This window comes from Zwartia vadi (assembly GCF_030410375.1).
GTDB classification, from domain to species: domain Bacteria; phylum Pseudomonadota; class Gammaproteobacteria; order Burkholderiales; family Burkholderiaceae_B; genus Zwartia; species Zwartia vadi.
This window is the reverse complement of sequence record NZ_JAUHHE010000003.1, coordinates 115,344-230,686: the sequence shown is the minus strand read 5'-3', so window position 1 is coordinate 230,686 and position 115,343 is coordinate 115,344. Positions and strand designations below refer to the sequence as shown.

The following is a 115,343-nucleotide window of genomic DNA, read 5'->3' as shown; positions in this document are numbered from 1 at the left end:
CCCACTTGGCCCTGTTGGCGTGATATCAGCATTTAATTTTCCCATGGCTGTGTTCGCTTGGAATGCCGCGCTTGCCTTGGTTTGTGGAAATACGGTAGTTTGGAAGCCATCTGAAAAAACGCCTTATTGTGCCCTGGCCTTGAATGGGCTTTTGTTAAAGGCTATGGAGCAATCCGAGGTTGATACCCAAGGTATGGCTGAATTGTTGATTGGCGATGGGAGCATCGGAGAAGCGCTCACTTTGAGTCCGGATATTAAGCTACTGAGCGCAACAGGTTCGACGCGAATGGGACGGGCTGTTGCCTCCGCTTGTGCCCGTTCGTTTAAACGTACATTGCTCGAGTTGGGCGGAAACAATGCGGCGATCGTTTGCCCCTCTGCCAATCTTGAGTTGGTCACGCGCGCTGCTGTTTTCTCAGCGGTAGGAACGGCTGGTCAGCGTTGCACAACATTAAGAAGGTTAATCGTTCATCGATCAATCTATCAAGACGTTCTCAGTAGACTGGTGGCTGTTTATGAAAAACTACCCATTGGAGATCCACGTCAAGAAGGAACGCTTGTCGGCCCACTCATTGATCAACGATCTTTTATTGCAATGCAAAATGCCCTCCAAGAGGCTGTGAAAGTGGGTGGTCATGTGAATTTTGGTGAGCGAGTTGTGATTGTTTCCTGTCAAGACGGTTATTACGTGCGTCCTGCAATTGTGAGTATGTTGTCACAGCAAGGCCCCATGCTTGATGAAACGTTCGCGCCGATTCTTTATGTGACACCTTACGATGACTTGGCTGAAGCAATCTCAATTAATAACTTCGTGAGCCATGGATTATCTTCTTCGATCTTCACACAAAATCTGCTTGAGGCCGAAACCTTTACTTCGGCTAGTGGTTCAGACTGCGGAATCGCGAATGTAAATATCGGCACGAGTGGGGCTGAGATAGGCGGTGCCTTTGGTGGTGAGAAAGAGACCGGCGGTGGACGCGAGTCTGGTTCAGATGCTTGGAAAAACTATATGCGTAGGGCTACAAATACGATCAATTACGGGACTGAACTGCCTTTAGCTCAAGGTATAAAGTTTGATATCTGATTTTTAATCTGCTGAAAATGTTGAAAACCTCGCAAGAGTGAACTTGCGAGGTATTTATTTTTTTGAATATTGCTTAAGACGCAGTCGCACCAGTCAAGCGCACGACATCTCCCCACATTTTGATTTCAGCTTCAACAAATTTCTTGAATTGCTCGGGAGTACTTGATGTGACAGTCGCAGCTTGCGCGGCAAAAGCCTCTTGGACATCTTTCATTTTTGCAGCCGTCGCGCATGCTGCCGAGAGTCGGTCGATGATGTCTCGGGGAGTACCTGCTGGAGCAAACAAGCCGTTCCAAGAAGTGATTTCAAAATCCACAATGCCGACTTCCGCCATGGTAGGAACATTTGGCAACAGGGCAAGACGTTGAGACGAGGCGACAGCCAAGGGTGTGAGTTGGCCCGCTTGGATACTAGGGATCGCTGACAACGCTGTTTTAAAGCCAAAGTCAGTTACGCCACTGATTGTGTCGGTCAGGGCGGGTGCAGCACCTTTGTAGGCGATGTGTGCAACATCCAGTCCGAAACGGTTTTTAAACATTTCGCCTGCAAGGTGCGGCGTTGTTCCAACACCTGAGGAGGCATAGTTCATCTTGCCTGGACGCTCCTTGGCAAGTTTGATGAGTTCCTGGACAGTCTTGACGGGTAATTTTGACGAGCAGACCAATACCGCAGGGGCTGATGAAATACTTGAAATCGCGGCAAAGTCTGTTAGGAGGTTGTAGCCAGGATTTTTGTACAAAGACATATTGATAGCATTTGCCACTGTACCTAACAGGAGTGTGTAACCGTCGGCAGGTGATCGTGCGGCAAGTTCGGTCCCGATATTTGAACCGCCACCTGGTTTATTTTCAATGACGATGCGCTGACCGATGATGTCGATGAGCTTCGCGGAAATAATTCGAGCTGTCACATCGGTGGAGCCACCGGGACCAAACGCGACGATCAACTTAATAGGTTGTGAAGGCCACTTCCCGGTAGCGCGTTGTGCCAACGCAAGGGTGGGTGTGCCGACTGTTGCACCTAATGCGATACCTGCTTGTATAAATTTTCTGCGATCCATTTTTATGTCTCCTAACGGTTTATTAAGGCTTGATGTCCAGGATGGGCGTATTGAGCGAGCCCGTTTCTTTTTAATATTGTTCAAACATACGCTGTATCTCAGCAGAGTCTTTCGTCTTGGTCAAGGCTAGTGCAAGCAAAATCCTTGCTTTTTGCGGATTTAAATTGTCTGCTCTGATATAACCAGCATCAACGATCTTACTGGGACCAAACGTACGACCTGAGCCTGCCCGCGAGGAAATCACCACCTTAACTCCCGCTGCGACAGCTTCTTTCATGGCGATATTTTCTTCCGGGGAAAGTAATCCTGGAGCAAAGGCGGCCCCAACGATGCCTTGCGCGCCCGCCTGAATAAATGCGCGCGTAGCGAGACCATCACTGCCTGCATAGTGATATGAAATTTCAACTCTTGGTAAAGCGTCCAGATCGCGGATTTCAAATTCAACATCAGGATTGTGGCGACGCAGGCTTTTGCGATAAAAAACCACCCGATCACCATCGGCGTGACCCAGTGCGCCGAAGTCTGGAGATCTGAATGTCTGCAGCCTGGAGTTCGATGACTTGGTGACTTCTCTTGCAGCCTGAATTTCGTCATTCAAGCAGACTAATACGCCCATTCCCCGCGCCTGCGGGGATGCCGCCACACGGACCGCGTTGTAAATATTAAGACCTGCATCGGACGATAGGGCGCTTGCCGGGCGTTGTGCCCCGGTGATGACAACAGGCACATCAGTTCGAAGCGTCAAGCTCAGCGCATAGGCAGTTTCTTCGATCGTTGCCGTTCCATGGAGAATCACTACGCCACATGGCCCTTTCGTTTCACGCAGGAACTTCTCTATTGTGAGTACAAGTTTTTTCCAGTGCGGGAAAGAGACCGCTGTCGATGGAAGCGTGTCGAACTGAATGGGGACGATATTGGCGACGGTCTTTGCTTGAGGAAATTTTTGCAGCATTTCATCTGCATTCAAGCGTTTGCCTGTCGCTGTATATTCGTAAAGATCAAGCTCGCCGTTGGCACTGATCGTGGTGAGGGTTCCGCCTGTGCTGATGACGGCGATTGTCGGTAAAGAGCTGTTCAACATTGCACTCCTTTGTGTGGTTTATTGTCGTATTAAAAATTCAATTACTAAAAACCAAGTGTCTTGATTTGCTAGTCTTGTGCATATAAGATGACCTAATAGTTTGATCACCAATTAAACAGGAGAGGGAATGGACAAGCTTGATAAATGGCGCGGATATGTGCCCGACGAGGAGTTGGAAACCTATAGAAAGGGAGGGTTTGCTCAACGGGTCGGCATGGGTGAGCGCGTAGCCTTGCTCAATATCGACACGACACATATGTTTGTCGATCCGTCCTATTCGATGTGTGGTCGCGATATGACCTCGGTCAAGCGTTCTCTGATCACACTGACTGAAACTTTCAGACGTTTGGATTTGCCGATCTATTACAGCCGCAGGGACGACCGGAGTCATCCGACGTATCGTGGCGCCTGGAATTACAAACTTGCTGAGCCCGAGGCTTTTCAATACACCAGCGATCCGAGAGCCGACCAGTGGCCCGATGAATACGCCCCGCGCCCTGTGGATCGAATCATCCTTAAAAACAAGCCTTCCTGCTTTTTTTGTACGCCACTTGAGGCTTTTTTGCGCTATGACAAGATCGATACACTTGTCATCTGCGGGATCTCGACCTCTGGTTGCGTCAGAGCCGGTGCAACAGATGCCTTTTCGCATAACTTCCGTGTCATCTTGGTGGACGAGGCTTGTGGGGATCGTAGCCCCCAAGCGCATTTGGCAAACATGTTTGATCTGGACATGAAATTTGCTGATGTTGAATCGATGGACTATGTGCTGAACGAACTGAATCAGAAATTCGGGAAATAAACAGGGTGCGACCATGCTCAATGATGGGAGGCGTTGAGCGTTTGCTTCATTGTGCATGGTCATCATGTACTGCTCCGATTTTTTCTACGGGACAGGCTTGACTTTTTAGTAGGCAATGACTCTTTGGGCTGCGCTGTCGCCCAAACGTTTCCCTCCGAGGATTGAGTGCGTTCCAGATCCACCCTGTACTGATAGATGTCCGGGCGATATTGAACCTCTATCCACTCGACAGGTCGTTCAGACTGGTCATACACAATGCGCTCAGACACTAAGAGTGCCGAATTGACCTCAACATGTAATGCGCGCGCAACTTCTGTAGTCGCCTGCTGAGCGCTAATGATTTGTTCAGCTCGTCCGATAACAACCCCGGCATTTTCAAGCAGCTCCAAAAGAGGTTTGCTCGACATCTGTTCGGTTTTAATTTGTCGTGTAATGGCAGGAGGCAAATAAGTGACCGCATATGAAAAGGGTGTGCCATCTAAACTTCTGACGCGTACCGACCAGAGCACTTTCTCACCCACTTTAATTTTCAACTTGCGTGCGATTCGCTCTCCAGCTGAAACAGTTTCATGTGTCAGCAGTTCGACGGTGGTTGAATCGCCCATACGGCGATTGTTTTCAATCATGCCTTCTACGCCCGCCAACAAGCGTGTACTGGGCCTGTAGGCAGCTACTCTCGAAGGCTTTCCCTGATGGCGCTCAATCAGTCCCCGCGCACTGAGCTCATCCATAGCTCTTCTTGCTGTGATACGAGAGACTTTCAAAGCTTGCTCGATTTGATTTTCACTGGGAAAAACGCTCCCGGGCGCAAAAATACCTGTCTGAATACAATCTCTCAAATGCGAGAAGATTTGATGATAAAGAGGGGTCGGCAGCGACTTGCTGACGGAGAAATTTGACCAACTCATTCGTAAGATCTCAAGATAATCCCGGTAGCCAGAGTACGGTTTGAGGAAAAAGGTAAATCAAGAGTATTAATAATATATACAGCAAGTAAAACGGGGCGGTTCCCCGGATCACACTGGAGAGGGACTCACCTGAAATATTTTTAATCACGAATAGATTCATTCCCATCGGCGGCGTGACTTGACCGAGCTCAACTAGCAACACGATGAGTACACCGAACCAGACAGGATCAATGTTGTAGGCGATGAGGGAAGGCAAGAGGATAGGAACAGTAATAACCATCATGCCCATGCTGTCTACAAAACAACCCAGTACGATTAAAGCCAATACAACAAATAACAGAAACATTTCCTTTGAAACACCGGCTTCTGTCACGCTACTGGAAATTTCCTTGGCGATTCCAGCCATTCCGATCGCATATGAAAAGAGAAACGCTGCATAAACAACAAACAAAATTGACCCTGTCGCAATAATACTTTTACGCATGGCACGACGTAAAACGCCTAAATCCATTTCTCCCCAGATTTTTGAAACAAGCCATGCGATACAGCAACCTAATGCTGCTGCTTCAGTGGGTGTGACCACGCCGCTGTAGAGGCTTCCCATTAATAAGGTAATCATGACGACAAAAGGTAATACGTCATTGATCACGCTCAGCCAAGGTATCGCCTCTTGATTTCGTTCTGAGGGAGCAAGGCTAGGGTTGATCGTTGCGCGTATGCCAACGTAAATCATGAAGAGTAAGGTGAGGATTAATCCCGGAATGACTCCAGCCATAAACAATTTTGCAATGGATGTTTCGGCAAACGTTCCATAAACAATCATGGCGATGGACGGCGGGATCAGTATGCCCAGTGTGCCACCGGCAGCCAAGGTCCCTGACGCAAGCGACATGTTGTAGCCGCGCTTTCTCAGTTGTGGGGTTGAGACTGTGCCAATCGAAGCTGCGCAGGCAACGCTTGAACCACTGACTGCAGAGAACACTGCGCATGCGGCGATGTTCGTATGAAGCAAGCCACCCGGCAGGAATTTAACAAGCTGAGATAGTCCCCGAAAAATCCTCTGACTCAGTCCACTCTCAAGCAAAATCTCAGCCATGAATATAAACAAAGGGATTGCAGTCAGGGTGAAGCTGTTCATGCTTCCCCAGCTGACAAGTCCTAGTGACGTCAAGCTAGGTATCCCGCCAGCATGAACGAGATAAGCGACTGCTGAAATCCCCACTGCGAAAGGGATCCACATGCCAGAAACTAATAGACCCAGAAAAAGAAATAACAAAGGGATTGTTGCGTTATCCATTTAAGTTATTTCCATTTTTATGTCTCATCAGTTGGTTCCAGTCTTTTTTAATGTGGAGCAAGAGAACCAGAGATGTTGTGAAGGCTCCGATCAGCATTAAGGTTTGCGGTATCCAAATCGGGGTTCGCAAAATAGTCAAGGCAGAGATCTCTCTGTTATGAGAGCGTATGACAAGCCCCCAAAACTGCCAAAGCAAAAGCAGCATGAATGCCAAGGCAATCAAGTCAAAAATGAGCTGAAATCGATCTCTATTATTTTCTGATAGCCAAAAATAAAAGGCATCTACTCGAAATAATGCTTTTTCATACAGTGCAATCGAAATGCCAAAAAACGCAAGGCAAACAAGTGCGTAGCCTCCAAGTTCATCTATTACTAAAAAAGACCAATTGATCGACCAGCGTAGTAGAGCGTCGAGTGAAATGGATACTGCAAGTCCAGCAAGCACGCATTCACACAGCGCTAATTGCAGGTTTGACATTCGTTTGACTAATTTTTCAAACCGATCCTGCTCGATCTCTTGGGTCATGACATTCCCCGCCGTTGTGAAGACGCTATTTGTTTAGAGCAGCACGCACTTTTCTAAGTGCTTCGGTCGCTTCAGGTCCTCTTTGTTTGGCCCACTCTTCCCAGTACGAAGACATTTTCTTGGTTGCGTTCTGGATTTGCTCAGGAGTGGCTTCGTTGATGACCATGCCTTTTGATTTGAGCATTTGAGTGACTTCAGTTTCCTCTTTGCCGAGTTGATCGGTGGTGGTTGGCGCTAATCTCTGTACAACCTGACGAATTTTTTGTTGATTCGCGGGAGAAAGTTTTTCAAATGCTTTTTTATTAACGATGTAAACGCCATCAAAATAATTCACACCCAGGCGATAGTTGTATTTCAGCAGATCACCCCAAATTTTTCCTCCCCCTGCGCTCGCGGTAAATACACCGTCAATTGTTCCGCGTTGTAACGAAGGTGGGACCTCAGGTGCTCCAAGCGTGATGGGGACAGCACCGAAGCGTTTCACAAATTCGGCTTGTTCAGGCGAGGTGACTCTGAATTTCTGGCCTGCAAACTCTTCCAGATTCCCTAATTTTTTAGTTGTGAAAGCGACTTGAAAGGGAAAGACGAATCGACCGAGCACAAGAACATCTTGCTTGGCAAAGGCCCGATCAATGTATGGCCGCATAATCGCTTCGGCTTTGTCAAACTCTTCGCGATTACTAATGAGCATAGGTAGTCTTAATACGCCCGCGATGGGGACTGCGCCAAGAAAAAATCCATCGTCTCCAAACTGAACAGTTCCCTCGCCCGTGGCTTGCGTGATATCAGAGGACTGGATAGGAAGTGATCCAGCCAGATTAAGCTTGATTTTGACTTCGCCATTGGTCTCTTTCTCAATCTCGCTGATGATTCGTTTGAGACCTTGCACGTTCGCAAGCGCCTCTGAGGGGCCGAATGTATAAGCATTCCAATTTGTTGTTTGTCCGTAAACACTTGTATGCGTGCTTAAACACAAAATTCCTGCTGCGACAATACTTGCTAAGTTCGCTTTCATTTCATCATCCTTTAGAGGTGTAATTGCTTTCCAGCTGAATGAACTCGGGATACTCAAACAAATTCCACAAACCACGGTGGTCTAGCATTTGATTCGCCATCGACTGCGTCGAGCCTGTTTTCAAAAGCTCGCTGTACAAGGTATTTCCGATTGAGGCAAAAACACGTGTAATTGAATTTGGGTAGATTGCTAGTCCATATCCCAGTGCTTCGAGTTCGCTCGCTGGCAGCATGGGGGTTCTTCCGCCTTCTACTTGGTTGGCGAGTGTGGGCGTGGAAATGGACTGATTAAGCAGACGCATCTCATCGACACTTTCAGGAGATTCAACAAAAGCAACATCTGCACCTGCTTCCGCGTACTGGTTCGCGCGATCAATCGCGGCCTGAATGCCCTCCGTCGATCTGGCGTCTGTGCGCGCGACAATCACCGTTTGCTCATCACGGCGGGTATCCACAGCAGCGCGGATACGACCCACCATTTCCTGAATAGAGACGATTCTTCGTCCAGGCTCGTGTCCACAACGCTTGGGCCAGTCTTGGTCTTCTATTTGTATCGCACTGACACCGGCGCGCTCCATTTCACGAACGGTACGCATGATATTGAGTGGACCGCCGTAGCCCGTATCAGCGTCAGCGATCAGTGGCAGGCTTGTCACATCCGAAATGCGTTTGGATTGATCCAGTATTTCAGCAAAAGAAAGTAGTGCGACGTCTGGTGCACCGAGACGCGTGATGGATACGCCTGATCCAGTCATGTAGAGTGCCTGAGCACCTGCTTTTTCTGCGAGTCGTGCTGTTAAACAATCGAATACTCCCGGTGCAATCAACAGCTTTCTCGATTTGAGCAATGCTCGCAGCGTTTGACTCTTCCCTTCATGTATTCCAAGCGACAGTGGCATTGCTTTCATTGTTTTCCCTTTAGTACAACAATTAAATTTTGTTGAATGCGTTAAAGCTTTTGCTAGATCAGCTAGATCGTCTCGATCGAGACTGGAAAAAGCGTGTGGTGATCAGGGGCCGGCATGACGTGATAGGCAGAAAACCGATAAGCCGGACCCGCAGCGAGTTCAGGCGGCGTAAAAGGAAATGCCAAGTTGCCACCTGTGCATTTCCTGCCGCTAAAGCCTTGATGTAATAAAAATTGTTTAAATGTCTTAGCCGCAGCCATGGCAAGCTCGGGTGACTGAGCGATGACCTCAACGAGAATAAATACCTCCCGGGGTGAGGTCGAATGGCTAGTGAGTTGTGGATACACACCATCTATGCCATACAGTCTGGGATAGATCTCATAGGCACCAGAGACTAAACCACGCGTTGTCGCCTCGACAATTTTCATCAACTCCGGAAGCTGCGCAATGACATTTGGATCGGCTGTTCCGGCGAGTAAAACGGCACGATATCCAACAAGCTGGCTGGCCTCGACTTTGATGGTTGTTTGTTTGGCATCTTGCCACGTCGCACCTGACACATGTGTACGTCTGTCATCAATGGCACGATAAACAGCTTGATCGACACGCAAGGTTCCATCAGGCTCAGTAAAGCTTATTGGATCGGATTGTTCATAGAGACTGTGAGCTGCGACAGACAGAGGTGTCGCTCTGCGGTCCGGATTCATACTTTCCAGTTCGAAACCCTGTGCATCAATTGTCGCCAGTATGGCGTCACGTCCGCCGGGTTCACAACAGATTGAAGTGCATTCAATAATTTTTGCCATATGCATGACGTTGGCCATGCTGAATCCAAGTAGTTTTGGAATGGACGCGAATACAGCTGTGTCGCAGGCGCGACCTGCTATGATGACGTCAGGATCGAGCGCAAGCGCTTGTTCAAAAGGAGCGCATCCCATTTGACCGACGATATTGCTACTCGCCATGAGATCAGCGGCCGTCACCGGTAGATCGCCGCCGAGTGCTTTGAGTACGCCTGAGTCCAACGCCTCGATTACGCGATGTGGTTTCAAGTCCGCTCTAATCGACGCGAGTCGAAAATGTAATTTGTGTTCCGCAGCGATGGAACGAATTATTGCGAGCGTGGCATCCAGATGAGGTCCGGCACCCGCCGTGCCTGCTGTTCCGATGATCAAGGGAACGTCTAGTCGCCGCGCAGCCACCAAGACGGCTTCCAGATCGCTACGGGTGATAGCCGGACTCGTAGCCATTTCACCTGAGCCAAGGTACGCAGGCCCGGGATCGACTGAGCCCATGTCGCAACCAATAAAGTCAGGCTGACGGGCGAGCCCGGCAGCGAGTGCCTTGCTTGGAATGCCATAGCCTAGTTGTCCAGATGCAGAGAGCACCCTCAGGGTGCTTGGTTTGCGCTTCAGAAGGGCTTGTACAGCGCTCATAGCTCAATTCCTAATAAAGGCACATGTTGCTGCGCACCATAAACATCCCGATCGCCAGGCGATCCCGAAACAATCTTCCTGGGCATGGCGATTTTGATCGCACGCGCAGCAGGATAGGGTGTAATTTGAATCTTGTTGGCGGCAGTGTCATACAGTTGGCCAATGCGCTCTGGTGATAGAGAGGAGGAGGCCAGTGCCAAGGCATAACTCTGCTCTGTTGAAAACATCAAATCAAAAGAGAGCGTAAGCGGACCGGCGTTTTTACTCCGCACAACTGTTGCGAGGTCTTTTAGTTGGGGCATGTTTCTCACATTGAACGATTGATTTTCAAAAGACTGCAGCAACTTATCTTATTCTGCTTTTACAATATTATCTTGTTATAACAAGCTGTCAAGAAAAAAATGAGGCGCAAGGTCTTGCGCCTCATTGAGTCGAAATCTTTAGTTCAACTGTACGTTCGCCTCTTTAGCGACTTTGCCCCATTTCTGGACCTCATCCCGTACGTACTTTGAAAACTCTTCAGGTGAGCTGCCAACAGGCGTTGCCGAGATTGCGGCAAAGCGTTCTTTAATCTCTTGCGTCTGTAAAACTTTGATCGTCGCCTCGGCGAGTCGATTAATGATAGCTGGAGGTGTTCCCGCTGGCGCAAACAGACCATTCCAAGAGTCGGCTTCAATGCCAGGCATGCCGGCCTCTGCCATGGTGGGAATGTCTGGTAGTTGAGCCAATCGGCTATTGCCGGCTACTGCGATCGCGCGGACTTTGCCACTTTGAATGGCTGGCATCACACCACTCGCAGTTTTAAAGCCCATGTTCACGGTGCCGCCAATCACGTCGGTTAACGCGGGTGCCGCGCCTTTATACGGGATGTGCAGCATGTCAATGCCGGCGCGCAACTTGAGCATTTCTGCGGCATGGTGCTGCATACCGCCTGCCCCGGAGGAGGCATAGTTCAATTTGCCTGGTCTTTCTTTGATATAGGCAACAAGTTCATCTAATGTTTTAACGGGAATGTTGTTATTAACAACCAGGACACTCGGAGAGGACATGATCTGCGTGATCGGTGCAAAATCACGAACCGTGTCGTAGCCCAGATTTTTGTAAATGCCCATGTTTGTTGCGTTTGCAACCGTGCCGACAAGGAGTGTGTATCCATCGGGTTTAGCTTTGGCTACAAATTCCGATCCGATGTTGGACCCACCTCCAGGTTTGTTTTCAACAATGATCGGCTGTCCGAGTTCTTTTTCTAATTTTGAAGCGACCAGTCGAGCAAAGACATCAGTTGGTCCGCCAGCGGCAAAACTTACGATCAGTCGAATAGGTTGCGTAGGATAAGCAGCCTGACTGAATGCCTGAGCGCCTAGGAGGCTCGACAGCAAAATACACGCACGTAAAAGGAATTTTGTTTTTAACGACGACAGGATCATTGAGGGTCTCCAATTTTTTAAGTTATTCTGCTTAGGTTAACGGGCAATTTATAAAAATGGAAGACAAGAAAAAAGATGAACCAAGAGATTACTGTCGCTCAATTATTCGTTCGCAAGCTTAGTCAGGCAGGGGTTAAAAAAATTTTTGGTTTGCCGGGGGGAGGCTCCTCCCTAGACATCATTGCGGCAGCCTCGAATGAAAATATAGAGTTTGTTCTGACTAAAACTGAGAATGCAGCTGTCATGATGGCGGGTGCTTTAGCCGAGTCCACGGGTATACCAGGCGTAGCACTGATGACCAAAGGTCCGGGTCTGACGAATAGTGCGAATGGCGTGGCCTACGCCAGTCTTGATCGCGCACCCGTGATTGTCTTGACGGATGGATTCACGCCTAAGCAGCTCTCGTACATTACCCATCAGGTTTTTGATCAGAAAGCCGTGTTAGCGCCAATCGTCAAGGGTACCAGTCGGCTGGAGTCTTCCGACCCAGGGGCTGAAATCGATGCTTTGCTTCGTTTGGCATGTTCTTACCCTTTGGGGCCCGTGCACATTGAATTGACCTCGGAGACAGCCCGCCGCTTAGTCAGTGATCAGTATCTAAGCAATGTTGCTAGTAGCGTTGAAACGCCTTCAGTTTCGCTAAGCCAGCTTGAGACTTTACGTTTACGTATTAAACAGGCAGACCGACCGATTGTTGTATTGGGACTTGAAGCGCGTGCACATGCCGATGCAGTCAGAGGATTTGTGGATACTCTTGGATGCGCAGTATTAACGACATACAAAGCAAAAGGTGTGGTGCCCGATTCAGATAAGCGTGTTGTGGGTATTTTCACTGGCGGTTCTCTTGAGCAGGAGGCTATCGCTGCGGCGGATCTGATGGTCTTGATCGGGATGGATCCAGTTGAACTGATTTTGCAACCTTGGCGGTATACAACGCCTGTTGTCGATATCGCCGCATGCCTCCATCCGGTCCATTATGTTGAGCCTGAGCTACGCGTAGTCGGCTCAATCACGTCAATCCTGAATGGCTTGCGTGCAAAAGGCATATTTTCAACAGCCGGTTGGAGTGACGAAGTACTTGAGTCAATCCGCATCCAGGCACGGCGTCAGCTTGAATATCTAACTGTCAGCCAAGGTGTGGCGCCCGACCGTGTCGCACAGCTTGCAGCAGAGTGCTGTCAGCGTCACGCAGTGAGCCCAATGTTCTCCATCGATGCGGGGGCTCACATGTTTTCTGTCGCTGCATTTTTTCCCGCTGAGCGTGCAGGAGATGTATTGATATCGAATGGCTTGGCTACGATGGCTTTTGCTTTGCCAGCGGCGATCTCTGCCGCTGTTCAAAATAGAAATGCCCCTGTTTTGTGTTTTACAGGTGACGGTGGTTTGATGATGTGCTTAGGTGAACTGTGCACCGCGGTTGAACAACAAGCAAAAGTAATTGTCATTGTGTTCAACGATAGTGCTCTTTCCCTAATCGATATCAAGCAGCGAAGTCGCTCGCTAGAGCCCGTTGGGGTGAGGTGGCGCCATCATAATTTTGCGGCCATGATGGATGCGCTCGGCGGTTATGGAGTTGTTGCGACGAGTGAACAGGAGTTTAACGAGGGACTCAATCAGGCTTTGAGCCGAGATGGTCCCTCGTTGATTGATGTCTTGATTGATCCCTCTGGTTACCCGGAACAACTTAAAGCGATGCGTGGGTAGAGCGCTCAAAGACAGGTACCGAATGGCCGGAGTCAAGAGGTGTGAACGCGAGTGTGAGTGGTGTTCCGATTTTTAGATCAGCCAAGTCAGAGCCGATAATATTTGTCAACATCAATGGACCTTCTGCGAGTTCGACATAGGCGACAACGTAAGGATCTGAGCTTTTACTCAGTGCTGTTGCAGCGTAGAGCGTAGCCTTACCCGAGGATTTTTTCCACGCGAGCTTGCTACTAAAGCAAAAGGGACAGAATAAGCGGGGGTACCAGTGTGTTTTGCCGCAATCCTCACATTGAGGCAGGAGTAATACCTTTTGTTTTGTTGCTTCCCAGAAGAATGAAAATTCGGGATTAGCCGCAAGTGCTTGCGTATGCAGTGTGATGTGATCGTTATTCATTTAAAGCCTTTCTAGAACGACGGTGGCATGGGCATTGCCTGTGCCGATAAATCCCCCGGGACCACAAGCCATTGCCAGATCGCAGTTCTTGACTTGCACGGCAGGGTGCGCAGTGCCACGCAGCTGACGTGTGGCTTCAATCAGTTTTGTGATGCCACCACGATTGCTGGGATGGTTATTACATAGTCCTCCGCCATCCGTGTTGAAGGCAAGTGGACCGATGCCAGAGATCAGCTTGCCATCCTCGACAAATTTACCGCCTTCGCCTTTTTTGCAAAAGCCGAGGTCTTCGAGTTGCATCAAGACCATGATTGTGAAATTGTCGTAAATGGAAGCGTATTTAAAGTCCTTGGCGGTTACGCCGGCCTCTGCGAACGCAATGGGACCACTCACGGCGGCACCCGTAGTCGTCATTGAAGTATGTCCGCCATTTTGACCGTGTACGGTGTGACCTGAGCCGATAACACGCACTAATGGATTTTTCAGTGATCGAGCGATCTCTGGATTGACTAAAACAATTGCTCCACCGCCATCGCTAATGACACAGCAATCCATCCTGCGAAGAGGAGAGGAGACCAAGGGTGAGCGCATGACATCTTCGACAGTCACCGGCTTGTTGAACATGGCATTTGGATTGTGCTTGGCGTGCTCGGAGGCCGCAACGCGAATCCAGGCGAGTTGTTCCAAGGTAGTGCCGTATTCGTGCATGTGTCTGGCCATCATCATTGCATAGGCCGTTGAAATGGTCGGGCGATAAGCGGCCTCCCATAGAGCATCTGGCCGATCAGGTTCGCAAGGCCTGGGCGCGGTGCCGGTTTTCATCTGCTCGCTGCGAGGTCTGCCGGCCAGTGTGATCAGCGCGACATTGCAGCGACCAGCTGCAATGGCATCGACGGCGTGTGAGATATGAATCAGAGGCGAGCAACCGCCTGCATCGGTCGAGTCAATATGACGCAGCTTAAGATTCATATGGTCAATGAACCAATTGGCATTTGAGCCGGGGATGTCCCTGGCGCCAAAAAAGCCATCTACATCAGAGGCGCTGAGACCTGCATCTTTCAATGCGCCCAAAGCGCACTCCACATGCAATTGCACGAGCGATTTATCGGGCGCATGTCGAGTGGGATGCTCGAAAATACCTGCTATGTAAGCTTTATCTTGTCGTTTCACGCTTGTAACCAAATTTTTGATTGAATTTATTGAGCACTTGCACCAGCTAGTTTAACAATTGCACCCCAGCGGTCGACTTCATTGTTATGAAATTGTTTTAATTCAGCACGAGACATCTTTTGCCAGTGCAATACATCGTCAATCCCAAGCTGTTTGAGTCTTGCCACATACTCCGGATCTGAGGCGATTTCTTTGGATACCGTCCAAAGTTTTTGAGCGATTTCGTTGGGTGTTCCTGTCGGCACAGCCAAACCAAACCAGGCGCTGAGATCAAATTCCTTGTAGCCTAATTCAGATAGGCTCGGTACATCAGGTAAAGAGACTGTACGTTTCATGCTCGTCACGGCTAGCGCTCGTAAGCGACCATCGTCAATCATGGGTTTTCCATTCGCTGGCGGATAGAACAGATAATCAATCCGTCCACCAATCAGATCTGTGATCGCAGCAGGGCCAGACGTATATGGAATATGCGTTGTGCGCATTTTTGCAACGGAATTCAGATACTCCGCCGACAAGTGATTTAACTGCCCGCTACCTGTTGTTCCAAAGGAAAGCTTGTCTGGATTCTTTTGGGCAAAGGCGACGATATCGCCCACAGACTTCCAAGGTGAGTCTGCTTTAACAAGGAGAGCGACAGGCGTTAAGCAGATGAGTGCGATCGGTTCCAGGTCGGCGATCGGGTTATAACTCAGTCCTTTCGCTCTGAATAACTCTGGGTTGATTGCGGAGGGTCCAGTATTGGTCACCAGAATAGTGTAGCCATCCGGTGCGGATTTGGCGACCGCGGAGTATGCAATGGCGCCACTAGCGCCACCCCTATTGTCGATGACAACGGGTTGACCGAGTTTTTTAGACAGGCGGGTGCCGAACTCTCTCCCAATAATGTCAGCGAAGGAACCGGCGGGGGCTGGAACAACCATTTTTATGGGTCGATCAGGATAGGCTTGCGCCATGGTGATAGTTGGAGCGATGCATAGAGATAAAAAAGCCAAAATTTGCTTGAACTTGCGAATTGCCATCATGTTCTCCGCTAAAGGGTACTTGTTTAGTTGATGCTGCGTTCTTTGTTGTTCCAATAAACAGCTCTTAGAGCTTTCTTGTCCAGCTTTCCAAGTGATGTGAGAGGGAGTGCTTTGACAAAATCCACTGTTTTAGGGGCTTGTACAGCTCCTTTCGCCGCCTTCACTTTTTGTGTGAGTTCTTGAGCGGAGACGCTGGAGCCTTCCTTCAAAACGACCACTGCTTTGACAGCTTCACCCCAGTCCGCATCGGGGACGCCTATTACGGCAACGGATGCAACGGCCGGGTGTGTCGCAATGACGTCCTCTACTTCTTTTGGATAGACGTTGAAGCCTCCACTAATGATCATGTCTTTCGCGCGATCGACGATAAAAAAATAGCCGCGTTCATTTTGATAGGCGAGGTCGCCAGAATAAAGCCAGCCATGCTTGAGGGCGAGTTTCGTAAGCTCTGGTTCTTTGAAGTAGCCCTTCATGACCAGATCGCCTCGTATGCAAATTTCACCGACCGTTCCTGTTGGTACCTCTTGACCTTCATCATTCAAGATCTTTACGGTCACCCCGGGATAAGGTTTGCCAGCAGAGGCGAGTAGCGAGTCGTCCAAATGATCGATTTCGGACAAGCTTAAAACCGTACTGGGTGCTTCTGTCAGTCCATAGTGTTGAATCAGGATGGGGCCTAGCAATTCTCTGGCCTGTAACAATCGAGGGGGAGAGATTGGGGCGGCACCATACATCAACATCCTGAGGCCTGCCTTAGCGAGGCGATTGCTTTTTGGATGGTCAAGCAGACGATAGATCATGGTCGGCACTAGATAGAGCGCATTCGCTGTGCCCGATTCAATATCGCTGATAAGTCTGTCTGGATCAAAGCCATCGTGAAGGACAACCGTACCGCCATGCCAAAGAACAGGAACGATCATTGCACCGGCTGCGTGTGAAAGAGGTGTGGAGCACAACAAGCGCAGGTCAACCCAATTATGTCCTGCCATCCTGAAGAGTGCATTGGTTGCCAGAGAACAGCTTGTCCCCATGACACCTTTGGATTTACCGGTCGTACCGCCGGTGTAAATTAAACGAACGATATCGTCGGGTTCGCTGACATCTTTCAAGGCTGGACTGATCGCTGGGTCGAAGGCTTCCCAAAGGTACTTGGTACCAGGGCACGCATCATGACAAAAGACATCAAATTTTTGGATGGCACGCAGCTTTAATTCATTGGCCCTCTCTAGACGATCTTGATCAACAATCAGTATCTTGGCTTCACAATTATTCAAAATGTATAGTTGATCGTCTATGCCTCCAAGAGGCTGAAGCGCGACCGATCTGAAGCTGCCGATATAACAAGCTGCCATCACCACAAAAACATCCGCGCGGTTCCCGGACATTTGAACAATGGTGTCACCGCGCTGGAGTCCCAGTTGATGAAGTTTTTCAAGGAGAAACGCAATTCTTCTTGCGATCGTCTCGTAAGTGATTGGCGTCCCATCAGGGTTGATAAAGGCAGCACGTGTCGGGTAACGGCTAAGCAAATTCACAATCATCGAGCCCATCGTTGGGCCAGAGTAGGTCTTGTCGAGTATCGACTCACTAGATGGTTTCATGTTGAACTCATTATTTATCGTGCGTTTTATTCGAGCACTGTCTCCGTTGCGAAAAGTACCTGACGATGCGTGTGATTGCAAGTAATAATCTTTGTGATATCGACTGGAGGAATTCAGTTATATTCAGCGAAAATAAAACGAGGAGACTTTTTTCCATGATTCATATTGCAACTAAAAAAGAATCATTAGTCGGACGCAGACTGTCACGTATGGAGAGCGGGGAAGTGCATTGGAGGACTGATTTTTTGCGTCCTTCCGCTGATTCAACGCACGAGGCCAAGACGGTTTCTCCCCAGGCCTTTTTGATTGAAATGACTCCCACGGAAGTGATTCAGCCGCATTTCCACGAGGTGGAACAATTCCAAGTGTTTATCGAGGGTGAAGGTCAGATGGGCCGCACCGAAGGCAAACTTGGCCCTCTCATGGTGCATTACACCGATGCTTACACTGGCTATGGACCTATTACAGCGAGTCAGCAGGGTCTATCTTATTTTGCTTTGCGTCCACGCAAGGATCCAGGAGCGATTTATCTTCACAAGGACGGCTATCGTGAAAAGCTTCGTCCCTCCAAGAAAAGACATTTTTCCATCCCTTTTGTAAAGAGTACGCAAGCAGTTCTGAGCCATCTAAGCGAGCCTGTTGTGGAGCGCTTGTTTCAGGAGGGGCAGTATGCGCTTGATGATGGATTGTCAGCCAGTCTGGTGCGACTAGGGCCTCAACAATCATTCAGAATGGAGTCTGCGGCGCAAGGTGGTGGTCAGTACCTGGTGAGCTTACAAGGTATTTTGAAGTGCTCAGGTCAAGACTTTGCCGAGTCCTCTGTTTTTTTTAGAGAGCCAACGGAGGCAACATTTTCGGTTCAGGCGGGGGAAGCTGGGGCTGAATTTTTAATATTACAGTTTGGAAAAAGATAGGCTTTCCCTTTTGCAATGAAAGATTGCTTGCTTAATACGCTTGCCTTGGAGACAAAAAATGAAAAAATCAATCAATCAAAGTCCATCAGTCCCTTCAATTGATCGCCGGTCAGTTTTAAAAGGTGGGATGGGAATCATAGCGAGCGCGTTGTTGGGCTCAAAGGTCTATGCGCAAGGAGCATGGCCGAACAAGCCGCTGCGCGTGATTGTTCCGTTTTCCGCTGGAGGCGCCGCGGATACGTCTGCACGTGCTATTTGTGCAGCTGTTGGTGAAATACTCGGTCAGTCAGTCGTGGTTGAAAACCGTACGGGCGGTAACGCGGTGATCGCTGCACAAGCGAGTTTGCAGGCTCCCGCAGACGGCTACACATTTTTATGGGATGCGGCGAATCAACTGACGAATCCTATCCTTTTGAAAAATATCGCGTTTGATTACAAGTCTTCATTTATTCCTGTCACGCTTGCTGTGCGTGTTCCACAAGTATTGGCGGTCAAAGCGGATTTTCCAGCTAAAACACTTAAAGAATTTGTAGCGTACGCCAAAGCTCATCCGAAAAAAGTCACGTGCGGTACGCCTCCTGCTGGAGGGATGGGACATCTTGCGATCGCGATGTTTCAGCAAGTGGCAGGTATCGAGTTGATTCATACTCCCTATCGAGGAGGGGCCGATGCGGTGAGGGATCTGATGGGCGGACAGATTGACTCGACTTTATTGACACTATCGACCGCAATTGGGGCTGTGCAGGCTGGAAAAGCTCGTATTCTTGGTTTAACAAGTTTAGAGCGTACCAAGAGCTATCCTGATATTCCTACAATCGCGGAACAGGGGTATCCTGGCTTTGATATGGATGACTGGTTTGGATTTTTTGCCGCTAAAGATACTCCCGCGCAGGCGATTCAAGCTCTTCAGGCTGCAACTGAAAAGGCAGCCAAATCACCTAATGTCATCAAGACCATTGATTCGCGTGGAATGGTTCTGGTCGTGAACACGCCCGCACAATTTTCAGCTTGGCTTGAGACTCAGCGTTCTGCACTTGAAAAGCTCATTCGCACTGCCAACATTTCCCTTGGTTAAGATTCACATGACTTCTCTCCCCCCTACGAACCGTCAAGTCATCTATGCAAAGCGTCCAACTGGTATGCCGACGCTTGACTGTTTCATCATTCAACAAGCCGAGATTCCTACTATCAAAGCTGGTCAGGTTTTGATTCGCAACCATTATTTGTCTGTTGATCCCTATATTCGTATGCGCATGGAAGCCAAAGACTCGTATGCGCCTGTGATGAAGATCGGTGAAAAAATGGTGGGTCGCACGATTGGACAGGTCATTGAAAGCAAGGACGATTCAATCAATGTTGGTGATTGGGTGGTTGGACGACTGAGTTGGGAGGATGTCAGTGCCGCCGCCGCTGGAGAGCTCCAGAGAATTGATCCGAGTATGAAGCCTTTGAGCGCGTTTCTCGGTGCGCTTGGCTCGACAGGACTGACAGCCTGGTTGGGCTTGATGAAGTTTGGTCGACCTGTCGCGGGTCAAACGGTATTGATCTCTGCAGCTTCAGGCGCAGTTGGTAGCGTTGCCGGGCAGCTTGCCCAGTTGCATGGATGCCGTGCAGTAGGGATTGCAGGGGGCGCCCGTAAATGCGAAATTGTTGTCAACGAATTAGGCTTTGATGCTTGTGTTGATTACAAAAGCCCCAATTTTGCACGGGCACTTTCTGAGGCTTTGCCTGCGGGCGTTGACGTGTATTTCGATAATGTTGGAGGACCGATAACTGATTTGGTTCTTACCATGCTCAACCTTAATGCCCGCGTTGCTTTATGCGGCACTGTCTCTCAATACAATGCGACAGAGCCGTACGGAATTAAAAATTATCGTGAGTTTTTTAATAAACGCGTTTCCCTCCACGGCTTTGTTTTGTCCGATCATCGCGACTTGTGGCCAGTTGCAACGCAAGAAATTCAGGCGGCTTATCGTGCAGGCAAGTTAAAGCATCTTGAAACGATCAGTGAAGGGTTGGAATCGGCGCCGCAAGCCTTTATCGATATGCTGAATGGTGCGAATGTAGGTAAACAGATTGTGCGAATTGTATGAGTATCATTTTATTTGGCCCCCCGGTTCATTTTGATTTTGGTGTACGCAAACAATTGCCGGCAGTGATGGATTCTTCCGGGATCAGGCGTGCGCTGTTTGTGACGGATCGCGGAATTTTATCCGCAGGTGTTTTTGAACAGGCAACTGAAAGTTTGCCTATAGAGCACAAGCAAGCTGTGTTCAGCGATGTGCCTGCCAATCCGACAGAAGCATCAGCAAAAGCAGGTGCTCTATTTTATTTAGAGCAGCAGTGTGACGGTATCGTTGGTATTGGTGGCGGAGCCGCACTCGATTTGGCTAAAGCGATTGCGATCTTGGCTACGCATCCAGCACCCTTATGGAATTATTCCAATCGAAATCCTTCCGAATTGCCCCTTGGTCAAACGCCACCTTTGATTTTGATGCCTACTACTGCCGGTACAGGCAGCGAAGTTGGTCGTTCTGCAGTGATTATTTTCGACAATGGAATCAAAGCCGGTGTGCGTTGTCCGCACATTGTGACCGCGGCATTATGCGATCCTGAGTTGACGCTGGGACTACCTCCTTTGATTACTGCAACGACGGGTATGGATGCATTGGCGCATTGTGTTGAGACTTATTGTTCTCCAACGATCAACCCTCCGGCAGACGCTATTGCATTAGATGGCATGCATAGGTTATTTAGCAGTATCGAGCGTGCCGTCAAGCACGGTGATGATCGCCAATCACGTTGGAATATGATGATGGGGTCTCTGGAAGGAGCTTTGTGTTTTCAAAAGGGGATGGGTGCCGTACATGCTTGTGCCCATCCGTTGGGAGCGCTTGGTTATCACCACGGTACGCTTAACGCTATCTTGCTGCCGCATGTTTTAAGGATGAACTTGAATGAGCTGGGGACTAAAGCAGAAAAAATTGCAGAATATTGCTCGGCTGCTCAAGTGTCAGTCATCCCTGAAAAAATCACTCAGCTGATTGTTTCCCTGGGCATTCCAACGAGACTTAGAGATCTGGGACTGATGCGAGATGACTTGAATGGCATTGCTTGCGCCGCAATGTTGGACAATGCAAACAAGACCAATCCAAGAAAAATGAATATTGAGTTATACGAGGAATTACTAGAGGCTGCATTTTAGAGCGAAGCAAACTCCATGCAGTCTGTGATGATGGCATCAATACCCATTTCCATAAGCATTTGCGCGCGTGTTTGGTTGTTGACAGTGTAAGCTAGTGCGCATAAGTCGCGTGCTTTGATCTCATCAAGCAAGCGTGTGTTGTAAAGTTTCTCATTACAAATGAGTGCTGAACATTGCATGTCTTTTGTAGCCTCGTGCCAATCTGGCGCAAGTGCATCCATGAGAAGACCGCGCGGGATCTCGGGAGCGATGCTTTGGGCACCTCGCAGTGCTTCGCGCTTAAAGGACGAGAGAAGTGGAGGCTGCCCAGACCAAAGGCGTTGAACTTCGCGTGCAACCGATTCGCCGGTTTGCGTTTCAAATCCTAGCGAAGGTTTAATTTCAATATTGAGTTGACATTGCTTGTCGAGGCAGAAACGTATGATCTCTTCGAGAGTCGGTATGGCCTCGCCTTCGAAGGATTTGCTGTGCCAGCTGCCCGCGTCTAAAAGCTTGAGCTCATTCCATGCCAGTAGATGCGCAGGTCCCGCTGCATTGGTCGTTCGATTTAACGTGTCATCATGCAGCAGGTAAACCACGCCATCCGAGCTTAGTTTGGCATCGCATTCAAACATCCTGAACCCGGATTCAAAGCCTGCCCGAAATGCGGCCATGGTATTTTCAGGCGCCTGATGACCTGCCCCTCTGTGTGCGATCCAACGAGGGTAGGACACTTAATACGTTCCCATGTAATCTTTCTTACCAATTTCTACACCATTATTGCGAAGCAAGTTGTAGGCAGTCGTGACATGAAAGAAAAACTGAGGCATGCCGTATTTCAAGGCGTAGTCCTCGGCGGACAGTTTTTTCTCTTTGGGTGTTCCCGGGCGAAGAACAACTTCTTTTACTGAACTGCTGTCGACTTGACTTGCCGAGATAGTATCGATGAGCGCTAAGGTTTTAGCGATACGCTGCTGTAATTCAGCAAAACTTTGTTCATTGTCCTCGTAGGCGGCCACCTCAATCCCTGCAAGACGCGAAGGCACGCTTTTGGCAAAGTCGCAGGCGATTTGGACTTGACGGACGAGCGGCAGCATGTCTGGAAATAAGCGCGATTGCAACAAAACAGTCGGATCAAATTTTCGGTGTTGAGCGTACTCCTCACCCTTTTTGAGTACATCACTCAGTGCGAGCAACATTTGTTTAAAAACTGGAACAGTGGCGGTGTAAAGTGAGATTGGCATGATGTCGATGTCTTTATTGAATGAGGTATAGGGCTGTGATGATTAGATAAGATTCCTGATCAGTATAAGGGTCAGTCTCACACTAATAATCGTTCAGCAGGTGGTCTGTTGGTACGAGTCTAATTGCTTGTTGACTTGGCTGAACATACAAACATCAAAAACTAACATAAATAAAACTTAGTTATTTAAAAATATTCATTAACCTTAAGGCTTGTTTGTTGGACTAAGCAATCCAAAGCTACTCAATAGCTTGGAACTTCGGTCATTCAATATCTTTAATATTTTTGAATTTTTTAATTAAGTGATTGTCTCTAGGACTTGGTTGTATCCAAATGTTAATCGTATACTGTATATATGAACAGTATATTGGCGTCTCAAGTCTCTCCAAACAAGGGAAGGCAAAATCTCACTCAAACCCCTGTCAACGTGGCGTTGGAGCCGGCTGCGGGTGACTTGCCGCTCTTGGCGCATCGGATCAGTGCCGGCTTTCCTTCGCCCGCAGCCGACTATATCGAGGTTGGGCTGGATCTGAACGACTATCTCGTGCGCAACAAGCCAGCGACGTTTTTATTCACGGTGAAAGGGGACTCGATGTCGGGTGCCAGTATCGAAGAAGGGGACAAGGTGATCGTGGATCGCGCCATGACGCCCAAGCATCGCGACATCGTCGTGGCGGTAGTGGATGGCGACTACACACTCAAACGCTTGTACAAACATCGCGGTCGTGTCGAGTTGCGTGCCGAGAATCCCGCTTATCCGCCTATCGAATTCAAGGACGGTAATGAGTTGCTCGTTTGGGGCGTGGTCGTCGGGGTCGTGCGTCGTTACGTGACGGGTGGATGAAGGCAACGGTCATGTTCGGGTCATTCAAGTCATTCACCTCGACGGCCGGCTCCGCCCACTCCGCATGCGCGCCTCAGTTCGCTCTGGTCGATGTCAATAATTTCTATGTCTCTTGTGAACGCGTCTTCAAGCCCAGATTGGAAGGCAGACCGATTGTCGTGCTGTCTAACAATGACGGCTGTGCCGTGGCACGCAGCAATGAGGTCAAGGCCTTGGGTGTCAAAATGGGTACGCCCTGGTTCAAGATGAAAGAGCTTGCGCGTGAGCAAGGCATTCTGGCGTTTTCTTCGAACTATGCACTGTATGGCGATATGAGTAATCGGGTGGTGCAGATTTTGCGTGACTTTTCACCGGACACGGAGATCTACAGCATTGACGAGTCATTTTTGCGTATCGAGACGGTTGCGCATTTGTATGGGGGAGCGCAGGCCATGGGCCAGCAGATGCGCCAGCGTGTGAAGCAATGGACAGGCTTGCCTGTCTGTGTCGGTATCGGACCCTCTAAAACTCTGGCTAAATTCGCGAATCATCTGGCTAAAAAGAATCCCGAGTTCGAGGGGGTCTGCGATTTACATGTGATTCCGCGTACGGAGCGCCTGAGATGGATGAGCTGTGTTGAGGTTGGCGAGGTCTGGGGCGTGGGCGGACGGATTGCCCGACGTCTCAATGAGATGAACATTTACACGGTACTTGATTTGCGCAATGCTTCGCCCAAGGAAATGCGCCGGCACTTTGGTGTGGTTCTTGAGCGTACCTGCAACGAGTTGCGCGGCATTTCCTGTCTCGCGCTCGACGATATCGCCGCGCCCAAACAACAGATCATGTCCTCGCGTAGTTTTGGCCGACCTGTCGAAACGATCGAGGAGTTGCGCGAGTCGATTGCAAGTTACCTGGCGCGCGCCGCTCAAAAGCTCCGCCAACAACAATCTGTGTCAGCTGCTGTCTATGTGTTTATTCAGACTAATCGGTTCAATCAGGACAAGCAATATCATGCTGGCCTGACCGTGCCACTGCATGAGCCTACCGATGACACGCTGGCGCTGACTGCCGCGGCACTGGCTGGGCTGGAGGTGATGTATCGCCCGGGGTATCGATACAAAAAAGCGGGTGTGATGCTGACGCTGTTATCGGATAAACAGGCGCGTCAAATGAGCATTTTTGATGATGCAGCCGCAGTCAATCGGTCGACCAAACTGATGCGCGCACTCGATATGATTAATCGAGACTATGGGCATGGCACGGTACGCTCGGGGGTGAGCGGTGTTGCGCAACGCTGGGCGATGCGTAATGAAAATCGTTCGCCCCGATACACTACGCGGTGGGACGAGTTGCCGATCGTGCGCTAGCGCTGACTACCGGCGTCCGCCTGCCATTTTGATGGCTTCTGGCTGTCGACGCAGAACCATCATGCTGAAGGCGCCAAATAATGGGCCGATCGCCAAGACGATGAAAGCATAGCGCCAGCCAAGCGCATCGGAGAGTTGTGCGACCAGCCAGATCGAGCCTGCTGTCAGCAGAAAACCGAGACTCGTCTGCAAAGTCAATACGGTACCGATTAAGCGAGGTTCGGCAAGCTCAGCGATGGCCGCTGAAAATTGCGCGGAGTCTGCCACAACAGTCATGCCCCAGATTGCAGCGATCACGATGACCGCGAGCGGACCGGCTTCTACTGAAAATCCGATCAGCAGCGCACAGCCGCCGCTTAAGAGTAACGCACCAACTGTCGTGAGGGTGCGTCCAATGCGATCGGCAAGGAGACCCGCTAGCAGGCAGCCAATGGCTCCGATCCCCATCACGAGAAAAGTAATCAGCGAGATGGAGGCATGGCCCAACTCGATCTGCATGCCGGATGCGGGGAGCGCCCAGACGAGAAAACTGCCAAGCCAGGCCCACATCGCATAGAGTTCCCACATATGACCGAGATACCCGCCTTGTGCCAATAGAATCGGTTTGTTGCGCAAGAGTGCTTGAAGGTCTGACCAGCGGAATGTCATGGATTTTGCGTGTTTGGGACCCAGTCGAACGATGTGGATAGCAAGCGCAGCTGTCAGTGCGCAACCGCTTGCGAGGGTGACCGGTATTTTCCAGCCAATGCTGACAAATGCATAAAAAAGGTGGGGCATCGCAGAGCCAAGGGTTACGGCGCCGACGAGGGCGCCCATCAGTAATCCCATGTTGCCGGTTGACCAGCCTGCGGCGAGTTTCATGCCGACTGGATAAATGCCCGCCATGCACATTCCTGTGGCAAACCTCAGCAATGGGGCGGCCGGATGATCAAAACCGCAGAGCAATAGCGCACCATTAAAGAGCGCGCCCAATACCGCTGCAGTGGAAAATAGCGCGCGGGAATCGAAGCGATCGGCTAGGCCCCATCCCGCGCTCGCGAGAGTGCCCGCGACAAATCCAATCTGAACGGCGGAGGTGAGGGCGGCCGCGGCATCGGTGGAGAGCTGATTGGCGTCCAGCAGACTCGGCACTGCTGCGGAGGCGGAAAACCATAAGGCCATCGCCGCAATCTGGCACATGATAATTAGCAGGATGGATAAGCGACGACCGCTCTCATCCGGGGATGGTGGGATCGGGAGGGATGGTTCGCCGGCGATGTCGCTTTCGCGCATGGATGCCCAACCTATTTAAAGAGGCTATTACCCGGATTTCTTTGATTTTATCTTTTATTCAGCATCAAAATATCAGCGCTGCTTCACTTACACTAGCGCACTATGGCGACAAAACTCAGTAGTCTGACCCGCTGGTTGCGGGAGTATCGGGTGCTTTCCCGTTACAAAACACAGTGGTTCTTGGCGGGACTGTTTCTGCTTTTGGCGGCCGCTGCCACGTTAGCCGTACCACTCGCGTTTCGCGATCTGGTTGATACGGGTTTGACGAGCGATGCGATTGATTTGAAGTTCATCAACTTGCTGCTCCTGGCTGTCGCGTTGGCATTGATGACGGCAAGCCGGTTCTACGTCATGTCCTGGCTCGGCGAGCGTGTCGTGGCAGATATTCGCCAGCGCGTCTTTGAAAATGTCTTGCGTCAGAGCCCGGCTTATTTTGAAACGCTACAAACAGGCGAAGTGCTGTCGCGACTGACAAGCGATACGACGCTCGTACAGACTTTGGTGGGGTCCAGTATCTCGATTGCCTTACGCAGTCTTGTCATGTTGCTCGGTGGGATGACCATGATGCTGGTCACGAGCGCCTGGTTGGCCGGCGTGATGATTGCCTTGCTATTGGTGATCGTATTACCGCTTTGGGCCTTGGGGCGAAAGGTTCGCAAGATGTCACGGACCAGCCAGGATAAAGTCGCTGACACGAGTGCCATGGCGGGCGAGGTCCTGAACGCGATCACGACTGTGCAGGCATTTGTGCGCGAACCTTATGAACAAAAACGTTTTGATTCGGCTGTGGAAAGAGCCTTCGCCGAAGCCAAGAAACGTATCCAAATGCGCTCGGTATTGACTGCCACCGCTATTTTGATGGCTTTTGCTGTGATTGTGTTCGTCCTGTGGATCGGCGCCCGTCAGGTCACTGCTGGTGCGATTTCACTGGGTGAGCTGACTCAGTTTGTGTTGTACGCAGTGCTGATCGCGGGCTCGATCGGCGCTTTGTCAGAGACATGGGGTGATCTGCAACGTGCGGCTGGCGCCACGGAAAGACTGGTGGAGTTGATGCAGGCTAAGCCTGCGCTCGACTTTGACGTCCATAATTTGGGCGTATCCACTCAAGCATCAGAGCCGCAACGGTCTCAGTCAGCGCTACGCAACCACGCCGAACAAGCTGATGCGATTCAGTTCAAGGATGTCACGTTTGCGTATCCGTCGCGACCAGATTTTCTGGCGATGAATCATCTCTCCTTTTCTGTACCGCAAGGTGCACGCTATGCGCTGGTAGGTCCTTCGGGCGCAGGAAAAAGTACTTTGTTTGCGATGTTGTTGCGCTTTTACCAGCCCACGGACGGGCATATCCAGATATTTGGTCGTGAGATTGAACAGTGGCCAGTGAGCGAACTGCGAAACCAGATTGGGATCGTTCCACAAGAGCCAGTGATTTTTGCTTCTAGTGCGATGGAAAATATCCGTTATGGCAGACTGGACGCGACAGACCAAGAGGTCATCGCTGCCGCCAAGACGGCACATGCTGATGGATTCATTTCTGCCTTGCCTCAAGGATATGACAGTTTCTTGGGTGAACGCGGCGTGCGTTTGTCAGGCGGGCAGAAACAACGGATTTCTATTGCGCGTGCTATTTTAAAAAATCCCCCGATCCTTTTGCTGGACGAGGCGACAAGTGCTCTGGACGCAGAGTCTGAGCGCGAAGTTCAACTTGCCTTGGACAGTGTGTTGCCTGGCAGGACATCTCTAACGATTGCTCACCGTTTGGCGACTGTCTTGAGGGCCGATCAAATTATCGTGATGGAGCACGGTAAAGTTGTCGAGCGAGGTAGGCATGAGGAGTTGATCACCCAAGGCGGACTCTATGCACGCTTGGCTAGGCTACAGTTTGCATAAAGGCCTAACTTGAACTCTCTGAGCCTGACTAATCATGTAGAGATCAAGGGGCGGATGTTCAAGGGTCGCCCGGTGATTTTGTACAAATAACTTTATTGAAGCGAGGGCCTAATGTCTATAAATCCACTTATTCCGCCGGTGCTGAAAGATTTGAGTTTTCCGGTGATTGCTTCCCCGATGTTTACAGTTAGTTATCCAGAGCTAGTATTGGCGCAATGCAAGGCGGGGATTGTCGGTTCATTTCCCGCACTGAATGCAAGAGAGCCGAAGTTGCTCGACGAGTGGCTTTATCAGATCGCTGAGGACTTGAAAAATTATAAGAATCTGAATCCTCATTCGAAGATTGGTCCAGTTGCAGTGAATCAGATTTCACATCAATCCAATGTTCGCCTGTTACAAGATGTTGAAACCTGTGTGCGCCACCAAGTTCCCGTTATCATCACATCGCTTCGCGCACCGGTAAAAGAAGTCATTGACGCGGTACATAGTTACGGTGGCATCATTCTCCATGACGTGATCAATATCAGACATGCCGAAAAGGCTCTGGAATCAGGGGTGGATGGTTTGATCGCTGTTGCTGCTGGCGCAGGTGGTCATGGTGGAACTTTGTCGCCCTTTGCCTTGATAGGTGAAATCAGACGGTTTTTCCAAGGGCCTTTAGCCTTGTCTGGTTCAATTGCAACCGGTCAGGCAGTACTCTCTGCTTTAGCGATGGGAGCAGACTTTGCCTATGTGGGGACGCGCTTTATTGCAAGTAAAGAAGCAAATGCGAGCGATCTCTACAAGCAATCAATTTTGAATTCCTCTGCGGCTGATATTATTTACAGTAATCATTTTTCGGGCGTGCACGGAAACTATCTTCGCGAAAGTATCGTTCGCGCGGGTCTCGATCCTGATAATTTGCCTGTGGCTGATAAAAACAAGATGAGTTTTTCAGATGGTCGTTCCAAGGCTAAGGCCTGGAAGGACATTTGGGGGGCGGGCCAAGGGGTTGGACAAATCGACACACTTCTCAGTGTTCAGGAGATTGTGAATCGAATGCGCATCGAATATGAACAAAGCCTAAGAGCGTTGAACTAAGCGCGAAGCCTTCTCTGATAAAATCAAGTGCGTTTTGATAAGAATTTTTCGCGCGTCGATCTTTCAAGTAAGGCTCTACTTTCATGATTCAAGTCACCCCTGTCATTCTCTGTGGCGGTTCTGGCACGAGACTGTGGCCACTCTCTCGCGGCGGTTTTCCCAAACAGTTTTTATGCCTGACAGGAGACAACAGCTTATTTCAGCAGACAGCTGAAAGAATGCAGGGGCTAGGCAGCCGCACAGAGCAGGCCAGCGCGCCCTTGATTGTCTGCAATGAAGAGCATCGCTTTCTGGCTCAGGAGCAGCTGCGTGAGTCCGGTGTGACGGGCGCCAGATACCTGCTCGAGCCGATCGGACGCAATACCGCACCGGCCTTGACCCTGGCTGCCTTGGCTGCACTCGAGGGTGGTGCGGATCCAATTTTGGCAGTGACCCCTGCGGATCAGGCCGTCTCAGATGTGGCTGCTTTTACTCAAGCAATGAATGCTGCGATTGCCGAGGCAGTCCATGACAGCATCGTCATCTTGGGCATCCAGCCCGATCGGCCTGAAACGGGTTACGGCTATATCAAGACAGGTCTTGCGGGGACTTCGAATACCGTCATATCGACTGTCGAGCGTTTCGTGGAAAAGCCTGATCTCGAAACAGCGCAAGCTTACATAAACGAAGGCTGTTATTTCTGGAATGCGGGGATCTTTGTTTTAAAAGCCTCAGTATGGCTAAAGGCGATGGAGGCTTTTCAGCCCGAGATGCTGACCAAGATCAAGCATGCATGGCAGGCGCGTCAAGCAGATAGTCAGTTCTTGCGTCCAGGCAAGGCGGAGTTTGAACAAGTGCCCGGAGAGTCGATTGACTATGCCGTCATGGAGCGCTGTCCCGGCAGTCCCTTTGCCACCAAAATGGTGAGCCTGAATGCCGGCTGGAGTGATTTGGGTGCCTGGGATGCGGTGTGGAACGTTCAGGAAAAAGACGCCTCCGGTAACTCCCACAAGGGTGATGTGATCTCCAAGGATTGTCGCGATACGTTTGTGCATGCCTCCAGTCGTCTGGTGAGCTTGGTCGGGGTACAAAACCTTGTGGTCATTGAGACAGCAGATGCCATCCTTGTCGCGGATAAGTCGCGCGGCCAGGATGTTAAGCACATCGTCGAGGCGCTCAATAAACAGAGCCGCCAAGAACAAAATTTACATCGCAAAGTCTACCGTCCCTGGGGCTGGTATGACAGTATCGACGGTGGCGGGCGCTTCAAGGTCAAGCGTATCCTTGTCAATCCCAAGGCCAGTCTGAGCCTGCAGATGCATCATCACCGCGCCGAGCACTGGGTCGTAGTTTCAGGCACCGCTGAAATCACCAATGGTGATAAGACGACCATCTTGACTGAAAACCAGTCGACTTACATTCCTCTCGGACAAACGCACCGTCTGTCCAATCCAGGCACGATTCCCCTTGAAATCATTGAGGTGCAGTCTGGTAGCTATCTGGGTGAGGACGACATCGTGCGCTTCGAGGACCAGTACGGACGCACTGTTTAGTGATCCATGCAGCCTAATTATTTTTGTGCGGTTTTTTTTGCTTTTCTTTAAAAAATTTACCCATATAAAGTTCTGGTTCGCCAGTTCTAAAAGCTGAAGCAAACTCATCGATACTCTTTTGAATAGAGGTATCGAGAGGCTCGTCTTCCCACTCGCGCATCATGCGTTTTTGTTGCGCCAGAACATTGGGGCCGAGCTCGGCGAGTCCATTTGCGAGATGAGCAATCTCAACATCAAGCTGCTCCATTGGGACGACTTTATCAAGCAGACCCCAGGAGTGTCCTTGCTCGGCATCGATGATTTCACCAGTCAGGAGCAACCAGTTGGCACGGGCTTTGCCGATCAAACGCGGCAAGAGAGCGGCGTGAATGACAGACGGAATTCCAACCTTGACCTCGGGCATCCCAAGACGCGCAGCGGTTGAACCAATACGCAGATCGCAACAAAGGGCAAACTCCAAGCCGCCACCAAGCGTCCAGCCCGGTACGCGCGCAATGACAGGGACGGATATTTGCCTGACAGTTTCGCAAAGCTGCCGCAACTTATTGATAAACACGGACGCGCTGTGTTGATTCAATCCAGACATTTCTTTAATGTCTGCTCCTCCGATAAATGCTTTGTCACCTTGACCGCGAATGACTAACACGCGAATATCCTTGCGTGTCTCCACCCAGACGAGTGCCTCCTGGATGCTAGCGATGGCAGGTGAGCCTAAAATATTCAAACTTCCTGCGTGCTGAATGCAAAGCGTTGCAACAGCGTTTTCTGAAATTAAGACGGTCGCGTATTCGTTTTCAAAATTCATCTTGTCTCTTCAAGTTGTTATTTGATATTTGTTGCTGACTTAAGTATTCAATCGCTACATTACACCAGGTGCAGCAGCCATCCCGCTATACCGCCTGCAATGACGACGAGCCAAGGTGGTAGCTTCCAGAACATGAGTGCGACAAAGGCGATGAGTGCCAGCCCGAAGTCTTGTGGGCTCAGGATCGCGCTTGTCCAGACTGGTTGATAGAGGGCTGCAAGGAGCAATCCCACCACCGAGGCATTGATACCGGCTAACGCAGCTTGCGTGCGCAAATTTTGGCGCATTTGCTCCCAAAAAGGCAGGGCGCCAACAACTAATAGAAAAGAGGGGATGAAAATTGCGATCAACGCGATCATTCCGCCAAGCCAGCCGTTCGGTTCTGAAGTCATTGACGCGCCCAGAAAGGCGGCGAACGTGAAGAGTGGTCCTGGCATCGCTTGGGTCGCGCCATAACCCGCAAGAAACACCTGCTCGTCCACCCATCCAGTTGGTACCACTTCTGACTGAAGCAACGGCAGGACGACATGCCCACCGCCAAAGACGAGAGAGCCCGCGCGATAAAAGGCGTCGACGATGGCGAGGGTTTGATTGGGGAAAGCTTCAGCAGCAAGGGGTAAGCCAATGAGTAAAACGAAAAAGACGCCTAGCCACATCGAGCCGGTTTTGCGTGAGATGTGGATGGGAAGTGGATCGTGCGCAGCAAGTTGAGCAGGATTAAACAATACAATGCCGGCAATCCCTGCAAGGATAATGACACCCACTTGTGACCAGACCGACGGAACAAGCAGAACAGCGCAGGTTGCGAGCATCATGATAGTGATGCGTGCCGAGTCGGTACAAAGACTGCGCGCCATGCCCCATACTGCCTGGGCGACGACGGCGACAGCAACTATTTTCAAACCTTGCAGCGCACCGACGGGAAAAGTGTTGCCCATTGATGAGATCCCGATGGCAAACAGAATAAGAATGAAAGCAGAGGGCAAGGTAAAGCCCATCCAGGCCGCCAGAGCACCTGAATACCCCGCTCTGGAAAATCCGAGCGCAATGCCAACCTGGCTACTGGCTGGGCCTGGCAGGAATTGACACAGTGCAACGAGATCGGCGTAGCTGCGGTCGCTTAACCACTGGCGACGCACAACGAACTCATCCCTAAAATATCCAAGATGCGCGACGGGCCCTCCAAAGGACGTCAAGCCCAAGCGTAAGAAAATTAAAAAGATGATCCAGGGATTGCACTGCTGTGCAGGGGTGGCCGTAGTCATGGTCTCTTGAGTGCTTAAAATGTGTAAGTGATTATGCCTCAGACGAGGCCGTGCGACGATTGCTTTGTGCCAACGTGTTAAGGTTTGAATCAATTTTTGTGCGTTGCACGGAGTAAGCATGGCTGATCGTACCCCGCGTTTTTATAATACTTTTGACCTCGATCCTTCCGCGGTGGTCAGAGAGCTCGAATCAGGGTTGATGGCAGCCAGTGCGCATTGCTCTCCTAAATATTTTTACAACGCATTAGGATCAACGCTATTTGAGGCGATTACCCATCTGCCTGAGTATTATCCAACGTGCACCGAAGCTGCAATTTTTAAAGAACACGCGCACGCGATTCATCATCACATACCGGATCATGCCGCTTGGATTGATTTGGGGGCTGGTAGTTGTCAAAAAGCGGCCAGCCTGTTTGCAGGTACGCCTCCGGGCGTTTATGTGGCCGTCGATATTTCGCTCGATTACCTGAAAGACACCTTGCTGAATCTTCAGCGCATATATCCCGCAGTGGACATGGTGGGAGTGGGTATGGATTTTTCCTCCTCGCTTGATTTCCCTGCGGCGCTTTCAGAGGATTTCAACAAGCGCCCGGTCTTCGCTTTTTATCCAGGCTCAAGTCTGGGTAATTTCACCCCTTCTGAAGCGCTTGAGTTTCTGGGTCGAATAGCCAAGCTCTGCAAAGCCGGACAGTCAGGATCGGGTCTGCTGATCGGGATTGATCTGGTGAAGTCGACAGAGGTGCTTGAACGTGCTTACGATGATGATCTTGGTGTCACTGCCGCGTTTAATCTCAATATTTTGAGGCATATCAATAGTTTGTTGGGGACAGATTTTGATGTGCGTGAATGGCGACACAAGGCTTTGTTCAATGTGGCTGAGTCACGTATTGAAATGCATCTGCTTGCACGTCATGCGTTGACAGTGCGCTGGGGACATCACGCGCGAAACTTTGAGTCGGGCGAGGCGATCCATACAGAGAATTCCTATAAATGGACTCTCCCAAGCTTCAAGCAGCTTTTGACGCAAGCCGGTTTTACTCATACTCAACATTGGACTGATACCGCTGAACAATATGCTTTATTTTGGGCGAGTTGATATCCGTCAGCGGCACACCCGAAATCCCGCGTAAATATCGCAGCGATCAGGTGTGAAAAAATTTCTGTAGTTCAAGTTGCGTAAATACGGATGCGTGACCCAGGCTGCACCTCGAAGGACTTTGCGTGAACCAAACCAGGGTGCGGAATATTCTGCATAAGGGTGTGGGGTAAAGCCTTCAAAAGGCGTGAATGCATCCTCCGTCCACTCCCATACCTCACCCCAAACGAAATCAGCCTGCGTGCGTGCGGCCATATCCCATTGCGCTTCGGTCGGGAGTCTGCATTGTGCCCAGCGGCAGTAAGCTTGCGCATCATCCCAAGAGATGTGGGTGGCACAGCTTTCGGGTTGGATCGGTTGCCACGTGCCAAAGATCCGGATTTCAAAGGGCAATACGCCGCGTGACGATGCGGCAGGCCGGACATAAGGGGGCAGACGATGTCCCGTAGCCTGAACGAACTCGAGATACTCTGCCCAGGTTACAGGATGGAGTGCGATTGTGAACGGCTCAAGAGAAGTATGCCGCTGACCGATTTCGTTATCAAAGCAAAAATATTGGCCTGCCAATTGGGACCAGTAGGTACCCATTGACCAAGAGCCCCCAGGTAGATGTCTGACGCCCGAATGTCTCTGTCCAGAGGGGCGCTCTGACCAGGTCACCTCAAAAGGGATCTCAAGGGCTTGAGCCATATAGCTGCTTGCCTCCAGATGCATGGCTTCATGCTGCAGTGCAAGCCAGTAAAAGTACAAGGCAGGGGAGCCATCTGCTTCACTGGAAAGGTGTTTCAATGTGTCTTGCAGAGTCTGGTCAAGGTAGGCTAAACAAGCAGAGGTTTGAAGGAGCGGGAGTTCCCACCGCAGGTCGTGATCTACGCGTGTGCTGTCGTACCAGGCGTCCGCCAAGTCGAGCACTGAAGGCAGGCGAGGGTGGGTCAAGTCCTGTTTGATCCCGAACGCGCGCTGTTGATTGCGAGCCACCCAATATTCTTGAAACCAGGCAAGATGGCCCAGCTCCCAAAGCGGCGGATTAAACTCGTCTTTCCGAGGAACAATCAGTGCACCTGCACGCTGATAGTGGGCAAACGCCTCAAGAGTATGGGTGCGAAGTGCTTTAAGCCCTTGACCCAGCATGTTTACTTCAGCTCGTCGCATGATTATTGGTAACCTTGAATAATGTCTATTTTACCCAAGCACCCACATCTGAGTGTTGTGATTATCAGTCCTGCCCTGGCTGCAGCCAATAATGGCAATTGGCAGACCGCTCAGCGCTATGCGTGCATGTTGCGGTCCTTTTGTCGGGTGAGGATCGCGCAGCAATGGGATGGTCATGCGCAGGATCAGGTCATGATCGCCCTGCATGCGCGCCGAAGTCACTCTTCGATTGCCGACTGGCATGCGCGCCATGGGTCGCATGGTTTAGTCGTCGTACTGACCGGAACGGATCTCTACCGCGACATACAGAGCGATCATGATGCGCAACAATCGCTGAGATGGGCGCATACTCTTGTCGTGTTGCAGAGCGAGGGCGTGCAAGCAGTCCCTGAAGTGTTCAGACCGAAAACGGTTGTCGCTTTTCAGTCAACCACGACCCGACAGACTTTGGCCAAAACAGACCGTCATCTCCGTGCCATCATGGTGGGACATTTGCGGGCTGAAAAAGCGCCCCGAACTTTTTTCAAGCTTGCAAAACTGCTCAATGAACATGGGGATATCCATTTGCAGCATGTGGGGGGCGAGCACGATCCCGACCTCGCAAAAGAAGCCCACTCGACGGCTGCGCTGTATCCTCACTACACGTTTTTAGGTGCGCGTCCCCATGAGGCCACACGCCGTTTGATTCAGCGTGCACATGTATTGGTGCATCCCAGCGTGATGGAGGGAGGCGCACATGTCGTCATGGAGGCGATTTGTAGCGGTGTACCGGTCCTTGCTTCCTGCATCCCGGGAAATATCGGCATGCTTGGCTCGGATTACGCAGGATTTTTCCCGACTGACGATGTCGAGGCGTTGGCGAGTCTTCTTTTGCGTGTGCGTCATGATCCTGAGTGCTATGCCCAGTTACAAAAACAATGCGCTTTGCGCGCACCTCTATTTGCGCCAGCCCGCGAGCAAGAGCGTTTGATTACAATCGTTCAACAGTCAATTTCGTCTTAAACCGCCAAGGATTTACATGAAAACAAATGAGCCACGCTTAACTTCCCTGTCACACGGTGGCGGATGTGGATGCAAAATCGCTCCGGCCGTCTTATCGGAGATTTTGAAGGGCACGCTGCAAATGCCGATCCCGAAAGAGCTAATGGTAGGGATTGCAACCGCTGATGATGCCGCGGTGTATCGTTTAAATGACGAACAGGCTTTGATCGCGACCACGGACTTCTTCATGCCGATCGTGGACGACCCACACGAGTTTGGTCGCATCGCCGCAACCAATGCGATCAGTGATGTGTATGCGATGGGGGGCCGTCCGATTTTGGCTTTGGCTCTGGTGGGGATGCCAATCAACGTTCTATCGACCGAGACGATCGGTAAAGTGCTTGAAGGCGGAGCATCCGTTTGTCGGGCTGCAGGGATTCCGATTGCGGGTGGCCACACCATCGACTCTGTCGAAGCGATTTATGGTCTGGTGGTTTTAGGGCTCGTGCATCCTGATCGGGTCAAGCGCAACGATGGTGCTCGTAAAGGTGACGTCATGATTTTAGGCAAGCCTGTTGGTGTGGGGATCTTATCCGCAGCATTGAAAAAAGAGGCTTTGGATGCCGAGGGTTATGCCTCGATGCTGCACAACACGACAAAATTAAATACGCCTGGACCAGAGCTTGCCGAGTTAGCGGGCGTTCATGCCTTGACGGACGTCACGGGATTCGGTTTGGCCGGTCACGCGCTTGAAATCGCCCGTGGTGCGGATTTGACGGCTCAAGTGAACTGGTCGGCTGTGCCGCTGTTGCCAGGTGTCGTGGATTTGATCAAGGCAGGGATGGTGACAGGTGCTTCAGGTCGAAACTGGGAAGGCTATGGCAAAGACGTCAGCCTTGCAGCCAATTTACCCGCCGAGTGTAAAACCTTGCTGACTGATCCACAGACCAGTGGTGGCTTGTTGGTGTGCTGTGCGCCGGATGCGGTACAGGACGTCTTGGCCATTTTCAAAAAGCATGATTTTGGTCATGCCAGCGTCATTGGTGAGATCACTGACAAGCAGGCTGCGCGTCTCGTGGTGAACTAAGCGTGATCTGGCGATTCCTGCGCAAGGGACTGCTTGGCGTCCTCTGTGTGCTGTGCACGCAGATGGCGATGGCAGCGCCCTTTGTGGTGGGATCCAAACGGTTCACTGAATCGTTTATTTTGGGTGAAATCATTGCGCAAACAGTGCGTGACGCAGGTGTCACCACGGTGCAGCTCAAATCCGGCATGGGCAACACCAGTATTTTGCTCGCGGCGCTTAGAAGCGGCGAGATTGACGTTTACCCGGAATACACCGGCACCATCGCTCGTGAGATTCTCAAGTCAGAGCAGCCACTCTCACTTGAGGAAATAAATGCCAAGCTTTTGCCGATGGGCTTGCGTGCAGGCGTATTGCTTGGTTTCAATAACTCCTATGTGTTGGCAATGCGTAGTGATCTTGCCGGCTCGCTGAACATCAAGTCCATATCGGATTTGAGCAGACACCCCACGCTCGTGTTGGGACTCTCGCACGAGTTCATTGGGCGTGCGGATGGCTGGCGTGGTTTGTCGCAAGCTTACGGTCTCGGGGCGCTTAAACCGCGTGGCTTGGACCACGGCCTAGCCTATGAGGCGATCGCTGCCAAAAAAATAGACTTGGTTGATGCCTACAGAACAGACTCAAAACTTTCGCGTTACGCGCTGACTGCGCTAGAGGATGATCGTCATTTTTTCCCGGGCTATGAGGCGCTCTTGTTGTTTAGAGCAGATGTGCCGGAGCGCTTTCCTGTTGCGTGGCAAGCGCTTCAAACACTTGAGCAATCGATTTCACAGAGCACCATGCTTGCGCTCAATACGCGAGCCGAGATTGATCAACAGAGCTTTCCCGCGATCGCGAAACAGTTTTTAACAGAGCGTGCATCTGGTGTAGCAGGCGCAGAGAATGTGCGTGATCCGTCGCAAGCAAATGACCGAGACAGCTTCATGACGGTTTTGTTTGGTCCTGATTTTTTACGCCTGACTCTTCAACATTTGTTCCTCGTTCTAAGTGCTCTGGCCTTTGCCTGCCTGATGGGTGTGCCACTCGGCGTATTCTGTTTTTATGCGCCAAGGCTGGGTCAGCTTGTGTTGGCTGTAACAAGCGTCATGCAGACGATCCCATCGCTGGCTGTGCTCGCTTTCTTAATCACGTTGTTAGGCACGATCGGGACGCTCCCTGCAATTGTGGCCTTGTTTTTATATGCTTTATTACCGATTGTCCAAAGCACACACGCAGGATTCAAGGAAATCCCGTTCTCCATGCGCCAAGCCGCGACTGCGCTTGGGTTGACTGCCCTGCAGCGACTCTGGTTAGTGGAGCTGCCTTTGGCGCGAGGGGTGATTTTGTCGGGCATCAAAATTTCCGCCGTGTTGTGCGTGGGGACCGCGACGATTGCGGCCTTTATTGGCGCGGGAGGTTTTGGTGAGCGGATTGTCCAGGGGCTTGCTCTGAACAACACACAGTTGTTGCTTGCGGGCGCCATTCCTGCCGCTGCCTTGGCGATGCTCATGCAAGGCGCATTTTTTCTCTTGGAAAAATACTGGACACCGCAGCGCGGTCATACGCATTAATCGCATGAGTCTATCGCCAGTTTGCGCTGTCCCGTTTGAGCGGACCAGCGCCAACGGACCAACGCATCGCTATGTCAGAGACAGTGACAGGCCATTTGAGGCGGTGAGCGGGTCCCCAAGCTGTGTGTTCAATCGTTTGACTAATGTCATCAGGTGTTTCGGGTGCGAGTCTTGGACGGTTCAGGCCCGAGGGATCCCGCGTTGTCATGAGCAGTGTGCCGGTGCGCGCGAGCGAGCAGCGTGCGATTGTGCCTTTACCTGTCTTGACTCGGTGTTCCAGGCCGCGTAGCGCAGCGGTCGCGAGCAAATATCCGGTTGCATGATCGAGCGCCTGAACAGGCAGAGGTTCGGGGCGCGCGCTCTGCGCAAGTTGCTGTCCAGCTTGTGCGATACCGATACTCATCTGTACAAGACTGTCAAAGCCGCGTCGGTTTGCCCATGGTCCGGTAAAGCCATACGCATCGAGCGAAACATCCACCAGTCCGGGCCTGATCCGCTGACGGGCCTCGGCATCCAGTCCCATGTTCGCCAGGGCATCGCTGCGATAACCGTGAACGAGGATATCCGCCTCGCTCAGCAGTTTGAGCCAGTGGACACGCTGGTCAGCCTGACGCAGATCGAGCTCGGCGCAGTGCTTGCCAAGAGTCATTTCTGGCGCATTCGATTCATCCCACATGGGCGCGTCCACACGCAGGACTTCCGCACCGAGTCCTGCCAGCATGCGTGTGGCGGTCGGACCCGCCAATACCCGCGTCATGTCGAGCACTTTGAGGCCCTGAAGGGGTTGCCCGGGAGCGGGTGTCCATGTTTGATTCTTGCCATGCAAACCATCGGCCCAGTTGATCAGTGCCTCCTTTTGTAGCGCCTGGCCTTGAGGATGTCGCACCCATTGTTCTGCGGACATCATGGTCGCGGCGCACCCACCTTCGGCCAGTACACGCGCTTCGAGTTCGTCTCTCCTCCATGTCGATACGGCTTGCGCCATGGCTTCAGGGTTAGGGGGGCACTTTAATACCCTCAACGCAGCGTCCAGGTGATGGGATGCATTGGTATGTAAGCGCAGCCAACCGTCCTGAGCCAGATAGTCAGTCGCAGGGACCTCTTTTGGTTTGGGGAGCTGCCACCCAAGGGGCCTCAGTGTGCTGGCAAACCAAAACGAAGCGAGCCGTTGATCAACCTCAACGCACAAGGATGAATCTGCGGCGAGTCCGTTCGCATGGCGAAGGGTCTCAAGCAATGAGGCGGCTGCAAGTCCGGCAGCTCCCATTGAAGCAGACGCCAGCTCTGTGACGGCAAAAAAAGAGGGCAGACACCCCTGGCCGGTGAAGCTTACGTTCGCCGTCTGTTGGCTGGCTCCATTCGCAGCATGCCAGATTGTTTCTAACAAGCTGCGACAGAGTGTGTATGGTTGCGGTTGCAGGTGTGGGTGTGAATTCGATTGAGTAAGCATGGCGATTTATTTAATCACATACCAAAACCTTAAAACCTAAGAATATTGCTCGCATTAAAGCTTTAAAAAAGAGGAGTCGCCACGACTGGTAAAAAACTGATATAATTTTCGTCTTTGCAGCGCCCGTAGCTCAGTTGGATAGAGTACTTGGCTACGAACCAAGGGGTCGTGGGTTCGAATCCTGCCGGGCGCGCCAATAAAATCAGGGGCTTACAGTTTAAATACTGTAAGCCCCTGTCCATTTTGGCAGCCACTCCCTTTTCAAGTTGGGTGCAAATATAAGTTAGTTGCTGACACGTTCAAAGCTTTTCAGGTAAAGCGCTGAAATAACCAAGCTTTTTCACCATATTCCAAAAGGTGTACACGGCTTGCGTTGATTTAAAGATTAGCAGTATCATCAACATATGGTTACTGAATCAAAACACTCTCTTACGTATCTGCGTTTCCTGAACCTTGTTCATGCGATCAAGCAGATCCCCACGTTTCCAGCGATGGATCCTGTCGAAGAGCGACTGCTCGCCATGCTTGGTGTCAACTGGCACAATGGTAAAAAAGTCAGCGTGCTTGAAGCGATGGGATTGTCGACTGAAATTTCCGCAACGACTGCGCATCGCCGGCTCAAAACCTTGCGAAAAAAAGGCATGATCGATCTCGACACCGACAAGGTAGACAGTCGCGTTAAATACGTCGTCCCGACAGCCCTTGCGGAGCAGTATTTTGTGACGCTTGGTCAGGCGATTGATAAGGCTCACATACCGGGTTGATTGAATGCTTTTACCGCCTTCTGGCGCTGCAAGGCCGCAAACTTCCACTCATCATCGCCTCGGTATCTGGGCGATGATTTTGTTTGTGCTCGCTGTGGCTGTGTCTTGGCTTGTGCTCTACGAACTAAACACATTCCTGTTCGCGGATATTCATATGACCAGCTTCATCAGCTGGATTTTTTTGCCCGCAGCGATTCGTATGCTTGCTGTAATGATTGGGGGATGGGCAGGCGCGCTGGGTTTGTTCTTGGGTGCGGTGTTCACCAACCTTGAATTGCTTGAATACGAGCCCTTCAATGTTTTGATGATTGCAGCCTTATCCGCGCTGGGGCCTTTGTTTGCTGTGTACCTTTGTACGCGCTGGCTCAAGCTGCCTGATGATTTAGCCGGTTTGCAGCGTTCACAGTTGTTGGTGTTTGCGGTTGCTGGCGCGGTGTTTAATGTATTTCCCCATAATCTTTATTTCTACATGACGGGTTTGTCCTTCGACGCTTGGTCCGGCATATTGCCGATGTTTGTTGGCGATCTAGCCGGCACTCTGATTGTGCTGTATCTGGCGAGTTTTTTTATAAGACTGTTTGCCAACAAGAGCACAGACATCAAGCGGGTTTGAGTTTTAAGTACTCAAACCCAACCCTGTCGCCAATTTTCTTGATGTTTCAAATCGCGCCATGTGATTTTGATTTGACGTCCCGTCATGGCGGCTTCAAGAATGACCTCCACGACAGGCTCATCGAGCTGTTCCGGTTGGATCACTTTCGTCACCCAAAAATGCTTTTCCTTGTGCGTGGGCTTGACTGCAGTCCATTTGCTAAGCAAAAGCTTTTTTGGATGAACGTGATTTTTGGCAGCGACCGATTCACTTTTCAATGGTGATATTGCCGTCGGTGATCACTTTGTTCCAGATTTCGCTTTCTTGTGCCATCTTTTTAGCAAAATCAGCTGAACTGCCGCCGCCTGGATCAAAACCAAGTTTGGCGAGCTGCGCCAAGACCTTCGGATCTTTCAGTGATTGATTCAAAGCTTGGTTGAGTTTGTTTAGAACAGGTTCTTTCATACCAGCAGGACCAAATACCCCAAACCAGGTGAGTGACTCGTAGCCCGGGACAAAGTTCGAGAGTGGCGGAATGTTTGGAGCGACTGAGGAGGCTGTTCCAGAAGTAACAGCCAGCGCACGCACTTTGCCATCGCGAATATGTGGCAAAGAAACGGAGATTGAATCGAACATCATGTCCAAGCGGCCTGCCATCAAGTCGGGCATCGCCAAGGCAGTGCCTTTATATGGGACGTGTGTCATTTTTGTCCCGGTCATCGCCAGAAAACGTTCAGCTGACAAGTGAGGGATACCGCCCGTACCGGCAGAGCCGAAATTCAACTTACCTGGATTTTTCTTGATGTAATCAATGAGCTCAGGCATGGTTTGAGCAGGAGATGAAAGCGGCACCACGACGACTTGGGGGGATGACGCCAGGAACATGATTGGCGTGAAGTCTTTGGTGGGCGAATAAGGCATTTTGGGGTTGAGCAGCGGTCCAATCGTATGCGTGCTCGATGTTGCAATCAAAATGGTGTAGCCGTCGGGAGCCGCGCGTGCGACCATTTCTGAGCCAATGACACCAGCGGCCCCTGCGCGATTTTCAACCACGACGCTTTGACCCAGTTCCGCGCCAAGTTGTTGAGCGACAACGCGTGAGACCAAGTCAGTGGCACCACCCGCCGGGAAGGGGACGATCAGCTTGATGGGCTTGGTTGGATAGGTGCCTTGCGCGAAGGCGGTCGGTGCGCTCAGGCAGGCGAGTGCGCAGAGGCCTGCAAGGAGTGCGTGACGTCTGGTTTTCATGAATAAATCTCCAATGCAATGAGTCGAGAACAAAATTTTAAAGCAGTCGTACCTAGACCGATAGAGAATACTCTTTGACGGTGAGCGTTTGAGCAAGCTCTCGGGGCACCTCGACAGGCATGTCCATCATCCAGAAAGACAAGCCTTTTCCATGCGTATCCAGATTGAGGGCATCATTGACGCCACCATCCAGAATGCCTTCAAGGACGAAGTTCAGCGCCAGAAGCTTTGGTAAAACATAGCGCGTCACCCGGGTGGGGTGTCGGTAGCCAAACCACTGTGCCACTTTTGTTTCCGTTGCTTGGGCGACCAAGACATCAAAACAGGCTTGATTCCAGGCGATCACGCTGATGTTTGAGGTGTTGCCTTTGTCACCTGCACGCCCATGGGCAAGTTGATAAAGGGGTAGCTCAACGGCTGTTTGATTAATCTTTGCATTCATGGACGCTGCTCCTCGACAAAGTGATAGCCACACGGGACGGACTCACGCGGGATCGTGCAGGACAATGTGTCGAGTCGGGGTCTGAGAGACGTCCGTACGCCACCCCCACCAGCAGGCCCGCAGCAATAAAGCGAAGTGACTTCGCGAAGGATTTTTTCTGCAATCGCTTTGTCTTTATGTACTCCGGCGACACGCAGGCGAACATCGCGGGATTCAGGCAGTCCTTGACCCATTAATTCGCCCGCGTCATCACCAAAAATGCTGAGTGCCCCGATCAGGTCCACGCGTAAAGGCAACAAGTGTCCAATTCGCTTGCGCACGGTTTCGCCGGCAAGTGCCGCGCGTTCGCGCGCGCGAAAGCCTGCATAGGAGATCTCGGCCTCGGCCAGATAGCCATTGTCATAACATACATTTACTTTCAGTTCGGCCGGCCGCGGGTGACCCTGAATGCCTTCGATACGAATCCGGTTTTCACCTTCTTGGGTGATGGTGGCCTCGGTAATGTCGGCAGTGACGTCAGGTGTCAGATAGCGAGCGGGATCATGTACTTCGTACAAAATCTGTTCGCGACCAGTACGGTCATCCACGAGCCCACCTGTGTGGTCGGCTTTAAAAACCGAGAAGCTTCCATCTGCGCGGATTTCAGCAATAGGGAAACCGATTTGGTCCATACCCGGAACGGATTTTTGACCCGGTACACTGTAGTAGCCGCCAGACACTTGTGTGCCGCATTCGAGCATGTGCCCGGCCATTGTGCCGCAGCCCATTTTGTGCCAATCGTCCATCGCCCAGCCAAAATGCGCGATGGCGGGGCCAAGTGTGAGAGAGGGGTCAGAAACGCGCCCTGTGACCACAACATCGGCACCATCCCTGAGCGCTTGCGCAATTTCAAAGGCGCCGATGTAGGCGTTGGCACTGACGACGCGAGCGGGGTCAATATCAGTGCCCAGTTTTTTGAGTAAAAAATTCAGTTGTTCAGGTTTGGTCAGATCGTCCCCGTACACGACCGCGATGCGAGGCGCACGAAGATTTTGCTCACGCGCGAGCGCAAAAATCCTTTGTGCGGCCGCTTGAGGATTGGCCGCCCCAAAGTTACTGACGATTTGAATCTTGTGATCAAGGCAGCGTTTGAGCACGGGACCGACGAGATCGGCAAGGAGAGGCTCATAGCCCAACTTGGGATCTTTGCGTTTTTCAATTTGTGCCAACGCAAGGGTTCGTTCAGCGAGAGTTTCAAAGTTTAAAACGCCGCCACCCAGCTTGATGAGGGTGTCGACGACAGGGCCGGCGCCATCTGTCCGGTCTCCTGAAAACCCTGTCGCGCAGCCAACGTATAGTGGCCGCTGAGAGGGTTGAGATGTGTGTGGAGTACTCATTTATTCGCCTGATTAGTGAGGGTGACGCCAGCAATCACAATCGCTCCGCCTATGATCATTGAAAGGTAGATTGGCTCATCGAGGATAAGATAGCCTAACAATAAGCCAAAAACAGGCACTAAGTTAGTAAAGACAACCGTTCTGGCCGGGCCGATCATTTTGACGCCTTCGTTGTACCAGATGAACGCGATGGCCGAACCAAAGGCTCCGAGGTAAAAAATAGAGACAAAATTACCCCAGGTCAGCATCTCTGGCCCGAGGGTATCGAGCTCTGTCAAGGCGGCTAGACCCAGCATGAGCGTCCCCCAGAGCGTGGCGTAGGTGGTTGCTACGATCGGTGTGAGTCCTTTGAGCGCGAACCGGCTGATGACGGTGTAGCTGACCCAACTGAGGATGGCACCAAACATCAAGAGCTCACCCCAGCCAAAAGATCGCATCAGCGCTTGCATTGCGTTGAAGATCTCACCTTGTGTCACGATAGTGAGAGTGCCGATGAGCGCGAGGGCGATACCTCCCCAACGGTAGAGACCAAGCTTTTCTTTGAGAATGAGCGCGACCGTGACGGCTGTCAAAATGGGGCTGAGCGCGACGAGCAAGGCCGTCTTGCCGGCGGGCATACGCTGCAATGCACCAAAGAAGAACACGTTGTAGATTGTGACGCCGGACAGACCCAAGAGAAGCGTGACGACGAGTTGCTGGCGACTCAGTTTAGGCAGACCGCCTTCGACGCGATAAGCAATCAAGAGCAGCAGCACCAAGGCCACCAGAAAACGTCCAGTCGCGACGGTTAGTGGGGGCATGGATTGGACGGCGATGCGTCCCGCGATAAAAGTCGCCCCCCAGAAAAACGCGCACAACACGAGTTTGATGTACGCCGCGCGAAGCGACGGCGTTGAGACGGTTGAACTCAAAGCAATCTCAACTCACCACATTGACAGGCTGACCCTGCGCAAATGCATTCAGATTACCGATGATGCCAGCCATCAGGCTTTGCATGCCATGTTCATTGGCCCAAGTGATGTGGGGAGTGATGATTAAATTAGGTAGATGCATCTGCAGTAGGGTATTTGCGGCAGGCGGTGGTTCGACAGAAAGTACATCGAGTGCGACACCGCCGAGTTGTCCGCTGAGTAAGCCATCCGCAACGGCTTCCTCATTGATCAGCGGACCGCGCGAAGTGTTGATCAGCATGGCGCCTCGCTTCATCTGGGAAATTTCAGCGTGACCAATCATGCCGCGCGTTGCTTCGGTCAGCGGGCAGTGCAATGTGATGATGTCGCTTTGTGCGAGCAAGGTTTCAAACCTGACGTAACCCGGGCGGATGTCGGGACGATTGCGATGTTCGCCGAACAAGACATTCATGCCGAGCGCTTTGGCTAAGGTGGCGACTTCGTTGCCAATCGCACCTCGACCAAAAATACCAAGTGTGGCGCCTCGTACATTCAACACAGGGGCGCCGTGCACACAAAAATGAGGCGACTCGGGCCAAGCCTGTCTGGCCGTGGTCTGGTAGAAGGGAAGTGCGCGTCTGAGAGAAAAAATAAAACCGACCACACCCTCGCCCACGCTTTGCCTGGAATAGCCGGGAACATTCGACACAACGATGCCATGCTCGCGGCAGGCTTGTAAGTCCACGCAGTCATAGCCCGTTGCAGCCACACAGACAAACTTAAGTTTTGGTAGCTGTGCAAGGATGCTCGGCGTCAGCTTGATTTTATTTGTAATGCAGATATCGGCATCAGCTAGTGCATGCACCACCGCGTCGGTGTTTTGTTGGGTAGCAGGGAGGTTGACCCATTTGCTGACCCATTCGGGGACGGGGAGGGGCGTTGGAATGGTGTCGCTGTCAAGAAATACGATCTGCATGGTTAAATTTAGCCTAGATGTGATCTGATATCTGCTACCGAACATTCGGTAAAAGAGCATTAAATCATGTTGGCGGTCAGTTTGAACTTAGTGCAAGATGAGCGTTCAAACAGCGCTCCAGGGTTGAATCCTCCGAGATGGACCCATGAGCGGTGTCCATGCGATCTTTTGGCGAATGTTTTAACAAAATTTACATATAAATCAATAAGTTAAATGAAAAATAATCGATGGATCTCACTCTTTAAAAAATTCAACCGGTATGGGGTGTTGTTTGCCTGCATGGCCGTCGCCCTATTTTGGGCGGTCGACAAAATACCCGCATCGCCCGTTTCTGTGGCCCAAGCCTCCGGTAGCCAGTACAAATTAACCGGCAAAGTCGTGCGTGTATCTGATGGGGATACCATCAACCTTCTGGTCGACAATAAGCAAGAACGGATTCGCCTAGCGAGTATTGATGCACCAGAAACTTCCCATGGAAGTGATCAGCCGGGACAACCCTTTGGAGAGGCTTCGCGCAAAAATCTTGCGAATTATGTTGCGGGTAAAACTGTGACGGTGGTCTGTTTTGAAAAAGATCGCTACGAGCGTCATATTTGTGATGTCCCGGTTGACGGGACGACGGCCAATCGCTTGCAAGTCGAGCAGGGAATGGCTTGGGCCAATCAACAGGCCAAAGGCAAGTACTTGCGCGATCGTTCTTTGCCAGAGCTTGAAAAGAATGCGCGCCAGAAAAAAATAGGTCTCTGGTCTGAGCCTGATGCGGTCGCACCCTGGGAGTGGCGTGTGGTGTGTTGGAAAAATAAAAAATGTTCTTGAAGCGATTCGCTGGAGTCTATGCGACGCTTGCGCTTTGCGCAGTCGTTGCGTTGACAGGGTGTGAGCCTCGCAATCCAGCCAGTCTTGCTTGGGGTGACTCGCCGATCAATAGCCCGTATGCTGCGGGCGCAGAAAAACAGAACGTTCTGTACACGGCCTTTACACAACGTTCTCCTAAATACCTCGATCCGGCGCGCTCTTATTCAACCGACGAAACACCCTACACCTATAACATTTACGAGCCGCTGTACGGCTATCACTACCTCAAACGACCGTACGAGTTGATTCCCCGGACTGCCACGCATGTGGCTGAGCCTCTTTTTCTGGATTGGCAGGGCAACACGCTGGATGCAGACGCCCGCGCCTCTGAGATCGTTGAAAGTGTCTATGACATCACGCTGCGTCCCGGTATCTTGTACCAGCCCCATCCTGCCTTTGCGCGCAAGGACGATGGTCGTTTCAGGTATTGGCCAATCGACGCGCAGGACTTTGAGGACAAGTTTTCCATCCCTGATTTTCAGGAAACAGGCACGCGCGAGTTGACTGCTTATGACTATGTATACGCACTGCGTCGCTTAGCCAGTCCGCGTGTCGCCTCTCCGATTTTTTCGACGCTGGCTCAACACATAGTTGGCATGGAAGCTTACGGTAAACGTTTGCGCGAAATGGATGCGGACTTGCGCAAGGACCTGCCCGCGGGCGCGCGGGATTTGCCGTGGCTTGATTTACGCAATGTCGGTTTTTCCGGCGTGCAAGCGCTCGATGAGTACACACTGCGCATCCGTGTGAAAGGCTTGTATCCGCAATTCAAGTATTGGCTGGCCATGACTTTTGTCGCGCCCATTCCCTGGGAAGCCGATCGCTTTTATAGTCAGCCCGGTATGGCTCAGCGTAATTTGTCTTTGAATCATTGGCCGGTGGGCACGGGCCCTTACATGCTGACGGAGTCTTTGCAAAATAGGCGTCACGTGCTGTCGCGTAACCCCAATTTCAGGGGCGAGCCTTATCCTTGTGAAGGTGAACCGGGCGACCGCGAGGCAGGACTGTTGGCTGATTGCGGAAAAATGACGCCCTTTATTGATCGAATTGTTTTTAATATTGAAAAAGAAAGTATTCCCTTGCAGGGTAAATTCATGCAGGGCTACTACGATATTCCTCAAGTGGATCGCGGTGACACAGGTGTCGCGATGCTGGTCGCGGCAAGCGATTCAACAGAGAAAGCCGCTTTGTATGCCAAGCACGGGATTCAGCTGCCAACCACCGTCGAAGCGCAAATGCAGTACTTTGGCTTCAATTGGCGTGACCCGGTGGTTGGTCGAGGCGATACGCCGGAACAACAGATCCGGAACCGTAAGTTACGACAGGCCTTGAGTATTGCTTTCAACTGGGAAGAGTTTGTCGCAATATTTCAAAATGATCAGGCTCAGGTCGCCTATGGTCCGATTCCACCGGGTATTCTGGGTTATCAAGGGGGCGAGGCGGGGATTAATCGTGTGGTGTACGACGTCAAAGACGGAAAAGCCAAGCGTAAATCCCTTGACGAGGCCCGTCGTCTTCTGGCCGAGGCAGGGTATCCCAATGGCCGGCATGAGAAAACCGGTGAGCCTCTTGTTCTGCATTTTGACTCTGCGAGCGGTGCTGGCGGTTCGAGTCCTACGCTGGACTGGATGCGGCGACAATTTGCCAATATTGGCGTGCAACTCGATGTCCGTTCAACTGATTACAACCGCTTCCAGGAAAAAATGGCCCGCGGTGTCGCCCAGATGTATATGTGGGGCTGGGTAGCTGACTATCCCGATGCGGAGAACTTCCTGTTTTTGCTTTACGGACCAAACGCCAAAGCGGGTAAGGGTGGAGAAAATGCCTCCAATTATGCCAATCCAGAATACGACGCACTGTTTGAAAGAATGCGTGATTTGCCAGATGGAGATGAAAAGGCCCAGGTGATCGCGAAAATGATCAAAATTTTGCAAGAAGATGCACCTTGGATGTTTGGTGCTTTTCCTAAGTCTGGTGGGGCGTACCAGCAATGGGTGGGTAATGCCAAACCCACTCAGATGGTGCGAAATACCTTGCAATACATGAAGATTGATCCAGCGTTGCGTGCCAAAAAAATAGCCGAATGGAATCCGCCAGTCTGGTGGCCGCTTGGCTTGGTGTTTGCAGCGCTTGCGCTCATCTTATGGCCGGCCTGGCGCGTGTTGCGCAGACAAGAGCGCCTCAATGCGTTTGGCCAGGCCGCTCAGGAAAACATCTCGCAGGATCAGCGCAAATGATCACTTATATTTTTCGACGTCTCATGTATGGCGCATTGATTTTGCTGGGTGTGAATGTATTCACCTTCATCCTGTTTTTCGCTGTCAATACGCCCGATGACATGGCTCGGCTTGCAATCGGCGGCCAGCGCGTCAGCGCCGATGCGATTGAGAAATGGAAGGCTGACCGTGGCTATGACAAACCTCTGTTCATCAATACGGAGGCCTCAGGGGTCAAACAATATACGGAAACGATTTTCTATCAACGCTCAGTGCCTTTGTTGAAGTTTGATTTTGGCGCTTCTGATGAGGGACGTGATATTGGTCGTGAAATCGGTGTGAGGATGTGGCCTAGTCTCGCATTGGCTATTCCGACTTTTATTCTCGGTCTGCTGGTGAGTGTGGCGTTTTCATTAGCCTTGGTGTTTTTTCGGACGACGCGGTTGGATTTCTGGGGCGTTGTCCTGTGCGTGCTGATGTTGTCTATTTCCGGTCTGTTTTACATCATCGCTGGACAGTGGCTATTTTCAAAAATATTACGTTTGGTGCCTTATTCTGGTTTCGCATGGGGCTGGGATGCTGTCAAGTTCCTGGCTTTACCCGTGCTAGTCGCGATTATTGCGCGGCTGGGGCCTGAGGCGCGTTTCTACCGCAGTCTGTTTCTCGAAGAGATCAGCAAGGACTATGTGCGCACCGCGCGCGCACGTGGTTTAAGTGAGCGGATCATCTTGTTTAAACATGTCCTGCGAAATGCACTCTTGCCGATTTTGACTGGTACGGTATCCGCGTTGCCCTTGCTCTTTATGGGGAGCCTGATTGCGGAATCTTTTTTTGGTATCCCGGGCTTAGGGAGCTACACCATTGATGCGATCGGTGCGCAGGATTTTTCAGTGGTGCGCGCCATGGTTTTCCTGGGTGCCAGCCTCTACATCGTCGGCTTGATTTTGGCGGACATTTCTTACACGCTCGCGGATCCGCGTGTGCGTTTTGAGTAGCCGCCATGCCTAAAATCATTCTGCTCTGGACAGACATCGCGATTTTTGCGCTCTTTGGTGCGACCTTAGTCTATGCCTGGCATGTTTCGCGTTCCAAAAATTTGCGTGCAACGTGGTCGAGGGTGGCGCGCAGCGCACCCGCCATGTGTTCGGCAATCGTGCTTTTGGTCTTTGTGGTGATTGGCTTGCTGGACTCTATGCATTTTCAGCCGCGCTTGCCACCGGTTGCAGGTGCGCCCTCGAATGCTGCGCCAGTGTATGCCCCCAAGGTTGTGTCGGTACTCGATGTATTGCTTGAAGATACGGCCTTTGTTCGGTCTGAAAAAACCTATTCTGCGCCTCTTGCTTATTTGCAGTTCACAAAGGAAACGATTTTGCAGGAGGGGGGCGCGCCAACGCGCGATTTTCCGAGGCTTCGCTTTGGTGGCCGACATCTAGACGATCCCGAGATCGAATGGGGGCGTGATGTTTTGCAGCGTGCGGGGGCGGGGCTCTTAATCGGGATGTTGGTGGCTGTTGTGCTCTGCGCGCTAGTGGTCTTGTCCGTCGGACAGGGCGCGCGTCTTGAAGTCGCCAGGCAGATATGGCGAGGTCAAACCGAGCTTCCCTGGCGCGCCATGCTGATCACGATACTGGTACTTTGTTTGTTGTTAGGGATTGTCATGGGCCTTGCCTCAGGCTATCACGTGCTTGGAACAGATCGCACGGGTAATGATGTGCTTTGGCAAGCCTTGAAAAGTATCCGCACAGCTTGGGTGATCGGTAGTCTGACGACGGTCGCGATGCTGCCTCCCGCATTGATATTGGGTATTTCGGCTGGCTATTTCAAAGGCTGGATCGACGACGTCATTCAGTACATTTACACCACACTCACCTCGATTCCGGGTGTGTTGTTGATCGCAGCTTGCGTGCTGATGATGCAGGTTTATATCGATACACATCCGGGTCTATTTCCAACAGCCGCACAGCGCGCGGATTTGCGGCTCTTTCTGCTCTGCATGATTTTGGGACTGACTGGGTGGGCCGGGTTGTGTCGTTTGCTGCGCGCCGAAGCACTCAAGCTGCGCGAGCTCGAATATGTTCAGGCTGCGCGTGCTTTTGGCATCTCCAACTGGCGGATCATGGCGCGACACTTGTTGCCAAACGTCATGCACATCGTGCTGATTACAGCGGTATTGGAGTTTTCCGGTCTGGTTCTGTATGAGGCGGTTCTCTCGTATCTCGGTATCGGCGTCGATCCGAGCATGAACTCGTTTGGTTCAATGATCGAGAAATCTCGCTTTGAAATGTCTCGCGATCCAATGATCTGGTGGAATCTTCTCGCGGCCTTTATATTCATGCTCGCGTTGGTCTTGTCGGCTAATTTATTCGCCGATGCGGTGCGTGATGCTTTTGATCCTCGATCAAGAATGTTTCGGCCCAGGCGCTTGAAGTTGCTGGGCGGCAAAGAAGCGCAGCAATCTGGGTCAACTGTCGAGGGCTCACCTGCGTCGGCCTCTCCGGTTCTTGAGGTGCAGGCGCTTGAAGTCATGATCGATACCGGTGAGGCCTGGCGGCATGCCGTCAAGGCGTTAGCCCTGTCTGTTCAACGGGGAGAAACCTTTGCACTGGTGGGGGAGTCCGGTTCTGGCAAAAGCATGACTGCGCTGGCTTTGATGCGCTTGCTGCCCGAGGCCTTGCGCGCGACCCAGGGGCGGATCCTGATAGGTGGCATTGATATCAACACTCTGTCTGAGTCTTCGATGCGCACCATTCGGGGAGGACGTGTCGGGATGATTTTCCAGGAACCAGGTACGAGCCTCAACCCCGTGCTACGCATCGGTGATCAACTGTGCGAAGCGATCGTCGCACATACGGAATTGCGCGGTACGGCAGCCCGACTGCGCGCGATTCAATGGTTGCAGCGTGTTGGTATTCCTGAGCCTGAACAACGAATCGATGATTATCCCTTTCAGTTTTCGGGTGGTCAAAAACAGCGCATCATGATTGCGATTGCCTTAGCCGCCGAGCCCGAGTTGTTGATCGCAGATGAGCCAACGACTGCACTGGATGTGACGGTGCAGGCACAGGTCTTAGGTTTGATTCGCGATATTCAGCACGAGCTCGGAATGGCCGTGTTGTTGATCACGCATGATTTGGCTGTGGTGCGGGACGTGGCCGATACCGTGGCACTGATGCGTTTTGGCGAAATTGTTGAAACTGCGCCTGCCGAAAAGTTTTTCAAAGCGCCTAGTCATCCGTATGCACGCGAGTTGTTTGCCGCCATTCCAACATTCGCCAAAAGAGGTCAACCGCTGAGCGCTTCGCGGCCAGAGGCACCTGCGCAGGGTGTCTGCGCTGCGCAACATGACTCAGTCGCTCTGGCTGTCGAGCAACTGGCGGTTGCTTATCCCATTAGAAAAGGTCTATTGCGCAGACAGGTGGGGGTCAATCAGGCTGTCCAGTCTGTCAGTTTTACGTTGAAGCGGGGAGAAACCCTGGCGCTAGTGGGTGCCTCGGGCTGTGGCAAAACAACAGTCGCCAAAGCGCTGCTCAGGCTTCTTGATACCTCCGCTGTGATCACGGGTTTGGCGCGAGTCGGTACGCAGGATGTGTTGCAGGCCTCGCGTCTACAGCTGCGCGCCTTGCGCCGCCGGATGCAGATCGTCTTTCAAGATCCTTTTGCCTCACTTGATCCGCGGATGCGGGTGCGCGAGATTTTGCATGAGGGAATCGCCGCTTTGCGGCCTGAGTGGTCCTCTGAACAACAGGCTCAGCGCATTATGGTGTTGCTGGAGCGTGTGGGCTTGCCGTCTGATGCGGCTGACCGCTATCCGCATGAGTTTTCTGGTGGTCAGCGGCAGCGGATTGCAATCGCCCGTGCTCTGGCGGTCGAACCGGAAGTTTTGATTCTGGATGAGCCGACATCGGCACTCGATGTGTCGGTACAGGCGCAAATCCTCGACTTGTTGACAGATTTACAAAAAGAAACCGGGATGGCGTATTTGTTCATCACGCATAATTTTGGCGTGGTTGAGTATTTGGCTGACCGCGTTGCAGTCATGGATGGCGGGCAGATTGTGGAGTTTGGCGAGGCGGTTCAGGTGCTGCAGTCTCCCCAACACGCTGTGACGCGTGAGCTTCTCTCAGCCGTGCCCCGTTTAGGGTGATCCCTGAGTCATTTCGGGAGCTCCGTTATACTTTGTAGGTCTTGTTTTTTTTAGCATTGCCCTTAGATTGGATATATGGGACTTAAAGTTTTCGATTTGCAGTGTGAGCATGGCCATCTTTTCGAGGGCTGGTTCGGTTCGCACGAAGATTATGACTCACAACAAAGCCGTGGCTTGTTGACCTGTCCGGTATGCCAGAGTGGGACCATTGAAAAGAGATTGTCGGCCCCCCGGCTCAATGTCGGTCACTTCGATGCCGAGCAGCGTGCTGCTGAGGGAGGCGGTTCAACTGGCAGCGGTTTAACCGTGAGTACTTCAAGAGAGGCTGTGCTTGCCGCATCGCCCGAGGCGGTCCAGCTCGCACAAATTCAAGCCGCCATCATGCAGCAGATGCGTGAGCTTGTGCGCAACACGGAAAATGTAGGCGCGGCTTTTGCAGAGGAAGCCCGCCGGATTCACGAAGGCGAGTCCGAGGAGCGACCCATCCGCGGCACAGCGACGCCAGAGGAGCGGGAGGCCCTGATTGAAGAGGGTATCGCGGTTGTGGCGTTGCCTGACTTTCTTGATGCTGATCGTTTGCAGTGAGTTCTCGCTCACCTCAAGGTATCACAGACAATGCTTTGTCGTCCTGATTGCGGGGCTTGCTGCATAGCACCGTCCATTACCAGTCCCATTCCCGGCATGCCACAGGGCAAGCCTGCTGGAGTGCCTTGCATTCATCTGATGACTGACTATCGCTGCGCGATTTTTGGTCAACCCGAGCGTCCTGCTTTTTGTGGGGGGCTCAAGCCCTCTACGGAGATGTGTGGGTCCGATCGTGTCTACGCGTTACGCTGGCTAGGGGAGCTTGAACGCGCGACAAAATAAAATTGAAAATTGTCGCGCGCGTTCACCCAAGCCAGAGGAACATTACATCACGCGGCTGCGGTACTCGCCCGTGCGGGTGTCGATCTCGATCTTGTCGCCGATGGCGCAGAACAAAGGCACAGGCAGCTCGTGTCCTGTGTTGATCTTGGCGGGTTTCATGACCTTGCCGGACGTATCGCCGCGCACTGCAGGCTCCGTGTAGACGATTTCGCGCACAACCATTGTGGGCAGTTCAACGGAAATGGCACGACCGTCATACAACACAACTTCGACCTTCATGCCTTCTTCGAGATAGTTCAGCGCGTCGCCCATGCTGTCGGCTTCGACTTCGTGCTGGTTGTACTCTTCGTCCATGAATACGTACATGGGGTCGGCAAAGTAGGAATAGGTGCACTCTTTACGGTCGAGCACGACCACGTCGTATTTTTCGTCAGCTTTGGAGACGGTCTCGCTACCCGAGCCAGTCAGCAAGTTTTTGAACTTGAGCTTGACGACAGCGGCATTGCGACCAGACTTGTTGTATTCGGCGCGCTGCACGACGACGGCGTCTTTGCCAACCATCACTACGTTGCCCACGCGCAGTTCTTGTGCGGTTTTCATTCTTTAAAACTCCGGTAACTAAGAGTCTCCGGGACAAACTTGGCCGGAGTTGTTTGATTAAAAAGCCCTCTATTTTAGCCTTTCTCAAGGCTTGCCGCTTTTAAACGCTATTTGTCGGGCAAAAGAGGGTGCTTTTGCCTGCAAAACGCGTCTAACGAGGTGGCTAAGTCAGGTAGCTTTGTCAGTTTTTCGCATAAAGATTGAGTGCTAGAGCGCCATTGTTCAAACGCAGCGGGCGTCAGAGACTCTTTTAATGCCGTCATGAGAGCGGGACCGGAGGCCTCGCGGTTCCATTCCAGCAAAACCCTTTGTGCGAATACCGCAAGCTCGCTGAGCGACAGCCAGGCCTCAAGTTTTTTGAGGTGAGTCAGCTCGGATTGAGGGTAAATATGCCAGATAAAGGGTTTGCCAGCCCATATTGCGCGCACAATCGAATCCTCGCCGCGCACCACATTCAGATCGGCAGTCCACAAAATTCGGTCATAGTGCTCTTGGGAAACAAAGGGGACGCGGACGATGTGCAGCGACCCGCGGATGCCTGGCGCAAGCTCGGGCACGACGCCCTGTGGGACGAGCAGGATAGAGGCTTGCGGATGCTCGCTGAGCACATCAAGCAAACTGTCCAATGGAGCTAGCGGGTAGCAAAACAGAGAAATCAGTCTTCCTCTGCTCGCTGGGTGCGCAGATGTTGCATGATCTGGGCGCCAGGCTCGCAATGCCGCATCCGGGACGCCCAGGCTTTTGATCATTTGGTATTGTTGTGCTGGATCGTCGCGCCATGCATCTCGCGCGGTGAGGAGTGATTGTTCGCGTATCAGACCGCCCGTTTGTGGCGTAAACCCCGGGAAAAAGAAGTGGGACGACAGACCATCTGAACGCAGTGAAGGTAGGGTATGACAACCTTCTACCCATTTTTCCGCGCTCAAGTACTCGAGGTTCAGCCAAAGCGTGGCGTGCGCGTTGATGCTCGCCAAATAAGAAGCGGGCAGTTCGCAAGAAAAGCTTGCGATCACGATCGGCCTGGGTTCAAGTGCCGGTGCGGGCTCGCACCAGTGAACGATCTCTACGCCTGAAATGGTCTGTTGTGCCCGTTCTGGATCAAGACCGGGCTCGATACGTTGAAAGCTCTTGAGGTCATCGACACATAGTCGAATCGACCATTGGTGTTCACGTTGCAACTGTCGCACCAGGCGCCAAGTCACGCCGATATCGCCAAAGTTATCAATGACCCGGCAAAAAATATCAGCGCGCATATCTAGTGAAAATGAGCGGGCGCGGTTTCTGCGTCTTCGGGTAGCTCGGCGTGCACCATTTCACCGTTTGGATTCGGAAAATAAGGGGCACCACAGTCCTCGCAAAACTCCGGCATCAAAATGCCCGGTAAGCGACGAATATCGTTAACGCCGCATTCTTTTAAGAGGGCGGCGATCTCATCAATCGTTTCAACAGGCGGGGGCTCATGGTCAAGAAGCGGCTGATCATCTTCGCGCCCGTACAGTGGCCACAAGCAACCGTAGACCACTTCGTTTTGATTTTTTTGTGTAAAGCCGATGCGGTATTCATCGACTCGACGCTCACCACATCCAGCAATTACCGCACGAAGTTGCGCGGCCTCGATATTTAACGCGGCACCCAGCCACGACACCGCAGCCTTGACAGAGAGGGGGCGCACGCGTCGGTCGGCATCCCTGTTGCTGACATAATAGGCATCAGGCGTTAACACCTCAAAACCGCAACCCGGCAGCAGATTTGAAAAAATAGGTGTTGCGTGCTCAATCCAGCGCGCCAGACAGAGCTCTCGACCTTGACCGAGTTCACCAGGCTCCTCTTGCCAGCGGAACAGGGGCTGGCCTTCGGGAACCGCAACGGCGGCGACAAGATAGCGGGTATCCGCCAGCATGTTGAATGCTTCGGGTTCGCTATTGAGCGTCGGCGCTGTGTAGGATACGCCAAGTGCTGCGAGACCGAGTTTGTTTAACCAGTCCCATGTTTCGCAAAAGGTGCGCGGCATCTGATCCAGGCTTGCAAGGTGAGGAAAGAGTGCCACCTGGGTACCGCGGGCCAGCACATGCGCCTGGAGGTGCTCACGCAAAGTCTGCGCAGGTGAGATTGGGATTTCACTGGCGGGTATGCTGTAGCGTGTCCATGCGACCAGTGGGGCGACGATCAGCAAGACGTCATAACGTTTGCCGTCCTGTTCAAGTAAACATGACTCGGACAGTGTTTCAGCTTGTTCAATCAGGACCTCGTAGCCACCGAGGTGTGTCTGGGAGAGATGCTCCAAGGCGGCATCGATGGCCGCATCATTGTGCGCACGCATGAGTTTAAGCAGAACCGTTGCAAGCTCCGATTCCCAATAACGATCCTCCACGCGGCTGCCAGAGCTATGAAGCGCGAGGGCGAGCGCGACCAAACGCGAAGCGTCTCGCGTTAAGCGGGTGGAGGTTGGGGTCGAACGAAGACGTGCCATGGGTTTACGTGCCTGCCGACAAAAGGAGTCTAGTGTAACGAACTATCTCGCGATAGTCGGCAGGAGACGAGGATTGGGGCTTAGGCCGCAATCAGCTGTCTCAGGACAAAGGGCAAAATCCCGCCGTGCTGGTAATAGTCGACTTCGATTGGGGTATCGATCCTAAGAAGAACGGCCACCCGCTGGCTCGAGCCATCCGCACGGTGGATCACCAGGGTCACGTCTTGTTGAGGAGTAATGCCTTGTTCGAGACCTTCAACATCAAACGTTTCAACGCCCGTTAATCCCAAAGACTCCGCGCTGTCCTGTCCTTTAAATTGTAAAGGCAATACGCCCATGCCAACCAGGTTGCTGCGATGAATGCGTTCAAAACTTCGGGCAATGACTGCCTTGACCCCCAGAAGCTGCGTTCCTTTCGCAGCCCAGTCCCGAGAAGAGCCGGTACCGTACTCTTCGCCACCAAAGACAACTGTTGGCACGCCATTGGCGATGTATCGCATGGCCGCGTCGTAAATGGATACTTGTTCACCACTGGGTTGCATCAGCGTTTGCCCACCCTCCACACGTGAGCCATCCGGTCTGGCAGGAATCATCAGGTTTTTGATACGCACGTTGGCAAATGTTCCGCGCATCATGATTTCATGATTGCCTCGTCGGGAACCGTAACTATTGAAATCCGCTTTTTGTACGCCGTGGGCAAGCAACCACTGTCCGGCTGGCGAGGATTCGCTAATCGAACCGGCTGGTGAAATATGATCGGTTGTGACAGAGTCGCCAAAAATTCCCAGGGTACGCGCGCCTCTCACAGCTGGCATTGGTTTGGGGTCCATGGTGAAATCATCAAAAAAGGGCGGCTCGGCGATATAGGTTGAGTTCGGCCAGTCGTACACATCCCCTGTCACGCCCTCGATGTTTTGCCAAAGCTTGCCGGGCTTTTTGTCGACTTTTGCGTAGTTGGCGCGAAAGACTTTTGGATCCATGGCGAACTTCATGAGCTTTTCAACTTCTTTGGCGGTCGGCCAGATATCTCCAAGATAAACCGGTCCTTTTTTACCCTCACCAACGGGCTCTGTCATTAAATCGCGCATCATGTTACCCGCGAGTGCGTAAGCAACCACGAGCGGAGGCGAGGCTAGGAAGTTTGCTTTCAGGTTCGGATGAATGCGGGCTTCGAAATTGCGGTTACCCGACAACACGGCGGCACAGATCAAGTCGTTGTCAATGATGGCTTGATTGAAATCCGCAGCAAGATCGCCGGCGTTCCCAATACATGTTGTGCAGCCGTAGGCCGCCACATCAAAGCCAAGTTGATCGAGATAGGGAAGCAGACCCGCACGCTCGAGATATTCAGTCACGACACGCGAGCCTGGTGCGAGTGATGTTTTGACGTGTGCGGGAACTTTGAGTCCGGCCTTTACAGCTTTTTTAGCGAGCAATCCAGCCGCAAGCATCACGCTTGGGTTGGAGGTGTTTGTGCATGAAGTAATCCCAGCGATCAAAATGTCGCCGTTATGGAGTGTCTTGCCGGTCGAGGTGGTGAAGGCTTTGCTAAGTTTGGCGGCGGGTTGATTAAAGCCGTTATCGCTGATGGGCTTTGAGTACAGTTTTTTAAAGGTCTTTTTAACCTGTCCGATTTCAATCCGGTCCTGGGGGCGCTTGGGTCCAGCGAGAGAGGGCACCACCGAACCGAGGTCGAGTTTCACGACTTTGGTGTAGTTGATATCCGAAGCATTGGGCACGCCAAACATTTTTTGCGCTTTAAAGTAGGCCTCAAGCGCCTGAACCTCGTCTTTAGTGCGGCCTGTTCCTTCGAAATACTCGATGGTGCGATGGTCGACCGGAAAAAAACCTATTGTTGCGCCGTACTCGGGGGCCATGTTGCCGATCGTGGCACGGTCGGTTACAGAGAGCTTGGCGGTACCCGGACCACAGAACTCGACAAATTTGCCGACTACTTTTTCTTTGCGCAACAATTCTGTGATGGTGAGTACCAAGTCGGTGGCGGTCACCCCCCCCCGCAACTCGCCTGTCAGCTCCACACCCACGACATCAGGCGTTAAAAAGTACACGGGCTGACCCAGCATGCCAGCTTCGGCCTCGATGCCTCCCACCCCCCAGCCCACGACGCCAATGCCGTTAATCATGGTGGTGTGACTGTCCGTGCCCACCAGTGAATCTGGGTAGTACACGTTGTTCTGTTTGTCGTGATGCACGCCGCGAGCCAGATACTCCAGGTTGATCTGGTGAACAATGCCAAATCCTGGAGGGACGACGCCAAACGTATCAAAGGCCTGCATGCCCCACTTGAGGAACTGGTAGCGTTCTTTGTTCCGTGAGAACTCGACCTTCATGTTGAGGTCCAGGGCGTTTTTGGTGCCGAAATAATCGATCATCACCGAGTGGTCGACGACCAGATCAACGGGTACCAGCGGTTCGATGGATTTCGCATCTTTTCCCATTTTTTTGGCAACCGCGCGCATGGCGGCAAGATCAGCGAGCAATGGGACGCCCGTGAAGTCCTGCAATACTACGCGGGCAACGACAAAGGGAATTTCCAGTTCACGTTTGCTGTTGGGTTTCCAGGCTGCCAGTTCACGGATATGGCTTTCAGTGACTTTCTTGCCATCGCAATTACGCAGCACTGATTCAAGCACGATCCTGATTGACATCGGCAGACGTGAAATATCGACGCCTAAAGACTCGCCCAGCGCAGGGAGCGAGTAAAAATGAGCTTGTTTTTTGCCGACCTTGAAAGTCTTAAGCGTGTTGAGTGTGTCGTGTTTCATGGCAGACGCTCCTTGGTGATGATTTGATTATCCTACACCACGATGGGTCTGAGCACGTAATAAAAAAATCCGCCTGTGGGGATAAACCCAGAGGCGGATTCAATGAGGTCTAACTGTTACAACTTTTGATCTGTTTCCAGAAAGTTATACCGCGTCAGCAACATCCTTGTAGTCAGGGATCTGATCAAAGTTCAGGTACTTGTAGATCTCTGCGCTGCTGTCTTTGAGCACGCCCATGTCTTTCATGTACTCTTCTTTGGTCGGAATGCGACCAAGCTTCGAGCAAATCGCCGCAAGTTCAGCCGAGCCTAAATACACGTTGGTATTTTTGCCCAAACGGTTCGGGAAGTTGCGGGTGCTGGTCGACATGACGGTCGCGCCCTCACGGACTTGCGCCTGATTGCCCATGCACAACGAGCAGCCTGGAGGCTCAGTGCGAGCACCTGCCGTGCCAAAGACACCGTAGTGACCTTCTTCTGTCAGCTGTGTGGCGTCCATCTTGGTGGGTGGGGCGATCCAGAGCTTGACCGGCATGTCGCGCTTGCCTTCGAGTAGCTTGGAGGCGGCACGGAAGTGGCCGATATTCGTCATGCAGCTGCCGATAAAGACCTCGTCGATTTTGGCGCCGGCGACTTCGGACAACATTTTGACGTCGTCAGGATCGTTGGGGCATGCGACGATAGGTTCGTGGATATCGGCCAAATCGATTTCAATCACTGCCGCATACTCTGCGTCTGCATCTGGCTCGAGCAACTTTGGATTGGCCAGCCACGCTTCCATGGCTTCGATGCGACGTCTGATGCTGCGCTCGTCTTCATAGCCATTAGCAATCATCCATTTCAACATCACGATGTTGCTGTTGATGTATTCGATAATGGGCTCTTTATTCAGGCGAACCGTACAACCGGCGGCAGAGCGCTCGGCTGAAGCATCCGCCAATTCGAACGCTTGCTCGGCCTTGAGATCAGGCAAGCCTTCGATCTCGAGGATTCGGCCAGAGAAAATGTTTTTCTTATTCGACTTTTCAACGGTCAGCAGACCTGCTTTGATAGCATACAAAGGGATGGCGCTGACGAGGTCACGCAGCGTCACTCCGGGTTGCATCTTGCCTTTGAAGCGCACCAATACCGACTCAGGCATGTCCAAAGGCATCACGCCCGTTGCGGCAGCAAAAGCGACCAGTCCCGAACCGGCCGGAAAGCTGATGCCGATCGGAAAACGTGTATGGGAGTCGCCGCCGGTTCCGACTGTGTCGGGCAAGAGCATGCGGTTGAGCCAGGAGTGGATCACACCATCACCGGGACGCAACGAGATGCCACCACGATTACTCATGAACTCGGGCAGCGTGTGGTGGGTTTTGACATCAACGGGCTTGGGGTAGGCCGAAGTGTGGCAGAAAGACTGCATCACCAAGTCAGCGGAAAAGCCGAGACAGGCCAGATCTTTCAGCTCGTCTCGTGTCATGGGGCCGGTCGTATCCTGGCTACCCACAGAGGTCATCTTGGGCTCGCAGTATGCGCCAGGGCGAACGCCTTGGCCTTCAGGCAAACCACATGCACGACCGACTATTTTCTGGGCCAAGGTGAAGCCTTTCTTGGAGGCGACAGGGCTCTGTGGCAGTCGGAACAAGGTTGAAGGTGGCAACCCAAGCGCTTCGCGCGCTTTGCCAGTCAAACCGCGACCGACGATCAGAGGGATGCGGCCGCCTGCGCGGACTTCATCAAACAAAACATCAGACTTGACTTGAAACTTTGCAATGACCTTGCCATCTTTCAGCGCTTCGCCATCATAAGGACGCAGCTCAATCACATCGCCCATATTCATGTTGGAGACATCGAGCTCGATTGGCAGTGCGCCGGCATCTTCCATCGTGTTGTAGAAAATCGGGGCGATTTTGCTACCCAAACAGACGCCACCAAAGCGCTTGTTAGGAACGAAAGGAATATCTTCACCGGTAAACCACAATACCGAGTTGGTCGCGGACTTCCGCGAAGAGCCTGTGCCGACTACGTCACCAACGTAGGCGACGAGGTTACCTTTTTTCTTAAGTTCATTAATTAAATTGATCGGACCGATCTTGCCTGGTTCTTGAGGCTCAATGCCGGGGCGGGGGTTCTTGAGCATCGCCATGGCGTGCAAAGGAATGTCGGGGCGACTCCAGGCATCGGGCGCTGGTGAAAGATCGTCGGTGTTCGTTTCGCCAGTGACTTTTAAAACGGTTACTTTCAAGCTTTTGGGAACTTCTGGGCGACTGGTGAACCATTCGCCGTCAGCCCAGCTTTGCATCACAGCTTTCGCATTGGCGTTGCCTTTTAAGGCTTTTTCTTTGACGTCGTGAAAGGCGTCAAACATCAACAATGTTTTTTTCAGTCCGTCTGCAGCGATCGTCCCGACGTCTTTGTCATCGAGCAACTCGATCAGCGGACTGATGTTGTAGCCGCCTAGCATTGTGCCTAGCAGTTCTGTGGCTTTGGCGCGAGAAATCAAGGGGCACTTTTCTGTACCCAACGCAACGGCGGCAAGATAAGATGCTTTGACTTTAGCCGCATCGTCCACACCTGCGGGGACACGGTGGGTGATGAGTTCAACAAGTGTGTCGCCTTCGCCAGCAGGAGGCGCTTTGAGTAGTTCAATCAGGTCAGCCGTTTGCTGAGCGGACAAGGGCAGGGGAGGAATACCAAGGGCTGCGCGTTCGGCAACGTGTTGGCGATAGGCTTGTAGCATGTGAGCGCCTTTCAGTGAGGTGAAGGATGAAATGATTGTAGAGCGAAGATTCAGGTGCTGCAAGTGTCTTATATCTTATATAAGACTAAAAAATAAGTAAAACTTAATGAATGATTCCTGCATATTCAGGATGTTTCTTTACATAGGCTGCGACATAGCTGCATTGCGGGATCACTTTCCAACCTTGAGACTGCGCATGATCCAAAGCGAACTTGGTGAGGTCAGCAGCCAGCCCGCGACCACCGAGTTCACTTGGCACGCCGGTGTGCGTGACTGTCATGACGTTGTTGTGCAGTGTGTAGTCCAACACGCAGCGGTGGCCCTCGACCAAGAGCTCAAAACAGCGACCGGATTCGTTGTGCTTGATATTGTTCATGAATTGGATCCCACTATTAAAAGTGCCCAGAGACAGAGCATTGAAACCAGGCCCACCGCGCAACTGCCCCATAGGCCGACAATCGGCCAGCGAACGCTCATGGGCAGGGTGGTCGGATCTACATGGGCCAGCAGCTTGTTCGAGTTGTAGGCGAACGAACCTGTTGAGCGATGAAACAAAATACGCAAAAAGTAATCAAGGGTGATCGTCAAACGGATACCCATCGGTAAATCTTCAAATCTCCGCTCGCGAAGATAAGGGTGTTTAAAGCGCGCATTAATTTGATCGATCTTGAAAAAAAACAGGTATGCGCCTGAAATAAAAAAGACGAACGTACAAGTAATAAAAAAAGTAAAAGCTAAAACGAGCGCATGAGAAAAATACTGTTGCATAAGGAGAGCTGAATCTTTTCAAAAAACATATGTATTGCGTGAATGGTCAAGGGCTCGCGTGAACGTTAACCCGGCACGCGCACCCAGCCTTCCATCAATACTCTGGCACTGCGACTCATGATGGCTTTGGTGACCTGCCATTGACCGTCGACTTGAGTGGCTTGGGCACCTACGCGCAGCGTGCCCGAAGGATGTCCGAAACGGACCGCCTCAAGATTGCCGCCCCCCGCCGCAAGATTCACCAGGGTTCCCGGTATGGCCGCAGCGGTACCAATAGCGACAGCTGCGGTTCCCATCATGGCGTGGTGTAACTTGCCCATGGACATGGCACGGACTAAAACATTGATATCCGAGGCGGAAATTTTTTTACCGCTTGAGGCAACATAATCAGCGGGCTTACCCACAAAAGCGACTTTCGGTGTGTGCTGGCGTTTTGCTGCCTCGCTCAGATCAGTGATGAGACCCATGCGCAGCGCACCATATGCCCGAATCTTTTCAAACATCTCAAGTGCTTTGGTGTCACCATTGATATCGTCCTGAAGTTCAGTCCCTTTGTAACCAATCGCTTCAGCGTTCAGGAAGATCGTGGGAATACCCGCATTGATCATTGTCGCCTTGAGAGTGCCCACACCAGGCACCACCAAGTCATCGACCAGATTGCCAGTAGGGAACATCGCGCCGCCGCCACCTTCTTCTTCGGCGGCGGGATCCATGAATTCGAGCTGCACTTCTGCTGCAGGAAAGGTCACGCCGTCTAGTTCAAAATCTCCAGTCTCTTGAACGGCACCATCGGTGATTTGGACGTGAGAAATGATGGTTTTGCCGATATTTGCTTGCCAGATCCGGACGGTCGCAATGCCATTTTTTGGAATACGACTTGGATCGACTAAACCATTGCTAATGCTGAACGGGCCCACTGCAGCGGATAGATTGCCGCAGTTGCCACTCCAGTCGATGAAAGGTTTGTCAATCGACACCTGGCCAAAAAGATAATCCACATCATGATCCGGACGCGTGCTTTTTGACAGGATCACGGTTTTACTCGTGCTTGAAGTCGCAGCGCCCATCCCGTCGGTTTGCTTGCCGTAGGGGTCGGGGCTACCGATAACACGCATGAGCAAGGCGTCGCGGGCAGCACCGGGCACCTGAGCGGCGGCGGGGAGATCTTGTAGACGAAAGAAAACGCCTTTACTGGTGCCTCCACGCATGTAGGTGGCGGGGACTTTGATCTGGGGTGCGTATGCCATGTGTTTGTTTCCTGATGGATAATTTAAGCCGCAGCGTTGGACTCCAGGAAGTCCTGAGCAAAACGCTGCAAGACTCCGCCGGCTTCGTAGATGGAGACTTCTTCGGCAGTGTCCAGACGGCATGTCATCGGAACCTCGAGTCGCTCACCATTTTTACGTGTGATCACCAAGGTCAACGTCGCAAGGGGCGTGGGCTGACCCAGCACATCATAGACTTCGGTACCGTCGAGGTTCAAGGTTTTCCGGTTGACGCCAGGTTTGAACTCTAGCGGCAGAACACCCATCCCTACAAGGTTGGTGCGGTGAATGCGCTCGAAGCCTTCTGCGGCAATGGCCTCGACACCTGCTAAGCGGACGCCTTTTGCAGCCCAGTCACGTGAAGATCCTTGACCGTAGTCCGCGCCCGCCACAATGATCAGTGGCTGTTTGCGTTCCATGTAGGTTTCGATCGCTTCCCACATGCGGGTGACTTTGCCTTCGGGTTCGATGCGCGCAAGTGATCCTTGCTTGACTTTACCGTTTTCCAACACCATTTCGTTGAGGAGTTTTGGATTGGCAAAGGTGGCGCGTTGAGCAGTTAAATGATCGCCGCGGTGTGTGGCATAGGAGTTGAAGTCTTCCTCTGGCAAGCCCATCTTTTCAAGGTATTCGCCCGCAGCGCTGTCACGCATGATGGCGTTGGAGGGTGAGAGGTGGTCGGTGGTAATGTTGTCGCCTAGCAAAGCAAGTGGTCGCATGCCTTTGAGCTGGCGTGTGCCAGCGAGCGCACCTTCCCAGTATGGGGGGCGGCGTATGTATGTGCTTTGAGGCCGCCAGTCATAAAGCGGACTCAGTTTTTCTCCTGTATCGACTGTGGCGGCGAACATGGGTTCGTAGACTTTGCGGAATTGTTCCGGCTTGACACTTGCTTTGACGATGGCATCGATCTCCTCGTCGGAGGGCCAGATATCCTTGAGCATGACTGGTTTGCCCTGCTTGTCGATGCCAAGCACATCGCGTTCGATGTCAAAACGGATCGTTCCGGCAATCGCGTAGGCTACCACCAGTGGTGGCGAAGCCAGAAACGCTTGCTTTGCATAGGGATGAATGCGGCCGTCAAAATTACGATTACCTGAAAGCACTGCCGTAGCATACAGGTCGCGATCAATGATTTCTTGTTGAATCACAGGATCAAGCGCGCCACTCATGCCATTACAAGTCGTACAGGCAAACGCCACGATTCCAAAACCGAGCTTTTCGAGTTCGGGTAAAAGTTTGGCGTCATCCAGATAGAGTTCGACTGTTTTGGAGCCGGGTGCAAGTGAGCTTTTCACCCAGGGCTTGCGGGTGAGCCCGCGCGCGTTGGCATTGCGTGCAAGCAAACCTGCCGCAATCACATTTCGCGGATTACTGGTGTTGGTGCAACTGGTGATAGCAGCAATGATCACGGCGCCATCTGGCATCAGGCCGGGTTCATTTTCCACTTTGCCGGAAATGCCTTTTTCCGCCAGATCCGTGGTCGCCACGCGACGATGCGGGTTGGAGGGGCCTGCAATGTTTCGTACCACTGTCGACAAATCAAAATGCAGCACGCGCTCGTACTCGGCGGTCTTGAGGCTGTCTGCCCAAAGGCCGGCATGTTTGGCGTAGGTTTCAACGAGCTTGACTTGTTCGGTCTCTCGGCCTGTCAATGTGAGATAGTCGATCGTTTGCTGATCGATATAAAACATCGCCGCGGTCGCACCGTACTCGGGGGTCATGTTGGAGATTGTCGCTCGATCGCCCAGAGTCAGATGCGCAGCGCCTTCGCCGAAAAATTCCAGATAGGACGAGACGACTTTTTGATTCCGTAAAAACTCTGTAAGGGCGAGTACCAGATCGGTCGCCGTGATGCCCGGTTGTAGCTTGCCTGTCAGCTCAACACCGATGATGTCGGGTAGCCGCATCCATGAGGCGCGGCCGAGCATGACACTTTCCGCTTCGAGTCCTCCCACACCGATCGCGATCACGCCAAGAGCGTCGACGTGCGGAGTGTGGCTGTCTGTGCCAACCAGCGTGTCTGGGAATGCGACGCCATCCTGAGCGTGCACGACCGGGGACATCCTCTCCAGATTGATCTGGTGCATGATGCCGTTGCCGGGAGGGATCACATCGACATTTTTAAAGGTCTTTTTGGTCCAGTTAATAAAATGGAATCGGTCTTCATTGCGGCGGTCTTCGATTGCACGATTTTTTTCGAAGGCATCCGGATCGAAACCACCGCACTCGACGGCAAGGGAGTGATCGACGATCAATTGTGTCGGGACAACTGGATTGACGAGTGCGGGATCTCCGCCTTGTGCTGCGATCGCATCCCTGAGACCAGCAAGGTCCACCAAAGCAGTTTGCCCAAGAATATCGTGGCAAACAACTCGTGCAGGAAACCACGGAAAATCCATATCGCGTTTGCGCTCGATAATTTGCGTGAGCGAAGCGGTGAGCGTTGCGGGGTCGCAACGGCGAACGAGATTTTCAGCCAGTACACGCGAGGTGTAGGGAAGCTTGTCATAGGCACCGGGCTTGATGGCATCAACAGCCGCACGGGTGTCGAAGTAGTCGAGCTTGGTGCCTGGCAGAGGTTTGCGATTCGCAGTGTTCATATTTTTAGAGGCAGATTAACGGCGTTTGGCAAGAGGAACGAATTTTTGATCATCAGGACCGGTGTAGTTTGCAGCGGGACGAATGATCTTGTTGTCGATACGTTGCTCGATGATGTGCGCGGACCAGCCAGCTGTGCGCGCAATCACGAACAGTGGTGTAAACATTGCAGTTGGAACGCCCATCATGTGATAGGACACAGCCGAGAACCAATCAAGGTTGGCAAACATCTTTTTCGCATCCCACATCACAGCTTCAAGACGATCGGCAATGTCATACATTTTGGTGGTGCCGGCTTTCTTTGAGAGGCGCAACGCCACCTCTTTGATGACCTTGTTGCGCGGATCGGAAATCGTGTAGACAGGATGTCCAAAGCCGATGATGACTTCTTTGTTTTCCACTCGTGCGCGGACATCGGCTTCTGCTTCGTCAGGCGTCTCGTAGCGCTTCTGCACTTCAAACGCAACTTCGTTGGCACCACCATGTTTCGGTCCGCGCAACGCACCGATGCCACCCGCGATCGCGGAGTACATGTCCGAGCCTGTGCCTGCGATGACACGGCAAGTAAAGGTCGAAGCGTTGAACTCATGCTCCGCATACAAAATCAAGGAAGTGTGCATCGCGCGTACCCAGTCTGCATTGGGTTTTTTGCCGTGTAAAAGATGCAAGAAGTGCGCACCGATCGAGTCATCGTCTGTTTGAACGTCGATAATTCGGCCGTTATGGCTGAAGTGATACCAATAAAGGAGAGCGGAGCCGAGATTGGCCATCAGTCGATCGGCGATATCGCGCGCGTCGGGGATGTTGTGATCCTCTTTCTCAGGCAGGATGCAGCCGAGTGCCGAGGCAGCAGTGCGCATCACGTCCATCGGATGGCTGGCTGCAGGTAATGACTCCAGAATTGTTTGCAGTTGAGCGGGGAGGCCGCGCATTGATCGCAGTTTTTCTTTGTAAGCGGCAAGCTCTGCCCTGTTTGGCAGTTTGCCATGAATCAGCAGGTGAGCGATTTCTTCAAATTCGCTCGTGTCGGCAAAATCAAGAATGTCATAACCGCGGTAGTGCAGATCATTGCCGCTTCGACCGACAGTGCACAAGGCTGTGTTGCCTGCTGTCACGCCTGAAAGCGCAACAGACTTCTTTGGTTTGAAAGCGGGGGCGGCAGTCTCAACAGCTTGTGCTGGAGCGGCGCGTTTCGTCGATTTTTTAGTGGTGGCCATAATTGGATTCCTCAGTGAGTTATTTTGATTTGCCTTGAGCAAACAGAGCGTCGAGTTTGCCTTCGAATTCATGATAGTTGATACGGTCGTACAACTCATCGCGCGTTTGCATCATGTCAATCACGTTGCGCTGGTGGCCATCGCGACGGATGGCTGTATAAACCGTTTCCGCGGCTTTGTTCATTGCCCGGAAAGCGGAGAGGGGATAGAGCACCATGCCCACTCCCGAGCTGCGCAACTCTTCGACTGAGAATAAAGGTGTCTTGCCAAACTCGGTAATGTTTGCAAGCAGCGGTACGTCGACTGCCTTAGAAAACTTTTCAAAGGTGGCGAGGTCGTATGCAGCTTCGGCGAAAACTGCATCCGCACCGGCTTCCACGCAGGCAATGGCGCGCTCGATTGCGGCATCGACTCCATGAGAGGCGATGGCATCCGTGCGTGCGATTAAATAAAAGCTGTCGTCAGTGCGCGCATCCGCAGCGGCTTTTACGCGATCGCGCATTTCTTCGGTCGAGACAATTTCTTTGCCCGGACGATGGCCACAGCGCTTGGCACCGACCTGGTCTTCGATATGGCATCCGGCTGCGCCGAATTTGCTCAAGCTTTGAATTGTGCGTGCAATGTTGAAAGCGGAGGGACCAAAGCCTGTGTCGATATCCACAATAAGGGGCGTATCGCACACGTCTGTGATTCGACGGACATCCGTCAAGACGTCATCGAGTGTATTGATGCCAAGATCAGGCAGACCCAGAGAGCCCGCCGCGACACCGCCGCCGGAGAGGTAGATGGCCTTGAAGCCGGCGCGCTTGGCAAGCAGGGCGTGGTTGGCGTTGATGGCGCCGATAATTTGCAGAGGTTTTTCGGCTGCGAGCGCTTCGCGAAACCGTTGGCCAGCGGGGGCTTGTTTGGACATGTTGTTCTCCGTGAAGAATATTGATTTTTTGATGCCGATCTTTTAAAAAAAATGGGCCCTCATGGGGCCCATTGACTGTGTGCTTATTTGAGCAAATGCGCGACGGCGTCACGCTCTTCGATCAGCTCTTTAAGCGTCAGGTCCATGCGCTCACGCGAGAACGCGTCAACCTCAAGTCCGGTGACCCGGTGGTATTGGCCACCTTCGCACGTCACAGGTACGCCGTACATGATGCCTTCGGGAATGCCATAGCTGCCATCCGAGGGAACGCCCATGGTGACCCATTTGCCGTTGGTGCCCAAGACCCAGTCGCGCACATGGTCGATTGCTGCGTTCGCTGCTGAGGCAGCGGAAGACAAACCACGTGCTTCGATGATAGCGGCGCCACGTTTGCCAACCGTAGGTAAGAACACATCGCGATTCCAGGCTGCATCGTTAATCAGTTTTTCAACGCTCTGTCCACCTATTGTGGCGAAACGGTAGTCCGCATACATAGTGGGAGAGTGGTTACCCCAGACTGCGAGCTTCTGAATTTCAGCAACAGGCTTGCCCATTTTGCTAGCTAACTGAGACAACGCACGGTTGTGATCAAGGCGCAACATTGCAGTGAAGTTCTTGGCTGGCAGGTCAGGCGCCGATTTCATCGCGATGTAAGCGTTGGTGTTGGCAGGGTTGCCGACGACAAGTACTTTAACGTTGCGGTTTGCCACGGCGTTGAGCGCTTTGCCCTGTGCGGTGAAGATGGCGGCATTGACAGCCAGCAGGTCTGCTCGCTCCATGCCGGGACCTCGGGGACGCGAACCAACCAGCAGCGCGACCTCAACGTCTTTGAACGCTTCGAGCGGGTCGCTGTGAGCAGTCATAGATTGCAGCAAAGGAAACGCGCAATCATCGAGCTCCATCATTACGCCTTTGAGCGCCTTTTGGGCTTTTTCATCCGGAATTTCCAGCAGTTGCAAAATAACAGGCTGGTCTTTGCCAAGCATTTCGCCTGAAGCAATACGGAACAAAAGGGCGTAACCGATCTGGCCTGCTGCACCAGTAACCGCAACACGCACGGCGGGTTTGGACATAACGATCTCCGAAAGGACGAGAGGATTGTGAGAAGGGATAAAAAGAGAGTTTAGCTTTTTTGTGCGACCGGTTAGCAATGAGGTCGCTCAGAAGAATTCCATTGCAAGATGCTAATGCAAATGCTGTCCCGCCGTCAATGATCTTATATCTTATATAAGACACAAGAGTAATGGACTTCCAGTGCCTGCTATGCCAAAATGTAGCGATGAGCATTTTGATTGATTCCGATGTCTGACACCTCCCGACTCCGCAGTGCAACGGCCGACTCCGGTGTGAGTCAGCCTGCAGCATTTAGCCCTCTCTACCAGCAGATCAAAGCCCTGCTGGTCAAGTCGTTAGATTCGGGCGAATGGAAGCCTGGCGAATCCATCCCAAGCGAAATCGAGCTCGCTGCGCGCTTTCAGGTGAGTCAGGGTACAGTCCGTAAAGCAGTCGATGAACTGGCAGCCGAAAACTTGCTTTTCCGTCGGCAGGGCAAAGGCACCTTTGTTGCCACACATCTTGAGCCCCGGGTGCGCTTCAGATTCCTCAGGCTTGCGCCGAACGAGGGTGAGCCTGAGCCTGCTCAAAGTCGGGTGCTTGATTGCCGTCGCATTCGTGCCAATGCTGAGATCGCCCGTGCATTGGAAATCAAAGCGGGCGATCCTGTTGTGGCCATTCGACGAATGTTGTCCTTTTCAAACGTTCCGACAGTGATTGATGATATTTACCTGCCTGGATCTCTCTTTAAAGGCCTGACAGCTGATTTGCTTAATGGCTACTCAGGGCCGCTTTATGGTTTGTTCGAGTCTGAGTTTGGCATCAATATGGTGCGTGCCGAAGAAAAGCTTCGCGCGATCGCTGCCCCGGATGATGTGGCCCAAGCGCTTGGCGTCGAGCCTGCAATACCCCTACTTTGTGTGGAGCGAATTTCCTTCACCTACGGAAACCGTCCTGTAGAATTACGTGTCGGTCATTATGTGACTAATCAGTATTATTATCGTAATAGCCTGAATTGAAAGCTTTTTTTGATTGATTTGAATGCGCGTTCCACATGAGCGAAAATAGCATGTTTTCCTTTATCCAACTGTTCTCCGTACGAGGTTGTTATGTCTGACTCAGCTAACAAGCCGCGTCCTCAATTCCGTAACATTAATGTTACTGATTTGATGGCGTACCGCTTGCCGATGGCCGGAAAAGTATCCATTTTGCATCGCATTAGTGGAGCTTTGCTGTTTTTGTGCTTGCCCTTCCTGATTGCACTGTTTGCGATGAGTTTTGTGAGTCAGGCCGGCTTTAACGCACTGGCAATGGTGATCGGACATCCAATCGTCAAGGTGATTTTGCTCGTTCTGATTTGGGGCTACCTGCATCATTTCTGTGCGGGTATTCGTTACCTGATCCTCGATTTGCATATCGGTGTGGATAAAGAATCAGCCGCCAAAAGCGCAAGCATGGTGATGGGCGTGAGCCTGGCTCTGACCCTGGTATTCGGTCTCAAACTATTCGGAGTGTGGTGATGGTTCCCGTCGAGAAAATTGGTCCAAAGCGCTTAGTCGTCGGCGCACACTACGGTACAGGCGAGTTCATTGCACAGCGCGTCACTGCCATCATCTTGGCTGTTTATACGCTGGTTTTGCTGATCGGCATCCTGACCATGTCCGGCTTCACATATGAGGGTTGGAAAAACCTGTTTACGTTTACGGTTTTGTTTATGCCTCTCGGTCAGATTCTCGCAACACTCGCGATGTTTTCGCTTGCGTGGCATGCCTGGATTGGTGTGCGCGACATCTGGATGGACTACATCAAGCCCGTAGGTCTTCGTATTTTTTTACTGGTGCTGACTATCTTGTGGTTAGTCGGATCGGTCGTGTACTTCGTACACATCCTCTGGAGAAATTAAGCCGTGGCAGCTGTCAAAACATCTTTACCGCGCCGTCAATTTGATGTGGTGGTCGTGGGTGCCGGCGGAGCCGGTATGCGTTGCTCCTTGCAACTCGCAAATGCGGGCTTGTCCGTCGCCGTTCTTTCTAAAGTCTTCCCAACACGCTCGCACACAGTCGCAGCGCAGGGTGGAATCGGTGCTTCGCTTGGCAACATGAGCGAGGACAACTGGTACTGGCACATGTATGACACCGTCAAAGGCTCTGATTGGCTGGGCGACCAGGACGCCATCGAGTTCATGTGTCGCGAAGCACCCAATGCGGTGTATGAGCTCGAGCACATGGGCATGCCCTTTGATCGTAACCCAGATGGCACGATTTATCAGCGTCCCTTCGGTGGTCATACGGCCAATTTTGGTGAAAAACCTGTTCAGCGCGCCTGTGCTGCAGCCGACCGTACCGGTCATGCGCTATTGCACACGCTCTACCAGCGTAACGTCGCTTCGCGCACGCAGTTTTTCGTTGAATGGATGGCGCTTGACCTGATCCGTAACGATGCAGGTGATGTGTTGGGTGTCACCGCGCTCGAAATGGAAACCGGTGAGATTTACATATTCGAAGCCAAGACGACCGTCATCGCGACGGGAGGTGCCGGACGCATTTGGGCAGCCTCGACCAATGCCTTTATTAATACCGGTGACGGTATGGGTATGGCCGCGCGCGCCGGTATTCCAATGATGGACATGGAGTTCTGGCAGTTCCACCCAACTGGCGTGGCGGGTGCTGGCGTGCTCATCACCGAGGGCGTGCGGGGTGAGGGCGGTATCTTGCTGAATAAGGATGGCGAGCGCTTCATGGAGCGTTATGCCCCAACCCTCAAGGACCTGGCGCCGCGTGACTTTATTTCGCGCTGTATGGACCAGGAAATCAAGGAAGGTCGCGGCTGTGGTCCGGATGGCGCCTACGTCCACCTGAAGCTTGATCACCTCGGTGCTGACGTGATTAACAAGCGTTTGCCCTCTATTTTAGAGATCGGACACAAGTTCGCCAACGTGGATGCGACCAAGGAGCCGATCCCTGTTGTGCCAACCATTCACTATCAGATGGGCGGTATTCCTTGCAACTACAACGGTCAAGTGACGACGTGGGATGGCAAGCAAACCAAGATTGTGAACGGTCTCTATGCGATCGGTGAGTGCTCGGCAACCTCCGTGCATGGCGCAAACCGTCTGGGTACGAATTCGCTTCTCGATTTGATTGTGTTTGGTCGTGCTGCCGGTAACCACATTGTGGCTTCCCATCCAGAGCGACAGCATGCCCATCAGCCTCTGCCCCAAGAGTCTGTTGATTTCTCTCTTGAGCGCGTCAACAAACTTGAACAGCGCAAGACCGGCGAGAAAACACAAGTCGTGGGTAACGAGATTCGCAACGCGATGCAACAGCATTGCGGAGTGTTCCGTACTATGGCCTCGCTCAAAGAAGGTGTGGCAAAGATCGATGCCTTGGCTGAAAAGGTCGATCACATTGCTTTCCAGGACAAGTCCAAGGTCTTCAATACCGCCCGTATTGAGGCGCTTGAACTGAGCAACATGATCGAGGTCGCACGTTCGACGATTCATTCAGCCGCTGCCCGCACCGAAAGCCGTGGTGCGCACGCATTGGATGACTTCCCGCATCGTGACGATGACAACTGGATCAAGCACACGCTTTGGTACTCCGAAGGCAATCGCCTCGATTACAAGCCTGTGCAGATGCAGCCACTCACCGTCGAAAGCTTCCCGCCCAAGACTCGTACATTCTAAGTCAGGATATCTGGAACAAATCATGAGCAAAAAACGCATCGTGAAGTTTGAAATCTACCGCTACGATCCTGACAAGGATGAGCGTCCCTATATGCAGAAGCTCGAAGTCGAGCTGCAGCCAACCGACAAGATGTTGCTGGATGCACTGATTCGCATCAAGATGGATGTGGATGACAGTTTGGCAATGCGTCGTTCATGCCGCGAAGGTGTGTGTGGTTCTGACGCGATGAATATCAACGGCAAAAACGGTCTGGCTTGTACAACCAACATGCTCGAGCTCAGTGAGCCTGTGGTTTTGCGTCCTTTGCCAGGTCTGCCTGTGATTCGAGATCTGATCGTCGACATGACGCACTTCTTTAATCAATATCACTCCATCCGCCCATACCTCATCAACGATACGCCACCTCCTGAAAAGGAGCGTCTGCAGACGCCTGCTGCCCGTGAGGAGCTCGATGGTCTGTATGAGTGTATTTTGTGTGCCTGTTGCTCGACTTCTTGCCCATCTTTCTGGTGGAATCCCGACAAATTCGTCGGCCCTGCCGGATTGTTGCAAGCCTATCGCTTCATTGCGGACACCCGCGATCACGCAACAGCTGAGCGTCTAGACAACCTAGAAGATCCCTATCGTCTGTTCCGCTGTCACACCATCATGAACTGTGTGGATGTGTGTCCAAAGGGTCTGAACCCGACCAAGGCGATTGGAAAAATTAAAGAAATGCTTGTACGCCGCACGGTCTAACAAAGAGCAATCATGGGAACACTATCAGATCAGGATCGAGTTCGGTTGCGTTGGCGTGCCAGACGGGGCCTGCTCGAAAATGATCTGATTCTCACCAAATATCTTGATACTTACCAAGCCAACCTGACGGATGTCGAGGTTGGTGCTCTGACTCAGCTGTTTGAACTGAGTGATAATGAGCTGTTAGACTTATTACTAGGTCGTGTCGAGCCCGAGGGGGCGCTTGATCGACCCGCAGTCAAGATGGTGCTGGCGCAGATTCGCGCGGCATAGACAGCGTCTTGACTGGCTAACCGAATTTAAACGAAGGAATCACGCATGAAACTGTCCGACAAAAAAGCCACGCTCTCGTTCTCAGACGGCAGCCCTTCTGTTGATTTTCCTATGTACGACGGCAGCGTCGGCCCACAGGTGATCGACATTCGCAAGTTGTACGGACAAACCGGTTTGTTTACGTACGACCCAGGCTTTTTGTCGACAGCCTCTTGCGCGTCCAACATCACGTACATCGATGGCGACAAGGGCGAGTTGTTGTATCGCGGCTATCCAATCGAAGAGCTCGCAGTCAACTGTGACTTCATGGACATCAGCTATCTGATCCTGAATGGCGAGCTGCCAGATCCGAAGCAGAAAAAAGACTTCGACACCTTGGTGACGCGTCACACGATGGTCAACGAGCAGATGCACTTCTTCTTGCGTGGTTTCCGTCGTGATGCGCATCCTATGGCTGTGTTAACGGGTTTGGTTGGCGCACTTTCCGCCTTTTATCACGACTCGACTGATATCACCAATCCGCACCATCGTCATGTCTCGGCTATCCGTCTGATTGCTAAGATGCCCACACTGGTTGCCATGGCCTATAAGTACTCCCAGGGTCAGCCTTACATTTATCCTCAAAACAACCTGTCCTACACCGGCAACTTTTTGCGGATGATGTTTGCCACACCTTGCGAAGAGTATGTGGTCAACCCTGTGGTTGAACGTGCTTTGGATCGCATTTTTATTCTGCACGCTGATCACGAACAAAATGCCTCCACGTCGACCGTGCGCTTGTGTGGTTCTTCTGGTACCAATCCTTTCGCTGCGATCGCCTCAGGTGTGGCATGTTTGTGGGGCCCCGCACACGGTGGCGCTAACGAAGCGTGTCTGCAGATGCTCGAGGATTTACAAGCCAAGGGTGGTTTGGCCAAGGTTGGCGAGTTCATGGAACAGGTTAAGGACAAAAACTCCGGCGTTCGCCTGATGGGTTTTGGTCACCGTGTTTATAAGAACTATGACCCCCGCGCCAAACTGATGCAGCAAACTTGCAAAGAAGTACTGGCTGCCTTGGGTCTTGAAAATGACCCATTGTTTAAGCTCGCGATGGAAGTCGAGCGGATCGCGCTTGAGGATCCATACTTTGTTGAGCGTAAGCTGTATCCGAACGTTGACTTCTACTCAGGGATTGTTCAGCGCGCGATTGGCGTACCTACGGCCTTGTTTACAGCAATTTTTGCTCTGGCCCGCACAGTTGGCTGGATTGCTCAATGGAACGAGATGATCTCAGATCCAGAGTACAAGATTGGCCGTCCACGCCAGCTGTATCAAGGTTCGGTCTCCCGTCCAGTTCCCAAGCGTAAATAACTTAATTTATTTACAAAAAAACGCCTGAGAATTTTCAGGCGTTTTTTTTTGCTGGAAGTCACCCTGGAATGTATGGGTGTTTCCAGTAACTCTTGTCAGTCAGCGTTATCGTTGCTCGACCTCCATCTGGGCATCAATCACGGCGAGCGCGGTCATATTGATGACTCGGCGCACGGTCGCGCTGTTCGTCAGGATGTGCACAGGACGCGCAGCGCCCAACAGGACGGGTCCCATCGCAATGCCATTACTGCCTGTCATCTTCAGGAGGTTATAGGTCACATTGCCTGTATCCAGATTTGGCATGATAAGCAGGTTGGCGCTTCCTTTGAGCGTGCTGTCCGGATAGTTGGCCGTACGGATGGATTCGGAAAGCGCCGAATCCGCATGCATTTCACCATCGACCTCAAGCGAGGGAGCGCGTTCGACAATGAGGTGACGCGCTTGTGCCATTTTGCGTGAGGATTCGGTTGGTCTGCTACCGAAATTTGAATGCGAGAGTAGGGCGATTTTGGGAACGATGCCAAAGTTGCGCATTTTGTGTGCCGCTTGGATGGTCATGTCAGCCACCTGTTCAGCGCTTGGATCTTCGTTGACATGCGTGTCGCAAATAAACAGCGTCTGATCGGAAAGCATCAGAACATTCATCGCGGCAAATGTCGAAGCGCCTGGCTGAAGTCCGATCACGTCTTCGACATACTTGAGCTGATTGTCAAAGCGGCTGCTGATCCCGCAGAGCACAGCGTCGGCATCACCGCGCTTGAGAAGCAAGACTGCGATCAATGTGTTGTGCTTGCGGACCATCGCTTTGGCAACAGTGGGTGTCACGCCTTCGCGGCCTTTGATCCGATAATATTCTTGCCAGGATTCGTTAAAACGCGCATCGTCTTCCGGATCGACGATCTCGATATTCTTACCCACCTCCAGACGTAGCCCCATTTTCTTGATGCGCATATCGATCACTGCGGGGCGACCAATCAAAATCGGGAAGGCAATTTTTTCATCTGAGACTGTTTGAGCGGCTCGCAAGACTCGCTCATCTTCTCCGTCTGCGTATATGACCCGCTTAGGCGCGCGCTTGGCTTGCGTAAACAAGGGACTCATCAGCTGACCGGAGTGATATACCATGGCGAGCAATTTCGCTTTGTAGGCCTCCATGTCTTGGATCGGTCTGCGTGCCACGCCTGAGTCTGCGGCAGCTTGGGCGACAGCTGGCGCAATTTGAACGATGAGGCGTGGATCAAAGGGTTTGGGGATAATGTAGTCGGGACCGAAGCTGAGTTCCTGACCCGCGTAAGCTTGGGCCACTTCGTCGCTTTGTTCAGCTTCCGCGAGCTCAGCGATTGCCTTGACGCAGGCAAGCTTCATTTCTTCTGTGATGCTGCTGGCCCCCGCATCAAGCGCGCCGCGGAAAATGAACGGGAAGCACAGAACGTTATTGACTTGATTGGGGTAATCAGAGCGACCGGTCGCGATGATACAGTCCGGACGGGCGGCTTTGGCGATTTCAGGTCTGATTTCGGGTTCTGGGTTCGCCAAAGCCAAAATCAAAGGCTTTGGCCCCATGCTTTTAACCATCTCTGCGTTCACAACCCCTGGTGCCGAGCAACCTAAGAACACGTCGGCTCCCGCCATGGCATCGGCCAGGGTGCGAAGCGTTGTTTTTTGTGCATAGCGCTTTTTGTTTTCTTCCATTTGCGCATCGCGACCCTCGTAAATCACACCGCGCGAATCGCAGACAAAAATGTTTTCTTTCTTGATGCCGAGATGGACAAGCAAATCCAGGCAGGCAATGGACGCTGCACCCGCACCGGATACGACAAGTTTGACCTGATCCATTTTTTTGCCGACAACCTTCAGCCCGTTCATGATCGCAGCCGAGGAAATAATGGCTGTGCCGTGCTGGTCATCATGAAAGACCGGAATTTTCATCCTTTCGCGCAGCTTGCGTTCAATGTAGAAACATTCAGGAGCCTTGATATCTTCGAGATTGATTCCGCCCAACGTGGGTTCAAGCGCCGCGATGATTTCCACGAGCTTGTCGGGATCGGTTTCGGCAAGCTCGATATCGAACACATCGATGCCCGCGAATTTCTTAAACAGGCAGCCTTTTCCTTCCATGACAGGTTTGGCCGCGAGTGGGCCGATATTTCCCAAGCCCAACACGGCTGTTCCGTTTGTGATGACGGCCACCAGATTGGAGCGAGAGGTGTATTTGGCTGCGGCTTCATCGCCTTGTGCATGAATGGCCATACAGGCGGCAGCAACGCCGGGTGAGTAGGCTAGGGACAAATCGTCTTGGTTGGCCAGTGGCTTGGTCGGTGTGACGGAAATTTTGCCAGGTGTCGGGTAGGCGTGATAGTCAAGGGCGAGCTTAGAAAGATTTTCGTCCATAGCTTTCTTCAAGAAGGAGAGTGAATAAAAGTGAAGTCAAGCTTACAGGCAAGCGCAGCATCTGGCATCAAATCGGTGCGTATTTCGATTTTGCGGCGCAGCAATTGTCTTGCGCTGCGACATGAATATATTGCGACGCAGCATTTTTAGGCCTCATTAAACTTTGTTGGTAGTGGCAGTGTCTGTGGTGTTCGTCTGACGCTTGGCTGCGCAAGCGTTGATTTCTGACAAGAATATCGAAAACAATTAAAAGCTTGGGGTTATACTTATATGCCGGCTCTTAAGGCTATTAAACAACCGCCTTCTGCCCCGCTATCCGCAAATCGGTTTGGCCGAGAAAACGGAAGGTATTCCTGCATCGTAACGGGTGAAGCACCCGAATAGGTGAAGCGCTAAAATGTCATCAGAACTCGAATCTCTACAAAACTCTTACCTCTTTGGGGGCAATGCGCCCTACGTAGAAGAACTCTACGAAGCCTATCTGGATAATCCAGGTTCGGTTCCTGATAATTGGCGGAATTATTTCGACCAGTTGCAGCACATGCCGGCAACGGATGGCCAGGAAGCGACTCGCGACCAGGCCCACGCACCCATCATCGAATCCTTTGCACAGCGTGCAAAAGCCAATGCTTTTGTTCAGCGTGGTCAGGAGCCCGATCTTGCGGTCGCGATGAAACAAGTCCACGTTCAATCCATCATTGCCGCGTATCGTTCGCTCGGTTCACGTTGGGCAGACCTTGATCCTCTTAAGCGGCATGACCGCCCGAGCATCCCTGAATTGGATCCGGCATTTTATGGTTTGACCGAGGCAGACCTCGATCAGGTTTTCTCTGCCACCAATACGTATTTCACCAAAGCGACAACGATGACGTTGCGCGAAATCTTGAAAGCGCTGCGTGATACCTATTGCCGCTCGATCGGTGCGGAGTTCATGCACGCCTCGGATCCCGCCGTGAAGCGCTGGGTTCAGGAGCGCCTCGAGTCGACACTCGGCGCCCCGACTTTTACAGCTGACCGCAAGCGTCACATCCTGCAGCAACTGACCGAGGCCGAAGGCCTTGAGCGTTTCCTCCATACGAAATATGTGGGTCAAAAACGCTTTTCGCTTGAGGGCGGAGACAGCTTCATCGCCTCGATGGACGAAGTCGTCAATCACGCTGGCGAGTCAGGTGTTCAGGAAATCGTCGTGGGTATGGCTCACCGCGGACGTTTGAATATGCTGGTCAACATCATGGGCAAAATGCCCGGTGATTTGTTCGCCGAGTTCGAAGGTCACCATGCCGAAGGTCTGACCGATGGCGATGTGAAATACCACAACGGTTTTTCCAGCGATTTGTCCACGCGCGGTGGTCCGGTCCATCTGTCACTGGCTTTTAACCCCTCCCACCTCGAGATTGTGAACCCAGTCGTCGAGGGCAGTGTGCGCGCTCGCCAGGAGCGTCGTGGTGCCGATGGTTACAAGCAAGTCCTGCCTGTTTTGGTGCACGGTGATGCCGCCTTTGCAGGTCAGGGTGTTGTGATGGAAACACTCAACTTGGCTGAAACTCGCGGTTACGGTACGGGTGGTACGGTTCATCTGGTGATTAATAACCAGATCGGTTTCACGACTTCCGATCCACGCGATACCCGTTCGACCATCTACTGTACCGACGTCTCCAAGATGATCGAGGCGCCCGTTTTCCATGTGAACGGTGATGATCCCGAAGCAGTGGTCTTTGCCACGCGTTTGGCACTGGATTTCCGCATGCAGTTCGGCAAGGATGTCGTCGTGGATATCGTCTGTTTCCGTAAACTCGGTCACAACGAGCAAGACACGCCTTCCCTGACTCAACCTCTGATGTATAAGACGATTGGCGCGCATCCCGGTACACGTAAACTCTATGCCGACAAGCTCGTCGCACAGGGCGTACTCAAGGAGGGCGATGCCGAGCAGCTTGTCAAAGACTATCGTCAGTACATGGAAGACGGTCGCCGGACGATCGAGCCCGTTTTGACTGACTACAAGAGCAAATATGCGATTGATTGGTCACCATACCTTAATGCCAAGTGGACCGATCAGGCCGATACGGCTGTGCCGATCACAGAGCTCAAGCGTATCGGTGAAAAGCTGACCGTTGTACCTGAAGGATTTACTCCGCATTCGCTGGTAACCAAGCTATTGAATGACCGTCGCGCGATGGCGCGAGGGGAGATGAATCTTGACTGGGGGATGGGCGAGCACTTGGCCTTTGCAACCTTGGTAGCCGCAGGCTATGCCGTGCGCATCACGGGTCAGGACTCAGGACGCGGTACCTTTACGCACCGTCATGCTGTGCTTCACGATCAAAATCGTGAGCGTTGGGATGATGGTACTTATATTCCATTGCAGCACGTGGCGGATGGTCAGGCACCTTTCACGGTGATCGACTCCGTCTTGTCCGAAGAAGCCGTGCTGGGTTTTGAATACGGTTACTCTTGCGCAGATCCCAAGACACTCACAATTTGGGAAGCGCAGTTCGGTGACTTCGTCAACGGCGCCCAAGTCGTGATTGACCAGTTCATCGTTTCTGGAGAGGCGAAGTGGGGTCGTCAGTCAGGCTTGACGATGATGTTGCCGCACGGTTACGAAGGTCAGGGCCCGGAGCACTCTTCTGCACGTATCGAGCGTTTCCTGCAGCTTTGCGCAGACAACAATATCCAGGTCGTTCAGCCTACCACAGCTGCACAGATTTTCCATCTGTTGCGTCGTCAGATGATTCGCCAATTCCGCAAGCCCTTGGTGATCCTGACACCCAAGTCGTTACTTCGTAACAAGGATGCTGGTTCGCCTTTGTCCGATCTGGCAACTGGACGTTTCCGTCCAATCATTGCCGAGGTGGACGAGTCCATCAACGCCTCTTCCGTCAAGCGTGTCTTGGTCTGTTCGGGCAAGGTTTATTACGATCTCGTCAATGGTCGTCGTGAGCGCAAAGACAACTCTGTTGCGATTATTCGCGTTGAGCAGTTGTATCCCTTCGCGCACAAGACTTTTGAAGCCGAGTTGCGCAAGTACCCGAAGGCAACGGAAGTGGTCTGGGTTCAGGACGAGCCACAGAATCAAGGTCCTTGGTTCTATGTTCAGCATCATCTCTATCAGAACATGACTAGTGGTCAAAAACTTGGTTATGCAGGTCGCGCAGCGTCTGCCTCGCCTGCCGTCGGTTATCTCGCCAAACACCTCGAACAGCAGAAAGCGCTGGTCGAGCAGGCGTTTGGCAAGTTCAAGACTTTCATGCTGACGAAATAAATCCAGAAAACGCATTCATCCAATTACGGAAAAAATATAATGGCAATCACAGACGTTGTTGTTCCACAGTTATCTGAATCGGTGTCAGAAGCGACACTTTTGACCTGGAAAAAGAAGCCTGGCGAAGCTGTGCAGGCTGACGAGATCCTAATCGAAGTTGAAACCGACAAAGTCGTTCTCGAGGTTCCTGCTCCCGCCTCTGGCATCTTGTCTGAAATCGTCAAAGGTGATGGCAGCATGGTCACTTCTGGTGAAGTGCTCGCGCGTATCGATACGGATGGAAAGGCAGTTGCGTCGGCTGCCTCCGCCGCGCCCGCTGCCGCTGTTGCCGCACCTGTCGCTGCCCCCGCCGCCCCCGCCGCCCCAGCTTCTGCCTCAAATTCCGCAGCAGGTATTGCATCTCCTGCCGCAGCTAAGATCCTGGCTGACAAGGGTGTTTCAGCTGCTTCGGTTGCTGGTTCGGGACGCGATGGCCGCATTACCAAGGGCGATGCGCTTGGTGCCTCTTCTGCACCTGCGGCTCCAGCTGCAGCGCCAAAAGTCGCGCTTGCGAATCCCTCTGTTCCGATGACACAGTCGCTTGATGGTCGTCCAGAGCAGCGTGTGCCAATGAGCCGTTTGCGCGCCCGTGTTGCCGAGCGTCTGTTGCAGTCGCAGCAAGATAATGCCATTTTGACCACCTTCAACGAGGTCAATATGCAAGGCGTGATTGACCTGCGTAACCTCTACAAAGACAAGTTCGAAAAAGAGCACGGCGTCAAGCTTGGTTTCATGTCCTTCTTTGTGAAAGCTGCTGTTGCTGCGCTGAAGCGCTACCCAATTTTGAACGCCTCTGTTGATGGCAAGGACATCATTTATCACGGTTACTTCGACATCGGTATCGCCGTAGGTAGCCCGCGCGGTCTGGTGGTACCCATCCTGCGGAATGCGGATCAGTTGACGATCGCTGAAATCGAAAAGACGATTGCTGACTTTGGTAAACGTGCTTCCGAAGGCAAGCTCGGCATCGAAGAGATGACTGGCGGTACATTCTCGATCTCGAACGGTGGGGTGTTTGGTTCAATGCTCTCGACTCCGATTATCAATCCACCGCAATCCGCGATTTTGGGTGTGCATGCAACTAAAGAGCGTGCCGTGGTTGAAAAGGGTCAGATTGTGATTCGTCCGATCAACTACCTTGCGATGTCTTATGACCACCGCATTATCGATGGCCGCGAAGCGGTTCTGGGCTTGGTCGCCATGAAAGAGGCGCTCGAAGATCCGCAGCGCATGCTGCTTGAAATCTAAGCTGGAAAATTTATGTCTTCGAATCAATTTGATGTCGTAGTGATTGGTGCAGGCCCCGGCGGATATATCGCCGCGATCCGTGCAGCCCAACTGGGTAAAACCGTCGCATGTATTGATGCCTGGCAGAACGGGCAGGGCGGTCCTGCGCCAGGTGGTACGTGCACCAACGTAGGATGCATTCCCTCCAAGGCTCTGTTGCAATCGTCCGAGCATTACGAGCAAGTCAACCATCACTTTGTTGAGCATGGTATCGAGGTCAAGGGCGTCTCGCTCAAACTCGACAAAATGATCGGTCGTAAAAATAGCGTCGTGAAGCAAAACAACGATGGCATTTTGTATCTCTTCAAAAAGAACAAAATCACGTTTTTTCACGGCAAGGGCTCGTTTGTGGGCCAAACAGAAGGCGGCTGGGCGATCAAGGTTTCGGGTACGACCGAGGCTGATATCGTTGGCAAACACGTCGTGATCGCAACGGGATCATCCGCACGCGAGCTGCCCGGTTTGCCCTTTGACGAGCAACAGATTCTGTCCAACGACGGTGCCTTGAATATCGGCGCGGTGCCCAAGAAGTTGGGTGTCATTGGTGCTGGTGTCATTGGTCTTGAAATGGGCAGCGTCTGGCGTCGACTCGGTGCTGAAGTCACCGTTTTGGAGGCCATGCCTGAGTTTCTGGCTGCGGTTGATACGCAGGTCGCCAAAGAAGCGCACAAAATTTTCACCAAGCAGGGCCTATCCATCCATATGGGCGTCAAACTTGGCGAGATCAAAGCAACGGCCAAGCAAGTCACGGTTCCCTACACGGACGCCTCAGGCGCCGAGCAAAAGCTCGTCGTCGACAAGCTTATTGTCTCAATCGGCCGCGTTCCTTACACCGGTGGTCTCAATGCTGATGCCGTGGGTCTCAAGCTCGACGAGCGTGGTTTTATTGTGGTGGATGCTGACTGCAAAACCAACTTGCCTAATGTCTGGGCGGTAGGTGATGTGGTGCGCGGCCCCATGCTAGCCCATAAAGCCGAAGAAGAGGGTGTTGCAGTCGCCGAGCGTATTGGCGGACAACATGGTCATGTCAACTTTGACACGATTCCTTGGGTCATCTACACCTCGCCTGAGATCTCCTGGGTGGGCCAGACTGAGCAACAGCTCAAAGCCTCTGGACGCGCTTACAAGGCTGGAAGCTTCCCCTTCCTGGCCAATGGCCGTGCACGCGCTTTAGGCGATACGACTGGTTTCGTGAAGATCCTGGCCGACGCGGTGACCGACGAAGTGCTTGGTGTGCACATTATCGGTCCGATGGCCTCTGAGCTGATCGCCGAAGCTGTGACCATCATGGAGTTCCGTGGTGCAGCCGAAGACATCGCACGCATCTGTCATGCGCATCCGACCTTGTCAGAGTCCATGAAAGAGGCAGCTTTGGCAGTTGACAAGCGTACCCTCAATTTTTGATGCGTCTTTACTGACGTACTTTTCCGGAAGCACTTTTGTGCGAATCCTTTGAACGTTCTTCAATATTATGAGAGCAGTCTGGCTGAGCGCGGTTATCAGCCAGACCCCGCTCAGCGCGTCGCCATTGAGCGTTTGCAAAAGTATTTTGATGACTGGATCGCCTTTAAAAGTGATCGTTCCAGTGCAGTCAAACGCCTGTTCAAGCGACCCGACGTACCAAGAGGTGTTTATCTTTGGGGAGGTGTCGGGCGCGGGAAAAGCTTTTTGATGGACGCGTTCTATGCGACCGTTCCCGTCAAGCGTAAGACGCGTTTGCATTTCCATGAGTTCATGCGTAGCGTGCATCGTCAGCTCGACGAAGTCAAAGGCATGCAAGATCCTCTCGATGAGGTTGCCAAGCGGATTTCCAAGCGCTATCGCTTGATCTGTTTCGATGAGTTTCATGTCTCGGATGTCGCCGATGCCATGATTCTTTACCGCCTATTACTCAAATTTTTCGAGTACGGAACGTCATTCGTGATGACGTCCAATTACGAGCCCTCATTGCTCTACCCTGACGGTTTGCATCGCGATCGGATTTTGCCCGCAATCGCCTTGATTAAAGACCGGATGGATATTCTGAATGTGGATGCGGGGATCGATTACCGTCGCCGTACGCTCGAGCAGGTCAAGTGTTATCACACGCCGTTGGGCCCCCAGGCAGACCAAGCGTTGCAAGACGCTTTTGCTCAGTTATCCGACACCCCGCCGCAGGATCCCGTGCTGTTGATTGAGCACCGGGAGATCACCGCTAAAAAACGTGCGGGGAGTGTGGTTTGGTTTGATTTCGCAACCTTGTGCGGCGGTCCGCGCTCACAGAACGACTATCTCGAGATCGCGAGCCGCTTTCATGCGGTGATTCTATCCGAGGTCCCCAAAATGGGACCCAAACACGCCTCAGAGGCGAGAAGATTCACTTGGCTGATCGATGTGTTCTATGATCACAAAGTCAAATTGATCATGTCAGCTGCGTGTGAGCCAGAGGAGATTTACACCTCCGGTCCAATGTCCAACGAGTTTCATCGCACCGTCTCGCGCATTTTAGAGATGCAGTCCAAAGAGTATCTGGACTCCGAGCAGCGCGATACAGTGAGTCTTTAAGGTCGATATGATGAATACGCGCGTTCTCACCGGCATCACGACGTCGGGTACCCCGCATCTTGGAAATTATGTTGGTGCGATTCGTCCCGCGATTCAGGCAAGTCTTGAGAAAAATGTAGATGCGTTTTTCTTTTTGGCTGATTATCACGCCCTGATCAAATGTGAAGATGCTGAGCGAATCGCGCGTTCGCGTCTTGAAATCGCTGCGACTTGGCTGGCTGCTGGCCTTGATCCGGAGCGTGTCACTTTTTATCGACAGTCTGATGTGCCCGAAATCCCCGAGCTCTGCTGGATGTTGACGTGTGTGACCGCCAAGGGTCTCATGAATCGTGCGCATGCTTACAAAGCCTCTGTTGATCAAAATATCGCCAAGAGCGTTGATCCTGATGACGGCATTAATATGGGGTTGTTCTCATATCCCATTCTGATGGCCGCGGATATTTTGATGTTCAATGCGCATAAGGTACCCGTGGGGCGTGATCAGACGCAGCATCTTGAGATGGCACGCGATATCGCTCAACGGTTTAATCACTTGTTCGGGCGCGGCAAAGATTTTTTCGTTCTGCCTGAGGCGGTCATCGCCGAGGATGTGGCGACCTTGCCTGGCTTGGACGGTCGTAAAATGTCCAAGAGTTATAACAATACTATCCCCTTGTTTGAGGGGGGCGCCCGTGCGCTCAAGGCAGCCGTTGCGCGCATTGTGACGGACTCGCGCGGGCCCGGAGAGCCCAAGGATGCAGAGGCATCGCATCTTTATCTGATTTATAAGGCTTTTGCCAAACCAGCAGAAACAACTGCGTTTCACCAAGAGCTGACGCAGGGAATGGGTTGGGGGGATGCCAAACAGAAGTTGTGTGGGCGGATCGAGCAGGAGCTTGGGCCGTTGCGCGAAAACTATGAAAATCTGATGGCACATCCTGGTCGAATCGAAGACATTCTTCAGGAAGGAGCGCGCAAAGCCCGTGCGATTGCCACCCCCTTTATGCATGAATTGCGTCAGGCAGTCGGGTTACGCACACTCGCTACTGAGTCAAACTCACGTCCAGCCAAGCAAGGCAAAGGCGGGGGGAAGGGCGCGCGCTTCGTCAGTTTCCGCGACGAGGCAGGTCAGTTTCGCTTTCGCTTTCTCGATCATGAGGGAACAGAGCTTTTTTCGTCTGTGGCCTTTGCAGATCCCAAAATGGCGGGTGCAGCGATGCGCGCACTTCAAACCGGTCATCTCGACGCAATCATCACGCTCACCGGCGATTTTGACTTTACTTTAAGTCTTGATGGGTCTGTCGTGGCTGTGGGCGTGACAAGTGCGTCTGCGGCGCAGCGCGCAGAGCGACTCGACGTACTGCATGCGAGCTTGCGTCCATCCGAGTGACCGCAGTGCTGCGTAGATCGTAGCGCTGCGCACTCTGAACTATCTACTTTCTTTTCTTTATCTCTTAAGCTTGGCAAAAGCCGCGGCCATCGCGCCCTGTCCTGCCGGTTCAGCCAGGCCGCCACGGTTAGGTTTTGAACCTACCTGTCCATTGGCAGCCCCAGCACTATTTCGATTTTTTCCGGTTGCCTGTGTAGCGCCTGACGAGCGGGCAGGCGGTGCTTCATCATTGAGACGCATGGTCAGTGCGATCCGTTTACGCGCGATGTCTACCTCTTGCACGCGGACTTTTACGGTTTGACCCACGCGAACGACATCTCTCGGATCTGAAACAAACTTTTCAGCAAGAGCAGAGATATGTACCAAACCATCCTGATGAACGCCGATATCCACAAAGGCTCCAAAGTTCGCGACGTTGGTGACGACACCTTCAAGAATCATGCCGGGCAGGAGGTCGTTCAGCGTTTCAACGCCTTCTTTGAAGGTGGCGGTCTTGAACTCAGGACGCGGATCCCGGCCAGGCTTCTCTAGTTCGAGCAAAATATCGCGCACGGTTGGAATGCCGAAACGTTCATCAGTGAACTCCGCAGGCGACAGGCCTTTAAGCTTTTCCCGATTGCCGATGACTTCTTTCATATCAGCAGATATTTTCTTGAGAATCCGCTCGACAACGGGGTAGGCTTCCGGATGAACGGATGAGGCGTCAAGAGGGTTGTTACCGTTGGGTATGCGCAAAAATCCAGCCGCCTGTTCAAAAGCCTTTTCACCGAATCGCGATACTTCCTTGAGAGCGGCACGATTGGGGAAGGCGCCTTTTTCATCTCGGTAAGCCACGATGTTTTTTGCCAGCGTGCTGTTTAGGCCCGAGACGCGTGTCAGCAAGGCGGCAGAGGCAGTATTGACATCGACGCCAACTGCGTTCACGCAGTCTTCGACCACGGCGTCCAGAGAGCGCGCCAGCTCACGCTGATTCAGATCATGCTGGTACTGTCCCACTCCGATTGCTTTAGGTTCGATTTTGACCAGTTCAGCCAGAGGATCTTGCAAACGACGTGCGATCGAGGCCGCACCGCGCAAACTCACATCAAGATCGGGAAACTCAAGCGCTGCCAGTTCAGAAGCGGAGTAGACCGATGCACCTGCCTCCGAGACCACCACCCGCGTGAGTTTGAGGTCGGGCTGCTCCGTCATCAAGTCAGCCACGAGCTTTTCAGTTTCACGCGAAGCGGTGCCGTTGCCGATGGCAACCAGTTCAATTTTGTGGCGACGAGCGATCGCAGCGAGCGTCGCAAGCGATCCTGCGCGATCACGTCGCGGTTCAAAAGGGTAGACCGTCGCGGTCTCAACGAGTTTGCCGGTGTGATCAATGGCGGCAACTTTTACTCCCGTGCGAATGCCGGGATCAAGTCCTAAAACGGCTTTGGGACCTGCGGGTGCAGCAAGCAGCAGATCTTTGAGATTAGCAGCAAACACTCGTATAGCCTCGGCTTCGGCGCTTTCACGCAAGCGCGTAATCATCTCGGTCTCGAACATAGTGAGCAGCTTGACACGCCAGGTCCAACGGGCGACGTCAGCCAGCCATTTGGCGCGCGGGGAGGGCGCGGCATCGAACAGATCCCGCCCCAGCTTAAGAAACTGCGCGACCCGCTCAACGCAAGGGTGGGGAACCAGAACATCTTGACTGGCTTCAAGACCGATCCGCAGTTCCAGCACGCCTTGTTGACGACCTCGGAGCATCGCCAGCACCCGATGCGACGGAAGCGTGCGCAAAGGTTCGCAGAACTCGAACCAGTCACGGAAGTTGGCGCCCTCGGCTTCCTTGCCTTCGGCAACCTTTGAATACAAGTAGCCATGAGACCATAAGTGCGTGCGCATATCGGCCAGTAAGTCGGCATGTTCAGCATAACGCTCGGCCAGAATATCTCGTGCCCCATCAAGGGCAGCCTTGGGTTCGGTAATATTTGCATCCGGATTTAAATATTGCGCGGCAAGCGCAAGGGGGTCGCAATTCAACTCGGCCAGGATGGCGTCAGCCAAAGGCTCGAGGCCTGCTTCGCGGGCAATTTGGGCGCGTGTACGGCGCTTGACTTTGTAGGGGGCGTAAAGATCCTCGAGCCGCTGCTTGGTATCCGCCTGTTGAATCGCTTGTTCGAGTTCAGGCGTGAGCTTCTGTTGTTCGGTTATTGAGGCCAGAATGGCAGCCCGTCGCTCCTCAAGGTCTCTGAGGTAGAGCAGTCGGGTGTTGAGATTGCGTAAAACCGTATCGTCCAGCCCGCCAGTTGCTTCTTTGCGATAACGGGCGATAAACGGGACCGTTGCGCCATCCTTTAGTAATTCGATCACAGCTGAAACTTGTTGCGGTCTGATGCCCAGTTCCTCGGCTAGTTGAGCCGTGATGCGCAACTCGGCCTGCTCGGCGGTGACAGGGGCAGCAAAAGAAGGCGCTGCGGGGGAAGTGGGCTGTTTAGTACTTGAATCGCTCATTATTTCCAGAACTATGTAGATTGCGGCAAACGGACGATTTTGCCACAAGACCGAATCCGACTCTTATTCAACGGGGTATGATCCGGCTTGCCCTTTGGTGTCATCTATGCGCGAATCGACGATTTCCGAGCTTTTTTCCCTTGAAGGTCCCTTAGCCAGTATGTCCCCTGGCTTTCGTGTGCGACCGTCTCAGATCGAGTTGGCTCAAGCTGTCGAGCGCACGATTGCCGAGCGCTCAACGCTTGTTGCCGAGGCGGGAACGGGAACGGGTAAAACCTGGGCCTACCTTGTGCCTGCCTTACTGGGGGGCGGCAAGGTTTTGATTTCGACTGGTACGCGCACTTTGCAGGACCAGTTGTTTGCCCGTGATTTGCCTAAGGTGCGTGAGGCGCTGCGGTTGCCGGCCTCCATCGCCTTGCTCAAAGGAAGAGGTAATTACGTCTGTCACTACCACCTGGAGCGTATTCAAGGCGAAGATCGCGCCTTGCACTCCCGTGCGGAGGTTCAGCAATTACGCCACATTCAAACGTTTTCTCAACAGAGTCAAACAGGGGATCGCGCAGATCTGCCCTCTGTCCCCGAGGATGCGGAGATTTGGCAGCGCGTGACCTCAACAAGAGAAAACTGCCTTGGACAGGACTGCCCGAATGTTCGGGACTGTTTCGTTCTGAAAGCCCGTCGCCAAGCGCAAGAGGCTGAGGTCGTGGTGATCAATCACGCGTTATTTATGGCGGATCTGATGCTGCGTGACGAGGGCATCACGGATCTGCTGCCAGCAGCCGACACGGTTATTTTTGATGAGGCACATCAGCTGCCTGATACGGCCACCCGTTTTTTGGGGACCAGTGTATCGACTCATCAATTGCTTGATTTGTCCAAACTGGTTGAGACAGCGGGTTTGGCGCATGCGCGTGAGTTGACTAACTGGTCTGAGCAGGCTCGCCGTATTGAGCATGCGAGCAAGGAGCTCAGGCTCAGTTGTGCAGCACTTGAAAAAATGCCCGCGCGCCGAGTGACTTTTGAGGCCTTTCCCTCGCCTGAGGGTTTCGATACGGCGCGAGATGTCTTGCAATCTGCGCTCGATGAGATTGCCCGACTGCTTTCCAGTGTTGAAGAGAAACATCCGGATTTGGCTGCGGCGGCACGCAGCTGCCATGAGCTCGCAGAGCGTTTATCTCAATGGGGAAAGCCTGGACGCACCGATCGTTTGCCGATCGAGGCTGATCAGGAGGTTGTTCGCTGGGTCGAGTTGGGGTTGCACCATGTTCGACTGCATGCCGCACCTCTGTCCGTAGCAGAGGCGTTTTCTCGCTACAGGCAGGGCGGACAGGCTTGGATCTTTACCTCTGCCACCCTTTCAGTGCATGGTGATTTCTCTCATTTCACATCCCGTTTGGGTCTTGAAAAAGCTGAAACGATGCGTATGGAGTCACCGTTCGATTACGCCAATCAGGCTCTGCTGTTTGTTCCGAGGAGTTTGCCGGCACCACAATCGCCTGATTTTTTGCCTGCATTCGTCGATACGCTCATTCCTTTGATTCAGGCCAGTCAAGGAGGAGCCCTTGTGCTGTGCACGACTTTGCGAGCTGTCGAGCGGGTGGCAGGATTGCTGGCAGACGCGTACGACCAGCTCGGTCTGACCTGGCCCATCATGCGTCAGGGAAATGGCACGCGTAGGGATTTGCTCGAGCGCTTCCGTACCCTTGATCATGCGGTGTTGGTAGGCAGTGCAAGTTTTTGGGAGGGGATTGACGTGGCGGGAGATCGCCTCACTCTCGTTGCAATCGACAAGCTTCCCTTTGCTCCGCCCGATGATCCAGTGCTGGAAGCGCGGTTAAAAGCCTGCCGCAGTCGGGGTGGCAACCCCTTCATGGAGTATCAGCTTCCGGAAGCTGCCATCGCGCTCAAACAGGGTGCGGGTCGCCTGATCAGAACGGAAACGGACTGGGGGGTACTAATGGTAGGCGACACCCGCCTGGTGGACAAACCCTACGGTAAACAGCTCTGGCGAGGACTGCCGCCTTTCGCCAGAACGCGCGATGTCTCAGAGGCGATCGCTTTTTACCAACGGCACCAAGAGGCTTTAGGCTAGAGCCTTAGCTCTGTTAACTAGCCTCTCTGCCTTAGAACAGGCGCAATGGATTCCAAGCGCTGTACTTGTTGGGGAAGCCCTCGGAGATGAGCTTGGTTTTGGGAAAGTTTTGCAACAATACGCGCTCGGAGTCGTTGCGAAGATCGGTCATACCAAGCTTTTCATAAGACATCATCATGATGTAGAGGGCAGCTTCCGCAGCGGGCACGCCTTGATAATCTGTGATCACACTTTGCGCACGATTAATGGCGGCAACATAAGCATAGCGATCATAGTAAAAACGCGCGATCGCCAACTCATTCTCAGCCATGGTGTTGACCAGCCAAGCCAGACGTTTGCGGGCGTCGGGTGTGTAACGGCTGTCCGGATACTGTTGAACGAGTTCAGTGAATGCGGCAAAGGATTGACGCAGTGCACGCACATCTCGCTCGCCGGGATTTTGTCGGGTGATGCCTGAAAAAGCTGCGCTTGGAGGTGTGAAGTTAACCAGCCCTTTGAGGTAGAGGACGTAGTCCATTGAGGGGTGGTTGGGATATTGTTGTTGAAAACGGTTCAGCGTTGCCAATGCGAGCTCGGGTTCTTTGTCTTTCCATTGACAATAGGCCAGGTTGATTTGCGCCTGTTGGGCGTAGATACCGAAGGGAAACCGCGCTTCGAGTGCAGTGAAGCGCTCTTTGCACACTCGCCAGTTGGCTGCGTTCATTTCAGCTTTTCCGTCTTGGAAAAGTTTCTCGGCGTTCCAGTTGGCAGTCGGGTCGTATTCGGGAGCTTTGGTGCCGCAGCCAGCAACAAGCGCTACGGCGCCAAGCATCAATAACACGCGACTGGCGAGTTGCCCCAGCGCTTGTTTGGGAAGAAAAGAAAAGGCAGTGCGACTCATCACGAGATGATCCTTGGTGTTAGCATTCTCAACTGATTATAAGACGAGTCCAAATGCCTGATACCCCTATTTCTGAAGAAGTTCTACCGGACGATGAGCCGCAGACTTTCCTGGTGACCGATGAGATGCCGCTTGAGCGTCTGGACAAGGTTCTTGCCCAGTTAATGCCCCAGCACTCACGCAGCCGTTTGCAGTCCTGGATTGAACGTGGGCATGTGCTCGTCAACGGGCAGGTTGCGCGTGTGCGACAGACCCTGCGAGAGGATGATGTCATTGCTGTGTATGAGCAGCCCTCGCCAGAGGAGGGAGCCTTCAAACCTGAACCGATTGCGTTCGAGGTTCTAGGTGAAAGTCCAGACTGGATCGTGGTCAATAAGCCTGTCGGGCTGGTAACCCACCCGGGAGCGGGCAACTGGACCGGTACGCTTTTGAATGGTTTGCTGTACCGCTATCCTGAGTTGGCGCAGGTGGCCAGAGCGGGGATTGTGCATCGCTTGGACAAGGATACTTCCGGGCTGCTGGTGGTGGCCAGAAACGAAGTGTCCCAAACACATCTTGTCCGGCAACTCCAGGCGCGTACGATGGGGCGGGAGTATCTGGCTTTGGCACACGGACGCATGCTCGCAACCGGCACGGTCGATCGTCCGATCGGGCGGGATCCGCGTGTGCCGGTGAGAATGGCTGTTGAGCGACCCAGCGCACCCAAAGCAGCTGTGACTCACTACGAGTTGATGCGCGTAGGGGAGTACCTTGGCTCTAATATTTCCCAAGTGCGTTGTCGTTTGGAAACCGGTCGTACACACCAAATCCGCGTGCATCTGGCGAGTCTGGGTCACCCCTTGCTTGGTGATACGCAATATGGTGGCCGGATTTTAGGGGATGCCAATCGTCAAATGCTTCATGCCTACCAAATTCGATTTGAAGATCCCGGTCATGTAGGGCAGGAGGTGAGCTTTACCGCGCCACCTGCCGAGGACCTTTTGCGTGTTCAAGAGCACATTCAATGGAAATAAACGACGCGAGTTCGATTCCCGTGGTGAGGCCTCTGTCGGAGTGGCCAGGTGTGCATGCGTTCTGTACCACGCGAACGGGTGGGGTTGGCGTACCCCCCTACGACACGCTCAATCTTGGACTGGGCGCAGGCGATACCGTCCACACCGTTTTGGCCAATAGACGCATACTTCGTTCTCTGATCCCCGCTGAACCCGCTTGGCTCAAACAAGTCCATGGTGTTCGGGTGGTCGATGCGGATGATCACCAGATCTTTTCTGATGACCAGCTACCCCCGGAGGCTGATGCGGCGGTCACGACGCAAGCTGGGCGCGTGTTGGCTGTGTTGACGGCCGATTGCTTGTCTGTCGTACTGTCTGACGATCAAGGTACAGTGTTAGGCGCTGCACACGCGGGTTGGAAGGGGCTGGCTGCAGGTGTTCTTGAAGAAACCCTTGCAATGATGCGGTTGAAACAACCGCTTGGACGCCATTGGCGGGCATGGATTGGGCCAGGCATCGGTGCTGCGTCCTTTCAAGTGGGGGCGGATGTCCTAGAGGCTTTTTCTGCCGAGTTGGATGAGCAACCCTCCCTGTGTGTGCCGGATCCTTCCGAGGATGCGCGGTGGCGTCTCGATCTTGCCGGTTTGGCTCATTTGCGTTTGCAAAAGATGGGCGTGATGACAATCGAACAGAGTAGTTGTTGTACTTTTACCAACCCTAAGCAATTCTTTTCGTATAGGCGTGATCGAATAACTGGGCGCATGGCAACCGTTGCCTGGTTGACAACTTATGCCGGTAGATGTGCTAATTGATGTTGCGGCAGTTTCCCCTGATTGACATTCTTTGCTTTGCGGCGCAGGATTGAATCGCTGCGTGCTTACAGAGGTCACGATTTGAATTTTCCTTTTCCAAATGGTTGGGTTCCCCCTAACGGCATTCCACCCGAAGAACTCGTCAAGATTCAGCAAGATTTTTTAGAGGGTTGGAAACGCATTTCTCAGGATGCGAGCGACGGTCATTTAACGCCTCTCAAAGACAGGCGTTTTGCGGCACCTGCCTGGCAAGCGAGCCAACCACATTTGTTGATGGCGCATTTGTATCTGCTGTCTGCGGATGCGATGAGCCGCATGGTAAAAGCCTCTGCAGCCGACCCTGCGGTCAAGAACAGACTGGAATTTTCAGTCAGCCAGTGGCTGGACGCTTTGTCTCCCGCCAATTTCTTGGTGACCAATCCTGAAGCTCAGGCGGCTTTGCTGGAATCCAAAGGGGAGACGATTGTTGCGGGGATGAATAATCTCTTGTCTGATTTGCAAAAGGGACGGATTACCCAGACGGACGAAACGAAATTCAGGATTGGTGAAAATGTGGCGACCACCGCGGGTGCGGTAGTCTTTGAAAACAAATATTTTCAATTGCTTCAGTACGCACCCAGCACCTCCACTGTTTTTCAAAAACCGATCCTTTTTGTTCCACCCTGTATCAACAAGTTTTACATTCTTGATTTGCAGCCGGAAAACTCTCTGGTTCGCCACCTTGTTGACCAGGGCTTGACCGTATTTATGATCTCCTGGCGCAATCCCCTCCCCGAAGATACGGATGGGATTGAAAAAGCGACTTGGGATGATTATCTGGAGCATGGCGTTCTTAAAGCGATCGAGGTGACACGCACGATTTCAAAGCAAGCTCAGATCAATGCCCTGGGTTTCTGTGTGGGGGGCACCATGCTTGCCACCGCACTTGCTGTGGCCGCCGCACGTGGCGAGGAACCCGTTTCTGCCGTCACGATGTTGACAGCGATGGTTGACTTTAAAGACACTGGGATGCTCGGCGTGTTTGTGGACGAGCAGCATGCCCGATTGCGTGAACAACAGATCGGTCAGGGCGGATTGATGTCCGCACGGGAGTTGGGTTCAACATTTTCTTTTCTGCGCCCCAACGAGCTTGTCTGGAATTATGTGGTTTCCAATTATTTAAAAGGCGAAAAACCTGTCGCCTTTGATTTACTTTTTTGGAATAGCGATGGCACGAACTTGCCAGGGCCGTTTTTCTCTTGGTATTTCCGTAATACATATTTGAATAATAAATTGTGTCGACCGAACCGCCTGACTTGTTGTGGCGAGTTGATCGATATGCGTAAAGTCAAGATTCCCGCTTTTATCTATGCCTCGCGCGAGGATCACATCGTGCCTTGGCAATCAGCGTTTGCCACGTTATCGCTTTTTGGTGGCGACAACACTTTTGTCCTGGGTGCTTCGGGACATATCGCAGGTGTCATCAATCCACCGGCGAAAAACAAGCGTAGTTATTGGGTGGGCTCTTCAAAGGCCAACCACAAAAATTCTGAGGAATGGGAACAACAGGCAATCGAAAAACCAGGCAGCTGGTGGCCAGCTTGGCTCGAATGGCTCACTGCCCACAGCGGCAAGCGCGTGCGTGCGCCAAAGGTTTTAGGGGACGCGCGTTTTAAAGTTCTCGAGGATGCACCGGGTTCTTATGTGAAGGTGAGAGCGATATAGCGTTTGATGTTTTTATGTGCAGTTCAATGCAGTGCGCAGGAATAACCAGGGAGATCAAATATGAGTGCAAAAATTGCGTATGTCACGGGAGGGATGGGTGGTATCGGCACTGCAATTTGTCAGCGTCTGGCCAAAGATGGGATGACGGTGATCGCAGGTTGTGGGCCCAGCCGGGATCATCAGCAGTGGATTGACGAACAGGCAGCCCTCGGTTTCAAGTTTTATGCATCCGTTGGCAACGTTGCGGACTGGAACTCCTGCGAGGCAGCGTTTAAGAAGGTTGTGGCAGAGCATGGTCCGGTGGATATTCTGGTGAATAACGCTGGGATTACCCGTGACGGAGTCTTTCGAAAGATGACGGCGGAGGATTGGCGTGCTGTGATGGATACCAATCTCAATAGTTTGTTCAACGTCACCAAGCAAGTGATTGATGGCATGGCGGATCGAGGTTTTGGGCGTATCATTAACATCAGTTCGGTGAATGGCCAGAAAGGTCAGTTTGGTCAATGTAATTACGCGACGGCCAAAGCGGCGATTCACGGATTCACGATGTCGTTGGCGCTTGAGGTTGCCAGCAAGGGCGTGACGGTCAATACCGTATCACCCGGATACATTGGAACAGATATGGTGCGTGCGATTCGTCCGGATGTGCTGGAAAAAATTATCGCAACGATTCCTGTCAAGCGGTTGGGTCGTCCCGAGGAGATTGCCTCGATTGTTGCCTGGATTGCTTCTGAGGAGTCTGGATTTTCAACTGGTGCGGACTTCTCATTGAACGGTGGTTTGCATATGGGCTAGCGGATGACCCGTGCCGGTTGGGTCAATCGATCCAACTGGCAAGTTGGTCTCGAGTGGCTGAGTAATGCGTATTTAAGTGGTCAAATAGACAGATAGATCTGGGGACAGTAATGACTGAAGCAGCAACGGGCGCATCCGTACGCCTGATTAAAAAATATCCCAACCGTCGTTTGTACGATACCCAAACCAGTACTTACATCACACTTGCTGATGTCAAGCAGCTGGTGCTGGAAAACGAATTGTTCAAAGTCGTCGATGCGAAGTCCTCCGAGGATTTAACCCGCAGTATTCTGCTCCAGATTATTCTCGAAGAAGAAAGTGGCGGCATGCCGATGTTCTCCTCAACCATGCTCGCGCAAGTGATCCGCTTTTATGGTCATGCCATGCAAGGCATGATGGGATCATATCTTGAAAAAAACATCCAAGCTTTCATGGAAATTCAGGAGAAGATGGCTGATCAGTCCAAGGGACTCTACGGTACCAATCAGTTTGCTCCCGAAGCGTGGTCACAATTTATGACTGCACAAACGCCCATGGTGCAAAACATGATGAACAACTACGTCGAGCAAAGCAAGAATCTGTTTTCTCAGATGCAGGACAAGATGCAGGATCAGACACGCGCGATGTTTTCGACGTTTCCCTTCCCGCCCGGATCATCAGGCGAGAAAGGAAAAACCTAATACACCTCAGCCCTGCCCGACACGCAGGGCGATGTGATCGAGCGCTTCTTGCACCTGGTCGATCAAGATCAAACACAGATCCCCAGGTTGCAGTTTGGCCAAGGCCGTATCAATGGCCAAAAACTCTCCCCGGATCTCGATAATCTCCTTGGTGCGAGAGACATTTTTCAGACCTTGTTGCAGAAGCGCGAGAACCTCTCCGTCTTCGCGTCCGCGCTGGCATTGATCCTGATACAAGATTGCTTGATCAAATGCTTCGCCAAGAATTTCTGTCTGACGCACGATATCTTCGTCACGTCGATCCCCCGCGCCACTGATGACAACCATTCGACGTTTGGCCGGCATGGTTTCGATGGCTTGAATGAGCGCCTGAATGGCATCGGGATTATGTCCATAGTCGGCAATCAGCGTCGCGCCGCGATATTCAAAGACATTGAAACGGCCGGGCGCAGTCTGGGCATCGTTGACGAAGGTCGAAAGTCCAATGGCGATTGTTTGCCAGTCAATGCCAAGCGACCAGGCTGCTGCAACAGAGGCCATCGCATTTTCATTTTGAAACGTAATGCTGCCATTGCGTGTTAAAGGAATGGACTTCAGGGGAATCCTGTTTTCAAAACTACCTTCTTGGGCGACGATGGACTCGCCGTCGATAAACACCACACGCTTGCCTTGGGCGCGATGGGTGTTTAGAGCAGGGTTCAGGCGATCTGTCGCAAAAAGCACCACTGATCCCGGACATGCATCAGCCATTTTTAGAACCATTGGATCCATGGCGTTGAGCACTGCGGCACCGGTTGGCGCGACGTTTTGAACGATGACTCGCTTGACCAGCGCCAACCCATCGAAGGATGTGATGAAGTTCATGCCAAGATGGTCGCCCACCCCCAAATTGGTCACGACTGCGACATCGCACCTATCAAAGCCGAGGCCTTCGCGCAAAATCCCGCCACGCGCTGTTTCGAATACTGCGGCATCGACATCGGGGTGCATCAGCACATTGCGGGCGCTTCGCGGACCGCTGCAGTCGCCAGTATCAATGCAGCGTTGCTCGATATACACGCCGTCAGAGTTTGTCATCCCCACGCGCTTGCCACTTGCGCGAATGATGTGCGCAATGAGGCGAACAGTCGTTGTTTTTCCGTTCGTTCCCGTCACGGCCACCACAGGGATGCGCGCGTTGTCGCCTTCTGCAAACATCGTCGAGATGATGGCTTCCCCGACAGGGCGTGCTTTACCGAAAGAGGGACTGAGATGCATGCGCAGTCCGGGAGCCGCATTGATTTCCACAATTCCGGCTCGTTGCTCCTCCATCGGTTTGATCACGGTTTCGGCTACCAAATCGACGCCGGCAATATCGAGGCCGACCATCTGGGCGGCCGTAATCATGCGAGCGGCAAGTTCTGGATGCACTTCGTCTGTGACATCGGTCGCGCTGCCGCCCGTGCTGAGATTGGCGTTATTACGCAACAAAATGCGTTGTCCATTTTCAGGGATGGATTGGGCGGTCAGGCCCTGATTGGCAAGCGTAGCCAATGCGATATCGTCGAGACGAATCTTGGTCAGCGCTGTGGCGTGGCCATCACCGCGCAAGGGATCGAGGTTGACCGTTTCAACAAGTTGCGCGATGGTGTGCTGACCGTCACCGATCACACTCGGCGGATCGCGTCTGGCGGCTGCGATCAGCTGGTTGCCAATCACCAGCATTCTGAAATCGTGTCCTGGAATGTACTGTTCGACGATCACGTCACGACTGATCGTGCATGCGACATCAAAGGCTTTGTTCAGCTGTTCTCGCGTTTCGATATTGACGGCGACGCCTTTGCCCTGATTGCCGTCGCGCGGTTTGATCACCACAGGCAAACCGATTTGATTCGCGATTTCCCAGGCTTGGTCTGGATCACGTGTGACATGACCCTCTGGCACGGGCACGCCAGCAGCTTGCAGAAGCATTTTGGTGAGGTCTTTGTCCTGGGCGATGGCTTCGGCGATGGCGCTGGTCCCGCTTGTTTCTGCGGCCTGAATACGCTTTTGTTTGCTACCCCAGCCAAACTGGACCAGACTCCCTTCAGTCAAGCGTCGATATGGTATGCCTCGAGCGACGGCAGCATCGACAATCGACCCCGTGCTAGGTCCGAGCCGAACATCTTCGTCGAGCTCGCGTAACTCGGCCAGCGCGCGTTTGATGTCAAACGGGGAATCGTCGAGTGCCGCCTGACACAAATTTTCAGCCAGTTCCAGTGCGCGCCGTCCAACAGGCTCTTCGCTGTATTGAATGACGATCTGAAAAACGTTTTGCTCAGGTGTCGCGGTCGTTTGTCCGAACGCCACAGGACACCCTGCCGAAGCTTGCAGTCCAAGCGTGATGGCCTCGAGAGCGTGTGCGACCGTAATGGGCTCTTTGTGGCCCAGGGGACGCAGTGGTTTCATTTCAGGAAATCGGGCTCGCAACCTTGTGACAAAGCCTGGCATCTGGTCCAGGTCTGCCTCATCTCCCGTGCAGGTGACAACCGCCTCGATGGCGGTGTGACGACTCCACAAGTTAGGGCCACGTAAGGCGCGAATTCTAGAAACTTCCATTTGGATTCCTGGGAGATAAAGAGGGGGGCGATTGGAGTTGTGGTTTAGTTTATTTCAAACGCAATGAGGCCGGCTTCGATTAGTTCGGGAGAGACCCCAAGTGCCCAGGCCGCCGCAGCGGCCGCGAGCACGCTGGTGATGTGCACGGACTGGTCGTTCTGTCTGATGACCGGGATTGAAGCAATCGGGCAGAGATTGCGGCGCACGGAACCTTCGGCCAAAATAAGCTGTCCGTGATCGACAAACACGGCGCGCGCACCGTTCGCAATATGTGCAGTCAGTGCAGGCAGCTGAGCCTGATGACTAAACAAGGTAACGGTGCCATCACAATATTGAGCCAAACCCATCACGCGCGCATCGTTCGCATTTAGAATCGCCATGCCACTTGGCAACACGACATCCATCTGTGTCCGGTAGATGTTCACCAGATCAATCTCGTCACATATTTCGTAGGCGGCAAGATCTTCTGTCCAGTCGACGTTGGTGATGATGCCGACTTCACAGCGTTCGTAAGAGAGTCCCTCGGTCAGGATCTGTTTACAGCCGTTTTCGATGATGGCGGCTTCTACCTCTCGGTTCAGCAGGACGCGTCTGCCGTTCGCATGGTCGGCACAGTTGCCTGCGCGAAGCTTGCGGCGATCAACGAACAGACCTTCGCTCGAAGCCAAGCCAGTGCGCCAGCCATGCAGGGTCAGGAGATTAAAGAGGAGCTTGCCAGTGAGCGTCTTTCCACTTGTTCCGGTGATGCCTACAACAGGCACTCTGGCCATATCGCCTGGCGGAAAGGTGTAGCCAACGATGTCCTTGCCGACTTGTCTGGGCCGCCCCAGTGCAGGTTTGAGGTGCATGAGCAAACCCGGGCCTGCATTGACTTCTACGATTGCGCCGTGCTGTGCGGCGAGAGGTTTTGAGATGTCTTCAGCGACCAGGTCAATGCCCGCGATGTCCAAGCCTACTATCCGGGCAGCTGTGCAGGCGATGGCAGCGACATCGGGATGGACTTCATCCGTGCAGTCGAACGCCACATTGCCGTTACGTTGGATCGTGATCTCTTGCCCGTTTTTGGGGACGTCGTCGGGGGCAAAACCCTGTCGGGCAATTTCGAGGATGGCAGCGGAGTCCAGACGGACGTAATTCAGCGGCTGATCTTCCTCGTGGCCCCGTCGAGGGTCCGCGTTGAGTTGCGAGTCGATCAGTTCCCGGATTGTTTGATGGCCGTCGCCGGTAATCGTGGCATATTGGCCTTTTGCAGCGGCGATCAATTTGCCACCCACAATCAGGAGTCGATGCTCATTGCCCCGGATGAATTGTTCAACAATGACGCTCGAGCCTTCCTCGATCGCGACCGAGTAAGCTTGATCGATCTCTTCTTTTGAAGAGAGGTTGGTAAATACGCCGCGCCCATGGTTGCCATCGCTTGGTTTCACCACGACAGGCAAACCTAAGTCTTGCGCAGCTTGCCATGCGTCCGCAGCACTGTTCACTTCGCGCCCAACTGGTACGGGCACGCCGCAGGCCTGAAGCAGGCTCTTGGTCAGATCTTTGTCGCGGGAAATGGTCTCGGCAATGGCGCCGGTGTTGTCTGTTTCCGCAGTCCAGATGCGGCGTTGATTGACGCCATAGCCTAGTTGCAGCAGGTTTCCGGCACTTAATCGAATAGCTGGAATATCCCGATCGTCTGCGGCATCAACAATGCATGCTGTGCTCGGACCGAGGCAATACTGCAGACGCAAGTCATGAAGCGTCTGGATCATTTCGCTGACTTCGACGGGTTCTTGTCTGATCGCGCTGAGGATTAGCGTCCGGGCAAATTCAAAAGCTTGTCGCGTCACCGTTTCGTGCCAAGCGCGGACAACGACTTTGTACAGTCCCGGCTGGGAGGTGGCTTGGGTTTGTCCAAAGCCGCCGGGCATGCCGGCGAGTTGTTGCAACACGAGCGTGAGGTGCTCAAGTAAATGAGGAGACCAAAAACCTGAGGACAACAAGGAGGGAGTATCCCGCGATGCTTCGATGCCTGGGCCTGGATACGAGAGGGTGGGTACCATGAGGCATAAACGCTCGTATGCGGCGCGCAGGGTCGGCGCAGGGAGCGTTTGTAGGCCATCAAATTGAATCCACGCCTCAATGACGGGGCGATAGGTCCAGATGTTCGGTCCGCGCAAATGGATACTGCGCAGAATCGAGATGTTACATGTGCTCATAAGAAACGATTCAAGCTGCTTTAAAGGTACATTGTTGCGCTGCACAATGTCATGCATGTGTCATTATCGCAGCAAAAAGCACCTTTGGTTGAGGCTGACACCCGTCGCGACTGATACTTCGTCCATATGCTAGTTATACTTGCATTGTGAACAGCATATCGAGCCAGCCAAATTTTCTCAATGAACAGATTTCTGTTGCAGTCGGTGTTCCAGACTGAAGATTCCCTTCTGCCGCAGCAATGACAACACTCTCCGCCTCTGAGCTTACGCTCGGCCCTACGATGCCCACCAGTTGGTCAGGTGAACTGACTGCGCTGTTGGAGCCGGATGAACACGTCCTTGCTTGGCTTGAGCCCGATCTGGACGAGCAGCTGTTTTTTGCTTCCGGTGCGCTGGTCCTGTCCTCCAACCGTTTGTTTTCTCGCGCGCCGGGCTCGGCGGACTGGCTTGTCTGGACGGTTTCAACCACACAGTCGTTGCAGCACCGCGATCACGCAGGTGTTGGCGCTATAGAGCTGTTCGACGGCACAACCCGTTTAGGGATTTGGCGCCACACGCTGGGAATTGTCCCCGCTGTGGCACGGATGGTTGAGCTTTTTGGTAATTTGCAAAAAAAGCTGCGAGATCCCGACGCTGAAATTACGGTTGATGCCGCCTCCTGTCCGGCTTGCGGTACACCCTTCGCACCCGATCAGGATGAGTGCGCCGTGTGCGATGCCGCGCCGACAGGACCGAGCGACACATGGGCATTGCTGCGTTTGGCCCGCTTTGCCAAACCATACCGTCTGCCTTTGCTTGTCGGTCTCTTGTTGACGCTGATGTCGACTGCCGCTTCGCTGGTACCCCCTTATCTGACCATGCCATTGATGGATGACATTTTGATTCCATTTCAAAATGGCAAGCCGATCGATTATGACTTGGTCACACTTTATTTGACGGGTCTGGTTGTCGCGGCCTTATTGGCGTGGCTGCTAGGCTGGGCACGCACCTATTTACTGTCCTGGGTAAGTGAACGAATCGGTGCTGATTTGCGCACAACGACCTTCAATCACTTGCAGACTTTGTCTCTGCAGTTTTTTGGTGGCAAGCGCACGGGCGATCTGATGGCGAGAATTGGCAGTGAAACAGATCGCATCAATCTGTTCCTTTCATTGCATTTCCTAGACTTCGTCAATGATGTGCTGATGATCTTGATGACGGCTGCGATTTTGCTGTCTATTGATCCGTGGCTTGCTGTCACGACCTTGGTTCCCCTTCCGATCATTATTTGGATGATTCACATGGTGAGGGATCGCTTGCGTTTCGGCTTTGAAAAAGTCGATCGCTCCTGGAGTGAGCTGACCAATGTGCTGGCGGATACGATTCCGGGCATTCGTGTGGTCAAGGCTTTTGCCCAGGAAAAGCGAGAGGTCGCACGCTTCCGTGAAGCGAATGATCGTTATTTGAGTGTCAACGATCGCATCAATAAAATCTGGGCACTGTTTGCACCGACTGTGACATTTTTGACCGAAATCGGTTTGTTGGTTGTCTGGATTTTTGGTATTACCCAAGTCGCTTCCAGCGCCATCAGTGTTGGTGTGCTGGCTGCTTTTTTGGCGTACATCGGACGTTTTTACACGCGTCTGGATTCGATGAGCAGGATTGTGACGTATACCCAGCAGGCCGCTGCTGGAGCCAAGCGGATTTTTGATATTTTGGATCATGTCTCGAGCGTGCCGGATGCGCAGCGCCCCGTACCCCTTGAACGTATGGAAGGCCGAATCGAGATCCGCAACGTCGGGTTCAGGTATGGCAGCCGGACGGTGCTGCGCAATGTCAATTTGAACATCGGCGCGGGCGAGATGATTGGTTTGGTGGGCCATAGCGGCTCCGGCAAGAGCTCTCTGGTGAATCTGATTTGCCGCTTTTACGATGTCACCGAGGGCGGTATACGCGTCGATGGTGTCGACATCCGCTCGTACTCACTCAATTCTTTCCGAAGCAATATCGGCTTGGTTCTGCAGGAGCCATTCTTGTTTTTTGGCACGATCGCAGAAAACATTGCTTACGGTAAACCCGGCGCCTCACGCGAAGAAGTGATTGCTGCAGCGCGCGCCGCGCGTGCGCATGAGTTCATTTTAAGATTGCCCCAGGGATATGATTCTCTTGTCGGCGAGCGTGGACAGGCTCTGTCTGGAGGTGAGCGACAGCGCATTTCTATAGCGCGCGCATTGTTGATCGATCCCAGAATCTTGATTCTTGATGAGGCAACCTCATCGGTCGACACGACAACTGAAATGGAAATCCAAGAAGCGCTGGACAATTTGATCCAGGGTCGTACCACGATTGCGATTGCCCATCGGTTAAGTACCTTGCGCAAAGCGGATCGACTGGTCGTACTGGATCGCGGACAAGTTGTCGAGATTGGTAATCACGAGGACTTATTGGCGCGGGGTGGTGCGTATCATGCGCTCTACGAAGCACAGACCCGTCAGCTCGATGCCGAACCCCCGTTGCCGAGTTCTAGCGAGGCTAACAATGGATGACTTTCAGCTCAGCCGTAATTTAGCCGGTCGTTTGGTGTTGCGTCTCGAAGATGGCACCATGCATGAGGGAGTAATTCCTGTCCGTGCGTTTCCTGTTCATGCGCCGCTTGAGTTCGTTGCCTTAATGAGCACGGAGGGTAAAGAGGTCTTCTGGATCGAGCGATTGACAGACGTGCCAGAGGATATCCGTATCCTCATTCACGAAGAAATAGCCTCCCGTGAAGTCATGCCCGTGATCCGGCAACTGTTAAAAGTATCAACCTACTCAACACCCAGCACCTGGGATGTGATGACTGATCGGGGTGCGACGAAATTTGTGCTCAAAGGCGAGGAGGATATCCGTCGACTCAGTGGCGGCAACCTCATCATCACTGATAGTCACGGCCTGCGATTTTCTGTCCCCGATATGCAACAGCTCGATAAGCACAGCCGCCGCATACTCGATCGTTTTCTCTGACACCTCTCGTTTGACCAACCCTTTTCAAGCCCGCTTGAGCGATCAGCAGGGGCTTAATCGTGCTTGAGCTCCATTCGCGCTCAGGCGCTATGTTTGCTCGAATATAGGGTATGCACCAAGCGTTGTTGAGGGCTGCGGAGTAGTAACTTTATGTATTGAGAACAAGAACTTCGCCTTAATTCTTTTTAAGACAATTCAACATCGCACTGGGAGCTCCCAAATGGCTATAAAACTAACTGTCAATGGCAAACCACACACTATTGATGTGGACCCCTCCACCCCGTTGTTATGGGCAATCCGGGAGCAAGTCGGCTTGACAGGGACTAAGTACGGCTGTGGTGTGGCCCAGTGTGGCGCCTGTACAGTCATGCTCGAAGGCCAGGCGATCCGCTCTTGTGTCATCCCCGTCAGTGCGGTTGATGGCAAAAGCGTCACAACGATCGAAGGTCTTGCTGTCGATGGCAAGCTGACAAAATTACAACAGGCTTGGATCGATCACCAGGTGCCACAGTGTGGTTTTTGCCAGTCTGGCATGTTGATGGCGGCGACCGATTTGCTCGCTAAAAATCCAAAACCTACAGACGCGGATATTGATAACGCGATGACAAATATTTGTCGCTGCGGCAGCTTCCAGGAAGTTCGCGCCGCGATTCACTCAGTTGCTAAAGCCTAAGGGGTCCTCACATGAATGCACGCGTCCCGAATCCTTCCCGCAGACAGTTTATTGTCGGCACGACAGCCGTCAGTACAGGTCTTGCTCTTGGTTTACAGTTTCCATTTAGCAGCATGGCACAGGCTGCCGCGGCCACACCCGAGATCGGTGTGTGGGTCGTCATCAAGCCCGATGAAAAAGTGATTGTGCGCGTTGTGCGCTCGGAAATGGGCCAGGGCACCATCACAGGTCTGGCGCAAATGGTGGCTGAAGAGCTCGAATGCAACTGGAAAAACGTCACAACCGAATACCCCACACCCGGTGAAAGCCTCAAGCGCAAAAATCCCTGGGGATCTTTTTCGACCGGCGGCAGTCGCGGTATCCGCACATCTGAGCAGTACGTTCGTCAAGGTGGCGCAGCGGCACGCATGATGTTGGTTCAGGCGGCTGCGGATGGCTGGAAAGTACCTGTTGCAGAGTGCGTGGTGTCAGAGGGTGTGATTACGCACAAGCCAACTGGACGCACAACCACATACGGAAAAGTGGCTGATGCCGCTTCGAAGTTGGCCGTTCCAAAAGATATTCCTTTGAAGGACCCCAAGGAGTGGAAGCTGATTGGTAAGTCGGTGCCACGCATTGATACCTTTGAAGACAAAGTCACAGGCAAACAGGTTTACGGTATGGACTTGAAGCTGCCCGGCATGCTGGTGGCAACCATTAAAGAGTCCCCGGTGTTTGGTGGCAAACTCAAGAGCTACGACGAGAGCAAAGTCCTCGGCATGAAGGGTGTCAAGAAAGTTGTCAAAGTCAGTGACTCTGCTGTGGCAGTGGTGGCCGAGACATTCTGGGTCGCAAAGACTGCGATGGATGCGCTACCGATCGTTTGGGATGATGGTCCGAATGCTAAGGTTTCCAGCGCATCGATCGCAGCAATGCTCAAAGAGGGTCTTAATGCTGAACAGGCCTTCGTGGGCAATCAGCGCGGTGACGCCAAGACGGCGATTGCCAAGGCCGCAAAGAAGGTCGAGTCCGTTTATTCCTATCCGTTTCTGAATCACGCTCCAATGGAAGTGATGAACGCGACGGCCAAATGGACTCCCGAGCGCTGCGAAGCCTGGGTGCCCACACAGGACGGTGAAGCCTCATTGGCCGCAGTGATCGCCGCATCCGGACTGTCCGCTGACAAGTGCGATGTGTACAAGATCAATCTCGGTGGCGGCTTCGGTCGTCGTGGTGCTTTTCAGGACTACACCACGCAAGCGGTGAATATCGCCAAGCAAATGCCTGGCGTCCCTGTCAAGCTCATTTGGACCCGTGAAGAGGATATGACGCAGGGTCGTTATCATCCGGTCATGATGTGCAAAATGACTGGTGCCTTCGACGAAAACAAGAACTTGACTGGCGTGCACATGCGTCTGTCTGGTCAGTCGATTCTCTCAGCTGTGCGTCCGGCGATTGTTGAAAAAGACAAGGGTCGCGACATTCTGGTGTTTCAAGGGGTCATGGAAGGTGGAGAGCACGGAATCAGCTATGAATTCCCGAACCAGCTGATTGATCATGCCATGCGCAATACTCATGTGCCACCGGGCTTTTGGCGTGGTGTGAACGTCAACCAAAACGCGATTTTTATCGAATGTTTCATGGACGAGCTGGCCGAGCAAGCAGGGATGGATCCTGTTGAATTCCGCCGCAAGTACATGGCTAAATATCCACGCAATCTGGCTGCGTTAAACGCTGTCGCGGACGGAATAGGCTGGACCAAGCCCGCTCCTGCGGGCGTCCATCGTGGTATTGCGCAGATGATGTCGTTTGGCAGCTATGTCGCTGCGGCGTGCGAACTATCGGTGCAGGATGGAAATAAAGTTAAGATTCACCGTATAGTCGCTTCAACCGATTGCGGCTATGCCGTGAACCCTGCCCAGATCGAACGCCAGGTTTCTGGCTCGTTTGTGTACGGCTTGTCGGCGCTCTTCGAAGAAGAGTGCACGATCAAGGATGGTCGCGTCGAACAGAAGAACTTCGATACGTTTGGCTCGATTCGCCTCAAGCAAATGCCCAAGGTCGAAACCATCATCATCCAGGGGGGCGGCAAGTCCTGGGGTGGTATTGGCGAGCCCACCATTGCGGTCGCGGCACCCGCTGTTCTGAATGCGATCTATCGCGCGACAGGCAAGCGTCTGCGTGATGTACCTTTGAAGAATAGTGGCTTTACTTTGATATGATGCGACGGGTGATAAGGTGTGTGCTGATAGCATGTTTTGTGTCGGCAGCACCTTTAATCACTCAGGCGCAACAAGCCGACAGAGAGGTCATTGTTGAATCTCTGTCGGGTGTCCCCGGCGATGCGTTGCGGGGACGCGCGATTGTTCTGAGTCGTCAGAGTGGGCTGTGTATTTTGTGTCACAGCGGCCCGTTTCCTGACGAACGCTTCCAAGGTAATTTGGCACCAGATCTGGCTGCGAGCGCAGCGGGTTTATCTGAGGCTCAGTTGCGGGCGCGTATCGTCGATGCCAGCCGCTTTAATCCCGACACGATCATGCCGTCTTATTTCAAAAAGGATGGCTTGACTCGCGTTGCGCCACAGTTTGCGGATAAAACGCTACTGACCGCGCAGGAAATCGAAGATGTCGTGGCTTTTTTAGTGAGCTTAAAACCATGAGCACCAGTCGAAGAACGTTTATCGCAGCAATCGGGACGATGGGTGTCGTGCCTTGGTGGAATGCCGAGGCGACGCCTGCTGAGGCTGCTGAGACCATCAAAAAAATTATCGGCGATGCCTTGCCACGCACAGGTCGCGTGATTCTTGATATTTCACCTTTGGTGGAAAACGGCAATCTCGTACCCATGAGTGTCTCTGTCGAGAGCCCCATGACGTCCGTGGATTACGTCAAGGCGATCCATGTCATCGCAGAGGGTAATCCGTTACCCAACATCGTCAGTTTTTATCTTGGCCCACGTGCTGGTCGAGCGCAGGTCAGTACGCGTATTCGCCTGTTGACTTCCCAGCGACTATGGGCGGTTGCGCAGATGAGTGATGGTTCGTTTTGGCAGGGCTCTGCGCAGACGATGGTGACCCTTGCCGCTTGTACGGAAGAGGTGCTTGTATGAGCAAGACCTCGCGTACTGTTGTCTCGATGGCCAAGACCGCCAAGCAAGGCGAGATCGTTCCGATTCGTGTGATCGTTCAGCACGATATGGAGTCCGGTTTTAGACACACCGACCGTGGCGTGCGTGTGCCACGGGATATTATTCGCGATTTTGTGTGTACGTATGATGGCGTCGAGGTTTTTCGAGCTGAATTGCATCCGGCCGTGGGAGCCAATCCCACTTTTAGTTTTTTTACAGTCGCGACCAAAACCGGTACGCTTGAATTTAAATGGACAGGTGACAATGGATATGCGTCCAGTGTCACGACCCAGCTGACTGTGACGTGATGGTGTGAGTAAGCCTGACGGTTTTTTTGCTCGATACGGGTTGCTGCGGCAGGCGCTGCTGGGCGTTGTTTGTTTGGGTGTTCAGGCAGCTTTTGCGCAATCCCCCTTGATCAATCATCAGACCGATGTTCAGACGCAAGACAAGCGTCAATCCAGTTATGTGTTGATGTCCCCCGCCACGCGTGCCATGCAGGATGACGAGACCCTCAATCCGGCCACTTTTTGGGTGCTCGACGGGCAAACGCTCTGGAACGAGTCGGCTGGTAAGAAAAATCTTTCCTGTGCGCAGTGTCATGGCGATGCCGCCGTGTCAATGAAGGGTGTGGCGGCAGGCTTTCCTAAAATCGTCAAAAATAATTTGGTGAGTCTGGAAGGCCAGATCAACATGTGTCGTGAGGATCAACAGCAAGCTCCTCCATTGGCTATGGAAAGCAAACCGCTGTTGTCTTTGGCAACTTATATTGGCCATGCCTCGAAAGGTATGCCAATCACTGTGGAACGGACTTCTGCAAATGCGGCCGATCTTGATGCCGGACAACGTTTATTTGATCAGCGTCTGGGTCAGTTGAATCTATCCTGTGCCCAGTGCCACGCCGAGCGAGCAGGACTCAAGCTGGGTGGCAACTTCATTCCGCAAGCGCATCCGACAGGCTATCCGATCTATCGATTGGAGTGGCAAACGGTTGGCTCTTTGCAACGCCGTTTGAGGAACTGTATGACGGGCGTGCGTGCAGAGCCTTATGCGCTCGGATCCAAGGAGTTGGTCCAACTTGAGCTTTTTTTAATGTGGCGGGCCCGCGGCATGCCTCTTGAAACGCCCGGCGTACGGCCTTAGGGCCCGGGTAAAACTTGATGCCCTTCACATGCTAGCTAGCCGCCTGAGAGGCTGTGTTCGTTTTCGGCCAGGCCGGTTCCCATCAGATGCAGTGTGCAGTTGACCAGCTCGGCGCGGTAGGGTGACTGCGCGCTGATTGTCGTGAGCGCTGTGTTACCGATTCGCTCCGGGACCTTATGTGTGCCAAGTTCGATATTGTTTTCCAGCAACGCGCGAATTACCAGTCCGTGACTGACCACAATCAGTGGACCGTCCAGACGGTCCCGTAATGTTGCTGCGTAATCAAGCGCTTGGGCCACGCGTTGATGAAAGCTCTCCATGGATTCGCCATTTGGGGGCGCCTCCACCATTTCCATCGCATTAAAACTGAGTGTGTCATAGGGACGGCCGCGTAAATCACCAAAATTACGCTCCCAGAGTAAAGGTGTGCTGATTGGGTCGAGCCCCGTGCTGCGCGCAATAGCTTGGGCAGTTTGCCACGCGCGCGGCATGTCGCTTGCCAGGATAGCGGCAGGTTTGAGGGCGCGTACACGTTCGGCTACGCGCTCGGCCTGTGCGAGTCCGCGCGGAGCAAGCGGGGTATCTGCAGGCTGTATGGTGCGTGCCGCATTGAGCAGCGTCTCGCCATGGCGGATCAAAATAATCGACATCGCGGTTTCCTTTTACCTATTGCTTTTGAGGGGCGCAGTCAAGGCGTAAACATGCCGATAAAAATAGCCGGATCCACGCGCGCGTCATTCAGGCTGACGTTCCAGTGCAGATGCGCACCCGTCACGCGTCCGGTTGCACCGACCTTGCCCAAAACCTGTCCGCGACTCAGTACCTCTCCAGCCTTGACGTCTATCGTCGACAGGTGACAAAACATGCTGATCATGCCTTGCCCATGATCGACAAACACCGTTTTACCATTGAAAAAATAATCGCCCACCAGAATCACGCGTCCTGCAGCAGGGGCTTGTATTGGAGTGCCCGTGGGCACAGCGAAATCGAGTCCAGAATGCGGTGCCCGAGGCTGATCGTTAAAGAAGCGCTTCAGGCCAAAGGGGCTGGATAAGGGGCCTTTAACGGGACGATCAAGCAATACGTTACTCGGTGTTTGAGGACTAAACTGTTGATAGGCATCGTCTTGGAGCTTTTTTTCTCGCTCGTATCTTGCGAGATCCTGGGGGCTCAAATCGACATGTTTGTTCGTTTTAAGGGTGATGCGTTGTTCACGGTATTTCTTGTCTCGTATCGTAAACGCGCGTGCGACCGTTTTCCCTGCGTGAGTGACTTCAAGAGTTTGCGGTTCAATAGGCGTGGAAAGCGGAATGCCCACAATCGCGAACCAGCGTCCTGCGTCATTTCGCATCACCAAGACAGGTTTTCCCATGTAGCGCGCGGTGGGTTCTCCACGTTGCGTGCCAGGAGTGATATCCAGTATGGCGACCCCACCCGGGACCGGTTGATGCAAGGTTTTGAGCTGCTCGTCGCTTAAGGGCGCGGCATCGGACAAGACGGGCGTGAAGAGCGTGCAGAGCCCAATCATGGCAATGAGCGCCAGCAGTTTCATTCGTGTCACCTGCCGGATAAGCGGCAGGGTTTTCACGGCTGAATCTCGGTAGAACAGTTGAAAAGCAATCAAAGCCAAAACTTCCAAAGATATTCGGTTGGGTTGTCGGGGCAAGAGCCGAACTGGCAGACCATGATTGCACTGATCGTATTGGCGGCAGTCACCAATAAAAAGAGAGCGATCAGCAAGGTTGCCACCCGAGTGCTGAAGTGGGGACGGTTAGCCAGCTGAGCACGCGGTGTCGAAAGTTGATTGCGATCGATGCAGAGCATCACTGCGCAAAATATCAACATGACGACAAAGGAAATAAAGCCCCAAGTATAAAAATGCAAACCAAATAGCGTCGAGCCATAGCCAGCATCGCCGGGTTCGATGTGCAACAGTATTTGCCTGGCAGAGGCGGTCGCCCCCCCTAGCGCAGAGAACAGGATGATCGCGTAATGCACTGCCGAGGGGCCAAAACGAACATTAAGCATCATGCCGATACCCGCGAGCGTCAAGGCTACGCGTTGTAGCTGGCAGAGCGGGCAGGGGAGTTCGTTAAAAAAGATTTGCCAGTAAAAAGCTTCGAGCAGAGAGCCGCAGACAGCGGCGAGTGCGATCGCATTGAGCCAAAATGACAAGCCATGTTCAGTACTGTGTTGTGTGCGACTGGAATAATCCATGACTGACCTCAGAGAGAAATATTGAGTTTGTCTGTCATGTGGTAGTTCAGCCACGCCAGAAAGATGATAAATGTCACGCCCCAGCCAATCATGGCAGGCATTCTGGCACCGCGCATCGCTAAGACAATCGCGATGAGGGCTGTTAAAAAAGGTAGCATCATGATCATTGTGTGACTTCCTTATTTGATCGTGCATCGATGGTGCGCGACAAGCTTAACACTAGCTTATACGTCTAGATACGCCTCAAAGGGCTGGCCCACGCGAATCGCTTGCCCGGCGCCAGACTGAACAATTGCGTTCATGCCAAAACAAATCGCGTCATGCATGCGCGCCAGGCGCCTGTAGGCAGATAAGGTCTCCATCACTTCAGGAGAGCTGGTTGCCGTGTAGGGATCAATATTAGGGATCGGGCACCGACCGCAGGGTTTGACGAGTTTGAGCTCAATTACACCGTTCAAGGTGTGCAGCAATAGGTTGGCAATTTCGTCCTCGGCGTGCGCATCAAGCCCCTCGAGCACCAAATTGGGTCGAAAACGCAACATATCAACAGGTTCGTGGCCCTCTTGCATGAGTCGCTCATTAAAGAGGTCCAGCGCACGTTGTGTGACGATCAGGAGCGCAAAGCCATCACTAAACATATTGGGCGCCACAAGATCACCGGTCCATTCTCTGGATGAGTGACGGCTGGCATGTGGGGAGAAGCGAATGAGGCGGTAATTTTTTCCTGGTACGGCCAGAAACTGATCCAGCCAGTGTGCGACCTGATCCCCCATGTCATCGCCCAGGAGCGTGTCTCGCCAGACGGTGACTTGTTTGGGAACGCCGGTTTGGCTAAAGGGAACTTTTATTTCCTCATGGTCGGGGGCGCTTAGATACAGTGCATCCTCGGTCAGTCTAGGGGTAATCCATACCATGTGTGGAATCTGGCGCTGTGTCAAAAACTGGCCATTCTGATCGACGATCAACCACTCGCGATCATGCCTTAAACCGGTTTCTGTGAGCTCGGATTCCGAGACTTCGATACCCGCGCAGGATTTCACGGGATAAATAAACATCTGGCTGATCACGCCAGTACAGTCTGCCATGCTGGTCTTCCCGTTAGGCTGAGGTCGTTGTATTCTAAAATGAAGGTCTTACTTCTGTCAGGATTTCGTTATGCCTTCTTTTGATGTTGTTTCCGAAGTTGATAAACATGAGCTGACAAACGCCGTGGATCAGGCCAACCGCGAGCTTGCGACGCGCTTTGATTTCAAGGGGACGGATGCCAAGTTTGAGCTCGAAGGCTTTGTTGTGACGCAGGTCGCCTCCAGCGCTTTTCAGCTTAAACAGATGCTGGATATTCTGCGTAGCCGCTTGAGTGCGCGCGGGATCGATGTCCGTGCAATGGAGGTAGCCGACCCTTTGGAAAACCTGGGTGGGGCGCGTCAGAAAATCACAATTAAACAGGGCATCGAACAGCCGATTTCCAAAAAATTGATCGCTGCCATGAAAGAAGCCAAACTCAAGGTCGAGTCGCAGATTACCGGTGAAAAGTTGCGTGTCACGGGTAAAAAACGCGATGACCTCCAAGAAGCCATCGCCTTGCTGAAAAAAGTTGATGTGCCCCTCCCGCTGCAGTTCAACAATTTTCGCGATTAATTTCCGTCTCTTTCCGCGTTAGCGTCCGCCGGTCTTGGCATCACCAAACAAGGTGGTCAGACCGCGCGGTTGCGACCGCCAGTATTGCTTAGGTGCCTGAATCGATGCGCCAAGCTCAGCGGCTGCATGCCAAGGCCAGCGCGGGTCATACAACATGCCACGTGCCAGTGCGACCATATCGGCTTCACCTTTCACAATGATCTCTTCCGCTTCTTTGGCTTCTGTAATCAAGCCGACAGTCATGGTTGGCATGCCTGTGCCTTGTTTGATCGTTGTCGCCAGAGGCACTTGATACTTTGGTCCGAGTGAGATTTTTTGCTGATGAGATACTCCGCCGCTCGACACATCAATAAAGTCGCAGCCGCGAGTTTTCAGGATGTTGCAAAACTCGACACTTTCCTCGGGTGTCCAGCCGCCTTCCACCCAATCTGTTGCTGAAATCCGGATGCCGAGACTCGTCTGATTCGGAGTGACGGCCCGAACGGCATCGAACACTTCAAGTGGAAACCGCATTCGGTTGGCAAGCGATCCGCCATA

At 52.6% G+C, this 115,343-nt stretch carries 101 protein-coding genes, 1 tRNA gene and 1 pseudogene (2 of these 103 cut by a window edge); 53 read left to right on the top strand and 50 right to left on the bottom strand.

The window, feature by feature from the left end; all coding sequences use genetic code 11:
* A protein-coding gene (gene amaB / locus QWY27_RS04100; RefSeq protein WP_290194987.1) for an L-piperidine-6-carboxylate dehydrogenase crosses the window boundary here: on the top strand, positions 1-1,084 show its 3' portion. The gene continues 431 nt to the left of window position 1, outside the view; 1,084 of the gene's 1,515 nt are visible here — the last part of the coding sequence; the start codon falls outside the window, past its left edge; it ends in the stop codon at positions 1,082-1,084.
* A 73-nt stretch (positions 1,085-1,157) separates the two neighbouring features.
* Here the strand turns inward: amaB and QWY27_RS04095 are convergent, their stop codons facing one another.
* A complete protein-coding gene (locus QWY27_RS04095) occupies positions 1,158-2,144 on the bottom strand; it encodes a Bug family tripartite tricarboxylate transporter substrate binding protein (protein WP_290194985.1) in 987 nt (328 codons plus the stop codon).
* Between the two features lie 70 nt (positions 2,145-2,214).
* Complete coding sequence (locus tag QWY27_RS04090) at positions 2,215-3,225, bottom strand: asparaginase (protein WP_290194984.1); 1,011 nt, start codon at positions 3,223-3,225, stop codon at positions 2,215-2,217.
* Between the two features lie 127 nt (positions 3,226-3,352).
* Here QWY27_RS04090 and QWY27_RS04085 point away from each other — a divergent pair, with 127 nt between their 5' ends.
* Positions 3,353-4,027 (top strand): isochorismatase family protein, encoded by a 675-nt coding sequence (locus QWY27_RS04085; protein WP_290194981.1) that lies wholly within the window; start codon positions 3,353-3,355, stop codon positions 4,025-4,027.
* A 62-nt stretch (positions 4,028-4,089) separates the two neighbouring features.
* Here the strand turns inward: QWY27_RS04085 and QWY27_RS04080 are convergent, their stop codons facing one another.
* The 8 genes from QWY27_RS04080 to QWY27_RS04045 all read right to left on the bottom strand — a co-directional run bounded on the left by QWY27_RS04080 (position 4,090) and on the right by QWY27_RS04045 (position 11,543).
* Positions 4,090-4,935 carry a GntR family transcriptional regulator gene (locus tag QWY27_RS04080; protein WP_290194979.1) on the bottom strand — a complete coding sequence of 282 codons (846 nt, stop codon included), beginning with the start codon at positions 4,933-4,935 and terminating at the stop codon, positions 4,090-4,092.
* 10 nt (positions 4,936-4,945) lie between these two features.
* The gene (locus QWY27_RS04075; protein WP_290194977.1) at positions 4,946-6,232 is read right to left on the bottom strand and encodes a TRAP transporter large permease; all 1,287 of its coding nucleotides are present in this window, start codon (positions 6,230-6,232) and stop codon (positions 4,946-4,948) included.
* Complete coding sequence (locus QWY27_RS04070; protein ID WP_290194975.1) at positions 6,225-6,758, bottom strand: TRAP transporter small permease; 534 nt, start codon at positions 6,756-6,758, stop codon at positions 6,225-6,227. Before QWY27_RS04070 ends, QWY27_RS04075 begins: the two co-directional genes overlap by 8 nt.
* Positions 6,759-6,783: 25 nt before the next feature.
* On the bottom strand, positions 6,784-7,773 hold the full coding sequence (gene dctP / locus QWY27_RS04065) for a TRAP transporter substrate-binding protein DctP (protein WP_290194973.1): 990 nt from the start codon (positions 7,771-7,773) through the stop codon (positions 6,784-6,786).
* 4 nt (positions 7,774-7,777) lie between these two features.
* Positions 7,778-8,680 (bottom strand): isocitrate lyase/PEP mutase family protein, encoded by a 903-nt coding sequence (locus QWY27_RS04060; RefSeq protein WP_290194972.1) that lies wholly within the window; start codon positions 8,678-8,680, stop codon positions 7,778-7,780.
* A 62-nt stretch (positions 8,681-8,742) separates the two neighbouring features.
* Positions 8,743-10,116, bottom strand: coding sequence for an acyclic terpene utilization AtuA family protein (locus QWY27_RS04055; RefSeq protein WP_290194970.1), 1,374 nt, complete (start codon positions 10,114-10,116; stop codon positions 8,743-8,745).
* On the bottom strand, positions 10,113-10,418 hold the full coding sequence (locus QWY27_RS04050; RefSeq protein ID WP_290194968.1) for a DUF4387 domain-containing protein: 306 nt from the start codon (positions 10,416-10,418) through the stop codon (positions 10,113-10,115). The genes QWY27_RS04055 and QWY27_RS04050 overlap by 4 nt, the downstream gene beginning before the upstream one ends.
* A 138-nt stretch (positions 10,419-10,556) precedes the next feature.
* Positions 10,557-11,543: a Bug family tripartite tricarboxylate transporter substrate binding protein gene (locus tag QWY27_RS04045; RefSeq protein WP_290194966.1), complete on the bottom strand. Its 987-nt coding sequence runs from the start codon at positions 11,541-11,543 to the stop codon at positions 10,557-10,559.
* Between the two features lie 75 nt (positions 11,544-11,618).
* Here QWY27_RS04045 and QWY27_RS04040 point away from each other — a divergent pair, with 75 nt between their 5' ends.
* Positions 11,619-13,247, top strand: coding sequence for a thiamine pyrophosphate-binding protein (locus QWY27_RS04040; protein WP_290194964.1), 1,629 nt, complete (start codon positions 11,619-11,621; stop codon positions 13,245-13,247).
* On the opposite strand, the gene QWY27_RS04035 is transcribed toward QWY27_RS04040, so the two are convergent.
* From QWY27_RS04035 to QWY27_RS04020, 4 genes are read right to left on the bottom strand one after another with little or no spacing between them, the layout of a single operon-like run.
* Positions 13,228-13,641: a Zn-ribbon domain-containing OB-fold protein gene (locus QWY27_RS04035; RefSeq protein WP_290194962.1), complete on the bottom strand. Its 414-nt coding sequence runs from the start codon at positions 13,639-13,641 to the stop codon at positions 13,228-13,230. The genes QWY27_RS04040 and QWY27_RS04035 overlap by 20 nt on opposite strands.
* Positions 13,642-14,811, bottom strand: coding sequence for a thiolase family protein (locus QWY27_RS04030; RefSeq protein ID WP_290194960.1), 1,170 nt, complete (start codon positions 14,809-14,811; stop codon positions 13,642-13,644).
* A gap of 26 nt (positions 14,812-14,837) precedes the next feature.
* Complete coding sequence (locus tag QWY27_RS04025; protein WP_290194958.1) at positions 14,838-15,833, bottom strand: Bug family tripartite tricarboxylate transporter substrate binding protein; 996 nt, start codon at positions 15,831-15,833, stop codon at positions 14,838-14,840.
* A gap of 23 nt (positions 15,834-15,856) precedes the next feature.
* Positions 15,857-17,434 (bottom strand): AMP-binding protein, encoded by a 1,578-nt coding sequence (locus QWY27_RS04020; RefSeq protein ID WP_290194956.1) that lies wholly within the window; start codon positions 17,432-17,434, stop codon positions 15,857-15,859.
* Between the two features lie 155 nt (positions 17,435-17,589).
* On the opposite strand from QWY27_RS04020, the gene QWY27_RS04015 reads away from it, so the two are divergent.
* The 4 genes from QWY27_RS04015 to QWY27_RS04000 are packed head-to-tail and all read left to right on the top strand — an operon-like array spanning position 17,590 to position 21,553.
* A complete protein-coding gene (locus QWY27_RS04015) occupies positions 17,590-18,348 on the top strand; it encodes a hypothetical protein (RefSeq protein ID WP_290194954.1) in 759 nt (252 codons plus the stop codon).
* A 58-nt stretch (positions 18,349-18,406) separates the two neighbouring features.
* A complete protein-coding gene (locus tag QWY27_RS04010; RefSeq protein WP_290194951.1) occupies positions 18,407-19,423 on the top strand; it encodes a Bug family tripartite tricarboxylate transporter substrate binding protein in 1,017 nt (338 codons plus the stop codon).
* Positions 19,424-19,430: 7 nt separating this feature from the next.
* Positions 19,431-20,441 carry an NADP-dependent oxidoreductase gene (locus tag QWY27_RS04005; RefSeq protein WP_290194950.1) on the top strand — a complete coding sequence of 337 codons (1,011 nt, stop codon included), beginning with the start codon at positions 19,431-19,433 and terminating at the stop codon, positions 20,439-20,441.
* Positions 20,438-21,553: an iron-containing alcohol dehydrogenase gene (locus QWY27_RS04000; protein WP_290194948.1), complete on the top strand. Its 1,116-nt coding sequence runs from the start codon at positions 20,438-20,440 to the stop codon at positions 21,551-21,553. Before QWY27_RS04005 ends, QWY27_RS04000 begins: the two co-directional genes overlap by 4 nt.
* On the opposite strand, the gene ugpQ is transcribed toward QWY27_RS04000, so the two are convergent.
* Together ugpQ and QWY27_RS03990 are read right to left on the bottom strand one after the other, a co-directional pair.
* Positions 21,550-22,266 carry a glycerophosphodiester phosphodiesterase gene (ugpQ, locus tag QWY27_RS03995; protein WP_290194946.1) on the bottom strand — a complete coding sequence of 239 codons (717 nt, stop codon included), beginning with the start codon at positions 22,264-22,266 and terminating at the stop codon, positions 21,550-21,552. The genes QWY27_RS04000 and ugpQ overlap by 4 nt on opposite strands.
* Positions 22,267-22,776: a DUF1993 domain-containing protein gene (locus QWY27_RS03990; protein ID WP_290194944.1), complete on the bottom strand. Its 510-nt coding sequence runs from the start codon at positions 22,774-22,776 to the stop codon at positions 22,267-22,269. It lies immediately after the preceding gene.
* Between the two features lie 354 nt (positions 22,777-23,130).
* Between QWY27_RS03990 and QWY27_RS03985 the strand changes: the two genes are divergently transcribed.
* The gene (locus QWY27_RS03985; protein WP_290194942.1) at positions 23,131-23,619 is read left to right on the top strand and encodes a LexA family protein; all 489 of its coding nucleotides are present in this window, start codon (positions 23,131-23,133) and stop codon (positions 23,617-23,619) included.
* Positions 23,616-24,965, top strand: a complete 1,350-nt coding sequence (locus QWY27_RS03980; RefSeq protein ID WP_290194940.1) for a Y-family DNA polymerase — start codon at positions 23,616-23,618, stop codon at positions 24,963-24,965. The genes QWY27_RS03985 and QWY27_RS03980 overlap by 4 nt, the downstream gene beginning before the upstream one ends.
* Positions 24,966-24,971: 6 nt before the next feature.
* On the opposite strand, the gene QWY27_RS03975 is transcribed toward QWY27_RS03980, so the two are convergent.
* Positions 24,972-26,237, bottom strand: a complete 1,266-nt coding sequence (locus QWY27_RS03975) for an MFS transporter (protein ID WP_290194938.1) — start codon at positions 26,235-26,237, stop codon at positions 24,972-24,974.
* Between the two features lie 102 nt (positions 26,238-26,339).
* On the opposite strand from QWY27_RS03975, the gene QWY27_RS03970 reads away from it, so the two are divergent.
* The 3 genes from QWY27_RS03970 (at position 26,340) to QWY27_RS03960 (ending at position 30,739) form a co-directional block, all read left to right on the top strand.
* Complete coding sequence (locus QWY27_RS03970) at positions 26,340-28,127, top strand: ABC transporter transmembrane domain-containing protein (protein ID WP_290194936.1); 1,788 nt, start codon at positions 26,340-26,342, stop codon at positions 28,125-28,127.
* A gap of 111 nt (positions 28,128-28,238) precedes the next feature.
* Positions 28,239-29,207, top strand: a complete 969-nt coding sequence (locus QWY27_RS03965) for an NAD(P)H-dependent flavin oxidoreductase (protein WP_290194934.1) — start codon at positions 28,239-28,241, stop codon at positions 29,205-29,207.
* 83 nt (positions 29,208-29,290) lie between these two features.
* The gene (locus QWY27_RS03960; RefSeq protein ID WP_290194932.1) at positions 29,291-30,739 is read left to right on the top strand and encodes a mannose-1-phosphate guanylyltransferase/mannose-6-phosphate isomerase; all 1,449 of its coding nucleotides are present in this window, start codon (positions 29,291-29,293) and stop codon (positions 30,737-30,739) included.
* A 13-nt stretch (positions 30,740-30,752) separates the two neighbouring features.
* Here the strand turns inward: QWY27_RS03960 and QWY27_RS03955 are convergent, their stop codons facing one another.
* Both QWY27_RS03955 and chrA read right to left on the bottom strand, forming a co-directional pair.
* Positions 30,753-31,544, bottom strand: a complete 792-nt coding sequence (locus QWY27_RS03955; RefSeq protein WP_290194930.1) for an enoyl-CoA hydratase — start codon at positions 31,542-31,544, stop codon at positions 30,753-30,755.
* Positions 31,545-31,603: 59 nt separating this feature from the next.
* Positions 31,604-32,809: a chromate efflux transporter gene (gene chrA / locus QWY27_RS03950; protein WP_290194928.1), complete on the bottom strand. Its 1,206-nt coding sequence runs from the start codon at positions 32,807-32,809 to the stop codon at positions 31,604-31,606.
* Between the two features lie 118 nt (positions 32,810-32,927).
* On the opposite strand from chrA, the gene egtD reads away from it, so the two are divergent.
* Complete coding sequence (egtD, locus tag QWY27_RS03945) at positions 32,928-33,905, top strand: L-histidine N(alpha)-methyltransferase (protein ID WP_290194925.1); 978 nt, start codon at positions 32,928-32,930, stop codon at positions 33,903-33,905.
* Between the two features lie 6 nt (positions 33,906-33,911).
* Here the strand turns inward: egtD and QWY27_RS03940 are convergent, their stop codons facing one another.
* Entirely contained in the window at positions 33,912-35,057 is a 1,146-nt protein-coding gene (locus QWY27_RS03940) for an SUMF1/EgtB/PvdO family nonheme iron enzyme (RefSeq protein ID WP_290194923.1), read from the bottom strand.
* 21 nt (positions 35,058-35,078) lie between these two features.
* On the opposite strand from QWY27_RS03940, the gene senB reads away from it, so the two are divergent.
* The 3 genes from senB (at position 35,079) to QWY27_RS03925 (ending at position 38,672) form a co-directional block, all read left to right on the top strand.
* On the top strand, positions 35,079-36,059 hold the full coding sequence (gene senB / locus QWY27_RS03935; protein ID WP_290194921.1) for a selenoneine biosynthesis selenosugar synthase SenB: 981 nt from the start codon (positions 35,079-35,081) through the stop codon (positions 36,057-36,059).
* A 16-nt stretch (positions 36,060-36,075) separates the two neighbouring features.
* On the top strand, positions 36,076-37,125 hold the full coding sequence (gene selD, locus QWY27_RS03930; RefSeq protein ID WP_290194920.1) for a selenide, water dikinase SelD: 1,050 nt from the start codon (positions 36,076-36,078) through the stop codon (positions 37,123-37,125).
* A gap of 62 nt (positions 37,126-37,187) precedes the next feature.
* Positions 37,188-38,672, top strand: a complete 1,485-nt coding sequence (locus QWY27_RS03925; protein WP_435433442.1) for a glycine betaine ABC transporter substrate-binding protein — start codon at positions 37,188-37,190, stop codon at positions 38,670-38,672.
* 10 nt (positions 38,673-38,682) lie between these two features.
* Here QWY27_RS03925 and QWY27_RS03920 read toward each other — a convergent pair whose 3' ends face one another.
* Entirely contained in the window at positions 38,683-40,122 is a 1,440-nt protein-coding gene (locus QWY27_RS03920; protein WP_435433440.1) for a CoA transferase, read from the bottom strand.
* A gap of 119 nt (positions 40,123-40,241) precedes the next feature.
* Between QWY27_RS03920 and QWY27_RS03915 the strand changes: the two genes are divergently transcribed.
* The 3 genes from QWY27_RS03915 to QWY27_RS03905 all read left to right on the top strand — a co-directional run bounded on the left by QWY27_RS03915 (position 40,242) and on the right by QWY27_RS03905 (position 41,499).
* Positions 40,242-40,318: transfer RNA gene (locus tag QWY27_RS03915), tRNA-Arg, on the top strand.
* A gap of 208 nt (positions 40,319-40,526) precedes the next feature.
* Positions 40,527-40,886 carry a hypothetical protein gene (locus QWY27_RS03910; RefSeq protein WP_290194914.1) on the top strand — a complete coding sequence of 120 codons (360 nt, stop codon included), beginning with the start codon at positions 40,527-40,529 and terminating at the stop codon, positions 40,884-40,886.
* Positions 40,887-40,890: 4 nt separating this feature from the next.
* The gene (locus QWY27_RS03905) at positions 40,891-41,499 is read left to right on the top strand and encodes an MASE1 domain-containing protein (protein WP_290194912.1); all 609 of its coding nucleotides are present in this window, start codon (positions 40,891-40,893) and stop codon (positions 41,497-41,499) included.
* A gap of 11 nt (positions 41,500-41,510) precedes the next feature.
* On the opposite strand, the gene QWY27_RS03900 is transcribed toward QWY27_RS03905, so the two are convergent.
* Genes QWY27_RS03900 through QWY27_RS03875 form a run of 6 tightly spaced genes read right to left on the bottom strand, consistent with a single transcriptional unit; the run spans position 41,511 to position 46,410 of the window.
* Positions 41,511-41,756 carry a TIGR02450 family Trp-rich protein gene (locus tag QWY27_RS03900; protein WP_290194910.1) on the bottom strand — a complete coding sequence of 82 codons (246 nt, stop codon included), beginning with the start codon at positions 41,754-41,756 and terminating at the stop codon, positions 41,511-41,513.
* Positions 41,746-42,726, bottom strand: coding sequence for a Bug family tripartite tricarboxylate transporter substrate binding protein (locus QWY27_RS03895; RefSeq protein ID WP_290194908.1), 981 nt, complete (start codon positions 42,724-42,726; stop codon positions 41,746-41,748). Before QWY27_RS03895 ends, QWY27_RS03900 begins: the two co-directional genes overlap by 11 nt.
* Before the next feature lie 52 nt (positions 42,727-42,778).
* Positions 42,779-43,168, bottom strand: coding sequence for an AtuA-related protein (locus QWY27_RS03890; RefSeq protein WP_290194906.1), 390 nt, complete (start codon positions 43,166-43,168; stop codon positions 42,779-42,781).
* Positions 43,165-44,544 carry an acyclic terpene utilization AtuA family protein gene (locus QWY27_RS03885; protein WP_290194905.1) on the bottom strand — a complete coding sequence of 460 codons (1,380 nt, stop codon included), beginning with the start codon at positions 44,542-44,544 and terminating at the stop codon, positions 43,165-43,167. Before QWY27_RS03885 ends, QWY27_RS03890 begins: the two co-directional genes overlap by 4 nt.
* Positions 44,541-45,455, bottom strand: coding sequence for a DMT family transporter (locus tag QWY27_RS03880; protein WP_290194903.1), 915 nt, complete (start codon positions 45,453-45,455; stop codon positions 44,541-44,543). Before QWY27_RS03880 ends, QWY27_RS03885 begins: the two co-directional genes overlap by 4 nt.
* A 7-nt stretch (positions 45,456-45,462) precedes the next feature.
* Positions 45,463-46,410 carry a D-2-hydroxyacid dehydrogenase gene (locus tag QWY27_RS03875; RefSeq protein WP_290194902.1) on the bottom strand — a complete coding sequence of 316 codons (948 nt, stop codon included), beginning with the start codon at positions 46,408-46,410 and terminating at the stop codon, positions 45,463-45,465.
* Between the two features lie 213 nt (positions 46,411-46,623).
* Between QWY27_RS03875 and QWY27_RS03870 the strand changes: the two genes are divergently transcribed.
* From QWY27_RS03870 to QWY27_RS03840, 7 genes and pseudogenes are all read left to right on the top strand, one after another.
* Complete coding sequence (locus tag QWY27_RS03870; protein WP_290194900.1) at positions 46,624-47,226, top strand: thermonuclease family protein; 603 nt, start codon at positions 46,624-46,626, stop codon at positions 47,224-47,226.
* Positions 47,217-49,502: an ABC transporter substrate-binding protein gene (locus QWY27_RS03865; RefSeq protein WP_290194898.1), complete on the top strand. Its 2,286-nt coding sequence runs from the start codon at positions 47,217-47,219 to the stop codon at positions 49,500-49,502. The genes QWY27_RS03870 and QWY27_RS03865 overlap by 10 nt, the downstream gene beginning before the upstream one ends.
* On the top strand, positions 49,499-50,476 hold the full coding sequence (locus tag QWY27_RS03860; RefSeq protein WP_290194896.1) for an ABC transporter permease: 978 nt from the start codon (positions 49,499-49,501) through the stop codon (positions 50,474-50,476). Before QWY27_RS03865 ends, QWY27_RS03860 begins: the two co-directional genes overlap by 4 nt.
* A gap of 5 nt (positions 50,477-50,481) precedes the next feature.
* Positions 50,482-51,918 (top strand): annotated as a pseudogene (locus tag QWY27_RS03855) (ABC transporter permease); the annotation flags it as partial.
* Positions 51,919-52,005: 87 nt separating this feature from the next.
* The gene (locus tag QWY27_RS03850) at positions 52,006-53,625 is read left to right on the top strand and encodes an ABC transporter ATP-binding protein (protein WP_290195058.1); all 1,620 of its coding nucleotides are present in this window, start codon (positions 52,006-52,008) and stop codon (positions 53,623-53,625) included.
* A gap of 75 nt (positions 53,626-53,700) precedes the next feature.
* Positions 53,701-54,210 carry a DUF1178 family protein gene (locus tag QWY27_RS03845; RefSeq protein WP_290194894.1) on the top strand — a complete coding sequence of 170 codons (510 nt, stop codon included), beginning with the start codon at positions 53,701-53,703 and terminating at the stop codon, positions 54,208-54,210.
* A 30-nt stretch (positions 54,211-54,240) separates the two neighbouring features.
* Positions 54,241-54,492: a YkgJ family cysteine cluster protein gene (locus QWY27_RS03840; RefSeq protein ID WP_290194892.1), complete on the top strand. Its 252-nt coding sequence runs from the start codon at positions 54,241-54,243 to the stop codon at positions 54,490-54,492.
* 42 nt (positions 54,493-54,534) lie between these two features.
* On the opposite strand, the gene efp is transcribed toward QWY27_RS03840, so the two are convergent.
* The 12 genes from efp to QWY27_RS03780 form a co-directional block, all read right to left on the bottom strand.
* Positions 54,535-55,092: an elongation factor P gene (gene efp, locus QWY27_RS03835; RefSeq protein WP_290194890.1), complete on the bottom strand. Its 558-nt coding sequence runs from the start codon at positions 55,090-55,092 to the stop codon at positions 54,535-54,537.
* 107 nt (positions 55,093-55,199) lie between these two features.
* Positions 55,200-56,345, bottom strand: coding sequence for an elongation factor P maturation arginine rhamnosyltransferase EarP (gene earP / locus QWY27_RS03830; RefSeq protein WP_290194887.1), 1,146 nt, complete (start codon positions 56,343-56,345; stop codon positions 55,200-55,202).
* A gap of 2 nt (positions 56,346-56,347) precedes the next feature.
* Complete coding sequence (locus tag QWY27_RS03825) at positions 56,348-57,562, bottom strand: DUF2863 family protein (protein WP_290194885.1); 1,215 nt, start codon at positions 57,560-57,562, stop codon at positions 56,348-56,350.
* An 80-nt stretch (positions 57,563-57,642) separates the two neighbouring features.
* Positions 57,643-60,348 (bottom strand): aconitate hydratase AcnA, encoded by a 2,706-nt coding sequence (gene acnA / locus QWY27_RS03820; RefSeq protein WP_290194883.1) that lies wholly within the window; start codon positions 60,346-60,348, stop codon positions 57,643-57,645.
* Positions 60,349-60,492: 144 nt separating this feature from the next.
* Complete coding sequence (acnB, locus tag QWY27_RS03815; protein WP_290194881.1) at positions 60,493-63,072, bottom strand: bifunctional aconitate hydratase 2/2-methylisocitrate dehydratase; 2,580 nt, start codon at positions 63,070-63,072, stop codon at positions 60,493-60,495.
* A 103-nt stretch (positions 63,073-63,175) separates the two neighbouring features.
* Positions 63,176-63,448: a GNAT family N-acetyltransferase gene (locus QWY27_RS03810; RefSeq protein ID WP_290194879.1), complete on the bottom strand. Its 273-nt coding sequence runs from the start codon at positions 63,446-63,448 to the stop codon at positions 63,176-63,178.
* The gene (locus QWY27_RS03805) at positions 63,445-63,672 is read right to left on the bottom strand and encodes a hypothetical protein (protein WP_290194877.1); all 228 of its coding nucleotides are present in this window, start codon (positions 63,670-63,672) and stop codon (positions 63,445-63,447) included. Before QWY27_RS03805 ends, QWY27_RS03810 begins: the two co-directional genes overlap by 4 nt.
* Before the next feature lie 233 nt (positions 63,673-63,905).
* Positions 63,906-65,087 carry a 2-methylaconitate cis-trans isomerase PrpF gene (gene prpF, locus QWY27_RS03800; RefSeq protein WP_290194876.1) on the bottom strand — a complete coding sequence of 394 codons (1,182 nt, stop codon included), beginning with the start codon at positions 65,085-65,087 and terminating at the stop codon, positions 63,906-63,908.
* A 23-nt stretch (positions 65,088-65,110) separates the two neighbouring features.
* Positions 65,111-67,705: a Fe/S-dependent 2-methylisocitrate dehydratase AcnD gene (gene acnD, locus QWY27_RS03795; RefSeq protein WP_290194874.1), complete on the bottom strand. Its 2,595-nt coding sequence runs from the start codon at positions 67,703-67,705 to the stop codon at positions 65,111-65,113.
* Positions 67,706-67,720: 15 nt separating this feature from the next.
* The gene (gene prpC / locus QWY27_RS03790) at positions 67,721-68,920 is read right to left on the bottom strand and encodes a bifunctional 2-methylcitrate synthase/citrate synthase (protein ID WP_290194873.1); all 1,200 of its coding nucleotides are present in this window, start codon (positions 68,918-68,920) and stop codon (positions 67,721-67,723) included.
* A 19-nt stretch (positions 68,921-68,939) separates the two neighbouring features.
* Entirely contained in the window at positions 68,940-69,833 is an 894-nt protein-coding gene (gene prpB, locus QWY27_RS03785) for a methylisocitrate lyase (RefSeq protein WP_290194871.1), read from the bottom strand.
* A gap of 83 nt (positions 69,834-69,916) precedes the next feature.
* Positions 69,917-70,906, bottom strand: coding sequence for a malate dehydrogenase (locus tag QWY27_RS03780; protein ID WP_290194870.1), 990 nt, complete (start codon positions 70,904-70,906; stop codon positions 69,917-69,919).
* A 228-nt stretch (positions 70,907-71,134) separates the two neighbouring features.
* Here QWY27_RS03780 and QWY27_RS03775 point away from each other — a divergent pair, with 228 nt between their 5' ends.
* The 7 genes from QWY27_RS03775 (at position 71,135) to QWY27_RS03745 (ending at position 76,933) form a co-directional block, all read left to right on the top strand.
* Entirely contained in the window at positions 71,135-71,905 is a 771-nt protein-coding gene (locus tag QWY27_RS03775) for a GntR family transcriptional regulator (protein WP_290194868.1), read from the top strand.
* Between the two features lie 90 nt (positions 71,906-71,995).
* On the top strand, positions 71,996-72,406 hold the full coding sequence (gene sdhC / locus QWY27_RS03770; RefSeq protein ID WP_290194866.1) for a succinate dehydrogenase, cytochrome b556 subunit: 411 nt from the start codon (positions 71,996-71,998) through the stop codon (positions 72,404-72,406).
* Positions 72,406-72,789, top strand: coding sequence for a succinate dehydrogenase, hydrophobic membrane anchor protein (sdhD, locus tag QWY27_RS03765; protein WP_290195056.1), 384 nt, complete (start codon positions 72,406-72,408; stop codon positions 72,787-72,789). Before sdhC ends, sdhD begins: the two co-directional genes overlap by 1 nt.
* Before the next feature lie 3 nt (positions 72,790-72,792).
* Positions 72,793-74,571: a succinate dehydrogenase flavoprotein subunit gene (sdhA, locus tag QWY27_RS03760; RefSeq protein WP_290194864.1), complete on the top strand. Its 1,779-nt coding sequence runs from the start codon at positions 72,793-72,795 to the stop codon at positions 74,569-74,571.
* A 22-nt stretch (positions 74,572-74,593) separates the two neighbouring features.
* A complete protein-coding gene (locus QWY27_RS03755) occupies positions 74,594-75,310 on the top strand; it encodes a succinate dehydrogenase iron-sulfur subunit (RefSeq protein ID WP_290194862.1) in 717 nt (238 codons plus the stop codon).
* A gap of 12 nt (positions 75,311-75,322) precedes the next feature.
* Positions 75,323-75,583 carry an FAD assembly factor SdhE gene (locus QWY27_RS03750; protein ID WP_290194860.1) on the top strand — a complete coding sequence of 87 codons (261 nt, stop codon included), beginning with the start codon at positions 75,323-75,325 and terminating at the stop codon, positions 75,581-75,583.
* A 45-nt stretch (positions 75,584-75,628) separates the two neighbouring features.
* The gene (locus QWY27_RS03745; RefSeq protein ID WP_290194858.1) at positions 75,629-76,933 is read left to right on the top strand and encodes a citrate synthase; all 1,305 of its coding nucleotides are present in this window, start codon (positions 75,629-75,631) and stop codon (positions 76,931-76,933) included.
* 105 nt (positions 76,934-77,038) lie between these two features.
* On the opposite strand, the gene QWY27_RS03740 is transcribed toward QWY27_RS03745, so the two are convergent.
* Positions 77,039-79,324, bottom strand: a complete 2,286-nt coding sequence (locus QWY27_RS03740; protein WP_290194857.1) for an NADP-dependent malic enzyme — start codon at positions 79,322-79,324, stop codon at positions 77,039-77,041.
* A 397-nt stretch (positions 79,325-79,721) separates the two neighbouring features.
* Here QWY27_RS03740 and QWY27_RS03735 point away from each other — a divergent pair, with 397 nt between their 5' ends.
* From QWY27_RS03735 to QWY27_RS03715, 5 genes are read left to right on the top strand one after another with little or no spacing between them, the layout of a single operon-like run.
* On the top strand, positions 79,722-82,589 hold the full coding sequence (locus QWY27_RS03735; RefSeq protein ID WP_290194855.1) for a 2-oxoglutarate dehydrogenase E1 component: 2,868 nt from the start codon (positions 79,722-79,724) through the stop codon (positions 82,587-82,589).
* Between the two features lie 39 nt (positions 82,590-82,628).
* Positions 82,629-83,876, top strand: a complete 1,248-nt coding sequence (gene odhB, locus QWY27_RS03730; protein ID WP_290194853.1) for a 2-oxoglutarate dehydrogenase complex dihydrolipoyllysine-residue succinyltransferase — start codon at positions 82,629-82,631, stop codon at positions 83,874-83,876.
* 12 nt (positions 83,877-83,888) lie between these two features.
* Positions 83,889-85,319, top strand: coding sequence for a dihydrolipoyl dehydrogenase (gene lpdA, locus QWY27_RS03725; protein ID WP_290194851.1), 1,431 nt, complete (start codon positions 83,889-83,891; stop codon positions 85,317-85,319).
* 48 nt (positions 85,320-85,367) lie between these two features.
* Complete coding sequence (gene zapE, locus QWY27_RS03720; protein WP_290194848.1) at positions 85,368-86,459, top strand: cell division protein ZapE; 1,092 nt, start codon at positions 85,368-85,370, stop codon at positions 86,457-86,459.
* 10 nt (positions 86,460-86,469) lie between these two features.
* A complete protein-coding gene (locus tag QWY27_RS03715) occupies positions 86,470-87,828 on the top strand; it encodes a tryptophan--tRNA ligase (protein ID WP_290195054.1) in 1,359 nt (452 codons plus the stop codon).
* Positions 87,829-87,885: 57 nt separating this feature from the next.
* Here QWY27_RS03715 and QWY27_RS03710 read toward each other — a convergent pair whose 3' ends face one another.
* Complete coding sequence (locus QWY27_RS03710; RefSeq protein ID WP_290194845.1) at positions 87,886-90,312, bottom strand: Tex family protein; 2,427 nt, start codon at positions 90,310-90,312, stop codon at positions 87,886-87,888.
* Positions 90,313-90,418: 106 nt separating this feature from the next.
* Between QWY27_RS03710 and yoaA the strand changes: the two genes are divergently transcribed.
* Entirely contained in the window at positions 90,419-92,404 is a 1,986-nt protein-coding gene (gene yoaA, locus QWY27_RS03705; RefSeq protein ID WP_290194843.1) for a DNA repair helicase YoaA, read from the top strand.
* Positions 92,405-92,435: 31 nt separating this feature from the next.
* Here the strand turns inward: yoaA and QWY27_RS03700 are convergent, their stop codons facing one another.
* Entirely contained in the window at positions 92,436-93,284 is an 849-nt protein-coding gene (locus QWY27_RS03700) for an outer membrane protein assembly factor BamD (protein ID WP_435433439.1), read from the bottom strand.
* A 53-nt stretch (positions 93,285-93,337) separates the two neighbouring features.
* On the opposite strand from QWY27_RS03700, the gene QWY27_RS03695 reads away from it, so the two are divergent.
* From QWY27_RS03695 to phaR, 5 genes are all read left to right on the top strand, one after another.
* A complete protein-coding gene (locus tag QWY27_RS03695; RefSeq protein WP_290194841.1) occupies positions 93,338-94,297 on the top strand; it encodes an RluA family pseudouridine synthase in 960 nt (319 codons plus the stop codon).
* Positions 94,288-95,088: a peptidoglycan editing factor PgeF gene (pgeF, locus tag QWY27_RS03690; RefSeq protein ID WP_290194839.1), complete on the top strand. Its 801-nt coding sequence runs from the start codon at positions 94,288-94,290 to the stop codon at positions 95,086-95,088. Before QWY27_RS03695 ends, pgeF begins: the two co-directional genes overlap by 10 nt.
* A gap of 81 nt (positions 95,089-95,169) precedes the next feature.
* Positions 95,170-96,792 carry a class I poly(R)-hydroxyalkanoic acid synthase gene (gene phaC, locus QWY27_RS03685; RefSeq protein WP_290194837.1) on the top strand — a complete coding sequence of 541 codons (1,623 nt, stop codon included), beginning with the start codon at positions 95,170-95,172 and terminating at the stop codon, positions 96,790-96,792.
* 60 nt (positions 96,793-96,852) lie between these two features.
* Positions 96,853-97,590 (top strand): acetoacetyl-CoA reductase, encoded by a 738-nt coding sequence (gene phbB, locus QWY27_RS03680; protein ID WP_290194835.1) that lies wholly within the window; start codon positions 96,853-96,855, stop codon positions 97,588-97,590.
* 110 nt (positions 97,591-97,700) lie between these two features.
* Positions 97,701-98,270 carry a polyhydroxyalkanoate synthesis repressor PhaR gene (gene phaR, locus QWY27_RS03675; protein ID WP_290194832.1) on the top strand — a complete coding sequence of 190 codons (570 nt, stop codon included), beginning with the start codon at positions 97,701-97,703 and terminating at the stop codon, positions 98,268-98,270.
* Between the two features lie 6 nt (positions 98,271-98,276).
* On the opposite strand, the gene cphA is transcribed toward phaR, so the two are convergent.
* Together cphA and QWY27_RS03665 are read right to left on the bottom strand one after the other, a co-directional pair.
* A complete protein-coding gene (gene cphA / locus QWY27_RS03670) occupies positions 98,277-100,847 on the bottom strand; it encodes a cyanophycin synthetase (RefSeq protein WP_290194829.1) in 2,571 nt (856 codons plus the stop codon).
* Positions 100,848-100,891: 44 nt separating this feature from the next.
* Positions 100,892-103,048: a cyanophycin synthetase gene (locus tag QWY27_RS03665; RefSeq protein WP_290194827.1), complete on the bottom strand. Its 2,157-nt coding sequence runs from the start codon at positions 103,046-103,048 to the stop codon at positions 100,892-100,894.
* A 239-nt stretch (positions 103,049-103,287) separates the two neighbouring features.
* On the opposite strand from QWY27_RS03665, the gene QWY27_RS03660 reads away from it, so the two are divergent.
* From QWY27_RS03660 to soxA, 8 genes are all read left to right on the top strand, one after another.
* On the top strand, positions 103,288-105,573 hold the full coding sequence (locus tag QWY27_RS03660) for a cyanophycin metabolism-associated ABC transporter (protein WP_435433438.1): 2,286 nt from the start codon (positions 103,288-103,290) through the stop codon (positions 105,571-105,573).
* A complete protein-coding gene (locus tag QWY27_RS03655) occupies positions 105,566-106,030 on the top strand; it encodes a cyanophycin metabolism-associated DUF1854 family protein (RefSeq protein WP_290194825.1) in 465 nt (154 codons plus the stop codon). The genes QWY27_RS03660 and QWY27_RS03655 overlap by 8 nt, the downstream gene beginning before the upstream one ends.
* Before the next feature lie 226 nt (positions 106,031-106,256).
* Complete coding sequence (locus QWY27_RS03650) at positions 106,257-106,703, top strand: (2Fe-2S)-binding protein (protein WP_290195049.1); 447 nt, start codon at positions 106,257-106,259, stop codon at positions 106,701-106,703.
* Between the two features lie 11 nt (positions 106,704-106,714).
* Entirely contained in the window at positions 106,715-108,904 is a 2,190-nt protein-coding gene (locus QWY27_RS03645; protein WP_290194824.1) for a xanthine dehydrogenase family protein molybdopterin-binding subunit, read from the top strand.
* Positions 108,905-108,942: 38 nt separating this feature from the next.
* On the top strand, positions 108,943-109,341 hold the full coding sequence (gene soxX, locus QWY27_RS03640) for a sulfur oxidation c-type cytochrome SoxX (protein WP_290194822.1): 399 nt from the start codon (positions 108,943-108,945) through the stop codon (positions 109,339-109,341).
* Positions 109,338-109,790, top strand: coding sequence for a SoxY-related AACIE arm protein (locus QWY27_RS03635; RefSeq protein ID WP_290194820.1), 453 nt, complete (start codon positions 109,338-109,340; stop codon positions 109,788-109,790). The genes soxX and QWY27_RS03635 overlap by 4 nt, the downstream gene beginning before the upstream one ends.
* Positions 109,787-110,116 carry a thiosulfate oxidation carrier complex protein SoxZ gene (locus tag QWY27_RS03630; protein ID WP_290194819.1) on the top strand — a complete coding sequence of 110 codons (330 nt, stop codon included), beginning with the start codon at positions 109,787-109,789 and terminating at the stop codon, positions 110,114-110,116. The genes QWY27_RS03635 and QWY27_RS03630 overlap by 4 nt, the downstream gene beginning before the upstream one ends.
* Before the next feature lie 4 nt (positions 110,117-110,120).
* Positions 110,121-110,951 carry a sulfur oxidation c-type cytochrome SoxA gene (soxA, locus tag QWY27_RS03625; RefSeq protein WP_290194817.1) on the top strand — a complete coding sequence of 277 codons (831 nt, stop codon included), beginning with the start codon at positions 110,121-110,123 and terminating at the stop codon, positions 110,949-110,951.
* A 35-nt stretch (positions 110,952-110,986) separates the two neighbouring features.
* Here soxA and QWY27_RS03620 read toward each other — a convergent pair whose 3' ends face one another.
* From QWY27_RS03620 to QWY27_RS03600, 5 genes are all read right to left on the bottom strand, one after another.
* A complete protein-coding gene (locus QWY27_RS03620; RefSeq protein WP_290194816.1) occupies positions 110,987-111,601 on the bottom strand; it encodes a histidine phosphatase family protein in 615 nt (204 codons plus the stop codon).
* A 38-nt stretch (positions 111,602-111,639) separates the two neighbouring features.
* Positions 111,640-112,503: a M23 family metallopeptidase gene (locus tag QWY27_RS03615; RefSeq protein WP_290194814.1), complete on the bottom strand. Its 864-nt coding sequence runs from the start codon at positions 112,501-112,503 to the stop codon at positions 111,640-111,642.
* Between the two features lie 68 nt (positions 112,504-112,571).
* Positions 112,572-113,168, bottom strand: coding sequence for a disulfide bond formation protein B (locus QWY27_RS03610; protein ID WP_290194812.1), 597 nt, complete (start codon positions 113,166-113,168; stop codon positions 112,572-112,574).
* Positions 113,169-113,176: 8 nt separating this feature from the next.
* On the bottom strand, positions 113,177-113,335 hold the full coding sequence (locus QWY27_RS03605) for a DUF5993 family protein (protein WP_290194810.1): 159 nt from the start codon (positions 113,333-113,335) through the stop codon (positions 113,177-113,179).
* Positions 113,336-113,392: 57 nt separating this feature from the next.
* Complete coding sequence (locus tag QWY27_RS03600) at positions 113,393-114,253, bottom strand: MOSC domain-containing protein (protein ID WP_290194808.1); 861 nt, start codon at positions 114,251-114,253, stop codon at positions 113,393-113,395.
* 70 nt (positions 114,254-114,323) lie between these two features.
* Between QWY27_RS03600 and QWY27_RS03595 the strand changes: the two genes are divergently transcribed.
* Entirely contained in the window at positions 114,324-114,806 is a 483-nt protein-coding gene (locus QWY27_RS03595; RefSeq protein ID WP_290194806.1) for a YajQ family cyclic di-GMP-binding protein, read from the top strand.
* 18 nt (positions 114,807-114,824) lie between these two features.
* Here QWY27_RS03595 and QWY27_RS03590 read toward each other — a convergent pair whose 3' ends face one another.
* Positions 114,825-115,343: the final stretch of an NADH:flavin oxidoreductase/NADH oxidase gene (locus tag QWY27_RS03590; protein WP_290194804.1), read on the bottom strand. Its footprint extends 594 nt past the window's final position; the window shows 519 of its 1,113 coding nt (coding positions 595-1,113); the start codon falls outside the window, past its right edge; its stop codon occupies positions 114,825-114,827.

Excerpts from the sequence above, each read along its gene's own strand:
- egtD (WP_290194925.1), top strand. The coding sequence starts at position 32,928 with ATGGCTGATCGTACCCCGCGTTTTTATAATACTTTTGACCTCGATCCT.
- QWY27_RS03655 (WP_290194825.1), top strand. The coding sequence starts at position 105,566 with ATGGATGACTTTCAGCTCAGCCGTAATTTAGCCGGTCGTTTGGTGTTG.
- QWY27_RS04015 (WP_290194954.1), top strand. The coding sequence starts at position 17,590 with ATGATTCATATTGCAACTAAAAAAGAATCATTAGTCGGACGCAGACTG.
- QWY27_RS03695 (WP_290194841.1), top strand. The coding sequence starts at position 93,338 with ATGCCTGATACCCCTATTTCTGAAGAAGTTCTACCGGACGATGAGCCG.
- efp (WP_290194890.1), bottom strand. The coding sequence starts at position 55,092 with ATGAAAACCGCACAAGAACTGCGCGTGGGCAACGTAGTGATGGTTGGC.
- QWY27_RS03975 (WP_290194938.1), bottom strand. The coding sequence starts at position 26,237 with ATGCGCGAAAGCGACATCGCCGGCGAACCATCCCTCCCGATCCCACCA.
- QWY27_RS04005 (WP_290194950.1), top strand. The coding sequence starts at position 19,431 with ATGACTTCTCTCCCCCCTACGAACCGTCAAGTCATCTATGCAAAGCGT.
- QWY27_RS04025 (WP_290194958.1), bottom strand. The coding sequence starts at position 15,833 with ATGATGGCAATTCGCAAGTTCAAGCAAATTTTGGCTTTTTTATCTCTA.
- earP (WP_290194887.1), bottom strand. The coding sequence starts at position 56,345 with ATGCGCGCTGATATTTTTTGCCGGGTCATTGATAACTTTGGCGATATC.
- QWY27_RS03645 (WP_290194824.1), top strand. The coding sequence starts at position 106,715 with ATGAATGCACGCGTCCCGAATCCTTCCCGCAGACAGTTTATTGTCGGC.
- phaR (WP_290194832.1), top strand. The coding sequence starts at position 97,701 with ATGACTGAAGCAGCAACGGGCGCATCCGTACGCCTGATTAAAAAATAT.
- QWY27_RS04095 (WP_290194985.1), bottom strand. The coding sequence starts at position 2,144 with ATGGATCGCAGAAAATTTATACAAGCAGGTATCGCATTAGGTGCAACA.
- QWY27_RS04060 (WP_290194972.1), bottom strand. The coding sequence starts at position 8,680 with ATGAAAGCAATGCCACTGTCGCTTGGAATACATGAAGGGAAGAGTCAA.
- QWY27_RS04000 (WP_290194948.1), top strand. The coding sequence starts at position 20,438 with ATGAGTATCATTTTATTTGGCCCCCCGGTTCATTTTGATTTTGGTGTA.
- QWY27_RS03660 (WP_435433438.1), top strand. The coding sequence starts at position 103,288 with ATGACAACACTCTCCGCCTCTGAGCTTACGCTCGGCCCTACGATGCCC.
- QWY27_RS03605 (WP_290194810.1), bottom strand. The coding sequence starts at position 113,335 with ATGATCATGATGCTACCTTTTTTAACAGCCCTCATCGCGATTGTCTTA.
- QWY27_RS03860 (WP_290194896.1), top strand. The coding sequence starts at position 49,499 with ATGATCACTTATATTTTTCGACGTCTCATGTATGGCGCATTGATTTTG.
- QWY27_RS03740 (WP_290194857.1), bottom strand. The coding sequence starts at position 79,324 with ATGGACGAAAATCTTTCTAAGCTCGCCCTTGACTATCACGCCTACCCG.
- QWY27_RS03780 (WP_290194870.1), bottom strand. The coding sequence starts at position 70,906 with ATGTCCAAACCCGCCGTGCGTGTTGCGGTTACTGGTGCAGCAGGCCAG.
- QWY27_RS03895 (WP_290194908.1), bottom strand. The coding sequence starts at position 42,726 with ATGAAAACCAGACGTCACGCACTCCTTGCAGGCCTCTGCGCACTCGCC.
- lpdA (WP_290194851.1), top strand. The coding sequence starts at position 83,889 with ATGTCTTCGAATCAATTTGATGTCGTAGTGATTGGTGCAGGCCCCGGC.
- QWY27_RS03980 (WP_290194940.1), top strand. The coding sequence starts at position 23,616 with ATGAAGGCAACGGTCATGTTCGGGTCATTCAAGTCATTCACCTCGACG.
- QWY27_RS03755 (WP_290194862.1), top strand. The coding sequence starts at position 74,594 with ATGAGCAAAAAACGCATCGTGAAGTTTGAAATCTACCGCTACGATCCT.
- QWY27_RS03610 (WP_290194812.1), bottom strand. The coding sequence starts at position 113,168 with ATGGATTATTCCAGTCGCACACAACACAGTACTGAACATGGCTTGTCA.
- sdhD (WP_290195056.1), top strand. The coding sequence starts at position 72,406 with ATGGTTCCCGTCGAGAAAATTGGTCCAAAGCGCTTAGTCGTCGGCGCA.
- QWY27_RS03940 (WP_290194923.1), bottom strand. The coding sequence starts at position 35,057 with ATGCGACGAGCTGAAGTAAACATGCTGGGTCAAGGGCTTAAAGCACTT.
- QWY27_RS03635 (WP_290194820.1), top strand. The coding sequence starts at position 109,338 with ATGAGCACCAGTCGAAGAACGTTTATCGCAGCAATCGGGACGATGGGT.
- prpC (WP_290194873.1), bottom strand. The coding sequence starts at position 68,920 with ATGGCCACCACTAAAAAATCGACGAAACGCGCCGCTCCAGCACAAGCT.
- QWY27_RS03840 (WP_290194892.1), top strand. The coding sequence starts at position 54,241 with ATGCTTTGTCGTCCTGATTGCGGGGCTTGCTGCATAGCACCGTCCATT.
- QWY27_RS03810 (WP_290194879.1), bottom strand. The coding sequence starts at position 63,448 with ATGAACAATATCAAGCACAACGAATCCGGTCGCTGTTTTGAGCTCTTG.
- QWY27_RS04090 (WP_290194984.1), bottom strand. The coding sequence starts at position 3,225 with ATGTTGAACAGCTCTTTACCGACAATCGCCGTCATCAGCACAGGCGGA.
- QWY27_RS03965 (WP_290194934.1), top strand. The coding sequence starts at position 28,239 with ATGTCTATAAATCCACTTATTCCGCCGGTGCTGAAAGATTTGAGTTTT.
- selD (WP_290194920.1), top strand. The coding sequence starts at position 36,076 with ATGAAAACAAATGAGCCACGCTTAACTTCCCTGTCACACGGTGGCGGA.
- QWY27_RS03955 (WP_290194930.1), bottom strand. The coding sequence starts at position 31,544 with ATGAATTTTGAAAACGAATACGCGACCGTCTTAATTTCAGAAAACGCT.
- QWY27_RS04020 (WP_290194956.1), bottom strand. The coding sequence starts at position 17,434 with ATGAAACCATCTAGTGAGTCGATACTCGACAAGACCTACTCTGGCCCA.
- QWY27_RS03865 (WP_290194898.1), top strand. The coding sequence starts at position 47,217 with ATGTTCTTGAAGCGATTCGCTGGAGTCTATGCGACGCTTGCGCTTTGC.
- QWY27_RS03745 (WP_290194858.1), top strand. The coding sequence starts at position 75,629 with ATGAAACTGTCCGACAAAAAAGCCACGCTCTCGTTCTCAGACGGCAGC.
- phbB (WP_290194835.1), top strand. The coding sequence starts at position 96,853 with ATGAGTGCAAAAATTGCGTATGTCACGGGAGGGATGGGTGGTATCGGC.
- QWY27_RS03870 (WP_290194900.1), top strand. The coding sequence starts at position 46,624 with ATGAAAAATAATCGATGGATCTCACTCTTTAAAAAATTCAACCGGTAT.
- yoaA (WP_290194843.1), top strand. The coding sequence starts at position 90,419 with ATGCGCGAATCGACGATTTCCGAGCTTTTTTCCCTTGAAGGTCCCTTA.
- QWY27_RS03775 (WP_290194868.1), top strand. The coding sequence starts at position 71,135 with ATGTCTGACACCTCCCGACTCCGCAGTGCAACGGCCGACTCCGGTGTG.
- QWY27_RS03700 (WP_435433439.1), bottom strand. The coding sequence starts at position 93,284 with ATGAGTCGCACTGCCTTTTCTTTTCTTCCCAAACAAGCGCTGGGGCAA.
- senB (WP_290194921.1), top strand. The coding sequence starts at position 35,079 with ATGTCTATTTTACCCAAGCACCCACATCTGAGTGTTGTGATTATCAGT.
- pgeF (WP_290194839.1), top strand. The coding sequence starts at position 94,288 with ATGGAAATAAACGACGCGAGTTCGATTCCCGTGGTGAGGCCTCTGTCG.
- QWY27_RS03595 (WP_290194806.1), top strand. The coding sequence starts at position 114,324 with ATGCCTTCTTTTGATGTTGTTTCCGAAGTTGATAAACATGAGCTGACA.
- QWY27_RS03665 (WP_290194827.1), bottom strand. The coding sequence starts at position 103,048 with ATGAGCACATGTAACATCTCGATTCTGCGCAGTATCCATTTGCGCGGA.
- QWY27_RS03925 (WP_435433442.1), top strand. The coding sequence starts at position 37,188 with ATGGCGATGGCAGCGCCCTTTGTGGTGGGATCCAAACGGTTCACTGAA.
- QWY27_RS03710 (WP_290194845.1), bottom strand. The coding sequence starts at position 90,312 with ATGAGCGATTCAAGTACTAAACAGCCCACTTCCCCCGCAGCGCCTTCT.
- dctP (WP_290194973.1), bottom strand. The coding sequence starts at position 7,773 with ATGAAAGCGAACTTAGCAAGTATTGTCGCAGCAGGAATTTTGTGTTTA.
- QWY27_RS03735 (WP_290194855.1), top strand. The coding sequence starts at position 79,722 with ATGTCATCAGAACTCGAATCTCTACAAAACTCTTACCTCTTTGGGGGC.
- QWY27_RS03615 (WP_290194814.1), bottom strand. The coding sequence starts at position 112,503 with ATGAAACTGCTGGCGCTCATTGCCATGATTGGGCTCTGCACGCTCTTC.
- QWY27_RS03715 (WP_290195054.1), top strand. The coding sequence starts at position 86,470 with ATGAATACGCGCGTTCTCACCGGCATCACGACGTCGGGTACCCCGCAT.
- QWY27_RS03845 (WP_290194894.1), top strand. The coding sequence starts at position 53,701 with ATGGGACTTAAAGTTTTCGATTTGCAGTGTGAGCATGGCCATCTTTTC.
- QWY27_RS04040 (WP_290194964.1), top strand. The coding sequence starts at position 11,619 with ATGAACCAAGAGATTACTGTCGCTCAATTATTCGTTCGCAAGCTTAGT.
- QWY27_RS03805 (WP_290194877.1), bottom strand. The coding sequence starts at position 63,672 with ATGGGTATCCGTTTGACGATCACCCTTGATTACTTTTTGCGTATTTTG.
- QWY27_RS03970 (WP_290194936.1), top strand. The coding sequence starts at position 26,340 with ATGGCGACAAAACTCAGTAGTCTGACCCGCTGGTTGCGGGAGTATCGG.
- QWY27_RS03825 (WP_290194885.1), bottom strand. The coding sequence starts at position 57,562 with ATGGCACGTCTTCGTTCGACCCCAACCTCCACCCGCTTAACGCGAGAC.
- QWY27_RS04055 (WP_290194970.1), bottom strand. The coding sequence starts at position 10,116 with ATGAGCGCTGTACAAGCCCTTCTGAAGCGCAAACCAAGCACCCTGAGG.
- QWY27_RS03890 (WP_290194906.1), bottom strand. The coding sequence starts at position 43,168 with ATGAATGCAAAGATTAATCAAACAGCCGTTGAGCTACCCCTTTATCAA.
- QWY27_RS04035 (WP_290194962.1), bottom strand. The coding sequence starts at position 13,641 with ATGAATAACGATCACATCACACTGCATACGCAAGCACTTGCGGCTAAT.
- sdhC (WP_290194866.1), top strand. The coding sequence starts at position 71,996 with ATGTCTGACTCAGCTAACAAGCCGCGTCCTCAATTCCGTAACATTAAT.
- prpF (WP_290194876.1), bottom strand. The coding sequence starts at position 65,087 with ATGGCATACGCACCCCAGATCAAAGTCCCCGCCACCTACATGCGTGGA.
- acnB (WP_290194881.1), bottom strand. The coding sequence starts at position 63,072 with ATGCTACAAGCCTATCGCCAACACGTTGCCGAACGCGCAGCCCTTGGT.
- cphA (WP_290194829.1), bottom strand. The coding sequence starts at position 100,847 with ATGGAAGTTTCTAGAATTCGCGCCTTACGTGGCCCTAACTTGTGGAGT.
- QWY27_RS03985 (WP_290194942.1), top strand. The coding sequence starts at position 23,131 with ATGAACAGTATATTGGCGTCTCAAGTCTCTCCAAACAAGGGAAGGCAA.
- QWY27_RS04045 (WP_290194966.1), bottom strand. The coding sequence starts at position 11,543 with ATGATCCTGTCGTCGTTAAAAACAAAATTCCTTTTACGTGCGTGTATT.
- QWY27_RS03750 (WP_290194860.1), top strand. The coding sequence starts at position 75,323 with ATGGGAACACTATCAGATCAGGATCGAGTTCGGTTGCGTTGGCGTGCC.
- acnA (WP_290194883.1), bottom strand. The coding sequence starts at position 60,348 with ATGAAACACGACACACTCAACACGCTTAAGACTTTCAAGGTCGGCAAA.
- QWY27_RS03850 (WP_290195058.1), top strand. The coding sequence starts at position 52,006 with ATGATCGATACCGGTGAGGCCTGGCGGCATGCCGTCAAGGCGTTAGCC.
- acnD (WP_290194874.1), bottom strand. The coding sequence starts at position 67,705 with ATGAACACTGCGAATCGCAAACCTCTGCCAGGCACCAAGCTCGACTAC.
- QWY27_RS04085 (WP_290194981.1), top strand. The coding sequence starts at position 3,353 with ATGGACAAGCTTGATAAATGGCGCGGATATGTGCCCGACGAGGAGTTG.
- prpB (WP_290194871.1), bottom strand. The coding sequence starts at position 69,833 with ATGTCCAAACAAGCCCCCGCTGGCCAACGGTTTCGCGAAGCGCTCGCA.
- QWY27_RS03920 (WP_435433440.1), bottom strand. The coding sequence starts at position 40,122 with ATGCTTACTCAATCGAATTCACACCCACACCTGCAACCGCAACCATAC.
- QWY27_RS03630 (WP_290194819.1), top strand. The coding sequence starts at position 109,787 with ATGAGCAAGACCTCGCGTACTGTTGTCTCGATGGCCAAGACCGCCAAG.
- QWY27_RS03910 (WP_290194914.1), top strand. The coding sequence starts at position 40,527 with ATGGTTACTGAATCAAAACACTCTCTTACGTATCTGCGTTTCCTGAAC.
- QWY27_RS03905 (WP_290194912.1), top strand. The coding sequence starts at position 40,891 with ATGCTTTTACCGCCTTCTGGCGCTGCAAGGCCGCAAACTTCCACTCAT.
- QWY27_RS04050 (WP_290194968.1), bottom strand. The coding sequence starts at position 10,418 with ATGCCCCAACTAAAAGACCTCGCAACAGTTGTGCGGAGTAAAAACGCC.
- QWY27_RS04010 (WP_290194951.1), top strand. The coding sequence starts at position 18,407 with ATGAAAAAATCAATCAATCAAAGTCCATCAGTCCCTTCAATTGATCGC.
- QWY27_RS03960 (WP_290194932.1), top strand. The coding sequence starts at position 29,291 with ATGATTCAAGTCACCCCTGTCATTCTCTGTGGCGGTTCTGGCACGAGA.
- QWY27_RS03875 (WP_290194902.1), bottom strand. The coding sequence starts at position 46,410 with ATGCAGATCGTATTTCTTGACAGCGACACCATTCCAACGCCCCTCCCC.
- QWY27_RS03885 (WP_290194905.1), bottom strand. The coding sequence starts at position 44,544 with ATGAGTACTCCACACACATCTCAACCCTCTCAGCGGCCACTATACGTT.
- chrA (WP_290194928.1), bottom strand. The coding sequence starts at position 32,809 with ATGACTACGGCCACCCCTGCACAGCAGTGCAATCCCTGGATCATCTTT.
- QWY27_RS04080 (WP_290194979.1), bottom strand. The coding sequence starts at position 4,935 with ATGAGTTGGTCAAATTTCTCCGTCAGCAAGTCGCTGCCGACCCCTCTT.
- odhB (WP_290194853.1), top strand. The coding sequence starts at position 82,629 with ATGGCAATCACAGACGTTGTTGTTCCACAGTTATCTGAATCGGTGTCA.
- QWY27_RS03620 (WP_290194816.1), bottom strand. The coding sequence starts at position 111,601 with ATGTCGATTATTTTGATCCGCCATGGCGAGACGCTGCTCAATGCGGCA.
- QWY27_RS04075 (WP_290194977.1), bottom strand. The coding sequence starts at position 6,232 with ATGGATAACGCAACAATCCCTTTGTTATTTCTTTTTCTGGGTCTATTA.
- QWY27_RS03600 (WP_290194808.1), bottom strand. The coding sequence starts at position 114,253 with ATGGCAGACTGTACTGGCGTGATCAGCCAGATGTTTATTTATCCCGTG.
- QWY27_RS03990 (WP_290194944.1), bottom strand. The coding sequence starts at position 22,776 with ATGCCAATCTCACTTTACACCGCCACTGTTCCAGTTTTTAAACAAATG.
- QWY27_RS04070 (WP_290194975.1), bottom strand. The coding sequence starts at position 6,758 with ATGACCCAAGAGATCGAGCAGGATCGGTTTGAAAAATTAGTCAAACGA.